Below are 114,539 nucleotides of genomic sequence, written 5' to 3' on the forward strand. Positions count from 1 at the left end.
GTCCTAAACCGCATCAGCCTCGGCGCCTCGAGCGCGGGAGCGGCGCTGCGCCGCTCTGGAAGCAATGCAGGACACTCTCCGCAAGGTAGCCTGTTCTTGGCTCTCTCCCGGTAGAGGGGTCTAGGCCCCCCGGGGAGCTGAGCCAACGACGCAACCGCCGTTTCCCCAGGGGGCCTAGACCCCTCTACCGGGGAGAGCCGGTGAGGCTACCGTGCCCCAGGTGAGCAGGTGGTGCCTTTCAGGGCCTCCCTCGACCGCTCGCGCCGCCCGTCCCGATGAAGTCTCCTCGCCATTCCGAGGTGCTGTGATGACCGCGAAGCTCGAGACATTCGTCCCCGCCGCGGCCCCGGTGGTCGTCCCCACCCCCGCCCCCGTGCCCGCCTCGCCCAACGTGATTGCCCAGCGCGAGGTGCGTCAGCGCGAGGAGCAGACACGGCTCGCCCGTTGGAAGGCGATCGAGGAGGCCGGTGGCCAGGAGGCCTGGGTCGAGGCCGAGCTGAAGGCCAAGGGGCTCGCGCCCGAGCACGAGGATCCGAGCGGGCTCTCCGAAAAGGAGAAGTCGGCCTGGAAGGAGAAGAAGAAGGCCGAGGCCGCCGAGCGCCGCGCGTTGAAGCGGCTGGCGTGGGAGGCGTGGCGCACCGCGCACATCGGCCACCTGGGCGCGGGCGTGCACTGGGAGGAGTCGGGCGGCCCGGACAAGTTCGACCTGAAGGACCGCGAGGAGCGGGCCAAGGCCAACGGGCTGCCGGAGCTGGCGTCGGCGCAGACGCTGGCGAAGGCGCTGGGGCTGAGCGTGGCGAGGCTGCGCTGGTTCTCCTACCACCGGGAGGTGGACACGGGGACGCACTACCGCAGCTGGGAGATTCCCAAGCGGGACGGCGGGAAGCGGACCATCACCTCGCCGAAGAAGGAGCTGAAGGAGGCGCAGCGCTGGGTGCTCTCGAACGTCATCGAGCGGCTGCCGGTGCACGGGGCGGCGCACGGCTTCGTCGCGGGGCGCTCCATCGTCACCAACGCGCTGGCGCACAAGGGCGCGGACGTGGTGGTGAAGATGGACATCAAGGACTTCTTCCCCTCGGTGACGTGGCCGCGGGTGAAGGGGCTGTTGCGCAAGGGCGGGCTGGCGGAGAACACGGCGACGTTGCTGGCGCTGATGGCCACGGAAGCGCCCCGCGAGGTGGTGCAGTTCCGGGGCAAGACGCTGTACGTGGCGAAGGGGCCGCGCGCGCTGCCGCAGGGGGCGCCGACGTCCCCGGGAATCACCAATGCGCTGTGCCTGCGCCTGGACAAGCGGCTGTCGGCGCTGTCGAGGCGCCTGGGCTTCGCCTACACGCGCTACGCGGATGACATGACGTTCTCCTGGCGCAAGAGCAAGGCGAAGCCGGAGGCGCCGGTGGCGGCGCTGGTCGTGCGCGTGGAGCGGGTGCTTCAGGCCGAGGGCTTCCGGGTGCACCCGGACAAGACGCGGGTGATGAAGCCGGGCAACCGGCAGGTGGTGACGGGGCTGGTGGTGAACGAGGCCCCGAAGGGCCAGCCGGGAGCGCGGGTGCCGCGCGAGGTGGTGCGCCAGCTGCGAGCGGCGCTCCACAACCGGGAGAAGGGCAAGCCGGGCAAGGAAGGCGAGACGCTCGAGCAGCTCAAGGGCATGGCCGCCTTCATCCACATGACGGACTCCGCCAAGGGCCGCGCCTTCCTGGAGCGCCTCTCCGCGCTGGAGAAGCGCCAGGCCTGACGCACGGCCTCCTCAGGGGGTGGCGTCCAGCGCGAGCTCCACGCCCTCGGGCTTCTCGGTGACCACGAACCCGCTGGCTCGCGCCCGCTGGAGCGTGAGCTGGTAGATCGCCGCGAGCGCCGGCTCCTTCGCGGCCCGCGCCTTCAGCATCTCCAACCGCATCTGCCACCACTCCCGCGTGCGGCCGGCACGCAGGTCGACCATCGGCTGGTGTGGCTTCGGCGACGCGGTGGACCCCTTGGCCGTGCTCGCGACGACAGCGACCGCGTCCTCGTTCCACCGCTTCAGCACCTTCCCCTCCTCGTCCCGCGTCACCCAGACACCCGACTTCTCGCCCTCGCGGAACTCCCCTTCCTCCTGCACCACCCCCGAGGCGAACCAGGTGCTCTGGAGGCCGTGCAACACGCCCTTCTGGTAATGCTGCCGGAGCCGGGGCTGGCCTCCCGGGTAATAGAAGGTGCTCGCGCCTTCGAGCTGGCCGTGGGCGTACTCCCGCTCCTGCTGGAGCTGGCCTCCCGGCGCGTACAGCTTCCACGTCCCGTGCGGCTGGCCTTCCGCGTAAGGCTTCTCCTCCAGCAACACTCCCGCCTCGCTCCACGCGAGGAAACGGCCGTGCCGCTGTCCCCCCTGGTACTCGCCGCTCGCGAGCAGCCGCCCATCCGCGCCGCGCGTCCACTCACGTCCCTGCTTCCGTCCATCCGGCAGCACGCAGCCGCTCACCCGCTGCGCCCTCGCGTCCGACGTGTGTTGGAGCTCCGTCCCCGTCCCGCACTCCCTCGCCTCCCGCCGCACGAACCACATCCCCACCAGCGCGACGCCCGTGGCCAGCAGCGCTCCCGCCCAGGGCCAGGGCCGTGAGAGGCCTCCCGCTCGCGAGGCCGAGCCCCATCCACGCACCGGCTTCACGCTCGCCGCCGCGGGCACCTCGCCGGCTCGGGCCAGCACCGTGAAGGCTCGCGCCATGCCGAGCAGCACGCCGATGCACGCCACCACGGACAGGAATTGGACTCCCAGCGCCACCGCGAACAGGAGCGCTCCGGGACTCCGCGCCACGACAAAGGCGAGCACCCCCGCGAGCACCTGAAGCATCACGGCCACCACCGTCCGCTCGCCCAGCCGCAGCCGGAGTCCTCCCTGTCGGGACTCCGCGGCCCGGCCCAACGCCACCAGCACGCGCGGCCCGCCCACCAGGTGGAGTCCCGGCACGAGCACGAGCGCCACCCCTTCCACCTCGCCCATCGGCAGCGGTGCACCGGAGTGACGTGCCAGCCGATGTCCCATGCTCACGGCCAGCGCGAGCAGTCCCCAGGGCAGCAGGGCCAAAACCCACGCGGATACAGGGAAGAAGTCCGATGGGGCCCGGGTGAGCACCGGCACCAGCATGGCCATCCTCAACAGCGACGGCAGGCGTTCCGGAAGAACCGCCTGGGCGAGCAACACCGCGCCCACGCCCACCAGCGCCAGCACTCCAAGTATGAGCGGGCCCCGGATGCGTGCGCGCGGAGCACCGCCGCCGGTTTCGACAGACACCACGGGTGCGGCACACGACACACAGCGTCCCTCCGAGACGGCGAGGGGCTGCTGACAGGCGGGGCAGAGGGAGGCGGGCGCGACGCTCATGTTAGTCTTCTGACAGGCAGCCTGCCGTGTCCTTCCCTTCAATTCCAGCCACCGGGCGCATGCGCTCCTCTTCGCTCGTTCCTTCCCTGGCGCTCCCGTGGGCCGTCGCGTTGTTCCTGCTGGCCTCCCCCGCGAGCGCCGCGCCCTTCGAGGTGGAGTCGCTCCGCCCCTCGCCCCAACATCCACTGCTGCTGCTCGCTCCTCGCGAGACGAGCCGCTCCACGCTCACCATCGTCTTCGACGTGGGCTTCCTGGATGACGACGTGCCCGGCCTCACCCGCGTGGCGCAGCAGGCCCTGCTGCACGCCAATTCGCGCGGCGACTACGCGACGCTCATGCGCGAGGTCTACTCGGCCGGTGCGTCGTTCGACCTGCGCACCGGGCTGCACGAGAGCCGCTTCACCCTCTCGGCCCACCCGGATGACTTCGACGCGCTCGCACGCCGGCTCCTCACCGCCATCCTCTCCCCCCGGCTCGACTCGCGGCGCTTCGAGGCCACGCTGGAGCGGGCCAGCCGCGATGGCAACGCGCTCGACTCGGAAGACTGGCTGGAGCTGCTGCTCGCGCGCGCCTTGCACGACGATGGGCGCTACCGCAACCCCGACCTGGGCTCCATGCGCTACGCCGAGGACATCGTCCAGGAGCAGGTGCGCCTCCACCTGTCCCGCATGCTGGCCCCCTGCAACGCCACCGTCATCGCCACCGGGCGCTTCGACGCGGCGGCGCTCCGCAAGCTGGTGGCGGGCTTCAAGGGCGGCGTTCGCCTCGAGCGCACCCGCCCCAAGCTGCCCCTGCCCTTCCGGCGCCAGGTGCGCTCCGCTCGCGAGCTCCAGGTGCTCGCATATCCCGTGCACATCGAGTCGGCCCGGGACTCGGCGGCCCTGCGCGTCATCGCCTCGCTCCTGCAGGAGCGGCTGTTCCAGCGCATCCGCGACGCGGGCCAGGGCTACAGCGTCGCTTCCGAGCCGCTGCTCACCGCCACGTTCGATGCCCTCCTCCTGCTCCTGCCCGCCTCGGCGCGCGAGGGCATCGACCTGGGCGCCGCCCTCCGCGAGGAGGTGCGCACCGTGCGCGAGGCCACGTTCGAGTCCGGCGCCTTCGAGCGCCACCGGCAGGCCACGCTCACCCGGCTGCGGCTGTCCGATCGCGACCCCTCCGCGCTGGCCCAGGAGCTCCGGTTCGCGCGCCACCGTCCAGCCTGGTACTCGCCCGAGCTGGAAGCCACGCTCGCCGCGCTCACCGTGAAGGACGTCCAGGAGGTGGCGTCGCGCTGGCTCGACGAGTCGACCTCCGCCCAGCTCCACTTCGTCACCCGCACGGAGGAAGAGGAGAAGAAGGACGAGGAGACGGAGGAGGAGTCCGAATGAATGCCACCCCTCTCGCGGGAGCCCTTCCCCGGGCAGTGCTCGTCCTGTGGCTCGTCTCCACTCCGGCGCTCGCCGCCGGGCCGGTGGCTCACGTGCTCCCCACCGTGGAGCAGCTCCCCGATGGCAGCGAGCTGGTGCTGGCCTCGCGTCCCCAGGCGGCCTGGGCCTCGCTGCACTACGTTGTGCGCACCGGCGGGTGGAAGGATCCCTATGGCAAGGAGGGGCTCGCGCACGTGCTCGAGCACGTCATCTTCCATGGCAGCCATGACGTGCCGGGACAGACCTTCCAGACCGCGGTGCGCGCCGCCGGTGGCAACTTCAACGGCTACACCAGCGCGAACGCCACCGTCTTCACCCTGCAGGTGCCCTCGGAGTCCTTCCCGCCGCTGGCGGAGCAGTTCCTGCGCATCATCACCGACCCCCTGCTGGACCCGGAGCACCTCCGCCGCGAGGTAGACATCATCCGCACCGAGGACCTGTACTTCGGCCGGGGCCCGGGCTTCCACGAGCACCTGGAGGACTCGCTCTTCACGGGGATCGGCTCACGCTCCGTCATCGGTACCCAGCAGTCGCGTCTCTCCATTACCCGCGACGACCTGATGCGCTTCTACGCGGAGCACTACCTCCCGGCCAATACCAGCCTCGTCTTCACCGGAGGCGTGCAACGCGAGCAGGTGCTCGCGATGATCGACCGCTCAGTGCGGCTGCCGCCCTCCCTGCCCGGCGAGAACGTCCCCGCGAAGGTCGAGGCACCAGTGCTCCCCATCGAGAAGTCCACGCGCGCCCTCATCAGCTTCGTGGCCTACGGCTACAGGGTGGAGCCCGAGGACCGGGCGAAGTGCTCCCGGGTCGCGGCCCTGCTCCAACTGCGGCTGACGAAGGAGCTCCACATCGAGGAGCCGATGGTGACGGGGATGGAGGTGAAGTGCATGTCGCTGCGGGGCAACACCTTCCTGCTGGCGCTGGCCTACAGCGCGTCGCTGGACGCGAGCACGCTGCCGGACCGGCTGCAGCACGCCTTCTCCCGGGTGGCGAAGCAGCCCGCGACTCCCGAGGAGGAGAAGCTGATGGACCGGCACCTGAAGCAGGAGCGCGCGCAGGAGGAGGAGGACGACCTGAAGCGCGGCACCGAGCTGGCGCGCGAGGTGGCTCAACCCCGCTCGGGACCCCTGGATCCCGCGCTGCTGCTGAACCCTTCCACGCGCCTGCCTCGCGGGGCCATGCAGGACTTCGCGCGCCGCACCTTCACCCCCGAGCGCCAGGTGATGGTGAACTTCTCCCCCTTCGCCGGCTGAGGCACACGGCCAGCCCCGTCCTCAGTCCACGCAATAGCGGTACCGGTGCTCGTGGTCGTAGAAGAGGCTCCACCGCCGCCGCCGGGTGCCGTCGTGGTTGCTCGTCTCGTCGAGGTCGTTCAACCCCGGCTGCATCCGCTCGGACCAGATGCCGTTGAAGAACCGCACCAGGTAGAAGTCGATGGTGCAGCGCGCTCCGGACTGGCCGCAGTGCTCCGGGTGGTACTGCGCGAGCAGTTCCTCTTCGAGATCCACCGCCAGCCCTCGCGACCACCGGGGATCCCCGCTCGGCCCGCGCTCGACGAAGAAACACCGCCGGGGCTCCGTGTTCCCAGGGACCCCTCGGGTCATGATGGCCTCGGCCCGGCCCGGCGCGCCCACCACCTGCGTCCTCGCCACCCGCCTCAACACCCGCTCCCACGCCGCCCGGTACAGCGGCCTGTCCTCCACCTGCCACGCCCTCGCGAACAGCCGCAGCGCCTCCCCGTCCTCCCCTCGCATCACGTGCACCAGCGCGGCGTCGTACAGCGCCCCGTGCGCCTTCCCATCCGCCTCGTACTTCCGCCGCCACTCCGCCAGCGCGTCCTCGTACCTTCCTTCCCGGAAGGCCCTCACACCCGCCTCTCCCTCCGTCCCCACCAGCTCCAGCCGCTCGGGGAGCCCGGCCGGCAGCAGCCGGAAGTAGTGCAGCCCCACCGCCTCGCGCAGCACCGTCCAGAACATCTCCGACCACTCCCCCGGCAACGGGCTCCGGTGCGGCTTCCGCAGCGCCTCGTAGAGCTCCACCGCCGCCGCCTTCGAGCGCAGCGCCACCGTTCCTCCCGTGCTCCCCGTTGCCCGGATGTACTCGGTGCTCACCGGCTGCCCCTCGCGCGTCCACGTGGACATGAGCAGGGCGATGCCCGCCGTCTCGCCCGTCCCCTCGCCGTTCGTCGGACCCACGCTCCATCCATCCACCTTCACCACCGTCACCAGCGACGTCTTCACGCCCAACGGCACCCCGGGCCAGGGGTCGAGTGTCAGGCGCCTGGGATCCCTCGCCAACCCCGCCTTCGTCCTCGGCGTGTTCCACATCTGGAAGCCCAGGTCGGTGTAGTCCACCACCTGCACCTGCCCGCCCTCGGCCTTGAAGTAGTCCCGCACCGCCTTCACCACCATGCCGCTCATGTTCCACAGGTCGGATCGGGTCTCCTCCAGCAGCGCGTCATCGGCGTGCACCAGCAGGATGCCCACCGACACGGGCTGCCCCTCCAGCCGCAGCAGCGGCGGTTGCTGGCGCGTCACCTCCACCGTCACCGTGGGCGGTCCCGCCTCCTCCGCCCGCTCGTGACGCGGGCCCGCCAGGCCCGGACCTCCGGCCAGCATCAGCAGCAACCCCAGGCAGGGCGCCAGCACCCTCATCACCCACCGAAGCATCCTCATGTGCCCCCGTGCGTCATGGCCGCTTCGTGAGCAGGGCGCGCGCCACCCGCACCGAGCCCGGCAGCGCGGGCTCCAGCGGTGCCCCGGACTCGAGGGCCTTCACCGCGGCCCCCAGCGCGAAGGGCTCCGGCGAGAAGAGGGCGTACAGCGCCTCGGTACCCGGCGTCCCATCCAGCTCGATGGCCCCGGGCAGCAGGGTCTGGCCCGGCGTATACGCCACCGCCGCGTCCCCGCCGTACGGGTAGTACACCGTCACCCGCCCCGCTCCGTCCCGGCTCAGCACCGCCACGTATCCGCTCGCCCCAGCCTTCACCTCGAATTGGATCGACTCCCCCTCGCCGAGCGTCTCGCCGGGGCCCACGGGCACGCCCCTCCCCGCCTGATTCCGGTACACGCCCAGCACCAGGCTCCCCTTGGCCGTGTACTCGGGCTCGGGGGTCTCCACGACGGGCCTCAGCAGCACACCACCGAACACGGCCACGGCGGACGTCGCCAGCGCCGCTCCGAGCAACACCCCCCACCTCCTCCGCCGCTCCTTCCGAGGCTCGGGCTCCACGCGGGCCGCGAACGCCGCGGGCGGCTGCCGCAACAGGAAGGCCGCCGAGTCCGCTCGCAGCTCCGCGAGCCGCTCCCGATCCGCCTCCGAGCTGGCCAGCTCCTCCTCCACCCGGGCCCTCGCCTCCGGCTCCAGCGCCGAGGCCAGGTACATCTCCAACACCGCGTCCTGGACGCGCCGCGCTCCCTGGCTCATGCCGCCCTCCCATCCTCGAAGCGGGCGCTGCGCTTGCGCGCCCGGGTGGCGAAGTCCTCCAGCAACCGGCCCACCGTCTTGCGTGTCAGCCCGAGCACCTGCCCCACCTCCTCCATGTTGTACCCCTCCACGAAGTAGAGGAGCGCCGCGGTGAGCGTCCGCGGCTCCTCTCCGTGCGTGAGCAGCGCCAGGTCCTGCGCGGCCTCCACCTGCTCCAGCCCTCCACCGCTCGCCTCGGGCTCGCGCTCCACCGGCTCGCCCTCTTCGTTCACCACCAGCCCGCCCAGCCGTCCCGACCAGCGTGCGCGCCTCCGCACCCGGTCCACCGACTTGAAGGTCGCGATCTGGTACAGCACCGTGAACGCCGAGGCCTCACCGCGCAGCAGGGCCGGGTCCTTCACGAAGGCGAGGAAGGTGTCCTGGGTAATGTCCAGGGCCTCCTCTTCATCGTGCACGAGCGACAGCGCCCGCCGGCGCACCGCGGGGCCGAAGCGGCGATACAGCTCCTCCACGCGAAGAGGCTCCGCCCGGGCCGACTCCGGCGCGTGCGCCACCGCCGTGTTCCGTCTCCACCACACCATGTCACTCTCCTCCCGCCGCGGCCATCAACTCCTCCTCGATGCGCGGGTACGCCATCACCGCCGCCGCGCGCAGGCGCTTCGCCACCTGGGACCGTCCACGTGCCTCTTCCCGCTCCGCCATCGCCAGCAGGGCGCGCGCCTTGCCCAGGAAGGCCTCCTGGTCGCGCCGGTCCTCGCCCAGCGCCTGCTCGAAGAGCTGGAGGGCCTCCTCGGCGCGTCCCTCCGCGAGCGTCCGGAATCCCTGCCGCTTGAGCGAGCCACGCTGGGCGTCATCCCCCGTCCCCTTCGTCACCACCATCTGGGAGAAGGGCACCTCGCGGAAGGACAGCGAGGAGACGCGCAGCACGTCCCCGGGCGCCAGCTTGAACGGGGCCACCTCGTACCACCCGCCCGCGTTGCACTTGAGGACGTAGTCCCCGGCCCCCACGCCCAACCGCCGCTCCCGCTGGGACGAGGCGGGAACCTCCGCGAGCAGCCGCTGCTCCGCGCCATCCGTGACGACGCACTCCCTGGTGCCCGGGGGGAACACCACGATCGCGCCAGCCCTCGACAGGCGCGTGAGGACGAGCTCGCCCTGGCCCTTCAGGTCGATGCGCACCCGCGGCCGCTGGACACCGAGCGGACTGGAGGCCGTGTCCATCAACGTGTGCTCGTAGGCGTGCCGGTAGGCCTCCGTCAGGCTCACCTGCCCGTCCCTGTCCGCATCGGCGGCGCCCCGCAGGCCGCTCACCAGGTGGGTGGAGAAGATGGAGCCCGCGAGGGCCCGCGCCTCCTGTGACAGCTCATCCGCCCCCGAGGAGGTGAGGAAGACGAGCCCTCGCAGCGCCAGCTCGTCGCGCACCTGGAGCTGGAAGGAGCGCGTGGGCCGGCCCCCCTTGGGGAGGATGGAGCCGCTCTGGCAGGCATCGAGGATGCCGATCTTCAGCGCTGGTGAGAGGGCCTGGATGCGGCGGTGGAGCGCGTCCAGGCGCAGCGGCGGGCCTCGCAGGTGCAGATACGTGTCGTCCGCGTGCCCCGAGTAATAGAAGAGGAAGAGGCTCTCCTCCCGGGAGCCCGCCGCGCGTGCCGCCAGCTGGTCGAACGCCCAGAGCACCTTGTCGGTGGTGGGCTCGCTCAGCACGGTGATGTCCTCGCGGGAGAACTCCCCCAGCTGCTCCAGCGTCTCCGCCAGCTTGCGCGCGTCCTCCACCGCGTGGCGCAGCGGCTGCTCCCGCGCCCAGCCCGTGTTGGCGCCAATCACCAGCGCGAAGCGCTGCACCGCGTACGCCGGGCCCGAGGCGAACAGCGCCACCGAGAGCAGCCACCTCCACGATATCGGCACGAGGACAACCCCCCCAGCGGTGATACTCACCCCTACCCCTGGTGCCCTCATTGTCCGCCGTTTCCCGGAGAGAGCGCCATGAGCCACTTCATTCACGGCCCGTGAAGCGCTTCACACGAACGACGTTGCGGGAAACCACGGAAACGTTTATGGTTTCCTCAGTTTCCACCGCACCATCCGAAGGAGGACGAGCCATGTCCACCCAACCGTTGCTGCCACCCGGGCCCCTCGGCTTCACCCCGCTGCAGACGTTCCGTTTCATGCGCGACGCCACCGGCTTCATGCGCGATTGCAGCACGCGCTATGGAGACCCGTTCACCGCGCCGCTGCCGGTGGGCAATGTGGTCGTCACGGGAGACCCGGAGGGCATCCGTGAAATCTTCAGCGCGGACCCGGCCCTCTTCGAGCCGCTGGGCAACCTCATCCTGGCGCCCGCGGTGGGGGACAACTCGATGCTGCTGCTGGGCGGGCAGCGCCACAAGCGCGAGCGCAAGCTGCTCATGCCTCCCTTCCACGGCGAGCGCATGCGCGCCTACGGGCAGATGATGAGGGACCTGGCCCTGGAGGCCACGGGCTCGCTGCGGCCCGGCGGCGCCTTCCGCGCGCAGGACATCACCCAGGCCATCTCCCTGGAGGTCATCATCCACGCCGTCTTCGGCATCGACGAGCCGGAGCGGGTGCGGCGCTACCGCGAGGTGTTCGCGAGCTACATGGAGTCCTACACCCCGCTGCTCATGGCGGCCAGGCCCCTGCGGCGCTCCTTCGGGGGCATGGGCCCCTGGGCGCGCTTCCAGCGCCACGTGGCGGTGCTGGACCAGCTGCTGACGGAGGAGCTCGCCACCCGGCGCGGTCACGAGGAGGGCCACATCGACATCCTCAGCATGATGCTCGCCGCGCGGGACGAGGACGGCCAGCCCATGAAGGACGAGGAGCTCAAGGACGAGCTGCGCACCCTGCTCATCGCCGGCCACGAGACCACGGCCATCGGCATGGCCTGGGCCCTCTACCACCTGCACCGCAACCCCGAGACGCTCGAGCGGCTGGTGGCGGAGCTGGCTCCGCTGGGCGCGAGGCCCGAGCCGGAGGCGCTCATGAAGCTGCCCTACCTCGGCGCGGTGTGTGACGAGTCGCTGCGCCTGCACCCCGTCGTGGCGGTGGTCGGCCGGCGCACGCGGGTCCCCTTCACCCTGCGCGGGCGCGAGCTGCCGGCCGGCACCGGCCTCATGGCCGCCATCTGCCTGGCGCACGTGGACCCGAAGCTCTACCCCGAGCCGGACCGCTTCCGCCCCGAGCGCTTCCTCGAGCGCAAGTTCACGCCCTTCGAGTACCTGCCCTTCGGTGGCGGGGCCCGGCGCTGCATCGGCGCGGCCTTCGCCCAGTACGAGATGCGGGTCGTCCTGGGCACGCTGCTGGCCGCGCACCGCTTCTCGCTGGCGAACGACAAGCCGGAGCGCCCCGTGCGCCGCAACGTCACCATCGGCCCCGGACGCGGCGTGGAGCTGGTGTACCAGGGCCCCCGCCAGGGAGGGCTCGCGTGACGGAGGCGGACGAGACGCGCGCGCGCATCCTGGAGAAGGCGGAGCAGACCTTCCTGGCCCACGGCTACTCGCGGGTGACGATGGACGACATCGCCACCGAGCTGCGGATGAGCAAGAAGACGCTCTACCGCCACTTCTCCAGCAAGGAGGAGCTGGGCGCGGCGGCCCTCGAGGCCAGCATGGCCCGGTTCGGCGAGAAGCTGGAGGCCCTCCTCGGCGACGAGCGGCTGGACTTCGGCGAGCGCCTGGAGAGCTTCGCGCGGACGTTGGCGGGCCGGTACGCGAGCTCGGCCCTGGTGCTCAGGGACTTGCAACGCGACGCGCCCGCGCTGTGGCAGCGGATGCTGGAGCTGCGGCGCGCCTCGGTGCAGGCCCGCTTCGGCGCGTTCCTCACCGCCGGGGTGAAGGCCGGGGCCGTGCGCTCGGACGTGGAGCCCCGGCTGGTGCTCCGCATGGTCATCACCCTGGTGGATCAGCTCTTGCGGCCGGACGTCCTGGCGGAGCTGGAGCTGAGCGCCGAGCAGCTCTTCCCCAGCATGCTGGGGGTGATTCTGGACGGCATCCGCACTGGGCGCGAAATGGGACGCGCTCGCCTGCCCGCCCGCTCTCCGGCCCGGCCAGGAAGGTAGCTGGAGCGCCGGTCATCTGCTACGAATGGGCTCTCCGCCGGGGTCTTCCCTCCACACGGCGGAGCTCAAGCCCGGCATGAATTTCCCTTCGAGGCTGCACGCACTGGCGGCTTTCCTGCCCGGCGCGCTGCTACGGGCGCTCCTGGTGGATGCGTCGCGTCCGCACGAGGGAGCGCGCCTCGAGCAGCAGGGCGCGGTGCTCTTCGCCGACCTGACGGGCTTCACCGCGCTGGCCGAGGCGATGAATGGCGCGGGCCCCTCCGGCGCCGAGCGCCTGCGCGGCATCCTCGACGCGTTCTTCTCGCGGCTCATCGACACGCTCACCGCGCACGGTGGGGACGTGCTGCGCTTCGCGGGAGACGCGGTGGTGGTGCTGTGGCCGGCGGAGTCCCCCGAGGAGCTGCCACGCGCGGTGCGGCTGGCGGCCCGGTGCGCGCAGGCGGCCCAGGCCCTCATCGCGGGGCAGGAGCCGGTGGACGGGGTGCGGCTGCGGTTGAAGGTAGGCATCGGCGCCGGGCCGGTGCAGCTCTCCGACGTGGGAGGTGAGAAGGGACGCTGGGACTTCCTCGTCTCGGGCGAGCCGCTGCTGGAGATGGCGCGGGCGGAGAACGCGGCGCAGCCGGGGGAAATCCTCCTCGGCCCCGAGGCCTGGCGGCTGCTGGGGGAGGCCCAGGGCACGCCCCGGGGCGCGGCGGGCTGGAGGCTGCTGGAGGTGAAGCCGGTGCCACTGCCGCAGGTGCGCCCTCCCGAGCCGGTGCCAGAGCTGGAGCCCGCGCTGCGCTCGTACCTGCCGCTGGTGGTGGCGCGCCGGCTGGAGGCCGGACACGGCCAGTGGCTGTCCGAGTTCCGCACCGCCACGGTGCTGTTCATCAACCTGGGCGACTCGGACTTCGCCGCCGGCAAGCGGCCCGAGGCGCTGCAACGCGCGCTGCGCACGATTCAATCCGTCCTCTTCCGCTACGAGGGAAGCGCCAACCAGGTGGTGGTGGACGACAAGGGCGTGGTGATGGTGGCGGCCTTCGGGCTGCCGCCGCTGTCGCACGAGGACGACGCGGCGCGGGCGGTGCAGACGGCGCTGGAGCTGCGCACGGCGCTGCGGGCCCAGGGCGTGTCCTACCGGCTGGGGCTGGCCACCGGGCGCGTCTTCTGCGGCACCACGGGCGGGGCCACGCGGCGCGAGTACGTGATGGTGGGCCACACGGTGAACCTCGCCGCGCGGCTGATGCAGGCGGCGGTGGACGACATCCTCTGTGACGCCACCACGCTGCGCCTGGCCTCGGCGCGGTTGCGCTTCGAGACGCTCGAGCCCCTGAGGGTGAAAGGGATTACCCAGCCGGTGCCGGTGTTCCGCCCGGGACAGGGCGCCGAGGGTCCGGGGATGTCCACCCGGGAGACGCGGGTGGTGGGCCGCCAGGAGGAGCGCTCCCAGCTGGTCTCGGTGGTGCGGGCCCTGGCGGAGCGGGGCGTGGGCGGCAGCGTGCTGCTCGAGGGCGAGGCGGGCCTCGGCAAGTCCGTGCTGGTGAGCGAGCTGCTGGAGCGGGCCCACGCCTCGGGGGTCTCCTGCGTGCTGGGTGCGGGTACCGCGGTGGAGCGCTCGTCGGCCTACCACGCGTGGCGCCCCGTCCTCTCGCGCCTGCTGGGGCTGGACACGCTGCCGGACGAGGCCACCCGCACCGGGCGGCTGATGGAGCTGCTGCGCGCCCGGCCCGAGCAGGAGGCCTGGGCCCCCCTGCTCAACGGCGTGCTGCCGGTGGAGGTGCCGGAGAACGAGGTGGTGCGGCACATGACCGCCTCGCTGCGTGGCGCCAACACGCGCGAGCTGCTGGTGCAGCTGCTCGACAGGTGTGTCCGGGAGCGCCCGCGCCTGGTGGTGCTGGACGACGCGCACTGGATGGACTCCTCCTCGTGGGAGCTGGCGGTGGCCGTGCAGCGGCGGGTGAAGCGGCTGCTGCTGGTGCTCTCCACGCGCCCTCCGGGAGAGGCGGCCACCGCCGAGTACCGCCAGCTGCGCGAGGCTCCCGGCACCCTGCACCTGCTCCTGGAGCGGATGCCGCACGAGGACGTGCTGACGCTGGTACGCCAGCGGCTGGGGGTGCGCCAGCTGCCCGCCCAGGTGGCCTCCCTCATCCGGGACCGGGCCGAGGGCCACCCCTTCTTCAGCGAGGAGCTGGCGTGCGCCCTGCGTGACGCGGGCTACCTCGTCATCGAGCGCGGCGAGTGCCGGCTGGTGGAGCGCTCCGTGGAGCGCATGGCGCTGGAGATGCCCGGCACCATCCAGGGCCTGCTCACCAGCCGCATCGACCGGCTCACGCCCCAGCAGCAGCTCACCCTGAAGGTGGCCAGCGTGCTCGGCCGCACCTTCCCCGTCGAGCTGCTGCGCGCCGTGCACCCCGTGGAGAAGGACCGCGCCACGCTGCCGGAGCAGCTCGCCGAGTTGGAGCGGCTGGGATTGATGCGGCCGGAGGACTCGCCGGTGGGCCCGGTGTATGCCTTCAAGCACGTGCTCATCCAGGAGGCGGCCTACCAGCTCATGGCCTTCTCCCAGCGCAGGGAGCTGCACCGGGCGGTGGCGCTGCTGCACGAGCGCGAGCTGGAGGAGCGCGGCGAGGAGCTGCTGCCCCTGCTGGCGCACCACTGGCGGATGGCGGAGGAGCACCAGCGGGCACTGGAGCTGCTGGAGCGAGCCTCGGAGACCGCCTCCTCGCGCGGGGCCCACCACGAGACCATCGCCTTCCTCACCCAGGCCCTGGAGCTGACCACCAGCGGCTCCGTGCCGGTGGACGAGCTGCGCCATGCCCGCTGGCGTGCGCGGCTGGGCAGCGCGTACCACTCCCTGGGCGAGACGGAGCGCAGCAGGAGCCATTGCGACAGCGCCCTGCAACTGCTGAGGAAGACGCGGCCCACCTCCCTGGTGGGCTGGGGCGGCCGGCTGTCATGGGAGTTGCTACGGCACCTGACGCGCATGGCCCTGGGGCGCTGGCTGCCGGCACCGCGCGCGGCCACGGAGCGGGAGCGGCTCAAGCTCACCGCCAGCATCTTCAGCATCCTCACCGAGCAGGCCTTCTACGCGGACCGGCTGCTGGAGTACTTCACCTCCTGCCTGTCCGCCATCAACCTCGCGGAGGCGACGCGCGACTTCTCCCCCGCCGCGCTCGCCTACAACGCCATGGGTTACACGGCGGGCCTGGGCCGCATGCATGGGCTGTCCCACCGCTACTTCCGCCGCGCCACCTCCGCGCGCTCCCCCATCACCGACGTCGTCCAGGGCTCCTACCACCTGACGTTCGGCCGCTGGGACGAGGGCATGGCGCAGGTGGAGCAGGGCATCGGCGAGGCCCGCATCATCAATGACCGGCTCACCGTGTGCACCGGCCTGGAGGTGCTGGGCATGGGGCTGGAGATGGCGCGTGAGCCGGGTGCCGCCCAGTACGTGCGCGAGTCCATGCTGCGGGTGGCCCAGGAGGCCTCCAACGTCGTCAACGCCATGTGGGCCCTCACGGAGATGGCGCCCACGCTGCTGCAGCTCGACCGGCTGGACGAGGCGGTGGAGCGGCTGCGCGAGGCGGAGGCGCTGGTGCCCCGGGCGGACCCGCTCACCGTGCTGCGCTACCACTGCAACGCGGCGCTCGTCTCCCAGCGCACGGGCGAGCACGGCCGCGTCCTGGCCCACGCGCGCGAGGCCCTGCGCATGCTGCGCAAGCGCCCCCTGGTGGTGTGGTCCGACCTCACCTCCCTGAGCGCACTGGTGCAGGCGTGCCTGGAGCTCTGGGAGGAGGCGCGCACCGCCGGGGAGGCCCTGGCCACCGAGCCGAGGGCCCTGGCCATCGAGTCCCTCCAGGTGCTGCGCAAGGCGAGCAGGCTCTACCCCGTCGCCCTCAGCCGCGCCGCCCGCCTCGAGGGGACGAGGGCCTGGCTGGAGGGCAGGTCAGACCGGGCCCATACCCTGTGGCAACGTGCCATCGACCACGCGCGCACCTGGCGCATGCCCACCGACGAGGGCCTCGCCCACGCCGAGCTGGCCCGGTGCGTCACCGAGCCCGCCCTCCGCGCCTCGCACGCGGCCCAGGCCCGCCAGGTCTTCGAGCGGCTGGGAGCCACGGGCTCGCTGCGGGCACTGGACTCATGGGAACGTCCTTCGCACACCCGACCTGAGACGGTCCCCGAATCGTCCGCCCTGTGAATCGCTTCACAGCGTGTGGGGAGGGGCTCACTACAATGCCCTTTCGCGGGAGGGGGGTGTCTTTCCAAACATCCCGCGAGGAGTCGAATGTCATGCCACCGAACCTCTGGACCCACGAGTTCATGAACGAGATGCGGACGAAGGCGGATCCACTCGCCGATTCCGTCATCGAACGGTTGTTCACCGAGGGCAAGGTGGACGCGGTCAACCACCTGATGCGGACCCTGGTCGAGAACGACGACCTGCCCTCCGCCCGGCTGCCGCCCTACGTGGTGGAGTACCTCGCCCAGACGAAGGCGTCGGTGCCGCGGTTGGACCCCGAGAGGCTGCGCGCGGGCCAGGAGCTCTTCGACCTGTTCGGACCCGAGGTGATGATGATCCTCGGCTTCTACTCGCTGCCGGCGGCCTACGCGGCGCGCAAGGGCGTGCAGGTGCTCTACCGCACCGGCTTCCTCCAGAAGCGCCCCGTGCGGCGCGTCTTCGAGACGGCCCAGATGGTGGTGGACGTGATGACCGAGGGCGGCCTGGAGCCCGACGGCCGGGGCGTGTGCACCACGCAGAAGGTGCGGCTGATGCACGCGGCCATCCGCTACATGATCCGCCACGACGCGGCGAACCCCTGGGACGCGGAGGAGTTGGGCGAGCCCATCAACCAGGAGGACCTGGCGGGCACGCTGATGACGTTCTCCTACGTGGTGCTCGAGGGCATGAAGGCGCTCCACATCGAGCTCACCCCGGAGCAGCAGGAGGCCTGGCTGTACGCGTGGGTGGGGGTGGGGCGCATCATCGGCCTGGACGAGCGGCTGCTGCCGGCCAACGTGGAGGAGGCGCGCCAGCTCACCTTCCTCATCCGCCAGCGGCAGGTGGAGTTCTCGCCCGAGGGCGTGGCGATGACGGCCGCGCTGCTCGAGGGCATGAAGAAGCTCACGCCGGACATCCTGGATGGGCTGCCGGCGAGCATGGTGCACTTCTTCCTGGACCAGGACCAATGGCAGGGCCTGAACGTGGCGGACATGCTGCAGGTGCCCAGGCCGGACTGGACGGCCATCATCCCCCACGCCATCAAGCACATCGCGGACCTGACGGATTGGGTGGGTGACAACACCTTCGTGGCGGCGAGGCTGCTGCGCTTCGTCAGCAAGGACATCGTCGAGGGGATGCTGCTGGTGGAGCGCGGAGGCCAGCGCACGCCCTTCTACATCCCGGAGCACCTGCAGGACAGCTGGAAGGTCAAGCCGGGCGTGCGCGCCCGGAACGCGCAGCGCCGGGCCGAGCAGGGCGCGCCCACCGGAAACGACTCCAACAAGAAGGTCGCCTGATCATGCATCCTACTTTCAGTGCCGAGCACGTTCGCGGCGGGCCGTTCGATCCGCTCGCCTGGTTCAACATCATCGGGGAGATCGGCTGCGTCTTCTGGGTGGTGGCCTACTTCTTCATGATCCGCCAGTCCTTCAAGGACAAGGCCTACGGCCTGCCCATGGTGGCCATCTGCATGAACCTGGCCTGGGAGTTCCTGGCCTCGTGGGTCATCCCCAATCCGGTGCCGCTGTGGCACTTCTTCGACCGGGTGTGGTTCTTCGTGGACCTGGTCATCGTCTACCAGCTGTTCCGCTACGGCCGGGAGCTGCAGACGATTCCGGAGATTCAACGCAACCTCTACCCCATCATCGTCGGGACCACGGCGCTGTCGGGCTTCGGCCTGTATGCCTTCTACGTGCAGTACCACGACATGCTGGGGCTGATGGGCGCGTTCATGATCAACCTCGTCATGAGCGTGACGTTCATCTTCTTCGCCTTCTCGCGCCGGCATCAGGGCGGGCGCGGGCTGTCGGTGCCCGGGGCGTGGTTCAAGATGCTGGGCACGCTGGGCACCTCCATCGAGTGCCACTACGTGATTGGCCTGACGCAGGACTGGCTCGGCGGGCTGAACTTCCTCACCTTCCTGTGCCTCTCCATCTTCCTGTTCGACTGCCTCTACATCTACGTGGTGACGAAGGCGGTGAAGGCGACGGCGCAGCAGCCGGAGCCGGTGCCGGCGGAGCGGACCCCGGCCCTGGCCGTGGCCTGAGCGCGGTTCACGCCACGGAGATGGCGCCGGGCTGGACGAGGAAGTCGCGGCGGAAGAAGCGCGCCGCGAGCTCCTCGGGCCGGCCCGAGTAGTCCACGCGGATCTCCCCGCTGGGGATGAGGTGATACGAGGCCCGCGCCTCCTGGGCCCCCACCTCCACCACCGTGAAGCCGTGGGCGTCGGTGTCCACGAAGGCGATGCCCGGGTTGCCCTCGCGGAAGGTGGTCTCCTGCTCGGTGACGACGTAGCGGTAGACGGCCGAGCCGGGAGGGAAGCCCGCGGCCTCCACCTCCGCACCGGCCTCCTCCTGCACGGCGGTCGAGGAGATGGCGGGCGCGGTGAGGGCGGGCACCCCGTGCTCCACCGACGCGAAGGAGGCATGGATGTCCCCCGCGACGAAGAGGACGCGGCCTCCGGCACGGTCGCGCAGCGCGCTCAGCAGCTCGCGCCGCTTGTCGGGGAAGCCGTCCCACTGGTCCACGCTGTAGTAGTAGCGGTTGCGCACCGAGGCAGGCTCCACGTCCGCCTTGGCGCGCAGGTCCCACACCATCGACGTGACGGACACGGAGCTCGCCACCACCTTCCACGTCTGGGCGCTCTCCGCCGACTCCAGCAGCCATGCCTCCTGGGCCTCGCCGAGCGCGTCCTGCGCATCGGAGGTGGACTGGCGCCAGGCCGCGTACACGTCGAAGGTGTCCTTGATGACCACGTAGCGAGAGCCCACGCGGGTGAACAGCTCCGTCTTCCCCAGGTGCACGAAGGCCAGGCCGCGCGGCTGGCCCGCCGGGTCGATGGGGCCCGCGCCGGGCCGGGCCGCCGCCGTCAGCACCGGGTTGACGTAGGCCAGCGCGAGGTTGCCCCGCACGGCCGCCGCGGCCCGCGCCGCCGCATCCGCCTGCGTCAGCCCCGCCGCCACCGCGAGCTGCACGTACGCGCCCTGCAACACGGCCTTCCGCTCCGGGAAGGTGTCGATGTTCACATACGCGAAGGCGTCCGTGGCGAAGGCCGCCGTGAGGCCCAGCGAGGCCAGCACCGCCGCGTCCATGACCACCGTGCCCGGGTAGGCGTCCTCGGGGATGAGGTGGTCCGGCCGGTGGGTGCGGTAGTCGGTGACGAGCAGCCGCAGGTGGCTCCCGAAGGTGAAGTCGCGCCAGATGCGCGTGTCCGGGTAGCGGGGCACGCCGTCCAGGTCGATGGCTCCCGGGGGCGCGTCGGTGTTGTCGATGGGCATGTACTCGAAGAAGGCGAGCTCCGCGTTGCGCCGCCGGTCGGGCTGGAACTCGTCGGCGCGCCCGTGGGTGTACGTGGCGTGCGCGTCCCAGCAGTCGTCGGAGAACTCGTGGTCGTCCCAGGTGACGATGAACGGGTAGCGCGCGTGCACCTGCTGGAGGAAGGGGTCCGAGCGGTAGGTGCGGTAGAGGTCGCGGTAGTTGGAGACGGCGTTGGCGACGAGCTCCGTGCCTCCGCCCACGCTCCGGGGCATGGCGGAGCCCGGGTCGGAGAAGCTCACGTCGCGCGAGGAGTCCGGCGAGGGAACGAGCGAGGAGTCGGCCTCGTAGATGTAGTCCCCGACGAACAGGATGAAATCGAGGTCCTCGTCGAGCTGTAGCAGGCGCTGCCAGGAGTTGTAGTAGCGCCCCCGGAAGTCCTGGCAGTTGGCCACCGCGAAGCGCACGGGCACACCCGCGTCCGGAGCCGGAGCGGTGCGCGTGCGGCCCACGGGCGAGCCCAGCCGCTGGTCCTCCTTCTCGAGGATGAAGCGGTAGTAGTAGTGCGTCCGGGGCTGGAGGTTCGTCACCTTCACCTTGAGGGCATGGCCGTGCGCCGCGGTGGCGCGCAGCCCGTCCAGCTCCAGCACGCGGTTCCTGAAACCCTCGTCCGTGGCGACCTCGAGGGTGAGCGCGACGTCCGCGTCCGGACGCCCGGAGTCCACCGCGCGCGTCCACAGCACCACACTGCCGGCGCGCGGGTCTCCCGAGGCCACGGACTGGGGGAAGTACGCGCGCCCATCATCCACGGGCGGCTCCTTCTCGGGACAACCCAGGGCGGTACCCGCCGCCACGGCGACGATACACTTCAGGACGGTCCGGCGGTGCAGGGGCTGGGACAAGGAACTCCTCCGCGTCACTCCGGGCCCAGGGGGCCGGGGAACGGGAGGGTACGGAGCGGGCACCGACACCCTTCTCCGACTCCAGGGCAGCGTGTCTCCCGCCCACCACCCCGGGGCCAGGGAGCGTCCACTTCCGGGCAGGCTCCGCCGGGCGGAGTCACTCCGCCTCGGAGTCCTCCACCTCGCGCGTCATCTCCACCCTCGCGGGACGCCAGCCGAGCCGCGCGAAGAGATTACTGCGGCTCCGCGGGGCCCGCGGCCGACACCATCGCCTCCGGCCCGCGCGGCAGCTTCACCCGGAAGGTGGAGCCCTTGCCCGGCGTGCTCTCCACCTCGATGCTGCCGCCGAGCCCCGAGACGATGCCGTAGCAGATGGACAGGCCCAGGCCCGTGCCCGTGCCCGGCGGCTTGGTGGTGAAGAAGGGGTCGAAGATGCGGCCCAGGTGCTCCGGGGGGATGCCCGTCCCGTTGTCCTTCACCTCCACCACCACCCACCCGTCCTCCCGCTGGCGCGCGACGATCGTCACCCGCGGCTCCGGGCTGCCCTGGATGGCATACCCCGCGTTGTTCAGCAGCCCGAGGAAGACCTGCTCCAGGCCCTGCTCGCTGCCCCACACCGCCGGCACGTCCTGGAAGTCACGCACCACCTGCGCCTTGGGCCCCAGCGTGTAGCTGGCTCCCGACAGGGCATGGTCCAACACCTCGCGCAGGTCCACCCGCCCCGGCGGCTGCCCGTCCAACCGCGAGAAGAGCCGGAAGTCGTTGACGATGCGCAGGATGCGCTCGGCGCCGATCATCGCGTCCGCGCACACCTCGCTCAGCTCCTGCGCGTCCGCCTGCCGGCCCCCCTTCACCTGGTCCTCCAGCTCCGCGCGCATGAAGCCCACGCTCGCCATGATGACGCTCAGGGGGTTGTTGATTTCGTGGGCCAGTCCACCGCTCAACCGCCCGAGCGCCTCCAGCCGCTGGGACTGCGCGAGCCGCAGCTCCAGCTTCGCCCGGTCCTCCATCTCCTTGCGCAGCCGCTCGTTGGCCATGGCCAGCTCGCGCGTCCACTCCTCCACCTCGCGCGAGAGGTCCTCCAACCTCCGGTGGCTCTGGCGCAGCAGCTCCCACTTCTCCGTGAGCGCGTGCGCCAGCTGCCGCACCTCGATGTTGTCGAAGGGCTTGCGCAGAATCAGCAGGCGCTGGCTGAGCCCCAGCCGCTGCGTCATCTCCTCCCACGAGTAGTCGGAATAGGCCGAGCACAGGACGATCTGCAGGTCCTCGTCCTCCTTCCACAGGCGGCGCGCCGTCTCCACGCCGTCGATGCCGGGAGGCATGCGGATGTCCACGAAGGCCAGGGCGTACGGCCGCCCCTCGGCCACCGCGGCCTTCACCCGGGCGATGCCCTCCTCGCCCTGGTAGGCCGAGTCCACCTCGAAGCCCGCGTCCGCGGGCGCCGTCTCGGGGCCTCCGAAGAGCGCGGCCTCCATGGCGTCCAGCGCGGTGCTGGCCGGTGGCGCGCACAGAATCTTGCGGAAGTCCTGGTGGATGGCCTGGTTGTCGTCCACCACCAGGATGCGGCGGTTGGTTGCGGTGGGGGCACTCATGCCCTGCTCTCCTCGCCCGCGATGGGCAGGTCGATGGTGAAGGTGGCGCCCTGGCCACGGCCGTCGCTCGTGCAGGAGAGGAACGCGTCCATCTCCGCCGCCGCCAGGGCGCTGATGTGAAGGCCGAACCCGTGTCCGTCCTTCTTCGTGGTGAATCCTTGGGTGAACAGACGGGGTGCGTCCTCCGGGGAGATGCCCACTCCATTATCCGCTACAGCGATACGCAACCGCTCGGCGACCATACGCTCCACCCGGATGACGAGGTGCTTGTCCGGCCGCCCGCTCTCCAGCAACGCATGGCGCGCGTTGCTCAGCAGGTTGAGCAGGATTTGAAGCAGCTTGTGCCGGTCCACCTGGACCAGCGCACCCGGGGTGTACTCGCGCCGCACCTGGATGCCCAGCTGTTCGAAGGACTCGGCCTGCAGGCGCAGGGCATCGTCGAGCAGCTCCGTCACCTCCAGCCGCTCCACCACCCCGGAGAAGCGGGCGTGCGCCTGCTGCATGCTCACCACGGTCTTGATGTGCTCCACGCTCGTCTGCAACGTCCGCACCTCCTCCAGCAACACCGCCCTCTCCGCGTTGAGCTGCGTCCCCAGCACCCGCAGGTACGCGGGCAACTGCCTGCCCCGTCCGTCGGCCGTGAGGAAGGCTCCCAGGTCCGCGCCGTGCTCGGCCAGCAGCTCCGCGACCTTTCCCACGCCCTCCACCCGCGACTGCCGCAGCCGCTCGAACAGCAGGTTGACCGACACGTTCACGCTGTTGAGCGCGTTACCCACGTTGTGCAACACCCCCGTGGCCATCTCCGCCATGCCCGCCTGACGTGACACGTCCATCAGGCTGCGGTGCATCTCCCCCAGCCGCGCCTCGGCCTCCTTGCGAGCCGTGATGTCCCGGCCGAAGACCGTCATCCCCACCACCTGTCCCCCTCCATCCAGCACGGGGTTGACGGAGATGTCCAGCACCCGCGCCCGCTTCAGCCGGGAGGGCGACGCCTCGAAGCGCACCCGCTTGCCGGCGAGCACCTGCGCGGTGCACTCCTTCCAGCGTCGGCGCAGCGTCTCGGGGGCCCGCTCCGGGAACAGCAGATCTCCGGCCATGGGCTCCTCGCCGATGATCTCCTGGTACATGTCCCGCAGCGCCAGGTTGGCCGCGATGAGCCGCCCCTCGGCATCCAGCGAGCAGACGATGTCCTCGGTGTTCTCCAGCAGGCTCGTCAGCTTGCCTTCGCTCTCGCGCAACGTGCGCAGCGCCCGCTCCAGCTCCGTGCTCATCTGGGCGCGCGAGGCGAGCATCAACCAGCCCATCCCCCACGTGCCCAGCATGAAGACGGCGGCGAAGACACACCGCATCCACTCGCTGCCCCGCGCCCCGTGCCACAGCGGCAGCGCCAGGCCCACGCTCACGCCCACCACCACGACGAAGGGCAGGCTGTCCCACGTCCCCAGCAGGTAGATGGACAGCACCGGAATCAGCATGCACGCGGGGTGCAGCCCCACGCTGACGTCCTTCGCGAAGAACCCCGAGGCCACGATCCCCCCCGTCAGCAGCGTGCACAGCACCACCGCTGGACCCCTCGAGGAGGTGCTCCGGCGCAGCAGCCACAGCGCGCCCGCGAAGCCCCCGAAGCACCCCACGCCGATGAGACCGAACGCCCAGGGGGCGCCGGAAAAAGGCACGTAGAACAGGAAGAGCACATCCACCAGCAGCAGCAGGCAGCTGGCGCCCACCAGCATCCGGCAGCGCACGCGCTCCTCCGCCGAGGCACGGCGCAGCGGCTCGGAGAGGAACACGTCCAGCGAGCCCAGCAACCGGGCCACCCTGCGCGCGCGCACGCGCCTGCGCCTCGGTGGCTCCAACCCCCCGACGCCCTGCGCTCCCTCGACCTTGGTGGACAGACTCGGCATTCGATGAAGGGCGCTCGCCCCCCCTACCGTCCGAGTATGCCTGAAACCCGGCGAGAGCCGCACAGCCCTCAAAACATCTTCACCCGGGAGACGCCCCGCTCGCCGAGTCTCCCCATACCCATGTGGGTAGACTTCACCTCACTCCTGGAGTGGAAGACTCCCTCCTCCTGTCTACCTCCGAGTCAATCCTTCCACTCCACGTGAAGGAATGCGCCATGGCCATCCCGTGACAGCACCCGGGTGCTGACGTCACGGCCGCCGGCCAGGGTGACGCAGGCCTCGAGCACTCCCTGGTAGTAGGAAGGCTGCTCCATCACTTCGTTGATCCACACCTCGCAGCAGTTGGGGGACAGTTCGAAGAGACGCGACTCGGCGTAGTTGTCCGCGCTGCGCAGGGTGCTGTTGAGCCGCCGCAGCGAGCGCAGCGGCCCCAGGAGCCGGGACACGCCCACCATGGCGCGGCCCATCACGGTGCGCATCATGCCGTCCACCACGTCCCGCCCCATCCGGCGCCAGGCCTCCTCGCGCGGCAGGAAGGGGTAGAGGTCGGCGACGGAGATCTCCAACGCGCGCTTCCACGTCTCGTACGGGTAGGCGGGCGCCAGGGGCCGGGAGAGATCCAACCCCGCTTCGCGCAACGACTGCCAGGCCAGCGCCGACAACCGATGGCGCAGCGAGATGCGGAAGAGCCCTTCGATCGTATGCTCGAACACCAACCGCCGCTGCGGCGCCAACGAATGCTCGGCACCCAGCCCCTGGCTCTCCTGCAGGCCCTGCATGATCCACGCTCCCGTGACAGGCACACGAAAAAATTAGGAACGTGGTCTCTGGACCCCCAGTCCCGGGGGGCTCCGCCGGGCAATCCGATGATGGATGGTGAACGCACTCCAGCCCCCGCCGGGACGAGGGCTGTTCAGTGACGGACGGCGCCCTGCCCCGGAGAAGAGGACCCCTCCCCAGGCGGACCCGGAGCGGCCGATCATCAGAGGTGGGCGTCGATGGGCATCGAGGCCCGGGACGTGTGGCGGCGCGACTCGAGCGCCTCGTGGTAGGCCCGGCCCTCCACGAAGCCGGCGATGCGCATCCACAGCGCCTCGAAGGCGGGCGCGTCGAAGCCCGAGGACGAGTTGAGCAGGTCGTACCGCTTGAAGGAGCCGTGGGTGTCCTCGCCGGTGTCGGCCTGGAAGTGGCCGATGACGTCGGCGTGGTCGGCCTCGACGAGGTAGGAGGAGGCGGCGTCGGGCCACACCTGGGAGACGGTGTTGACGAGCCCGTCGTTGTCGGCCGGTGTGAGCATGCGGGCGGAGCGGGGATCCATCAGCTTCTGCACGGCCTGCGCCAGCCCCAACCGGGGCACGGGCGAGTCGGCCGTGAGCGAGTAGAGCTGGTTGAAGAGATCCAACCGCCGCCCCGTCTTGGGCCGGGCCACGGTGACGATGGAGGCGTAGCGGATGCCGTGCTCGTCGAGGAAGCGCCGCTCGTTCTCGGGGTGGTCCTCGTGCGCGGGGCTCGGAGGCGCGTCACCGAGACGCGTGGGGTTGAGGTCGCTGAGGGCCGAGGAGTCGCTGGCCATGTGGAGCAGCCAGCGCAGCAGCTCGAAGTACGAGGCGCGCGCCAGGGCGCTCGGGTAGGCGCCCTCCTGGGAGTGGCAGCCCTGTAGCGTATCGAGCAAGGCGTCGATCCAGTTGGCCGACTCCAGGCGCTTGCCGCGCAAGAGGACGCCGCGCAGCAGGTGGCCGCTCCACGAGGTGCCGCGCTCGCGCAGCCCGCGCACGGTCTCGTAGCAGACGCGCAGGAGGGGACGGATGAGCAGGGCGCGGACGAGCGGATGGCTCAGCTGGGCGGCGAGGTTCGACCCGCGATGCGGCGTGGAGAGGAATTGCACCGAGCGGATGTGCCGGAGCACCTCCAGCGCCGAGCCCTCGCGGACCCGGTCCTGGGACAGCTCCAGCTCCCGGTAGCGCACGAGGAGCTGCCGCAGGTCGAGCCCGCCAGTGGAGTGCCCCACGAGGTGGATTTCATCCCCCGGGCGCAGCTCGTTGCGGCGCCAGCGCTCGTGGAGGAAGGCGAGCAACTGCTCGGCCCGGGTCCGCACGCTGGCCGTGGGCAGGTTGGGGAAGTAGTGAAGGACGAGCGGAGTCTGCTCCAGCACGCCGGTGACGCCTTCGTAGTAGCGCAGGGTACCGAGGGCATCGAACCCGCCGAAGCCCGGGACGAGCACGAGATGACGGTTCATCGAGACCACCTCACGGAGCCGCTCCCCGACGCGGGGACGCAAGGCCAGCGTCCGCACAGTCAAGAGGAAGAGGGCCCCCGCCACAATGGCACCCGGGTCCGACCTGGAGTCTTCTCCCCCACGTACCGCCGAAGAGATGTAGACACCTGAACCGCCATGCGTCCGCCATCCAGCGCCCGGTCGTTCCTCCAGTGGCTCCTCCTCGGCGGCGTCGTCGGCGTCGTCTCGGGCATCGCCTCGGCCGTCTTCCTGTACCTGCTGGGCCGGGCCACGCACCTGCGCGAGCACCACACCGTCCTCGTCTTCACGCTGCCACTGGCGGGGCTGGTGCTCGGGCTCATCTATGACAGGTGGGGCAAGCCCATCCGCGGCGGCAACAACCTGGTCATCGACAGCGTGCACGAGGGCGATGCACGGATTCCGCTGCGCATGGCGCCCATGGTGCTGGTGGGGACGGTGCTCACGCACCTCTTCGGAGGGAGCGTCGGTCGCGAGGGCACCGCCGTGCAGATGGGGGGCAGCCTGGCCGAGGCGGTGGCGCACCGCTTCCGCGTGGAGCCGGCCACCCGCCGCGAGCTGCTCGCCGCGGGCATCGCCGGAGGCTTCGGCTCCGTGTTCGGCACGCCCATCGCGGGCACGGTGTTCGGCCTGGAGGTGGTGGTCATCGGCCGCATGGGCTACGAGGCGCTGCTGCCCTCGCTGGTGGCGGCCGTGGTGGGAGACCTCGTCACCCGGGGGCTGGGCATCGAGCACACGCCCTACCCGGCGCCCGCGCCGCTGCCGCTGACGGTGCCGCTGCTCGGCAAGTGGCTCGTGTTCGCCGTGGCCGTGGCGCTGGTGGCCATCACCTTCGTGGAGCTGGTGCACTGGATGAAGAAGCGCTGGGAGCGCCACGTCCCCGTCCTGCCGCTGCGCATGGCCGCGGGCGGGCTCCTGCTCGTGGGGCTGTGGTGGCTGGTGGGCACGGACATGTACCTGGGTCTGGGCGTGCCCACCATCCTCCGCGCCTTCACGGACCCCGAGTTGCCCTCGACCGCGTTCGCGCTCAAGCTGCTCTTCACCGCGCTGACGCTGAGCGCGGGCTTCCTCGGCGGCGAGGTGACGCCGCTCTTCTTCATCGGCGCGGCCCTGGGCAACGTGCTGGCGCGGCTGCTCGGACTGCCCCTGGACATGGGCGCGGCGGTGGGACTGGCCGCCATGTTCGCCGCCGCCGCCAACACGCCGCTCGCGCTGTCCATCATGGCCGTGGAGCTGCTCGGGAGCGCCGTGCTGCCCCACGTGGCCATCGTGAGCACCCTGGCCTACCTGTTCACGGGACACCGGGGCATCTATCCCTCGCAGCGCATCGCGCGCCTCAAACATGGCGGGCCGCTGTTGCGCCGGCTCGTGCCCCTGCGCGAGCTGCCTCAGGAAACGAGAAACGACGAGGATGCGCGCGGATGAGGGGGGGGTGGATATCTGGACTCCCGGCACCTGTTCTAGAACCATGTCTCCATGGATGACGCTCGCCGCGCGAGGATTGCCGGGCTGTGCTCCGTGGGAGATGTGTTGGCCGCACAGAAGGATCTGCCGGCCGCGCTCCTGAAGTTCCGCGAGGCGCTCGCGCTCATTCCGAGACCCGTGGAGTTGCACGACGAGGCGGTCCGGGTGCTGACGGCCATCGGGGACGCGTGCTTCCACCTGGGGCTGTTCAGCGAGAGCCGGCACGCGCTGCATGGCGCGATGCGCAGCGCCGGAGGCAGGGGCGTGCCCTTCCTGCACATGAGGCTGGGCCAGTGCGAGCTGGAGCTCGGCAACCTGGACCGGGCCGCGGACGAGTTCGCGCGAGCCTACGAGGCAGGTGGACGGGAGCTCGTCGAGGGGATTGCGCCCAAGTACCTCGAGTTCGTGCGGACGCTGAACCTGCCGTAGGGAGCTCGGGTCAGACGGTGATCTCGATGCGGTTGCCATCGGGGTCGAGCACGACGCACTCGTAGTACCCATCCCCCGTCTGGCGCGGACCATCCACCACGGGATGGCCCTCGCGGAGGAAGCGCTCGGCCATGGAGTCCACGGCCTCGCGAGAGCCCAGGGAGATGGCCAGGTGCGCGTAGCCGGTGGGCGGGGCATCGGCGTTGCCGTTGGAGGGCACGAGCTGGGGCTTCACCATGATCTCCAGACGCGCACCCGAGGCGAAGCTCAGGAAGTACGACGTGAACTGCTTGCGTTCGTTGACGTACCGGGGCCCCGCGCTGGCCTGGAAGTACGTCTCGTAGAAAGAGCGGAGCCGCTCGATGTCCTTCGTCCAGATGGCCACGTGCTCGATGCGCATGGGCACAGTTTCGTCCACGTGCGCGGGTGGACGGAAGGATTCTCGCGCTGTCCAATGTGGCGCGGAGGTGCACGCCGTCACCCGGCGAGAACAGGAGGAGCAGAACATGAGAGCCGTGTCGAAGCGCTGGCTGGCGCTGCTGTGCACGCTACTGACCGCGTGCGCGACCACGAATCCCTCCACCCGCGATGTGGACGAGACACCGCAGGTGGTGTCCTCGTGGGAAGAAGGCTGCGAGGACGCGCGGACTGTCGTCCTGCTGTGCCGCGAGGACTCGGACGAGTGCGGCTTCTTCCTCTGCCGCGACGTGGCTCCCCGTGAGGTGCTCCTGGCCTACCGCGGAGGCGGTCCCATCTACATCCCGGGTGCCTCACCCACCCCGCGCCGCTGGTGGGGCCCCTTGGGTCCGCGAGGCACCCAGCCCGTCCTCACCTTCCGCTTCAACCACCACTTCGACCCCAAACCTCCCACTCCCTCTCTTCCTCCGGGCCGCTGGGTCCGCCACCATCTGCTTCCTCAAGCCTCGGACCTCAGGGAGTGGTTCCTCGGGCAAGGCGTGAAGGACATCCACCAATTCACCATGCTCATCCCCGAGCACATCCACCTCCGCATCCATGGAGGTGGACGGAGTGGCGGGCTGTGGAACGCGGCTTGGAGACAGTTCAAGGAACAAAACCCTGATGCGACACCGGCACAAATCTATCGCCATGCGGGAGAATTGATTTTCCGCTTCGACCTGACCGGGCCCATCGTGCCGTACTACCGCGGGAGGAGATGACAGGATGACGAGGTTCTACTGGCTCCAATCGCCCACGGCGTCACGCTATACGGGAGAGCTCCAAGCCACTCACAAGTGGCGACTCCCTGGCGTCAGTTGCCCGGAGTGCGGAGCAACCTGGGCCGGGAGCGCCACCTCTTTCCCGAACGCGGACCTGTCCTCGCTCCCAGATGAGCGGGAGTTCAAGGTGCCTCGACCGGAGCCCTTCGACGAGTTCGTGCGGTTGCGCGAGTTGGTGCGGCCACTCGTCCCTTCCGGAGCGCAACTCCTTCCAGGAGCCAAATTCGGCCCCCTGGTGGGCACGGCCACCGGTACATTCAGCCCCATCTTCTTCTACTTCGTCGAGTCGCCATTGATGCATCGCGAAGCGCTGGAGAAGCTTCGAGCCGAGGGCGTGCGCGGGTTGAAGGGGTTTCCCACCGAGCTGCGCTTTCGCCAGAAGAAACACCCCGAGTTGGTGGAGCTGGAAGTCCTGCCTCATGGCAGGCTGCACATCGACTGCCTGCCCCCGGACCGCCCCCCAAAGTGTCCGAAGTGTGGCCGCAATGGGTTCAAACGTCCGGAGGAGCTCATCCTCGACGCCTCCTCGCTCCCCGTGGACCTCGACCTGTTCCGGCTGTCCGACTTCGAGACGACCTTCATCTGCACCGAGCGCTTCGTGGATGCCGTGCGGCGCCTGGAGCTGCATGAGGCCGCCTTCCGCGAGCTGCCCCTCCGCTGAGCTACCGCGGGAGGAGATGACGGGATGACGAAGTTCTACTGGCTCCACGAGCCCAAGGAGTGGCGCTGCACGGGCGACCTCAGCAAGGCCCGTCATAAATGGGGAGGACTCCCCGGACTCCACTGTCCTGAATGCGGAGCCACCTGGGCCGGGAGTGCCACTGCCTATCCGAGCGTGGATCTGTCCTCTCTTCCCCAACGAACGGCGTTCGAGGCCGCCCGACCCGAACCCTTCGGCGAGTTCGTGCGGTTGCGCGAGTTGGTGCGGCCATTCGCCCCACCCGGCGCTCAACTCCTTCCGGGTGTGGAGTTCGGACCCCTGGTGGGCACGGCCACCGGCACCTTCAGCCCCATCTTCTTCTACTTCGTCCAGATGCCCGTGATGCATCGTGAGGCCTTGGAGAAGCTTCGAGCCGAGGGCGTGCGCGGGTTGAGGGGGTTTCCCACCGAGCTGCGCTTTCGCCAGAAGAAACACCCTGAGCTGGTGGAGCTGGAAGTCCTGCCTCATGGCAGGCTGCACATCGACTGCCTGCCCCCGGACCGCCCCCCAAAGTGTCCGAAGTGTGGCCGCAATGGGTTCAAACGTCCGAAGGAGCTCATCCTCGACGCCTCCTCGCTCCCCGTGGACCTCGATCTGTTCCGGCTGTCCGACTTCGAAACGACCTTCATCTGCACCGAACGCTTCGTGGACGCCGTGCGGCGTCTGGAGCTGCATGAGGCCGCCTTCCGCGAGCTGCCTCTGCGCTGAACCCGAGTGCTCCCGATACCCTCACCCCGGCCCTCTCCCAGAGGGAGAGGGAGAGAGGGTGTGTACACCAGGGAACGGCGCCTCGGGGCGATGCGCGAACCACCCTCCGTGCACAAGGTGCCTCCCTCTCGGAGGGTCGTGATGATGCGACGGATTGTCGTTTCGTGTACGGGGGCCCTCGCCCTCTGGTTGTCCGGCTGTGCCAACTGCGAACAAATCCAGGCGACCGCCGGAACCCTCGTCACCCAATATGCCCGCTGCCGCCCCGGCGATTCCTGTCAGACCGTCGACCTGTTGGCCCTCGTCGGCGGGCAGAGCTGTCTGGGCGCCTTCCAGTGCTTCGGCGCTCTCAACTCGAACGCCAATCTCTCCCAGTTCCAACAGCACGCACGCCTGCTGTCCCAGAGAGCCTCCGTCGTCTGTCTGCCCGGCGAGTGCGTCACCGCCGCCTGTCTGGACCCCAGGGAGCTCGAGCCCGTCTGCGATACGCAGCTCGGTCAGTGCGTCCTCGCCCCGCGCGCGCCATAGTGCGAGTGCGGCCTGAAGCGCGCTCCCTCACGCTCCAGGCCGCACGGCCGCTCACGCCCTCTTGAGCCGGAACGTCACCCTGTAATGGGAGTCGTCTCCCTTGAAGGAAAGCTCCAGGGGCGTGCCGCCGAAGTGGAACGCGTGCGCCACGTCGAGCGCGCCCAGGCGCAGTTCCTTTACCGAGTCGATCAGGTCGTCACGATCCGGGAACCCGGCCTTCACCGCCGTCTGGATGGCGCCCTCCATCCCATTGCGCAGTCTCCTCACGAACTCCTGTCGATTGCCGACACTGGGCAGGTTCACCGCGAGAACGGCGCCCATCGTCACCTCCACGAGCGTCCTGACGCTCGCCGCCGACGCGAAGTCATTCTCCACCAGCGCCACCAGCAGGATGATGTCCTCGGGCTTGGGAATCGGCCTCGGCACTCCGTCGATTCCCCAGAGCACGTTCGCCGGGGCCTTGTGGCTCTCGCCCGCGTCGACTTCCGACAGCGGCCCCACCAGCACCACCTTCGGCCTCGGCAGGGTGGGATTGGTCAGACTCGGCAGGTTGAGCACATACACCAGGACGTACGGCTCGTCGCTCTCGAACGGCCCTGGATCGTTCGCATCGCTGCTCGAGAGGCTCTCGACGGACAGCACCATGGGCACGGGCGACGCGTTCTTGATCAGGCACGCGTTCAGCTTCTTCGTCTCCTGGGTGATTTGCCTGGTCAGCTCCTTGAACTCAGGATCGTGTACGGGCGGCTTGTGCACAGGGCCACCCTCATCCGCATCATGGATGTCCCGGATCAGATCGCTCTTCTCCCTCTCGAGCGCACGGATCTTGTCGATGATGGATTGGCACGGATTGGCCATGGAATCGCTCCTTGTCGTGGTGGGGGGAGTCCCCGCTTCCACCCGGTAGACACCCCGTCCCGCCAACGTCACGGCAGCCCGCGCCTTCCTCCCAGAAACGAAACTCATCGTGAGCCCAGGCGCGGCTCATGCGTGCACCCGAGGCGGGTTACGCTCCGCGCATGATGCGTTGGCTCTGGCTCCTCTCCCTCCTCGTTGGCATGGGCTCCGCGCACGCCGCCGCGCCGCGCTGGGAGGACATTCCACTCCCCGCCTCCGGGCAGGCGCTGGTGGATACCACCGGCACCCTGAAGCCGGACACGTTCGAGGCGGTGAACCAGCTGGCGGCCGGCCTCTCCGAGCAAGGACATGGCCGGCTGGTCGTCGTCGTCATCCCCAGCTACCCGGACGACCTGCGCTACCTCGCCAATGAGCTCTACGACTCCTGGCGCGTCGCGGGCGAGAAGGAGGATGGAGCCGTGCTCGTCATCGCACTCGAGCACCTCTCCGCGGGCGTCAGCCCGGGTTGGAACCTGGGCTCCTGGGATGACTTCGACGCGGTCCGGAACTCGGCCGAGAAGGCCATGCGGGCCGAGACGGAGCCCGACCGCGCCGTGCGCGCCGCGACCCGGGTCTTCTCCCAGTGGATGGCCCGCGCCTACACCCCCCCGAAACAGGACCCCGGGCCCTTCGCGGCCTTTCACCGGCCCCACGCGCTCGTGGCCGATCCCGATCAGCTCCTCACCCCGGAGCTCACGCGCACGGCGAGGGATTGGCAGCAGTTCGACACCTATCTGACGCTCGTGGTGTACGACCGCGTCAGACACCCCGTGGAGACACGCGCGCTCGCCGAGCATGTGCGTACCGCGTGGAGCGTTTCGGGCTGGCTGGTGGTCCTCTCCATCCACCCCGCGGATGCATGGGTGATTCCCAACGAGGACTTCGGCGAACACGGCGGCTACTGGCGCGGACTCCCGCAGGTGACCGGGGCGTGGAAGCAGGCCATGGAGCGGCTCGGCGATGAACCGTCCGGTTCCTCGACGGCCGAGGCGTGGAACAAGGCGCTCGAGGAGACACGGTGGCTCGCCAGCTACCCCAGCCCCTCCTGGGAGGATGAGCACAAGGTCGGGACCTCATCCCTCCCCTGGAAGGTGGACGTGGGCGCCTTCGCGCTCGCGGTGGTTCTCTTCCTGGTGGCCCGGACGTGGATCTTCCGGCTCCGGGAGGGCAAGGGCCCGCGCAGCATCCCGGCCTTCGTGCTGAGCGGGTTGCTGTACACCACGCTCTACGGCTGCGCCCTCGGATGGGTGCTGGAGCAGAGCCTGCTGCTCGGCGTCTTCTCCACCTTCTTCTCCTTCCCCCTGGTGTTCATGGGGGTGCGGCGGCTCGCGGCCTACTTCGGCTTCGACCCGTTCTATTACCTGGGATCCGGGTGCGCGTTCGCGGCGCTGGGCCTGTTCTTCACCCTGGTCGCCTTCTCCTCCGAGCTCTTCCTGGTGGGCCCGGTGGTGCGGACCGTCGAGTTGCACGAGCTGCCTCGGGTCACCGGAGGGGCCTTCCACCTGCGGGGAGCGACCCTGCGAAGAGACTTCTCCGCCAACCAGCGCCTGTCGCGGCAAGGCAGCACCGTGGACTCCGCGAAGCTCGCGCCGCTCGTCCCCGAAGGCTGGACGCCCGAGCAGCCCGTGCCCGCATGGCTGCTCTGCCGCGACGACGATTCCTTCCAGGAGGAGTGCCGCTGGGGCGAGCCGCTCGAGGACGTCGTCGTGCCCTCGTCACTGGGCGTCGCGAACACGATCCGCCTCATCGAGGGAGCCGAGCTCGTCACCGCCCTTCGCAGCGCACCAGGCGCGAGATTGTTGTCACGCAGCGACGATGCAGGAGCCTCCGTCTTCCGGGTGGTGCGGCGAGCCGTGCTCCTGCCCCTCTTCTTCATGGGCGTCTTCGTGTTCTTCGCGGTCCTCGGACACCGCTGGGACGAGGCCAGGGCCCCATTCAGGTCTGATAGATTTGGATGAGGTTGCCGCACGTATCGTCGAGGACGGCGATGGTGACCTCTCCCACCTTCCTGGGCTCCGACTTGAACACCACGCCCAGCGCCTTCAGCCTCTCGTACTCCTTCTGGACATCGTCGACCGCGAACGCCGTCAACGGTATCCCCTGCTCATGAAGGGCTTTCTGGTAGGTCTTCGCCGCCGGATTCGCGTTCGGCTCGAGGACCAACTCGATATCCCCTGGCCCCTCGGGTGAGACGACCGTCAGCCATTTGAACGCCCCCAACGGGATGTCGTGCTTCTTCACGAAGCCCAGAACCCGTGTGTAGAAGTCGAGCGCCTTTTGCTGGTCATCGACCATGATGCTCGTCAGCTTGATCTTCATGACGGCCTCCGTGTCCGCTGTCGTTTTCGGGGCGCGACGCTGACAGCCGTCCCCCGGGATGTCCAGTCGAAGTGCATGTCCACGTCGAGCCGGAAAGCGGATTGAGCGAGCACCCCCAGAAGCATCCGCAGGACACGAGAACGCCCACCGGGTGCATGAGGCGGCTCCGCCTGCGCTGGGAGCGGAACCGCGCGAGCCTCGATGAGGAAACCACGCCCAAGAAGAAGCTCTGCTTCCAGGACAAGCACAACGCGCATCTGGCGTGCCGAAGTGTTCTTCCAGCACGCCGTCATGAATCTGCTCGAATGTGAGGAACTGATGGGCGCGCTGGAACGGACCTACGCCACTCCTGAGCCACAGTCCCACTGAGTCCTCGGAGCAGGTCGAGGGCTCAAGGGAACGTCACGCCGTCGAGGAACTCGACCCTGGCGCCGCCTTCCTGGCTCCACAGTTTCAGGGTGAATGTGCCGCGCGCCTCGTTCTCCGCCGCCTCCACCTCCACGACGACGCGCCGACTCGCTCTCGCGGGGATGGGCTCCCTCGGCCAGATGCCGAAGGTCTTCAACTCCACGAGCCCAAGCCCCACCAGCACCACACCAACGGGTGTCCAGGCTCGCGTCCCCGTGTTCTTCACCTCCATCTCCACGGCCAGCCGCACCAGCTTCTGCCCGTCCTCCGTGCGCTCGGTGTCGGAGCGATAGCTGCGAGCCGACATGAGTTGGAGCGTGTTGCCCGGACGCGCGGTGACGTCTCTCTTGATGTCCTTGGAAGCGATGCCTCCTGCTCCCATGAGATTGTGAACGATAAGACCCGTGAGCCCTACCTGCCCGGCGCACTCAGCCTCAACACGCGCCTTCTCCTCCCGGCATTGCCTCGCTTCGGCCCGCGCCTGTTGCTCACCCTGCCGGTAGGACGCGAGCGTGCGCGGCTGGCGCGTCACCTCCACCAGTCGTTCGGCCTGGAAAGGATGGACCACCAGTTCGAAGGTAGCGCTCGCGGGCGCCGCGCCGTCCTGGAAGTAGACCGTCACCAGCACACGTTCCCCATCGGACAATGCATTCGAGGGGATGAGGGTCAGGGACGCCGTTCCTCCATCCACCACTCGGAAACGTTCCGGCCCGGCCAGTTCCACGCGCGCCAGAGGCGAGTCGAAGATCAGGGTGGTGGACCCCCCCGGATGAATGCATACCTCCCCCTGCTTGTTGGGGGCATCCGCCGTCAGCGCGAGGTGGCGCGTGCCCGTCTCGCAGACGGGGAGTAAGGGCCGTGCCGCAGCGTCGATGGGCGCGGCGAGCAGGGTCCATCCCATGAGGGCGGCGGAGGAGAGGGCGAACATGGGGCGGAGACCTCCAAAGCGAGCGGACGAGACCGGAGAAGTCGGCCTCTACCACACTTCCCACCCGGTCATGTATGGGGTGCACTTGTCGCTCGGTGCGCTCCGCGCGTAGGCGCGCAGCCAGAGGAGGGGGACCTTCCGGTCGCGCAGCGCACGAACTGGTCCGACCATCGGACCAGTTTCTCCCGAGCGCGCCCGGAACCTCCCCCTGTCCGCACCTACCCACCTGGCTCAGTCGAAGCGGTCCACCACCCGCACCAGTGCGAGGGGACTGACCAGTACATTCCCCAGCTCACTGCCGGGCTCGATGGGCAGGCCTGCATCGTCTCTGTTGTCCATCAACTCCATGCACACCCGGTACGTCTCCCCGCTGGGAGTGTGGGCCGTGGTGAAGCGGCCGTACACGCGCTTCTCCCCGAAGTAGAGCCGCCCGGAGAGGCGCGTTTCATCCGGCAGCGCGATCTGTCCCTGGGCGGTCTCCCAGTGGCCACCCACTCGGACCGTGCTGTCTTCGCGCACGGGGACGGGCCTGCCCCGAACGTCGGACCAATCGACAGCTTTCATTTCTCCGATGCTCAGGCCGAGTGTCTCGGTCATGATCTTCACGGCGCCCGCCGGGCACTCCTGCGGAGGAGGCTCCAGGCGCACCGGCGGAACCTGCTGCTGCGCACCGAGACAGGCCTGCAGGGCGGCTCCCGTCAAACCCAGACACACGTTGCGCGCGATGACCTCCGCGCTCCTGGACCGCGTTTCCCGCTGGGGGTCTGTCGTCTTCTGCTTCTTCTTCACGGGGGCTCTGTCCTTTCCGGACGCCGAGGGAGAGGCGGCGGCCGCGGGGGGTGGCTCCACCGGCGGCGGAGTCGCGGCCCGTGCAGATTCTGGCGCAGTCCCCGGGGGCGCCACTTCCTGGCCAACACTGGCCTCCCGTGTTGGTGGTCTGGCGGTCGACGTAATGGGTGAGGAGCCAATGGCGGTCTCGCGCCCGGTCCTCCACTGCGCCGTGCTCCACGTACCTCCCAACACACGTGTCGCGCAGACCCTCACCCCAGCCCTCTCCCAGAGGGAGAGGGGGCATACACGGGCAAACCGTTCGTGCTTGGTTTAGACAGGCACCCGACATGAGCTCGGAACTCCTCCCCTCCCACTTCTTCGCCGCCCGCCGCGGCATCGCTCCCTACATCCGCCACACCCCCCTCGAGCACAATTCCTCCCTCTCGAAGTTCGCGGGCTCGCCCGTCTTCCTCAAGCTCGAGAACCTCCAGGTCACCGGCAGCTTCAAGCCCCGCGGTTCCCTCCACAAGGTCCTCTCCGTCCGCGCCTCCCAGCCCCACGCCGAGTTCATCGCCCCCACCGCTGGCGGTCATGGCATCGGCCTCGCCTACGCCGCCGCCACCCTCGGCTCCAAGGCCCATATCTACCTGCCCCGCTCCGTAGACCCCGACAAGCTCCGCCTCATCCAGGACCAAGGCGCTCACATCGAGTTCTTCGACAGCGTCCCCCAGGCCCGTGAGGCCGCCCTCCGCGTCGCCTCCGAGCAGGGCTACACCTTCCTCTCCGCCTACAACGACCGCCACATGATGGAGGGCGGTGGCACCATCGCCCTCGAAATCCTCGAGGACTGCCCCCATGTGGAAACCGTCCTCGTCGGCGTCGGCGGCGGCGGACTCCTCGCCGGCATGAGCGTCGTCCTCAAGGCCGCCAACCCCCGCATCCGCCTCATCGGCGTCCAGCCCGAGTCCTCCGCCGTCCTCGCTCAATGGCACCGCGCCGGCCAGCCCGTCGACGTCAACGGCCTCCGCCCCTCCATCGCCGAGGGTATCGGCGCTGAGGTCGAGCGCGACCTCCTCCCCTGGCCCTACCTCCAGCGCCTCGTCGATGAGTTCGTCCTCGTCTCCGATGACGAGCTGCGCGACGCCATGCGCTGGTGCGTCTCCGACACCAAATACGTCATCGAGCCCTCCGCCGCCGCCGGGCTCGCCGCCCTCCGCAAGCTCCTGCCCCGCTCCCTCGGCCCCACCGCCATCGTCCTCACCGGCCGCAATGTCTCCTGGCGCCGCTTCGAGGAGCTCGTGCGGCCCTCCTGAAAACACACGGGGTGGGGGCACCGGACTCCCCGGCACCCCCACCCCATGTCACTTCACCCGATGTCTACCGCCTACTGCGCCTCTTCCTTCGTCTCGAGGATGGTGAACTCGACCCGGCGGTTGTTCTCGCGGCCCGCCGCCGTCTTGTTCGTGTCCACCGGCTTCGTCTCACCGTAGCCCACCGCCTCGAGCCGCTCGGCCGCGATTCCACGCTCCACCAGGATGCGCATCACGCTGTTCGAGCGGCGCTGCGACAGGTCCATGTTGAAGGCGTCATCGCCCTGGTTGTCCGTGTGGCCCTCGATGCGCACCTTCGTCAGCTGCGGGTTCGCACGAAGCACCGACGCCACCTGCTGCAGCAGCGGGAACGAGCGCGGCAGCACCACGTCCTTGTTCGTCGCGAAGTACACCTTCTCCAGGATGAGGATCTTCCCCGCCTTCACCTCCACCTTCGTCTTGCCCTGGTCCGGGCACCCGTCCTCGTCATCCACGCCGTTGATGACCTCGGCCTCGTTCACGCACTTGTCCTGCGCGTCCGGGATGCCGTCCCGATCGTTGTCCAGCTCCGGGCAGCCATCCTCGTCCTGGAAGCCGTCCTTGTCCTCGGGCTTCATCGGGCACTTGTCCTGGCCGTCCGTGATGCCGTCCTGGTCGTTGTCCGGATCCGGGCAGCCATCCTCGTCCTCGAAGCCGTCCTTGTCCTCGGCCTCGTTCGGGCACTTGTCCTGCGCGTCCGGAATGCCGTCCTGATCGTTGTCCGGATCCGCGCAGCCGTCCTCGTCCTGGAAGCCGTCCTTGTCCTCGGGCTCGCTCGGGCACTTGTCCTGGCCGTCCACGAAGCCATCGCCATCACTGTCGACCGGCGCCGGCGGGGGCGGCGGCGCCTTCTTGGGCTCCTCCTCCTCCGTCCAGACGATGCCGCCGAGCACGCGGTACTCGGGCATGCCGTAGCCCCGGATGATGCCGCGGCCCAGACCCAGCGTCGCCAGCAGCTTGGGCGTGATGCGGTACTGCAGCGCGCCCTGAAGCTCCAGCGGCACTTCCTCCCGCTGCGTGCCACCCGTGGCACCCAGACCCGCCGCTCCCGCGACCGACACCAGGCCCGTGAAGCGGTGATCCGCGATCTCGAACGGGATGGCAGTGCCCACCCCGTAGCTCAGCTCGTTGCCCACGGAGAGGTTGAGCAGCTCCTGGCGCTCGCGGAAGTTGACTCCCACGTTGGCCAGCAGGCGCACGCCGCCCTCCTCGAAGGCGTAGTCCGCCGTCACGCGCGGCTGGACGCCGAACCCGGACTGGCCACGGAAGTCACCGGACCCGCCCGTGGGCAGGATGACCGGCACGGCCAGGGCCAGCCGCAGGCCCCCGGTCTTCAGCAGCTGCGCCTTGGGAATCAGCCGCAGGTCCCCGAAGCCTCCACCCCAGGCGGTCTCCCGGACACCGGTGGAGTTGATGCCAGACACGTTCTGCTGAAGGGCGATGGGCAGGGTGAAGCCCACCTCGAAGCGCTCACCGAGGCCGATGGCGCCGATGAGGTCGAAGCCCAGCTGCTGGTCCACGAGCCGGCGGACGCGGGCATCGGTGGCCGGGTTGATGATGATGAGCGGATCATCGGCGTAGTTGATGAAGAGACCGGCCCTCCAGCGCAGGTGGCCCGGCACGCCCGCGCCGTGCAGGCCGAGGACGTCGGACTGGCCGGGAGCGGGCTTGAACTGCTGGACGTCGATGGCGGTGGAGTACTGGGCCTGGGCCGGCAGGGCCGAGGCCATCACCGCCACGGCCCCGACCGAGGCCAGGGCACCCGAGACCTGGCGGGCGCGGGCACCCCGGCGGCGAGCGAACACCAGGGCCGCGAGGGCCGCCAGGAAGCCCAGGGCGGGCACGCTGTCCGAGCCGGTGGCGCTGCAGCCGCTGCCCACCACCCGGAGCTCCTGGTCATCCCAGACCGTCTTGGGATCGGTCCCACGCCGGACCTCCTCGCCATCGTTCACCCCGCCACCATCGGAGTCCGGGTTGTTCGGATCCGTCCCGATCTCGCGCTCCTTGTCATCGCTCAGGCCATCGCCGTCGCTGTCGCCGACCACCGTCGTGGTCTCCGAGTCCGTGTTGTTGCCGGTGTTGGGGTCCGTCACGTCCGACGTCACGTTCACCGAGGCGTTGAGCGTGCCGCTCGTGGACGAGGGGTTCACCTGGATGGTGATGTCCGGAGCGCTGCCCGGGGGCAGGCTCGGCCGGGTGCAGGTGACGGTGCCAGCGGCCTCGGCGCAGGTCCAGCCCGGGCCCTCGGCGCTGACGAAGGTGGAGCCCTCCGGGATGGGGAAGCTCACCGAGACGTTGGTGGCGGTGCTCGGGCCCGCGTTGTTCACCTGCGCGGTATAGGTGTGCGAAGTGCCCTGGGTGGCCGGATCCTCCGACTCGGTGAGGTTGACGGAGAGGTCCGCCTGGGCAGACGTCAGCGTGTCGGTGTCCGTCGCCGTGTTGTTCTCCGGCGCGTGGTCACTCACGTCCGCCGGAGTGCCGATGGAGCCCGTCACCGTCAGGTCGCCCGTGGCGGTGGGGGAGCTCGTGATGACGAGCGTGTAGGTGAGCGAGCCACCCGCCGGCAGGGTGACGTTCGTGGCGATGGCACCCGAGCCGCTGGCCGCCGGGCAGGTGGCCCCACCCGCGGCGACACACGTCCACTCCATGCCCGTCACGTTCGGAGGCAGCGGCACGGAGACGGGTGCATCCGTCCCCGTGACGGGACCCGCGTTGGAGACGGTGAAGGTGTACGTGCTGGACGTGCCCGCCACCGAGGTGGTCTGTCCATTGGTGATGGTGGCCCGCAGGTCGGTCGACGCGCACGCCGACAGGGGCAGCGCGTTCAGGGACACGGAGCCCGTCTGGCCCATGGAGCCGGTGGTGGAGCCGTTGGCGGGGAACTCGGTCAGCGCGGCTGACGTGGTGGTGCCGCTCGGCCCGCCGGACACCGAGGTCGTCACGGTGCCGCCCGACACGGCGATGAAGCCGCCACCACCGCCACCGCCCGGGCCCTCGGCCTCGTCGTTCTCGATGAACTGGTTGCCGCCCGCGCCGCCATTCGCCTCCAGGGTGACGCCACTGAGGTTGCTGCTGACGACGACGAGGGTGCCACCGCCACCGCCACCGCCGAGCGCGTCGGTATGGGGCTCCTTGGTGCCGCCCGCGGAGGCGCCGTTGGCGCGAATGAAGCCGCTGCCGCTCACCGTGTTGGAGATGAGGAAGACGGCGCCGCCACCGTTGGCACCCGGTGACGAGGCGTTGTTGTTGGCATCGCCCGCGCCACCGCCGCCACCGAAGTAGAGGCGCTTCGTCACGTCCTGCTCGAGCGGGTGCCCGCCGAGTCCACCCACCTGCTGGCGGAGGTTGCCCACCCAGAAGATATGACCCGGTTCCTGCACGAACGCGTTCTGGTTGGTGCTGGAGTAGCTGTAGCCGCCACGCCCGCCGCCCGACGAGTTGGCCAGCATGTTGTTGTTGGCGATGTAGAACGGATCCAGCTTCCAGGCCTCCGCGCCGGGGATGGTCTCGCTCATCACGCCCTGGCCGTTCCAGGGATTGCTGTTGTGGCCGTTGGCGCCGCCACCGCCGCCCGCGTTGTGGCTGTTACCACCGCCGCCGCCGTTGGCCGGTGCGCCCCGGCCGTAGCGTCCACCCAGGGCCTGGTAGACAGCCGCGTTCCCCACGATGCTCTCGCCCTTCTCGCCGCCGAGCAGGGGGTCATTCGAGAGGTAGATCTGGACGAATTTCTCGGAGACGTCCGACTCGTTGTCCAGGGCTCCTCCACGGAAGCCCTGGCCGCTCACGTTGATTTCACCCTCGACGGTGGTGGTGCCCTGCACATGGAGAACCACCACGCCACCGCGCTGGCCGTCCCACGGCTGCGCGACGATGCTGCCCCCCGCCGCCACGGTGAGGCGCGAGAGCTGCGGCACGCGCACCACCTGCACCTGCCCCGTGGCACTGTAGGCGTTGCGCAGGCCCCCACACGCCAGGGTCAGCGTGTTGCCGTTCACCGAGCCCACGTAGACGAACTCGTACAGGCCCGCGCCCTTCGGGTCCTTCACGGTGCCGTAGCTCGCCGTGTCCGAGGTGTCGATCTCCGCGCCCTGCATCTGGTGGATGAGGAGCAGGTCACCCGAGGCCAGCGGGCCGAACTCCGCGCTGTTCAGCTGCGTGGCGTCGGTCACCTCGAGGGTGGTGGCGCCCGCGGCGGCGTCGGCCGCGAGGGCCGAGTACTGGTTGAGCACCGTGTTGGCCGCGGTGACCGTCAGCTCACCGTCATTGCCGAAGGCCAGCGCGGCCTGGGAGGTGGGAGGAGGAGAAGAAGGGGAAGGGGACTCAGTGGTCTGCCCGCATCCCGCAGCCAGATAGCTGGCGAGAAGGGCGAGTCCCGACATGGACTTTCTCAAGAGAAACGAAGGCATGAACACGTCTCGAACGACAGGCTTCCTCGCGGAAGCGGGTTCGCGGCGGGTTCTGCACTCATCATGCCAGCTGTGTCCAGAGGGGAACGCATCCGCGACCCCTCCCGACAGGGGGAAATCGACGTGTCAGTTCCCCTTCCGACATGTCAACGGGCCGTCGCTACTGCCTCGGCGGCGACACCTGGGGCTGAGGCTCCGGCACGGGCGGCGTCACCGGCGGCTGGGCCCGGCGGTAGTCCTCGTACCCCTTCGAGTAGGTGCCGCCGAAGAGCTTGTCCAGGTAGGCGAAGAAGCCGGCGTAGTTGCCGAAGAACCGCCGGTGGTGGAAGTCGTGGTACACCGGCCCCTTGTAGAAGGGCACCAGCAGCGCCGGGTTCCACGGCACGTCGTAGCCCGAGTGCCCGTCGGCCGCCTCCAGCTGCCGGAAGACGATCCACAACCACATCGTCACCACGTGTGCGCCCAGCAGCGCCGGGCCCGTCATCACCAGCGTCGAGGTCAGCATGAACTCGATCACGTGCATGTAGTTGCCCGTGAGCGCGAAGGGCGTGGTGATGCGGTGGTGCACCGAGTGCACGTGCTTGTAGAGCCACGGCGTGTGCAGCGCCCGGTGCATCCAGTAGTAGAGGAAGTCGTCCAGGACGATGAAGAAGGCGATCTGCGCGACGATGACGTACCAGGCCGGCAGCGGGCCGGTGTGGATGCCCGAGTGACGCACCAGCGGCCACGACAGCACCACCCCCAGGAAGGACACCAGGTTGTTGATGGCGAAGCGCTGCAGCGACGGCACCAGCCACCGCTTCACCGGAAAGTCCCTGCCCTGGATGCGGTACTTCTTCAGCGACTCGGGGTTCTTGTAGGCCACCCACGTCCAGGGCAGCGCGAAGGCCAGGAACGAGACGATGCTCAACAGCGCGGAGCAGACGGCGATGAAGAAGAACCGCTCGTCTCCGTATATCGCCAGGGTGCTCTTGAGAGTGTCGATGACGTTGTCCATGCCGCCCTCCCGCGGTGACACACACGGGAGCACGTCATCCGGCCTTGCCGTGAAGCCTCCCTGTCAATGAGTACAGCTTAGCGGTTCGCTCAGCGGGCGGCGAGTTCGACCCCGAATCCCGCTCCACATTCGAGCCGGGTGGGCTGGTACCCCAGCGCTCAGCCCGCTACCGCGCGAAGGGAGAAGCTCACGGGAATGACGAATTCCGCCGACTCCCGGTACGGCTCCGCGGGCAGCGGCGCGAAGGGCGCGGCCGCCTCCACCATGCGCAGCGCCTCGACGTCCAGCACCCGGAAGCGAGAGGAGCCCTCCAGCCGCGGCGGTGCCCCCAACGAGCCATCCCGGTTGATGCGCACCCGCACCAGCGCGGTGCCCTCCATCCCGAGCCGCACCGCCTGTGACGGATAGCGCCGCTGCCGCGTCACCCTCCTCGAGAGCTGCTCGCGGTACGCCCGCAGCTCCAGGTCCACCCCCGCCCCCACCACGCCAGGGCCTCCCGCCGGGCCGCTCCCCGGCGACGTGCCCGAGCCCACCCCGGCGCCCTCCGCCGGGCCACTCCCCTCCCCGCCCTCCCCCGACCCGCCCGGGGCCGCGGCGGCCACGGCCTCCGGAGAATTTCCCACCGCGGGGGGTGTGACGGGAGCCTGGGACTCCAGTACGGGTGGCGATTCCTCCTCCGGGGGCACCTCCGCGCGCGTCACCGGAGGCGGTGTTTCGTGACGGGGCCGTGACGGCTTCTCGCGGACCCGCACCGGCGCCGGAGCCCCGGCGGAGGCACTCCCGGGTCCACCCCTCCCGGGCCCCCCACTCCCGGCCGCCTCGCGCCAGACGAGCTCCACCTCCAGCGGCCTGGGCGGCACGAAGCGCTCCGGCTCCGACACACCGCGCCACAACGCCACCGCGCCCAGCACGTGCACCGCCACCGAGAGGCCCAGTGCTCCCGAGAGGCGCGCCCACCGGTGCCCGGCCCCTCGCGAGGCCTCCCGCTCCCTGGCGCTGTCCACGGCTCCCGGCGTCATCCCCGCTGCCTGTATGCCATGGCGCTCCGCCCATCAACCCGTCCCGGGGAGCAGGCGGGCGGGCGGGGGCACGCTACAGGTACCGGCCGAAGAGCACCGTCACCCGCTCCGACAGCCTCTTGAAGAGGCCCCGCCGCCGCCACGAGTCCCAGCGGATCTCCACCGAGTGGGACATGTCCTCCTCGAAGTCCTTCGCCATCCCCGCCGCCAGCGTCTCGTCGTCCACCACCAGCGAGCCCTCCTCCGCGTTGAGCGCCAGCGGATCCATGTTCGTCGAGCCCACCATCGACAGCCGGTCATCCACCAGCAGCGTCTTGGAGTGCATCATCGACACCTCGTACTCCCAGATGCGCACCCCGTTCTCCAGCAGCCGCGCGTAGGTGGCCCGCTGGCCCTCGTGCACCGGGGGGATGTCGTGGTGCCGCCCCGGCGTGAGCACCCGCACGTCCACCCCCGCCTTCGCCTTGGCGATGAGCATGTCCTGGATGGCCCCCGTGGGGATGAAGTACGAGTTGGCGATCCACAGCCGCTTCTTCGCCGAGGCGATCGCCAGCAGCGTCATCCGCTCCGCGTTGGTGAGCACGGGCGCGCCGGTGTGCGTGACGAAGCCGGCGCGGGCCCCGCCCGCCTCGGGAATGGACTCGGGGAAGGCGTCCGCCGGGAGCATCCCTCCTCCCGCCTCCTGCCAGTTCTGCGCGAACGCCAGCTGGATGCCTCGCACCGCCGGCCCCTGCACCCAGATGTTCGCGTCCCGCCACTCGTCCGGCTTGCGCCCGTTGCCCTCCCAGCTCTTCCAGATGCCCCAGCCCCCCGTGAGCCCGGACACCCCATCGCGCACGGCCAGCTTGCGGTGCAGCCGCGCCTGGAAGCGCTTCAGGTTCAGCGTGGAGATGGTGCCCTGCAACGGGCGGAAGATGCGCACCTCGCAGCCAGCCGCCACCAGCTGCGGCCCCACGTCGTCCTGGAAGCGGATGCTGCCCAGCGGATCCACCAGCACCCGGCACGCCACGCCCGGGTGGCGCTCGCGCAGCGCCTTCACCAGCCGCTCCGACGGCTCTCCCGGACGCCAGATGTAGACGAGGATGTGGATGCTGGAGCGCGCGGCGCGAATCTCCTGCTCGAGCACGTCGAAGACGTGGCCGTTGTGCACCAGCTCCACCTTGTTGCCCGGCTCGAGCTCCACGCCCACCGTCTGGTACCACGCGAGAGACAGGCCCTCGTGTGTCTCGGGCACGTCGTCGCGGATGCGCAGCGCGAGCCGGTGATTCGGCAGGGGACAGCCCGCCAGCACCAGGGCGGCGAGCACCAGCGGAAGCCAACGGTTCTTCACGCGCGGAAGCTAGTCACGCTCCGCCCGCCCGGCCCCTCGCTCCCGTGCTCCGTCCACCCGCCGACACCCGGGGCCCGCCTCTGTCCGCTGCCGCGCGCCCCTCCCCGTCCCCGGGTGGACAGCGCGCCCTCCCGTTCCCATCCCTCTCCCGCGCCACGGGTCCGCCTCCAGGTTCCCCTGTCCGGATGCGGGCCGGGGACGGGGGCGCACCACGGGCTCGCTCTGCACACCATGCGCCTGCCTGTCTACCTGCCCTCCTGTCTCGCCTCCGTCGCGCTCCTGGCCGCCGTGCTCCTGGCACCTCCAGCGCGCGCCCGGCCCCTGCTCGACGTGCACGAGGGAGCGCTGGCGGCAAGGGCCCGGGGCGTCCCCGCCGCGCTCCACCTGCTCCCCGCCGACATGGGCGTCGAGTCCCCTTCCCTCCCCGTCATCGACCCGGGCCTCAAGAAGGCGGAGGCCCCCGAGGTGGAGCCTCACGTGGAGACCCGGCCCAGCCTCAAGGCCGATGCGCCCGTCACCACCGGAGCCTGGGTCATGTACGGGACGTCCGCGCTGGTGCCGCTCGGCGGCATCTACGGCGCCAGCCGCCTGGGGGGAGAGCGGCTGTGGGTGACGGGCCTGGAGACGGTGGCCGGAAGCGTGGTGGCCTCGGTGCCGGGCTCGCTGCTCTTCCTTCAGCCCGCGAACGCGGGCGGACGGTGGGCCGAGCTGGACGTGGCCGCCTTCGGTGTGGGCCTGGTGCTGACGCCTCCCCTCGCCGCGCTGGGCACCTGGGGGCTCGGCGAGCTGGCCTTCGATGGCAGCAGGCAGCGGGGACGCGCCTTCCTCGGCGCCCTGGGCGGCGCCGCCGTGGGCACGCTGCTCGGCGTCGTCGTGCACGGCGCGCTCGAGGAGGTCGTGGGCAACACCGCCTCGCTCGAGTTCCTGCGCAAGTACATCGCGCTGGGCTTCGTCGGCTCGGGCGCCACCCTGGGCTACCAGTGGGCGGGCGGCGGTCCTCGCCAGCGCTCGCGGTGAGTTACTCTCGCGGCCCCTTTCCACTCCAGAGGTCCTCCCCAGATGATGCGCCGACCGCTCCCGTCCCTCTCCGCCTGTCTCCTGGCATTCACCCTCTCCGCCTGCGGCCCGAGTGAGTCGGGAGACCCGACGAAGGTGCAGTACGCGCCCGCGCTGGGCGTGGACCTCGCGGCCATGAACCGCAGCGACACGGGCCTCTACACGCAGGACCTGGTGGAGGGCACCGGCGCCGTGGCCTCCAGCGGCCGCACCGCCGTCGTGCACTACTCCGGCTGGCTGCCCGACGGCACCCTGTTCGACACCTCCCGCGACACCGGCCAGACGTTCTCCTTCGTCGTCGGCGCGGGCAGGGTCATCCGCGGCTGGGACGAGGGCGTGGCCGACATGCGCGTCGGCGGCCAGCGCCGGCTCGTCATCCCCTCCCCCCTCGGCTACGGCGAGCTCAGCAACGGCCCCATCCCGCCCAACTCGGTGCTCATCTTCGACGTGGAGCTCCTCGGCGTGAAGTGAGGCGGCGGGAGGAGGCCCGCCTCAGGGGTTCTCCTTCCAGGTGGCGCGCAGGGTGAAGCCCTGCGCGTCCGTGCGCAGCGGCTCCACCCGGGGCTCCAGGGCGCCCCCGGCGCGCATGCCCGCCAGCACCAGGCCCATGGTGAACTGGCGCAGCACCTCGTCCGTCTCGTTGAACCAGACGTGCATCTCCGTGGGGGAGATGTCCGTGATACGGACCTCGGTGTAGTTGTTGCCGGAGCGGAAGTTCTTCTGGCTGCGCTGCATCATCCGCCGCGGCCCGAGCAGCCGCAGCGTGGAGAACATGGCGCGGCCGATCATCGTCTCCTTGTAGCCGTCCACCATGCGCTCACCCAGCTTGAACCAGGCCACCTCGCGGCGCTCCTGGGAGAAGGCGAACGCGGCGCACACCTCGATGCAGCGCCCCCACGTCTCACGCGGGTAGGCGGGCAGCAGCTGCTTGTCCAGCTCCACGCCCACGGTGCGGAGCTTCGCCTTGGTCTCCAGGGGCACGCCCTTGGGGAAGGCGCGCGACAACAGGCCCTGGAGGCTGTGGCTGAAGATGAGCTGAGGTTCTGACATGGCACGTCAACCTAGCGCGGCCGCCCCCGGAGGTGGGAGCGAGTTGTGCCTCAAGGCTCTCCCAGGCCCGACACCGGAGCCGTCTCGTGCTCCGGACCCGGCTCCCCGGGCACGTCCGGCTGCTCCTCCCAGAGCGAGGGCGGCTCCGCGTCCATGAAGGACTCCAGGTCGGCCCGGGCCTGGGCCGCCAGCGCGTGCCCCGTGGTGCCGTAGCAGCGGGCACGCACCGTCAGGAACTCCCGCGCCCAGGGCACGTGGGGCTCGTAGGGCGCCAGCGCCCGGGCACACAGGCCCTTGAAGTCGAGCTGCTCGGCGAGCTGCAACCGGCGGCCGATACGCACCGTCTGCCAGACGGCGGTGGAGAAGGGCTGCTCCAGGGCTTCGAAGAGCCGCCGCCCCAGGGCCGCGTCCTTGCCGGCCACGACCTGGGTCGCCTCCAGGGTCGCCGCCACGATGAACCGGTTGGACCAGGGGACCTGGCGCAGCACAGCGAAGCCGCGCTCGAAGGCCCCCGTCGCGTCGGGCAGGCGGCCCTGCCGCAGCCGCAGCATCCCCAGGGCGAGCTCGGCCTCCGCGGGCCGGAGGGCACGCAGCTGCTCGATGTAGGGCAGGGCGGCCTCGTCCCCCGCCTCCGCCAGCACGTGCGCCACCATCGACAGCTCGACCGGACCGCGCGGCTGCCAGCCCGCCTCACGCCACAGACGCAGGGCCTCCCCCCACGTCTCCCGCGCATAGGCCGTCATGAAGGCGCGGTGCTGCCGGGACGCGGGGCTGTCGCCGCCCGGCGGCACCTTGCCCCCAATGAGAATCTGGTTCTGCGCCACCCGCTCCCAGTCCACCGGACCACCCACCAGCTCCGGACGCTCCGCTTTCATGCGGAAGCCCGCCTCCCAGAGCTGATGGACGGAGAAGCCCGTGCGCGCGCGCCCCACGCTGCGGGCGAAGGCGAACTCCAGGTACGACAGGTCATCCGTGTTGACGAGCGCCTCCTGTCCATCGGCCATCGCCGCCGTCAGCCGGGGGCCACTCACGAAGTGCGACAGCACGCCCTCCACCTCGTCCGTGTTCCACGCGGCGGCCAGCGCCCGGCGGTACGGCTCCTGTCCCACCCGCGCGCGCAGCCGCGCCACGTCGTGCCGCAGCGGCGCCTCGCTGCCCACGAGGATGAGGTCTCCGCCCTGCGTCTGCCACGTCTCCACCGCGGGGAACTCGGCGGCCAGCGTCGCGTAGACGCTGCGCACCGTGCGCGCGTCCACCTCGTAGGCCTGCAGCCACTGCAGGAAGAGCCCCCCGGGCGCCAGCCGCTGCCTCACCGCCTGGTAGAACTCACGGGTGAAGAGGCTGGAGATGCCGGCGCGGTAGGGATTGGAGGGCTCGGAGAAGACGATGTCGTAGGAGTCCTTGGAGGCGAGCAGCACCTCGCGCGCGTCGTCGATGTGGATGCGCACCTTGGGGTTGTCCAGCACCCGCTCGTTGACGTCCGCGCACCGGCGCGCCATCTCGAGGATGGCGGGCTCGATCTCCACCGCGTCCACCCGCTCCATCTCCGGCACGGCGCCGAGCCAGCCGGCGGTGCTGCCCGTGCCCAGGCCGATGACGAGCGCGTGACGGGGCTGGGGGTGGAGCAGCGCGCCGATGAGACCGCCCATCACCTGCGTGCCCGCGTCACCCACGGCGTTGCCGTCCGACTTGCCGTTGACGAAAAAGGCCAGGCCGTTGGCGGCGTTGATGCCCACGCTGCTCTCCACGCCATCCGCCTCCCACGCCAGCGAGCGGCGGGTGCGTGAGCTCCACTCGCGCAGGCCGTTGACGGAGGCGTCCTTGAGCTGGGCGCGGCCGGCGCCGATGGGGTTGTGGCGCCAGGCGGCGGTGGGGCCGGTGGCGGTGAGCAGCACGGCCGTCAGCGCGGCCGAACCCAGCGCGGGCACCAGCCCCAGGGGCGCGGGGCGCTCGTGGCGCAGCGACAGCACCAGCGCGGCCAGCCCCAGCGCCACCAGGATGACGCCCACCAGCCGCCAGGAGCCCGGCGCGGAGAGCAGCGGCAGCAGGCCGAAGCCGCCCGCCAGCGAGCCCAGGATGGAGCCCACGGTGTTCCACGCGTAGGCCTGGCCCACCTGGCGGCCCACGTCCTCGCCGCCCCGCCCCAGCAGCGCCAGCAGCAGGGGGAACTGCACACCGGACACGAAGGCGGCGGGGAGCACCACCAGCGCCGCCACGGCCGCCCAGCTGAGCACCAGGCCTCCGAAGCCGAAGCTGGACAGGGGCCGCAGCACCATGGTCAGCACCGCCACCCGGTCACCCAGCGCCAGCGGCACGGCGATGAAGAGCGCCTCCAGCAGGCACGTCAGCGCGAAGCCGCGCAGCGTGGCCGGCCGCTGCTGCCCCCACGCCGCGTAGGCCGCGCCTCCCAGGCCGATGCCCGCCAGCGCCACCACCAGGATGAGGCCGAAGGTGAAGGTGGAGCCTCCCAGCAGCGGCCCCAGCATCCGGTACCACACCAGCTCCATGAGGAAGAAGGCGAAGCCCACCAGCGCCGCGGCCCCCAGCACGAAGTGGCGCGGGGCGGCCGGCGTGGCCGGCGTGGTGCCACCGCCGGCATCGGCCGGAGCGGTGGAGGGCTCGTTCTCGGGCAGCCCCCGCGCCACGCCCCGGGCCACCATCGCCACCACCACGTTGAGCAGACACGCCAACCACAGGGTGGTGCGCGTGCCGAACACCTCGAAGAGGAAGAAGGTGGAGGCCGTCGCGCCCGCCACCGCGCCCAGCGTGTTGACGCCGTAGAGGACGGCCAGCGCCCGGCGCCGCACGTCCTCGGCCGACTCCGCCGCGCGCGCCGCCGCCGGCAGCGTGCCTCCCATCAGCAGCGTGGGCACCGCCAGCACCAGCGCGGAGAGCACCAGCCGCACCGCCGAGCCTCCCACCAGCCCCAGCGACATCGTCCCGCCCAGCGCCACGTACAGCAGCCGCGCCAGGCCGATGAGCAGCGGCGTCAGCGCCGCGCTCAGCGAGATGAGCAGCTCCAGGTTCGCGTAGAGGCCCAGCGGCTGACGCTCCCGGTCCGCGCGCGCGCCCAGCAGGGCGCTGCCCAGTCCCAGCCCTCCCATGAAGATGGCCAGCACCGCGGCCGAGGCCGCCGTCGAGGCTCCGAAGATGAGCCGCAGCTCCCGCTGCCAGGCGGTCTGGTACACCAACGCACAGAACCCCGAGCCGAACAACAGGGGGGCAACCTTCCAGACGCGAGCGTTCATCATCTCCCAGGGGGGCGAGGGGACACGGGACAACAGGGGGGCGATTGGACCATCCACGCCCCGGGGTGACCAGTTCCAAGTCAGCCCGCCCGTGCGTCCGGACCCACACCAGACGGCCGAGCCCCGGAGGGAGGACGTCCCGGGTAACGCGATGCGTTGGCGCGGTCCGTCGTATCTCCCTCGCATGGGAGACCCGAGCCACGGCTTATGCCCGCCTGGAGGGGGACCCTGGCGCCGTGCCATGTGAGCCGTTAAGGGAGCGCCCCTTCCCCCCAGAGACGAAGTTCCCCCCATGAAACAGTACGAGAAGAAGCTCGACGCCAACGGCCGCCCCTACCTGGAGACGAACCTCACGGGGCTGATGCTCACCCGCCTGCCGCTGCTCAACAAGGGCACCTCCTTCACGCTGGAGGAGCGGCGCGAGTTCGGCCTGCTGGGGCTCCTGCCCACGCACGTCTCCTCGCTGGACGAGCAGATCGAGCGCTCCTACGCCAACTTCCGCTCCTTCCGCTCGGACCTGGAGAAGCACGTCTTCCTGCGCGCCCTTCAGGACCGCAGCGAGGTGCTCTTCTACGCGCTGCTCAACCGGCACATCGAGGAGATGATGCCCATCATCTACACCCCGACGGTGGCGCAGGCGGTGGAGCAGTTCAGCCGCATCTACCGCTACCCGCGCGGGCTGGTGGTGAGCCCGGAGAACATCGGCGAAATCGACTCGCTGCTGGCGAACACGCCCTTCCCGGACGTGCAATTGATTGTCGCCACGGACAACGAGGGAATCCTGGGCATTGGAGACCAGGGCTTCGGCGGCCTGGCCATCTGCATCGGCAAGCTGTCGCTGTACACGGCCGCGGCGGGTATCGATCCAGCGGTGACGCTGCCGGTGGAGCTGGACGTGGGCACCAACCGCAAGGAGCTGCTGGATGACCCGCTCTACCTGGGCGTGAAGCGCCCGCGCATGGAGGGCAAGGAGTACGACGACTTCATCCACGCGTTCGTGACGGGGCTCAAGAAGCGCTTCCCCAACGTGCTGGTGCAGTGGGAGGACTTCAGCAAGCAGAAGGCCTTCGACGTGCTGGACCGGTACCGGGACGTGCTGCCCTCGCTCAACGACGACGTGCAGGGCACGGGCGCGGTGGTGCTGGCGGGCCTGCTGGCGGCCACGCGGCGCAGCCAGACGACGCTCGGGCAGCAGGTGTACCTGGTGCACGGCGCGGGCGCCGGGGGCGTGGGCGTGGCGCGGCAGATCGTCCGCGGCATGGAGCGCGAGGGGATGAGCACGCAGCAGGCGCGTGAGCGCATCTACCTCATCGACTCCAAGGGCCTCATCCTGAAGGACCGCAAGGGATTGGAGCCGTACAAGCTGGAGTTCGCGCACGAGCCGTCGCGCGTGGCGGGCTGGAAGATTCAGGGCAGCATCCCGAGCCTGCTGGAGACGGCGCGGGAGGCGAAGGTGACGGTGCTGCTGGGCCTGAGCGGCCAGCGCGGGGCGTTCGGCGAGGACGTGGTGAAGGCGGTGGCGAGGAACACGCCGTACCCGGTGGTGTTCGCGCTGAGCAACCCCACGGCGAACAGCGAGGCGGTGCCGGCGGACATCTACCGGTGGACGGAGGGCAAGGCGCTGGTGGCCACGGGCAGCCCGTTCGAGGACGTGGAGTGGGATGGGGCGCCGCACCCGGTGGGACAGGGCAACAACGCCTTCATCTTCCCCGGGCTGGGGCTGGGCGTGCTGCTGACGAAGGCGAAGCGGGTGACGGACGGGATGCTGACGGCGGCGTCGCTGGCGCTGGCGGACTACACGGACGGGGCGAGGCTGGCGCAGGGTGCGCTCTACCCGCGAATGGACCGGCTGCGCGCGGCGAGCCGGCAGGTGGCCATGGCCGTCATCCGCCAGGCGGTGAAGGAAGAGGTGGCCACGCGCAAGCCGCCCGAGGACCTGGAGGGACTGCTCGAGTCGGAGATGTGGCGGCCCGAGTTCCTCCCCATCCGGCGAGCGCCGGGACAGTGAGGCCGTAGGCCCGGTTCAGTGCCGGGCCTCCGTTCACCTCGTGGGGGCCGGTCCGGCCCCTCGGGGTACCCGGACGATGAAGGAGGTGCCCGCCGCGCCCGTCTCCACCTCCACCCTGCCCCCGTGCCCCTCCACCACCTGGCGCACGATGTAGAGCCCCAGCCCCAGGCTGCCCGACGGCCGGAACTTCGACATGCCCCGCCGGAACGGCTCGAAGAGCACCGGCAAGAGCTCCGCCGACACCGGCTCTCCCTCGTTGAACACGGACAGCTCCACCTCCCTCTCCTTCCCCCTCGCCCTCACCACCACCGGCGTCCCCGCCCGGGCATACCTCAGCGCGTTGGACAGCAGGTTGGAGAGCACCTGTCTCATGCGTGCCTCGTCCCACCACCCCTCGCACGGCCCGTCCCCCTCCAGCCGGACGTCGCTGCTCGGGTGCGTCACCGTGAACTCGTCGATGACCTCCTGGCACAGCCGCATCAAGTCGTTCTCCGTCCGCTCCAGCGGAATGCCTCCCCCCAACCGCCCCCGCGTGAAGTCGAGCAGGTCCGAGATCATCCGCCCCATGGTGTCCGCGCTGTTGGCGATGCGCCCCGCCATGCGCAGCAGGGCCTCGGGGCTCGGCTTCTCCAGACGTTGCAGCGTGCGCGCGCCCAGCGAGATGGCCGTCAGCGGGTTGCGCAGGTCATGGCTCACCACCCCCAGGAACTGCTGCTCCAGCTCGGCCCGCTGCCGCGTCTCCTCGTAGAGCCGTGCCCGCTCCAGCGCCTGGGCGCACAGCCGGCAGAGCGACTCCAGGTGCGCCTTCTCCCGCGCACTGAGGCGGCGGGGCGTGGAGAAGCTCAGTCCCAGCACGCCCACGACGCGCTCCCCGCTCACCAGCGGGAGGGTGCCCCAGGCGCGGCTCCGGGTGTCGTGCAGCCTCCGGGCGACGTCGGGCCAGCCGCGCTCGAAGGCCTCCAAGGATTCGACCCACACCATGCGCCCCATGCGCGCCGCGTCCGTGGGAGGCGTCCGCACGGAGAGCGGGATGCCCCGGTACGGCTGGACGAGGCTGTCCGGGTACCCGACGCTGTCGAGGACGCACAGCTCCTCGCCCTCCACGATGCTGACGGCGCCCGCGTAGGCGCCCACGGCCTCGAGTCCGTGCGCCATCACCGCCTCGGCCACCTGCTTGGGGGTGAGCGCGTGCGCGAAGACGGCCGTGGTGGCCTGGAGCGCCGCGGCGCGCTGCTCGGCCAGCTTGCGCTCGGTGATGTCGCGCACGGTGCCCATCAGCCAGCGCCTGCCGCCCGCGTCCACATGGGCCTGGCCCCGCGAGGCCAACCACCGCAGCACGCCTCCGTCCCGGGGCCCGATCACCCGGTACTCGGTGTCATAGAGGCCGCCGTTCTCGCCGGCGAACGCGCGCCGTCCCAGCTGCCGCACCCGCTCGTGGTCCTCCGGGTGGACGATCTCCAACCACCTGTCCAGCCCCGTGCGAGCGTCGGGCGGCAATCCGAACAGCTCCTTCGTCCGCGCGTCCCACCTCATCTCTCCCGTGGACGGATCATGTTGCCAGACGCCCAGCGCGGCGGAGTCCAACGCCAGGCGAAGCCGCTCCTCGCTGAGCCGCAGCGACTGCTGGGTGGCCTTCTGCTCGGTGATGTCCTCCATCGTCAGCACGCTGGCGACGATGCGGCCCTCCGCGTCGCGCACGGGCGCGGCATTCACCCGGGACAGGAGCTGGCACCCATCGTCCCGGTGGATGACGAGCTCCTCGCCCAGCACCACCTCACCCGCCAGCGCGCGCACCAGCGGCAGCTCCGCCAGCGCATAGCCCTGGCCGTTGGCGTGCCGGGTGAGCTCCCAGCGGTACGACTCCACGCCTCCCACCGGCACCGCGGAGGCCCCCAGCAGAGAGGCCAATCTCTCGTTGGACAGCAGCATCCGCCCCGTGGGCGCCTCGGCGATGAGCACCCCCGTGGGCATCTGATGCAACACGGCCTGGAGCAGCCGCTCCTTGGACTCCAGCTCGGCCATCAGCTGCGACAGCCGCCGCTCCGCCTCCCGCCTCGCGGTGATGTCCACCACCAGCGACACGCCCCGGCGTGACTCGCCCTCCACCAGCGCGCTGCCCAGGAGGATGTCCACCCGCGAGCCGTCCCTGCGCTGGTACTGCTTCTCCCTCAGCGAACCCACGCCCCGGAGAAGCACCCGCGCGACGCTCTGGCGATCCTTCTCCTCCCACTCCGGTGGCGTCATCTGCCGCCAGTCGAGCCGGCCCTGCTCCAGCTCCTCGCGCGTGTAGCCCACCATGCCGAGGAAGGTGTCGTTGGCATCCAGGATGGTGCCATCCAGGTCCCAATAGAGGGTCCCCACCACGCCGGATTCGGAGAGGCGCCGCGCCCGTGCCTGGGACTTCGCCAGCTCGTGCTGAAGCCGTTGTTGCTCGGCCAGGGCCTGCTCGCGCTCGCGCTGCCGGGCCAGCTCCGCGCGCCGCATGCGCACCAGGGCCCATGTCTGCGCCACCAGGTGCTTGGGCTCGATGGGCTGGGGGATGTAGCCATCCGCCCCGTCCTCGAAGAGCCGCTCCTCCAGCTCCTCGTCGCGCATCAGCGCGGAGATGTAGAGCACGGGGATGCCCGCGGTGGCGGGATTCAGCTTGAGCTGGTGGCACACGTCGAAGCCGCTCATGTCCGGCAGCCTCACGTCCAGCACCACCACCTCCGGCGGCGCCACCATGGCCGCGAGCGCCTCCTGACCCGTGGCCGCCTCCACGACCTCCATGCCGGCCATTCGCAAGGTCTGGGTGATGAGGTAGCGCTTGGCTTCCGTGTCATCGACGACCAACACCCGCCCGTCCATCCGGGGGGTGGACGCGGGCTTCGGCGGGTCCTGGATGCGCAACACGATGGGGGCTCCCGATTGGCCCATGGGGGGTACAACAGGCGGCAGGAGGGTTGTGCCATGAACCGCGCCGGGCCGTCCTGGCGGCACGGCCCTCAGCTGTCGACCACCTTACGAGGACGCGCCTACATGCTCCGAGGTACCCGGACGAGGAAGGAGGTGCCCACCGCCCCCGTCTCCACCTCCACCCTGCCGCCATGCCCCTCCACCACTTGGCGCACTGTCGTGGGGCCGAGCCCGAATGGATGCCACTCGCCACGATGAGGACTCCGTTCCGCCTGGGGGAAGGCAGCCAGGATGGTAAACCCCCAGGCCCGCCGTATCGCGCCCCGAACACGCGGAGCAGGCGCCGCTCACCTGACGCTCACCCGGGCGGATGTCTCGCTCCGATGGGGGAGGAGGGAGGGAGCGTCCGCTCGGCCGGTTGCGCCTCCTCCGTCTCTGAAGGCGGATGCCTCCAACCGGGCCGTCCCACGGGTCTCCTCGGAGGAGCCTCGGTGGGCAACAGCTCGCCCGTATCCTTCCACCCCGCCTCGATGAGGGCTTCGAAGGAAGGGCCGGTGGCCACGGCCTCGAGCTGGCGCGCCTGCCGGTCCAGCTCGCGGATGGCGGCGAGCTTCTCGTCATGGCCGAGCTTCGCCGCGTTCACGGCCGCGCGCAGCACCCGGAGGGTCTCATCGTAGATGTCGAGCTGCACGGGGTAGGGGTGCCGGTCCTTCCCGCCCTGGGCGAAGGCGAAGCGCGCGGGGTCGGTGAAGCGCGCGGGCGAGCCGTGGAGGACCTCGGCCACGGTGGCCAGCGCGGCCACGGTGCGAGCGCCCACGCCGGGGGTGAGGAGCAGCTCGGCGAAGTCCCGAGGGCCCTGCTCGGCCGCGGCGGCGAGCGTGCCGTGGAGCCGGCGCAGGATGACGTCATCGCGAGTCACCTCCTCGTGCTCGGGCATCTGCAGGTGGGGAAGGGGCAGGGGCAGGTTGACGGGGGTGGGCTGCTCGCGGGGACGCAGCTTGCGAAGCGCGCCCACCACCACGTCCGGCCCCTGGGACACGAGCTCCACCTGGGCGGCGCGGGCCCGAGAGGCGCGCCGGTCGGTGAGGTTGAGGATGACGCCCTGGGGAGGCCCGGCGATGGCGGCATGGGGCGCGTCCACGAAGCTGCCGAGTCCCTCGGACAACCAGTGGTAGCGCCGGGCCTGACGGCGCTCGGTGTTCATGCCCTGCTGCACCACGGCCCAGGCGTTGTCGTCCGAGAGGATGAGGCTGTGGGAGTACAGCTCGAAGCCATCCTGGACGGCGGCGCTGTCCACCTTGGCGGTGAGCCGGCTGGCGCGCACGAGGGCGTCGGCGTCGATGCCCACGCGGTCGCCGATGATGCGCAGCTCGTCGGGGGTGCGGCGTGCCTGAAGGCCCTTGCCGCCGACCACGTAGAGGCCGAGCTGGCGTCCGCCCGGGGTGAGCCCGCGTTTGAGCGCGCCGAGCACGGTGGTGGTGACGCCCGAGGAGTGCCAGTCCATGCCCATGACGGCGCCGAAGGACTGGAACCAGAAGGGGTGCGCGAAGCGGCGCAGCACCTCGTGGCGGCCGTAGTGGAGGACGAGCGCCTCCACCAGCACGCGGCTCATGCGCGCCATGCGCTCGGCGAGCCAGTCCGGCACCCGGCCCGAGTGAAGAGGAAGATCCGCGCTGCCCGTTCTGTCCATGATGACTCCGGAGGTAACCTCCAGGAGACAACCTTTGAACTCGGGTCCTTCTTCACCAGGGGGGACGCGGTGACACGAGGCTGCTCGCTCTGCGAACGGGCACGCGGACCCACCCGAGCGGTTCCGGTTCAGGGGGCTCGAGAGTCCGGCAGGCACACCCAGGGCTTGCTGGGTTCCTGGTGTCCGCACACGAAACCCGGCGGGCACGCGGAGGGGGCCTGGGGATCACAAGATTTGTGGCATTGGTACAGGTAGCAGGCGGTCCCTTCGGGACAGCGCGGCTCACTGGCGGCACATGAGCTCAAACACTCCATCCAGACCTCATCCGCTGGCTGGAGGTTGGCGTAGACTTGGCAATCCTGGCCCTTGGGACAAGGATTCGACACACAATCCAGCCCCTGGATTCTGGCGCAAATCGAGACGCCCTTCGCGACGCTGACACACCGCTGACCCTCGGGGCAGGAAAGCCCGTCACAGTTCGGCAGGCATGAGGGACCATCGGGCCCGTCGTCGCAGAAGAAACCCGTGGGACAACTGGAGGGCTCGTCCAGCCGGCATGGGCGACCGCATCGGGTCTGGCAGAACAGGCCACGCGTACAACCCTCCTCGCGAGTATCGGGAAGCCTCCTGCAGGACTCCCCCTCCTCTCGCACTCCCACCAGCGCGCAGCCGCGTATCCGGTCCTTGCCGTTATCGGTGTCGAACGTGCGGCACACGAAATCTTCGGGGCACTGCAAATCCGTCATGCACCTGCTGTCGGTGCAGAAGTGCTTCGAGAGACGATCATTGAAGAAGCAACGCAGCGGCGGCTCGCAGTCCGCGTCCGTGCGGCAGTCCCGTTCGTAGGTGAGCAGGCGATGACGCTGCTCGGCCGTGAGCAGGGGAACGAGGTGGAGCTGCTCGGAGTGTACGGAGCCGGCCACGGCTCCCTTCACGGATATCCCGAGCAGCCATGCGAGAGGCAGCGTCAGGAGCAGGCCGAGCACGACGGCGGGGAGCGCGCGCCATTTCATGAGCAGCCCGAAACCTCTCCGGCATCACCGCTCATTTGCGACCCGAGTAGTTTGAGGGGAAGCATTCCTGCGGGCATTTCCAATGTTCCGAATCGGGCCTGGCTCCGAGATCCTTGCAGTGCAACCCGTCTCCACGGTGAGCAACAGCGACAGCGCCAGCAAGCGTCTCGGCATCGCTCCCTCCCGAGACTCACCTTGGCACCCGGCGCCGCATGCCAGTGGCCGACTCAGAAGCGGTACCGCTCGGCCACGCGGTAGAGCTGCGTGAGGGAGCGGTCCAGCAGCGACTGGCGCGAGCGCATGTAACGGTGGGCCCGGACGTAGGGAAACCAGACGCGCGGGCCGACGCGCACCTGCATCTCCCCGAGCTTCTTGCGCGGTATCCACTGTCCGCCCAGGTTGCGTACCAGGACTTCCCCCAGGTACGCGGCCACCGCGGGTACCGCGTGCTCGTCGATGCGCTCCCGCTCGAAGATCCGTGGGAAGTCCTCGCGCCAGAAGTGGAAGTCGACATCCGTGAGCGACTCGGGGGTCTCCTTGAAGACGGAAGGCACCTTGGAGTGCAGAAGCGCCACGAGGCGCTCGGAGAGGTGGCCATAGTATTGGCGCACGCGCTCCGGGTCCTCCACGTTCGGAGGCAGGGCGGACTCGGCGGGGAGCCACTCATCGGGCTCGGGCGGCTGCCAGACATTGAGCTCGGCGATCTTGCGCTGGCGCTCGCCAAGGTTGACGCAGTCCACCACACGCGAGAGGAGCGGAGCCACGTCCGGGTGGAAGCAGGGCTCCACGGGGGCGAGCATGGCACTGCGCTCGCGCAGGGTGCGCAGCACGGTGTCGAAGTCCAGGTCGGGCCGGAGGTGAACGAATGCCCGGGCCTGGGCCTGGCGTGCCTCGTCGCTGGCGAAGTCCGCGGCGATAGGCCACGTCACCAGGAGGACGGCACCGTTGGGCAATGCCTCCACGCGGTGAGCGGGTGTGGACAGCATGCGCTCGCGGCCAACGGCTTCCACCAGGCCGGGTCCGAAGACATTGAGCCAGGACACTTCGTAGAGCTTGTCGAACCCGTCTCGAATCGAGGTTTGCATCTCGCGTCCGAAGCGGGGGGCATCCGCCAGGTCGTCTTCCGCCAGGCTGCTGGCGGTGACATGGGTGACCGGGTAGTGGACGGCCCAGGCCCACACCATGTCCACGAACTCGCGGCAGCGCTCCGCTTCCGCGAAGACGGAGAGCGGTTGGACAGCGACCCAGATGTACAGCCTGGGACGTAGAGGCGGCAGCCAGAGCGTGAGCGTGATGTCCAACGCCGGGAACTTCGTGCGATAGAGCCCGATGGAGGTGGTGTTTGCGTCTCGAGTCTCCTCCAGCGACTTCCAGAAGGCAGCGCGGGAGTATTTTCGCCGCCGCCTGCCCTCGACGATGTCTGGCATCCACTCGCCCGAGTACTGCTCGAGCGCCTGAAGGAAGGGCTCCAGCTCACTCTTGAGCGAGGACTTCTGGTCGAAGGAACCCTCGAAGGAGAGCCGGAGACGATCCTCCACGTTCAAGTCGTGAAACTCCAGCACCTTCATTGGAACAACACCTCCACTCCCTTGACCGCACCCCGGGTATTGTTCACGACCGCAGCCAGCGTACTTGCGTCCCTGGGCGCGAGTGTGCCCCCCTCATAGATGAGACGGACCCTCTGGACCAGCACCTGGGGGCCGAGGTGTTGGAGTGACGGTCGACGGATATCCAGCGTCCCGCCGTAGTACCGCAAGGCATCGCTCGCGTCCGCGATCATTTGCGCCGCCAGGGGTTTGGGTCTCAGCGGCGAGAGGTCACGGCTCTTGAAGCTGAACGTCTCCACACGAGGAGTCTGTCCGGCGGGCGGCTGCTCCTCGATGACGAGCACATCCGCGAAGCGCACGCCCTCCGTGCCCTGCTTCGCCACGCCCACGTTCGTCTCGATGCGCGGGGTGTCGAAGTCCCGGAGGAAGCGGCGCATGGCCCGAGGCAGTGCCGCATCCGCTCGCAGCAGGGACACCATGAGACGCTCGAACGCGAGCCCCCGGGCGAACAGCCCCCGCATCTTCTCGTAGCCTTCCCACGCCAGGGGCGGCTTCTCCGCCCTGCCCTGCTTCAACTCCCCCAGGCGATTCTCCCAATAGGCGACGTACTCGCGCCAGAGCGCGTGCCCCTGGATGCCTGACGGCGGGGCATCCACCGACGGGCGCTGCTTCTCCAGCACCGCCACGTCTCCGGACAGGCGCGGACCCACCGCATCGAGCTCCGCCTGGGCGAGCTTCGCCTCCACGACCTCCCGACCATGGCCCGCCGCCTCGTCCACCAACGAGGCCAGTCCACCGAAGCCCCTCCCAGCACCCGCCCTCGTCGAGGTGGGGCCCGCGCGCTGGGGCCTGGCTTCCGACAACCACGCCTGGGCCTTCGCCACATCACCCCGGGCCTCGTACAAAGCCAGGGCGGCGGGCTCTCCTCCCTCGTACACCAGCAGCGCCGCCTCGCGCCGGGCCTGGATGTAGCGGGCCAGCTCGCGCAGCCCCTCCCCACCCAGCCTTTCCCACAGCCGCTCCACGACCTGCGCCAGCCCCTGGAAACCCAACTCGGGCACCGGTGGCTGCCCCGGTCGTATCCAGCCGGCTCGCGGGGGGCTCCGGGGCGCTCCAAGGTACCGCACGCCCTTGCCTCCGGCGTACAGACCCACCAGCACCGCCGCGGCCGACAGCTCGCGCGTGGCCTGCTCGTACTGGCCCCGCGACAGCGAGTACACCCCGTGACACGTGCCCGCCACCAGGTTGTAGAAGCCCACCGGCACGCCGAACGTCAGCGCATCGAAGCTCCGGAGCGTCACGCTTCCCGGCGAGAGGGCTTCCAACATCTCCGCCCGCTCCACCGCGTCGAGTGCCTCCTGGTAGGGCGGCGGAACCTGCGCTCTCTGTGCGGAGTACTTCAGGGCCCTCGCACCCTGGCGCAGCTCGCTGGTGGACAAGGCGTCATCGGCGGCGCTGACCAGACCCCGGGCCACATCCCCGAGGCGCTCGGGGCGATCCGGGTAGTCCGAGAGACGGATTCCCCGCTGGCGCAGCGCCTCGTGGACGGCGCCCATGCGTCCCAGCGTCTCCCCGAGGAGCTTGTCCCGGGCCAGCACCCCGAGCACGTCCTTCACGTCATCATCGAAAGCGGAGTGGAGGAGGAAGAGGGCGAAGGGCTCGGCGCGAGCGGCGCCGTACTCCCGGGTGGTGGTGACGAGGAAGGATGCGCGCTTGCGATTGAGGACGTGGGAGCCCGAGCGCAGAGGCCCCAGGGAGCCGAGCCGGACGGCGGACCAGTCGTCCAACCCCTCCACCAGCGGGGCCATGTCCACATCGCGTTGCAGCTCGATGAATTGAGCGGGCGAGGCGCACACCAGAAAGGGGGAGAGCACCTCCTGGCTGGAGGACACGCGCGGCCAGCCCGGAGGCCGCACTGCCTGCTCCAGGCATCCTGGCTCCCGCGTGGCATCCGCCGTCCCCCCGGGAAAGCCGCCCGCGCCTCCCTCCCCATGCCGGAACGTGGCGGAGCGAGAGAGCCGACCGAAGCCACTCAGCAGGCTCCCGCGCGGATGGACCGTGGCGCACCCACCCAGCAGCACTGACACCACTGCCAGCACGAGCGGGGCACGAGTCCACCCCACCCGGAAGCGCCACCCCACGAGCCGTACGCCAGCCCAGCCCCTCACGCGCTCAGCGCTGTCCGCTGGACAGCACCTTCTCGTCCCGAGGCACTCCGCCCGCGGGCGCCTCCGCGCGCTTCATCCAGGACACCACCCGCGCGGCGATCAGATCCACGTCCTCGGGGGACAGGATGCTCGCGGCGCGCCCCGGCTGGCCCGCCACGCGCCTGCGCTCGGTGGCCAGGGAGTAGCCCTCCGTCCTACACGAGGACACCACCGCGTGGAGCGCGGACACCTCCTGGCGCAGCTGCTCCAGCTGCCAGGACTGCTCGGCCTGGGCGCGGCTCATGGACATATAAAGGAGTGCGGTGCTCGTGAACCCCAGGGCGAGTCCCAGGAACCAGCCGCGAGGAGTGGAAGTAGGCATGGGCGCACCCTGGGTACCAGAGGTAGGAGAGAGTCACCAGATACCGGCGGTGCACTGACAAAAGGGCGCCAAGAGGTGGCGTTTGAACGCCAGGGGTGGAGGGGAGGGCCCGGGAAGTCGCGCGGGTGACGCTCGGAGCCGGGTGGGATAGAGACCGGCGCCCCATGCCGCTCGTCGTCCACCCCCATTTCCACCGGCGCCGCACCGGCGTCACCGCCCACACCGAGCTCATCGTCCCCGAGCTGGCGCGCCTGATGGAGACGCGAGCGCTGGGCAGGCACCTGGCGGCGGACGTGCCGCGCATCGCCTGGGGCGAGCTGTGGAGGCGCATCCGCCGGGAGCCGGTGGTGTGGCACGCGCACCGCAACAACGAGCTGCTGGTCGGGCTGCTGCTGCGGCTGCTCGGGCGGGAGGTGCGGCTGGTGTACACGCGGCACAGCGGGAGCGCCCCGAGCGGCTTCACCCGCTTCATCGCGCGCTTCGCCGAGCAGCTCGTGACGCTCAACGCGCAGAGCGCCGAGTCGATGGGCATGCCTTCGAGGACCATCGGACATGGGGTGGACCTGGGGCGCTTCGTGCCGCCGGAGGACCGGACGGAGGCGTGGAGGAAGCTGGGGCTGGGAGGGCGCTACGGGGTGGGCGTGGTGGGCCGGGTGCGTCCGATGAAGGGACAGGGGGACTTCGTGGAGGCGCTGCACCCGCTGCTGGGCGGCTACCCCGAGTGGAAGCCGGTGCTAGTGGGGCTGGTGAAGGAAGAGGATCGCGCGTGGGCGGAGAAGCTGCGCGAGTCCACGGGAGGGGAGCTGGTGCTGGCGGGCGAGCACCGGGACGTGGTGCCCTGGTACCAGGGGTTGAGCATCCTGGTGCACCCCTCGTACAGCGAGGGCTTCTCGATGGTGCTGGTGGAGGCGATGGCGTGCGGGTGCTGCCCGGTGGTGACGAGGCTGCCGCACGTGCCCGCGGTCATCGAGCACGGGCGCACGGGCTTCATGTACGAGCCCGGGGACGTGGCGGCGCTGCGCGAGTTGCTGATGCAGCTGATGCGCGAGCCCGAGCGGGTGCGGCAGGTGGGGCTCAACGCCGCCGAGGAGGCACGGGCGCGCTTCGGCGTGGCGCACGAGGCCCGGGCGCTCGCCGGGGTGTACCAGGCGGCGCTGGAGCGTTGATCGGCGCGGCCGCGCTCACGGGGTGCCGGTACGAAAGGCGCGCCACGGCGAAGGCCCCAGGTCGTAGAGCTCCACCAGGGACTCGTCGCAGGAGAGCACGGTGTCCCCGGAGCACAGCTCCAGCATCACCCGGAAGCGGCGCTTGAACCGGTGGGCGAGCGAGAAGGCCTCGGCCCCCGCCCTGCCGAGGCGCGCGAGCCCATCGCGCAGGACGGCATACGGGAGCGTGGCCACGTGGCGTCCCCCTGGCTCGAGAGCGAGCGGCACCTCCCCGCGCAGCAGGCCCGGGACAGCGAGTGGCCTCCCCTTCCCTGGTGAAGCCGGGAGCAACCACACGGACATGCGCACATGCGCGGGCCCGCTCATCCGGTGCGGTCCGAGCCCCGGGTGCACCGCGAAGGGCAACCGGAGCGCCCCCAGGTCGGACCCCACGCGCCGCGAGTCGAACACGCCGACGTACGAGCTGTCTCCCTGACGGAGCGGCGGCGGATGAACCACGCGCAGCCGGGGGCGCGCATCGGTGAGGGGGATGACCTGCCGGAAGGACTTCCGCTCCGGACCGGAGACGGGCTCCATCGGGGAATGTGACGCGGCGGAATCGTGAATGGGCAGCGACAAGGATGGAACCCCCTTCTTCATCGCACCTGGGTGCAGAAGGGGGTCTGGCGGGATGTGACACGCCCCGAGGCTCTCCGGGACGGGTCCCCGCCCGGGAGGGGGGGACCCGCCCGCTCGGATGCCTCGCTACTTCTTCGAGCGCGACGAGCTGCTCGACTTGCGCGAGCGCGACGAGCTGCTCGACTTGCGCGTGCCCGTGGACTTGCGCGTGCCGGCCGGCTTGCGGCCCGTCCTGCCGCTCGCCGAGGTGCGGGAACGGGACTTGCCGCCCGCGGAGCTACGCGTGCTACGGGCCGGCTTGGCCCGGCGAGACGAGCTCTTCGCGGCGCTCTTGGAGGAGCGCTTGGGCGCGGTCTTCGTCTCCCCGGCCTCGCGGCGCTGTTTGTTCACCGTGCGGGCGGCGAGCTCCTCGGCGCGCTCCAGGCTGGCTCCGCGCTTGCGCGCCGACTGTTTGATCTTCTCGTACTGACGCTTGCGCTTCGGGTTCTTCACTCCACGCGGTGGCATCCGTTCCTCCTCCGTCTGTCGGATGGATTGCTCCAACAGGATGGGGATGCCTGTTTCCCGACGCTCGGGCCGTGAGGAATTTCACGGGGGCGAGCGTTGAACAGTTTGCGCTCGGAAAGCCCTTGCGCCCGGGAGACGTCCGGAACCCGACACGTCCGAGCGGAGGAGCCGACCCGGGGCGTCAGGCCGCGGACTGCTCGGAGGAGTCCTGGGCCACGGGCAGGGTGATGAAGAAGCAGGTGCCGCGCCCCACCTCGCTCTCGACGCGAATCTCCCCGCCGAGCGAGGTGATGATGCGGTGGCACACGGACAGCCCCAGGCCCGTGCCCACGCCGATGGGCTTGGTGGTGAAGAACGGGTCGAAGACGCGGCGCAGGTGCTCGGGGGAGATGCCGGACCCGGTGTCGCGCACCTCCACGGTGACGCGGTCGGGAGCGGAGAGCCGCGCCACCACGCGAATCTCGTTCTCCTCCACGCGCCCGGGGGCAATGGCGTGCGCCGCGTTGATGAAGAGGTTGAGGAACACCTGGCCCAGACGCGGCGCGTTGGCGAGCACGGCGGGCATCCCGTCACACGCCTCCACCAGCCGGGCGCGGTCGCGCACCTCGTGCCGGGCCATCTTCGCCGAGCCGCGCACCACCGCCGCGAGGTCCACCGGCCCGAGCGCCACGTCATCCGGCCGCGACAGCGTCCGGAGGTCCTGCACGATGAGGCGGACGCGCTCGGCGCCCTCGCGCGCCTCCGACAGCGCGGACAGCATCTCCAGCCGGTCCTCCTCGGAGGGAGCGCCCATCAGCTCCGTCAGCGCCCCATGGACGAAGCGGAGGTTGCTGAGGATGAAGGCGAGCGGGTTGTTGATTTCATGCCCCACGCCCGCGGCGAGCCGGCCCATGGAGGCGAGCCGGTCGGCGAAGAGGAGCTGCTCCTGGGCCTCCTGGAGCTGCTGGAGGCTGTCGCGCAGGCGGGCGTTGGCCTCGGCGAGCTCGGCGGTGCGCGTACGGACGGTGTCCTCCAGGAGGGCGTGGTAGCGGCGGGCCTCGCGCTCGGAGGCCTCGGCCTCGGCGCGCATCAGCCGTTGCTTCTCCTCCAGGGAGGAGCGCAGCTCGCCGGCCATGCGGTCGAAGGCACGGGCCAGGGTGCCCAGCTCGTCGCGGGCCGACGAGGACATGCGGATGTCGAAGTCCCCGCGCCCGATGCGCTCCGCCGCGGACGTGAGCCCCTCGAGCGAGCGCCGCATGGGCGTGAGGATGGCGAAGGCGAGCACCAGCACCAGCACGATGCACAGCGCGGGGACGAGCATCGCCAGCAACTGGCCGAGCTCCGTGGACAGGTCCCACTGGCGCGCCAGCTCGGCCAGCTCGGCCCGCTCCTCCCCCTGAATCTCCGAGATGCGCCGGCCCACCCGTTGCTCGAACTCCGTGTACAGCACCCACTCCACCGTGGAACCCACGGCCGTGCCCGGAGGGATGGCGCCCACGCGCGCCTCCGTCCACGCCGCCCAGTCGTACAGGGCCGCCCGGATCTCCTCGCGCTCCTGGCGCTCGTGCGCCACCGTCCTGCCCGGTATCCAGCGCTCCTCGCGCGCCAGGCTCCCCTCGAGCCGCTCCAGCTCCTCCTCGACCCGCTGCAGCAACTTGTGCCGGACGAGTGAGGTGTCACCTGAGATCTGCCGCACCTGGGCCAGCTCGTTGAGGTAGGGCCAGGCGAGCGCGTGCAACCGGCCATAGCCGTCGAGCTGCTCCTGGGTGACCATCATCTGCTGGCGGCTGTTGCGGCCGTGGCGGACACCGAGGGAGAGGTGGACGCCCATGAGGCTCATGAGCACGATGGCCACCAACGCGAACAGAAACACCTTGGCGCGAATGGTCATCGAATGGCCTCGGGTGCACCCACCATCGCCCACCATGATCTCACGGCCGCCCGCGCGGCGCGAGTGGGGGGCACCAGGCCGCTTGAAGTCAGGAAGACGCGGCGCCACCGTCAGGGCCTCGCCATGGCCGAAGCCACACCGACCTCCCTGGAAGACCTCCCCCTCCCCCCCGCGCTCGCGAGCCTGCGCCGCTTCCCGATGGACGGCGCGCTGCTGCTCTTCGACCGGGACAGGGGGCTGAACGCGCTGTGCGAGGGGCCGGAGACGGCGCACCTGCGCCAGCGGGCGCCGAGGGCCATCCAGTTCGGCATCACCAACCGTTGCAACCTGGCGTGCGCCTTCTGTTCACGGGACGTCGAGGCCCGGAGCGCCTGGACGGCGGACGAGGCCTTCACGGTGCTCGCGGGCCTGGCGGAGGCGGGGGTGCTGGAGGTGGCGTTTGGAGGGGGAGAGCCGTGGGTTTTCCCCCGCTTCGAGGAGCTGGTGTGCCGGCTGTATGACGAGACGCCGCTGGCGGTGAGCTTCACGACGAACGGGGTGGCGCTCAACGCGCGGAGGCTGGCGGCCATCCGGGGGCGTTACGGGCAGTGCCGGCTGTCGCTCTACGAGGACAATGACTGGCGGAGGAAGGTGGCGGAGCTGGCGGACGCGGGCGCGCGCTTCGGCGTCAACTACCTGGTGACACCCGGACGGCTGGATTCCCTGGAGACGGTGGTGCTGGAGCTGGCGTCGCTCGGCTGCCGGGACGTGCTGCTGCTCAGCTACAACGGAGCGGACCGTGCGCTGCACCTGTCGCTGGAACAGTCGAGGGAGCTGGCGCGGCGCGTGGGGTTGCTGGGCCGGGCGCTGAAGGGCCGCTGCGAGCTGAAGCTGGACGTCTGCTGGGGCGAGCGGATGGAGGGAGTGCCGAGGCTGTTCCAGCGCTCGGACTGCGGGGCGGGGCGGGACTACCTGGTGCTCACCAGCGACAAGAAGGTGATGCCGTGCAGCTTCCACCACGTGGCCCTGCCGGCGGCGGACGCGGAGCAGGTGATGGCGGTGTGGCGCGAGCGTCGGGCGGAGCTGGCGTCTCCCTCGCGGCTGCCGGGGTGCGCGCGGGTGCCGGGCTACGGACTGAACACGGATGCGGGAGGGGCGTCATGAAGATCCATCTCTGGAATGCCTTCGCGAGCAACAACAGTGGCAGCTACACCATCGTGGGCCGGTTCGAGAGCGAGGAGCTCGCCACCCGGGTGGCCGCCGAGCTGGATGAGGTGCTCACCGCGCACGACACGTGGCTGTCGGCGACGGAGAGCCGGTGGCAGGAGCAGACGAAGGAGCCCTCTCCGCTGGAGAAGTTCATCAAGGAGAACGGGCTCACGTGGAGGGAGGGAACGGGGCTGATGGATGACTGGCCGGACGGGTACGGCGGCGAGGACCCCGACCGGCCCCACGCGCGGGCCATCGGGCACCAGGTCTTCGTCCACCAGCGGTTCACCATCACGATGCCCCGCGCCTTCGGCGAGTTCATCTACGCGCGCGGCGGAAGGGTGGAGACGGAGCTGGACCACGCGCACCACACGGTGGTGGGCGTCTTCGAGCTGTGGAGCCAGGAGTTGCACAAGCAGCCGGAGAAGAAGGAAGCGGCGGTGGCGGCCATCGTGGAGGAGCTGTACGCGGACGACGGGCCGCTGGTGACGGGGGCGGATCCGCAGGTCCTCCCCGCGTGGAAGACCACGCGAGGCCGCCACTTCGGACCCCATCTGCGGCTCGGCGCGGCGTTCGGGGATCTCCTCGAGGGTTTCACCGCCGTGGAGCGGATCGCCCGGCGGCACGGAATGGACTCCATCGAGGTGAAGGTGTTCGAGTCCTGGCCCGACTCCGACCCGCTCGCCTTCCTCCGGCCCTGTGACCCACCGCTGAAGCGCGAGATGTTCGACCTGTGGCTGTTGAGCCTGGGGGAGAAGCCGGAGAAGGTGAAGGAGCAGCTCTGGCAGCACCGGACGCTGACGTATGACGAGGCGTGTGAGCTACAGGGGGCACGGCCCGTGGTGGTGCGGCGGAGGCTGACCCCGGCGCAGGCCGAGGAGCTCGCTCAGGGCTTCCAGGAGGCGGGGGCGAGCGTGGAGGTCCGGCCCGCCACCGGGGACTGAACCCGGTAGCGAAGGGGCCGGCATGTCCGGTCCCGACGGCCGCTGTGTTCACGACCCGGACATCCTCGCGTCGGGCAGGTGTCAGAGGCGCTGGGAGCGAAAAAGGACGAGTCGAAAGAATGTTTGAATGAATGGCGCCGCGGTGCGTCCGAAGCGATGCCATCGCATTCCCAGGAGACATTCCGTGCCGGTTTCCAGACAGATGCTGTGCGCCGCCCTGGTGGCTGGATGCATCTTCGGCACCACGTCGGCGGAGGCCCGCTTCGGCAAGAGCCGGGGAAGCTCCTCCTCCAATTCCAGCTCCCGCTCCTCGTCGAGCGACTCCAGCTCCTCCAGCGATTCCTCCTCATCGGGGACGTACCGCTCTCACGGGAGCAACGGTAACGGCTCGGGCCCGCGGGTCCATGACGCCTCGCCGGTGGGTTGGGAGTCGGATGGCGGCGCCTCACCGGGCTACGGAGGAGGAAACAGGCCCCCGCGAGGTCCGAGACGCGCCTACCTTCGCCCCACCCGGTACACCTCCTACGGGTTCTTCGGCGCGCACTATCACCCGTACAGCCCGAGGCCGGGCTGGGGGCGGGAGCGGCACGAGGAGCGGGACTCCGGGCTGCTGGTGAGGATGGGAGTGGAGGGGTACGCGGTGAAGGACGGCGGGGCGCTGGGGGGGAACCTGGGCATCGAGGGAAGGCGTTGGGGCGTCTCCACGCGGCTGACGGCGTTGTCATTGGAAGCGGAAGACGGCTCGGGGGACAGGGACCGCATCCAGCTCGGGGAGGCGCACCTGACGTTCGCGCCGGTGGCGAGCAAGCGCGGGCGGCTGCGGCTGGAGGCGGGCGTGGCGGCGGCGAGGGCGCCGGACATCACCTTCATCGGCCCGAGCGTGGCCCTGTCCTTCGAGCGGTGCCTGTTCGGGCCGTTGGACGTGGAGGGCCGGCTGCAATGGGTGCCGGTGCCGCACCTGCAACTGGATGGACAGGCGGCGCTGGCGCTGCACCTGGGCGTGCTGACGCTGCGGGGTGGCTGGCGCGGGCTGCTGCTGAACGACCGGGGCTACGTCGAGGACGGCGTGGAGCACCAGGACGTGATGGGAGGCCCGTTCGCGGGCATCGGCTTCAACTTCTGAGGAGGGAGCCTGTCGGACAGGCCCCCCTTCCAGGGGAGCGGCCGCGGAGACGGGCGGTGCCTGCTCCCGGAGCGGGGGCTTTCGGGGTATGTGGGGGGGCACCAACCATGACCGCCCGCCCCTGCCGCCCCCTGCCCGCCGATGGCCGTTTCCTGCAGTCGATTGGCCCCACGCCCCTGGTGCCCGTGCGCCTGGACGCGGAGGGACCGACCATCTGGTGCAAGCTGGAGTTCCTCAACCCGAGCGGCTCCACGAAGGACCGCATCGCGCGCTACATGCTGGAGAAGGCGTGGCGGCTGGGCGAGCTGTGCCCGGGGGGTGAGGTGGTGGAGGCCTCCAGCGGCTCGACGAGCATCGCATTGGCGCTGGCGTCGGCGCAGATGGGGCTGAAGTTCACCGCGGTGATGCCCGAGGGAGTCACGGGCGAGCGCGTGCTGACCATCCGGGCCTACGGAGGAAACGTGGAGCTGGTGCCGCGCGACACGGGAATCCGAGGCGCCATCGCGCGGGCGGAGGAGATCGCCCGGGAGCGCAAGGCGTTCGCGCCGCGCCAGTTCGAGAACCCGGACAACGCGGAGGCGCACCGGGTGTGGACGGGGCAGGAGATCCTCTCGCAGGTACCGGGAGGGTTGGTGCACGCGGTGGTGAGCGGCGTGGGGACGGGAGGCACGGTGGTGGGGCTGTACCAGGCGTTCGCGGAGGCGGGCTGCCCGGTGGCGCCCTTCGTGGCGCGGCCCATCTCGGGACTGGGCAGCGACATGGAGTGCTGCAGCTTCAGCTCGCGGGTGCCGGGGGTGGTGGACGGCCTGTCGAGGCTGTACCGCGAGGCGGATCTGCCGGGGCTGGTGGAGCTGAACATCTCGGACGAGTTGGCGATGAGCACGGCGCGGGCGCTCATCCGGAGAGGCTTCCCGGTGGGGCCCTCGTCGGGGCTCAACTACGCGGCGGCGGTGGAGGCGGCGAAGAGGCTGGGGCCGGGCGCGCAGGTGGTGACACTGTTCCCGGACCGGATGGAGCGCTACTTCTCCACCGAGCTCATCCAGCCCAAGGGCTCGGCCTGAGGAGGAGGCTCGTCCAGGATCCAATCCGTGGGCGGATCCTCAACACCTGGGACACGTTGGATGTTGTCCATCTGAATCCCAGGAGCCCACCGATGCGTCGATTGACTCCCCTGGCCGTCCTGCTGCTCACCGCCTGCGGAGAGAAGCCTCCGGCACCCGGAAACGAGCTTCCCACGGAGGGCACCACTTCCCGCATCCAGGGAAGCCTGACGGTGCGCACGCACTACGCCGACCGTCCGGATTGGCGCGAACGCTACCCGAGCGTGTACGTGCTGCTCGGAGACGGAAGCCGCTTCCGGCAGGCGTTGGATGACCAGGGCACGGCCCGGTTCCAGGACCCCGCGCTGGTGGGGGCCCAGGACATCACGGTCGTGGAGGAGCAGAAGGGCGGGGCCATGATGGTCTACACCCTGCTCGCGATGGACGACCCGGAGCCGGAGCTCCCCTTTGGCCCCGGCCCGGTGTCCGAGGAGACGGTCAGGACGAAGCAGGCCACCCTCAGCGGCAATGTGACGGGCGCGACCGGAACGGGCCCGGTGAGCACCCTCGTGGTGGGCGAGGGATTCCACGGTCAGGCGCCCTGGAACAGCCCGCCTCCTGGCACCTTCAGCTTCGAGGTCTGGGGGAGTGAACCCGGCCGCGTGTCGCTCTTCGCCTCCGAGTCCACGCCCGATGAAAGCAGGGTCCTGCGCGTCGGCATGAAGAGGGACATCGCGGTGGGGGGTGGGCAGCCCGTCACCGGCCAGGAGGTCGTGCTCGACCATGCCGTGGACCAGACGCTCGGCGTGACGGTGGAAGGCCTGGCGCCTCATGGAACCCGGGCGAATGCGTGGCTCCTCTACTCCGAGGGTTCTCGAGAGCTCTTCAGCACGTATGCCCAGGGAACGCCGCCCTTGTCGCTGCCGGCGATCGCGCGGACGGCGCCATTCGACACCACGCGGATGAACGTCGGCGTCGGAGCGGGCGATGAAGATGATCTGCCGCTGGGAAGCACGAGCACCCAAGTGCGCGTGGGAGAGACCCCACCCGTGAACATCAAGCTGCTCGCGCCACTGAACCTCGCGTCGCCAGCGCTGGGAACGAGGACGTCGCCGGGAACGGCGCCACGAGGAAGCCTCGTCTTCCGTTGGAGCGCTGACCCCACGGCGCGCTTCGTGAAGCTGGCGTTCATGCCGCTGTCGGGGAGCACGAGCAGACCGCTCTACTGGAACGTGCTGGCGCCAGCCTCGGTCACCACCTTCACACCCTTCCCATTGCCGGCGGAGGCGGCACCCCAGAGCACACTCGAAGCGGGCCTGTACGCCATGGAAGCGCAGTCGCTCGACTACGGGGAGGGCGCTGGGGTGCCGGACTACATCTACAACTCAGTCAACCCGGACCCGCTCCGGGAGCAGAGGAAGACCGAGGTTCAAGGCTACGTGATGTTGCAGTAACCAGAGTCAAAACCCCTCTCCCTCTGGGAGAGGGACGGGGTGAGGGTCTATCACCCCCGGGTTGAACCCGCGTCCCCACGAGAGACTACGTGCGGAACGGCCCGGTCACCTCGAAGGTAATCCCGCCACTGCTGCTGCCACTGGTCCCGCGCTGGGAGCTGAAATACAGGCGCTTGCCATCGGGGCTGAAGGCGGGGCCGGTGATCTCGGAGCTGCCGTGGCCCACGAGTTGGATGAAGGGGGCCACGACGCGGTTGGGGGTGATGATGCAGATCTGCAGGTCGCCGCCGTCCTCGGCGACGAAGAGGTCGCCGGAGGGAGAGACGGTGACGTTGTCGACGCCGGTGAGGGGCGAGTTCGGGAAGAGGTTGTCGTCGTAGATGATTTCGAGGCGGGAGGAGGCCACGGTGTAGGCCCAGACGCGGTTGTCGCCCTTGGTGGTGAAGTAGACGACGCCGCGGTCGTACCAGCAGCCCTCGCCGCCGTTGAAGACGGTGGTTTGAGAGGCATTGGACTGCTGGGAGGCGGGCTTGGAGGAGGAGACGGGGACCCAGGAGACGGAGGCACCGGTCAGGGGGTCACCGGAGACGCGGGCGGCCTCGAGGGTGCCGGAATCGAGAGAGGGATAGGAGGAGGGGGTGAAGCGGTAGAAGCGGCCGCTGGTGGTGTCCTCGGTGAGGTAGAGGCGGTAGTCGTCGGAGTCGACGGCGACGGCCTCGTGGGAGAAGGTGCCGAGGGCGGGGCGGACGACGCCCTGGGAGGACTTCGTGGGATCACATTCCCAGACGCGGCCGCCGGAGTATTCCTCGCAGGAGAGCCAGGTGCCCCAGGGGGTGGGGCCGCCGGCGCAGTTGGAGGTGGTGTTGGAGAGGATGCGGTAGGCGCCGACGATGGAACCACCGCCGTCGAACTTGAGGGCGGAGACGCCGCCGGTGCCGAGGCTCTTCTCGGAGTTGGAGACGTAGATCCACCCGCCGCCGGAGACGGGGAAGCAGGCGCCGCCATCTGGGGCGCCGTGCCAGGTGTAGCCGGTGTTGGCGACCCTGGAGCTGGAGCGGGCGACGATGCGAGAGGAGAAGCCGGCGGGGAGCCGGACGCCGTTGGCATCAGCGGAGCCGGAGATGGCGCCATAGGGGCTGGAGCCGGGCTGAGCGGGAGCGGAGTAGGCGTTGCGCCAGAAACCGGGCCCGAGGACGAGCGCCCCGCCACCGATGGCGGAGAGGCGCAGGATATCGCGACGATTCAAACGCATGGTTTCCTCCGATGGAACGAGAGGAACCACGCTCACACGAGAAGGCCGGAAAGACGGGTCAACTCCCCGTAAGGAATGGCTGACGGGAACGTCACGAAGACAAACCCAATCCCCCCCCACCACCAACCCCTCTCCCTCTGGGAGAGGGACGGGGTGAGGGTATCCGCGCCGTGCTCTACCCCCGAGGGCCCGAGTCCCCCTTCTGCTGTGCCTTCACCAGATGGTCCCCGAAATCCTCACGCAGCTTGGTCTTGAGGAACTTTCCGGTGGAGGTGCGAGGAATCTGGGGGATGAAGACATAATCATCGGGGAGCCACCATTTGGCGAAGCGCTGCTCCAGATGAGCGGAGAGTTCTTCCTTGGTAGCGGACTGACCGGGCTTGAGAACCACGGCGGCGAGGGGGCGCTCGTCCCACTTGGGGTCCTTGGCGGCGAAGACGGCGGCCTCGAGGACGGCGGGGTGGGCCATCAAGGCGTTCTCGAGGGCGACGGAGCTGATCCACTCGCCGCCGGACTTGATGACGTCCTTGGAGCGGTCGGTGATGCGGACATACCCCTCGGCGTCGAGGGTGACGACATCACCGGTCTTGAACCACCCATCCGGGGTGAAGCGATCGACCCCCTCCCCTCCGTAGTACGAGGAGGCGACCCAGGGCCCGCGGACCTCCAACTCGCCCATGGTGGAACCATCCCAGGGGAGGACCTGGCCGGAGTCGCTGACGTGGCGGACCTCGACGAAGGGGACGGCATAGCCCTGGGTGGCGCGGAGGGCGAGCCGTTCCTCCTGGGAGGACTGTGCATGCTGCCGCCGGGGCCGTGCGAGCGTGCCGACGGGGTTGAGCTCGGTCATGCCCCAGGCGTGGGTGACGACGAGCCCATGGCGGTGGAGGAAGCCCTCGATCATGGCGAGCGGAGCGGCGGCGCCGCCGATGACCATGGAGCGGATGGAGCGCAGGTCCCACCGCTTGGGCTCCTGGTCGAGCAGGGCGAGGATGCCGAGCCAGATGGTGGGGACGCCGGCGGCGACGGTGACGCGCTCGGAGGCCATGAGGTCCAGGAGGGAGAGCGGGTCGAGGTGGGGCCCGGGGAAGACGACCTTGGAGCCGGTGAGGACGCAGCTGAAGGGGAGGCCCCAGGCGGCGGCGTGGAACATGGGGACGACGGGGAGGATCGTATCCGCCTCGCTGACGCCGAGGGTGTCGCTCATGCACTCGGCGAGCGTGTGCAGGACGATGGAGCGGTGGGAGTAGAGGACGCCCTTGGGGTTGCCGGTGGTGCCCGAGGTGTAACAGAGCATGGCGGCGGAGCGCTCATCGAGCTGGGGGAAGTCGAAGGAGTCCTTCTCGCGGGCGAGCAGCTTCTCGTAGTCGAGGCGGCCGTCGGGAGCGGGGCCGTCATCGGGGATGACGATGACGTGCTGGACGGAGGGGACGGCGCCGATGAACTTCTCGAGCAGCGGCAGGAGGGAGCGGTCCACGACGATGACACGGTCCTCGGCGTGGCGGGCGATATAGGCGAGGTCGTTGGGGTGGAGGCGGAGGTTGAGGGTGTGGAGGACGGCGCCCATGGAGGGGACGCCGAAGTAGAGCTCCAGGTGGCGGTGGTGGTTCCAGCAGAGGGAAGCGACGCGGTCGCCGGACTTCACGCCGAGCCGGGTGAGGGCATGGGCGAGCTGGCTGGTGCGCCGGTGGAAGTCGGCATAGGTGTAGCGGTGGAGGGACTTGTCGGGCTGGCGGCTGACGATCTCCGAGTGGCCGAAGTAGGTGCGGGCGCGTTCGAGGAAGTGGGTCAGCGTGAGCGGGAAGTCCATCATGCGGCCGGTGAGCATCGGTGCGTCCCCCTGGGAAGTGCGGGCGGTGATGCTACCGGGTCGGCACGCCGGAGCGCACTCTCGTGATCAGGCCTTTCACGGCCAGTACATGAAGCTCACAGAATGGCGCATCGAGTCAAAAGGCGAGTGCTCTCGAAGCAGCTCGGAGCACAACCAGGGTGCCTTGACATGGCATTGAGCACCAACGCTAACCTACCTGGACTCGCGCATTGCGCGCTACCGACAAGTGGGTGAAATGAAGCAGCTCTCAAAGCAAATTCCATGCGCATGCGTGATTCTGGCCATCGCGGGGTGCAGCACAACGCCCAAAGCGGGCCCAAGCGCAGCCGGACAATCAGATACAGCAGCGGAGATGGAGAGCACTCTCTCGACCATCAAGTCACTGACTGTCTATCCAAGCACTCCCACCGGACCAGGGATTCCGTCAGATAAAGTCTACTCATTCTGCGGCGAGGTGTCCGATGAGGCCCGAGGCAGTTCCGCCAGATTTACCGTCGCGGGCTGGGCTACGGCGATACCTGCCGCCGCCGCGCTTTTCTATGCAGGGCAAGTGGGGACCGATCCCACCCACAAAACTTTTGTAAGACGTAACCCGGGAACGCTTCTACTCACATCCAGTGTGATACTGGGGGTGGCTAGCGCCTTCTTCTTCTCTCGCTCAGACGCAGCAACCACTGCATCCGTGAGAGCGCACAACGCACATACCGCACCGGACGCAAACGATGCATATGCAGAATGCGTCGCCGCCAAATCCTATTGGATCGGCTCCCGCACAGAATCCAATGCACTGGTCCGGCAGATGCAGAACAGCGCGGGAAAACAAATTACGCAGGATTCAGGTAGTGAGCTGAGCAAGAAGCTCATCAAGGACCCCCCACCCAAAGAAGATGAAGCAGCCGCCAATCAGCTCAAGGATGTGCAGCAGAAGCTCCAGGAGCTCACCAAGCGCCTGGATGCGCTCTCGGCAACCCCAGAGCGCAGTGCCAAGACAGAGCCGTAGCGAGCGCACACGAAAAGAGAGGGCATGCAGCCGGCGGAGCTGATGCCCTGCTCACCTCATTCCGTCCGGACGCGCAGCACGAGCTTTCCGGTGGCCTTGCGCGACTCCAGCTCGCGCAGGGCCTGGGCCGCCTGTTCGAGAGGAAACACCTGGCTCACCACGGGCTCCACGAAGCCCTTCTCGGCCAGCGCGGCCAGATCCATGGCGATCTTCGAGGTGAGCTGGGGCTCCTGCATCACGAAGGCGCCCCACGCCACGCCCACCACGTCCACGTTCTTGAGCAACAGGCGGTTCACCTTCACCTCGGGAATGCGTCCGCCCGCGAAGCCCACCACCAGCAGCCGGCCCTCGGGAGCCAGACACTTGAGGCTCAGGTCGAAGGCATCCCCGCCCACCGGGTCCATCACCACGTCCACGCCCTGCCCCTGGGTGGCGTCCTTCACCCGCGACACCCAGTCGCCCGCGGCCAGGAACACCTGATCCGCGCCCGCGCTCCGAGCCACCTCCGCCTTCTCCTCGCTGCTCACCACCGCGAGCACCCGCGCACCCGCGCCCCGGGCGATCTGAATCGTCGCCGTCCCCACTCCGCCCGCCGCGCCGTGAACCAGCACGGTCTCGCCCTCCTTGAGGCGGCCCCTCCGGTGCAGCGCGAAATGGGCGGTGTGGTAGTTCAACACCGTGCCCGCGGCGGCCTCGAAGCTCCACCCCAGCGGCATGAGGAACGTCATCGACGGGGGCGCCGCCACCACTTCCGCCCAGCCGCCGATCATCGTGCAGGCCATCACCCGGTCCCCGGCCTTCACCACCGCCCCCGGCGGCGCGCTGCGCACCACGCCCGCCACCTCCACGCCCGGCACGAAGGGCAGCGGCGGCTTCATCTGGTATTGCCCCTTCGTCAACAGCAGGTCCGGGAAGCTCACGCCCGCCGCCATCACGTCGATGAGCACCTGATCTCCCGCCTCGGGCTCCGGCACGTCCACCTGCTTCAAGCCCTCGGGTCCGTCCAACCGCTCGAGCTGCACTGCGCGCATGGTGTCTCTCCTCGGCCCCCTGCCCATGGGCCGCCTCGTGTGCACGGAGCGGGACGCTACACGACCTCCACGGTCGGGCAGAACCCGCAATTCACTCAACCCTTCGTTTCCCCGGTACGTCCGTGGGCCGTCCATCCACACCGAGGAATTGCACCTGCTGGCGGGGCAGGACGGGGATGATGCGGCCGGCGTGGAGCGGCTGGTTGAGCTCCACCATCACCCGCTCGGCCAGCAGGCTCTTCCACTTGCGGCGCTGCCTGGCATGGACGAGGTAGCGGATGGTGACGTTCGTCCACGATTCGGCGAGGGAGACATACACCTCGGGCGTGTCCGCCACACTCGTCTCCAGCCGGGCCTTGCGCAGGAGCTGCTCGTACTGGTGGGCGGGGCCGGCCATGTCCGCGCCCACCACCTCGAGGGCCAGGCGCCGCAGCAGCTCCAGCACGTAGCGCAGGTCCGACTCGTTGGCCACCGGCACGAGGAGCTCGTCCCAGACATAGGGGAAGTCCCGGGTGAGGTTGACGACGGTGCCCGTCAGCACCTCGTTGTTGGGGAAGGTGATGAGCCGGCCCGTGGGCTGCTCGGCATGCACGGCGCCGGGCCTCTCCGGGCTGCCCAGCTCCCACACCGTGGTGGACAGGAAGTCGATGGCGTAGACGTCCCCGAAGACGTCGCCCACCTGGACACGGTCTCCCACCCGGTAATAACCCTGGAAGGAGTTGAGCAACCACCCGGTGAAGCTCTCGATGGGCGTCTGCAGCGCCCAGGAGAGCGCGAGGCCCACCAGGCCCACCGAGCCGAGCATCGCGCGGATGTCCCCCGCCATCACGCTCACGGCGATACCGGTGCCCAACAACCACACGAAGATGCTCACCAACGCCGTGCTGGCATCCGCCCGCGCCCAGCGCCCCATCACCCGGTGCAGCACCGCCCGGAGCCCCCGTGCCATACCCCAGGTGAGCAGCAACGTGCCCAGCACCACGGTGAGCTTGGGGAGTGCGTTGAGGAAGCCCTGGCGCACCCCCAGCACCGTTCGCTCCGCCTCGGCGCTCGCCTCGCGTGCCACCTCCTCGGGTTGAAGCTGGCGTTTCGGCTCCGAGGGAATGTCCGCGGGGGCGGTGACCCCGCCATCCTCCGCCAGCGCCTCCTCGGAGGGCCCCACCACCAGCAGCAGCAATCCCGTCAGCGCCACCGCGAGGAAGGACGCCTTGCGGAAGGCCCGCAGCCGGCCACGGGCCTGCCGCACCGGCTCCAGGGCGCGAGGCTGTCGAGGCTGTCTTCGAAGGCGGCGGCGCACGGGGCGCCGGGAGGTCTGGGGCCTGGGCGGTCGCATCCGCGCCCAGTATCTCCCCAGCCAGCCGGGCCGGCTCGAGACCTGTGCGGGGAGCGTCGGGCGCTGGACGTCGAGCCCCTCCTCGTCGGCCTGGAAGGGGCATTGGCCCCGCCGTCGGGGATGGTCATCCCTTGAATGGGACGTCAATCATCCATCATCAGAGGTGTCGCATGGAGCGCTCGCCTGAGTCTCGTAGTACGCCCCGCGAGGGCACCGGAGGGGTGCTGGGCAAGGGGGTGGCGTATGGTCTCATCGTCGGCCTCGTCTTCGCCGCGGTGGAAATCGTCAGCTCGATGGCGATGGGCAATCCCGCGTTGATGCCCGTGCGCATGGCCGCCAGCGTGCTGCTGAGGCAGGAGGCCTTCTCCGACGTCGTCTGGCGCGCGTGGTTCGTCGCGTTGGGGCTTGGAGTGCATTTCGTGCTGTCGGCGGTCTTCGGGCTCATCTACGCCGCCATCCAGTCACGAATGAGCGTGGAGGGCCGCACGAGCTGGGGCCGTCAGTCGGCGGTGGGACTGCTGTTCGGTGCGGCCATCTGGCTGGTGAACTTCCAGATCATCGCCCGGCTCTTCTACCCGTGGTTCCTCGATGCGCGGCAATTCCTGCAACTCGTCCTGCACGCGGTGGTCTTCGGGTGGCCCCTGGGACTGATGTTCGCCGCGACCGAGCGCCAACAGAAGAAGACCCGGCGGCCTGTCGGTCCCCCGGTGCGCGCCACCTAGCCCTCCACGAGGAGGTCCGGGGCGCTCAGTGGTGGACGGGCAGCTGGGCCTCCCCCTCCTCCGGCTCCTCCAGGGACGTGTCGCCGCCCCGCGGCGGCTTGCGTGTCTCCTCGAGGAAGGCCCGCCCCCCGGCCGTGACGGCGGCCAGCAGCGGCACCGCGACGAAGGCCCCGGCGATGCCCGCCACCAGGCCTCCCGTGGTGACGCCGAGGAGCACCACCGCCGGATGGAGCGGCAGGACGCGGCTCATCACCATGGGCTGGAGGACATTGCCCTCGAGCTGCTGGATGGCCAGCACGATGCCCAGGGTGAAGAGCGCGTCCCGGGTGCCTCCCGTGGCCCACGCCACCAGCACCGCGACCGAACCCGCGACCAGCGCACCGATGACGGGGACGAAGGCGCTCAGCAGGGTGAGCAGCGCGAGTGGCAGCGCCAGGGGGACTCCGAGGATGAGCAGCCCGACGCCGACGCCGACCGCGTCGATGAGCGCCACCACCATCGTCCCGCGGACCCAGCCTCCCAGGGTGTGCCAGGCCCGGCCCATGGCGGCACGGGCCAGCCGGCGCCTCTCGGGCGAGAGCAGGGAGAGGGGCGCGCGCACCAGGGCGCGCCCATCCCGTACGAAGAAGAAGGTGAGGACGAGGGAGAGCAGCATTCCGCTCAGCACGGAGAGAAGCGTGGCGACACCCGAGGCGGCCCCCGAGGTGAGCGTCCGCCCGTGTTGGCGCAACCACTGCTCGGCCCGTGCTCCCAGCTCGTCCAGCGTGGGCTGCTCCCCTGGCATGAGCTGCGTGAGCGAGCGCGCGAACGACCGGGCCCGGCGCGCCAGCGTGTCGGAGTTGGCCGACAGCTCGGAGACCGCCTTCGGGACGATCCACGCGAAGAGGCCGCCGATGAGCACCACCGCCAGCAGGACGGCGGCGAGCGCGGCCAGGGAGCGCGGAACGCGGTGGCGGGCGAGCCAGTCCGCCACGGGGTGGAGAAGGGTGGTGAACAGCAGCGCCACGAACACCGACAGGAAGACCAGGGGCAGTCTGCTGACGATGTAGCCCAGGACGAAGACGAGGCCAGCGACGAGCAGGCACCTCCCGCTGAAGCGCGCCGCCGCCGCCAGTGTGAGACGTCCTCCGTTCATCCTGTCTTCCCCGTCCTGTTCCGAGCCCCCTGACGGGTGATGTGGGCATGGGCCCGCTCAGGCGCACCGGCCCCGCCCGAGCGCCACCCCTGCGGCTGATTCCTCGGCCGTCTCCTCCTTCCGGGCGGACTCTCCTCCCTCAGGGCCGGGGCGCCTCCTCGGGACCGGGCACGCGCACATGGGCCAGGGTCTCGGGTGACTTGTCGGACCGGCGAAGAATGGACAACGAGCCATCGGTCTCGAGCACGACGGCCTCGACGGTGTCGAGCCGTGCCACGCCCTGCTCTCGCAGCACGGCCAGCACCTCCTGCTCGACGACCCGCGCCCGGCGCATGGCGCGGGGGAGGAAGCGCCCCTGGTGGAACAACAACACGGGCTCGGACTTCACCAGGTGGTTGACCCAGGACACGCGCACCGAGGTCCAGGTGACCAGGAACTGGAGCCCGATGAGGACGGCGAAGGCCAGCACGCCCTCGGCCAGTGACACGTCCTTCGACAGGAGCACCGTGGCCAGCGTCGAGCCCAGCGCCACCGTCACCACGAAGTCGAAGGCATTCAGCTTGGAGAGGGTCCGGTTGCCCGACAGGCGCAGCATGAGCACCAGCGCCACGTAGGCACAGACCCCCACGAGCAGCACGCGGCCCAGGTCATGCCAGTCATCGTAGAACATGCACTTCCTCCTTCGGCGAGAGCCTGGGGAACCGGCTCAATGGGGGCCGTGCCCCTGCGGGCTGGCGCGGCGGGCCAGCTCGGCCTCCCGCTCGTCCACGAAGGCGCGCCCGACACTCGCATCCAGGAGCGCGAGCTGCCGCTCCAGCTCGTCCCGCCGGAAGTCCGGAGCCACCCGCAGCAGGTCCACCAGCAGGAAACGCAGGCGCCGGGCGATCTGGATGGAGCCCTCGCCGTACTCACGCACTTCATCCACGGCGAGCCGGACATAGGCATTCCAGTCCGGGCGTGGGCAGAACAGTCTCGGAGTGCCGTCCTCGTCCCCGCGCACGGGAGAGGGAAAGCGCCGGCGGACCATGCGCCGCAACAGGTCATGCAACTGGTCGATGGCCTGGACCGCCGTGGTGGGGTCATTGATGCCGGGAGACAGGGCCTTCTCGGCGATGTCGACGAGCTGGCGGAAACCGAAGGCGGTGTCCTGCTGGAGGGTACGCTCCGGGCCGATGCTGAAGGCATTCACCAGGACCTTCACGTCGAGACACGAGGCATCGCCCCAGACCTCGAGGAGCATACCGCCATGAGGGACGAAGTCGCCCACCATGGGCACCAGGGCGAGGGTGACGCCGGCCTCCCGGGCACACGAGAAGAGCTGCTCCTCGTCGACGGCGACGAGCACGCCGGAGGTGCCGGAATACGGCACGAGGAGTGAGGGATTTCCCCGGGGTCTGTCGAGGCGGGCGTCCTCCGTGTCCTCGCCAAGTCCCTCCGGGTACATCCGCTCCAGGGTGTGGCGCGTCTCGTCGCGGATGCGGGTGAGGATGACCACGGCGCGGATGGATTGGGCGACGTGGTGGATGTAGTAGATGAAGGTGCCCACGCAGAGCAGGACGAGGACGACCGCGAGCCAGACGGCCAGCGAGGGCACGTACATCTCGATGCCCTCCGCCGTGCCCCGGACACCGCGCAGCGTCAGCAGGGCGTAGACGAACGTGCCCACGAAGATGCCCAGGGGGAGCTGGCTCCGCCGGTCCCGGAGGAAGGTGCGAAGGACGCGCGGGGAGAACTGATTGCTGGCCTGTTGGAGCACGAGGATGGTGACGGAGAAGACGAGGCCGGCGAACGTCATCATCGAGGAGGACACCGCGGAGAGCACCGAGCGGGCGCCCTCGGGTCCTCCGCGGAAGAGGTACCAGGCGGTCTCGTCCTGCGACAGGTGCGAGTCGAGTGCCTGGGCGGCGTGCGAGAGGCCGATGGCCACGGCCACGCACAGTGTGGGGACCAGCCAGTAACTCGTGCCAATGCGCTCGGCGAGGCGTGTGAGTATCAACTTCATGGGGCGTGGCGGGTCCCCGCGATGGGGCGCTATGCCGTCGCGCTCATCTTGCGGCAGGACTCCGCGCAGCGGCGGCAGGCCTCGGCGCACGCCTTCATCGTCGTGTCATCCCCCATCTTCTCGCACTCGACCGCGCACCGCTCGCACACCTCGGCGCAGACGGCGCAGGTGCGGGGGTGCAGGGGCGAGGCTCGCAACATGAAGTCCGCGCTCGTCTTGCAGATCTGCACACAGTCCTCGAGCAGCCGGATGTGGTCGGGGGCCGCATGCTTGCCGCCCCGCTGGAGGCAATACGTCACCGTCTGAAGGCATACGGCGGAACAGGAGATGCAGTTGCTGATACAGCCTCGCATCTCCTCGGTGAGCTGGTCGTTTCCGGTGGGAAGGAAGGGTTGAACCGAAGCCCTGTGCGTCTCGACCTGTGCCATCGCGGTCCTCCTGGGTGAATGGGGCCTACCTCCTTGATGATGAGCACCGACCAGAGCGGAGTGGCGAGCAGGAGGCCGATCGCTCCGGCCGGAACGCCGAGAATCAGTGGGACGAGGAGCCCCCGCTCTCGCGGAAGAGGAAGGTCACCTGGCCATTCGGTTCGAGGAAGGCGGCGCGGACCGTCCGCAGATCGTCCCGGCCGTGGGAGCGCAACCGGCTGAGCAGCTCCTTCTGGGAGATGTGGGTCTTGCGCAGGTTGTCGTGTACCAGCTCGCCCTCGCGGACCAGCTCCAGGGGGCGGCCCTCCAGCAGCCGGGCCGCGTGGCGGTCTCGGAAGGACAACCACGAGAAGAAGCGGTCCCACGACGCGAGCGTGGCCAGGGCGATGAAGCCCGTGGTGAGGCTGTCGTCATCGCCCACGAGGGTCCTGCGCAGGCAGACGGTGAGGAGGAAGAGGAGTGCCAGGTCGAAGGTGGAGTAGCGCCCCAGCTCCTTGCGTCCGGCGAGCCGCAGGACGAGCTGTGCGAAGAGGAACACCAGCGAGACGCGGAGGATGACCTCCAACGGGTTCATCTCCGGAACCCACATGGTATGCCAGTCGATGGGTCTCATGAGAGGAATCTGTCCATGCGAGTTCCTCCGGCGCCCGCCTGGCTGGCCGTGAACATCACGCTCGCTCGGCTGCTCCTCGAAGGAAGGAGGGAAACAAGGGCCCGCGCCCATCACCCCTGGTGAGGACCTCACATCAGGTCTATCTTCTGACCATCCCGCTGACCATCTGGGTGACCATGAAGCCGCTCCACGTCTCAGAGGACATCCTGCCGATCGCCGATTTCAAGGCTCGTGCCTCCGAGGTGGTCCGCCGCCTGAGGGAGCACCGGCGCCCGGTGGTCATCACGCAGAGCGGCAAGCCCGCCGCCGTGCTGCTCTCACCGGAGGAGTTCGACCGGCTCACCCACCGGGCACGATTCCTGGAGGCAGTCGGTGAAGGGCTCGCCGATGCCGAGGCAGGCCGGGTCGTCTCCGACGAAGCGCTTGGCAGGATGTTGGATGACGAGTTCGGTAAGCACGAGCCGTGAGCCGTAGGCCACATGTCCGATGGACACACCGGTCCATCGGAGATCTGCGCGCCATTGGCCGCTACATCGCCGAGGACAATCCACGAGCTGCACGCCAGTGGGTTGAACGCCTGCGGCAGCGTGCACACGAGGCAGCCGCCACGCCCAAGGCCGGACGCCGTGTGCCGGAAATCGAGCGGGAGGACATTCGTGAAGTGTTCCTGCGCTCCTACCGCATCGTGTACCGCGTGGTTCGGGATGGAATCGAAGTGCTGACGGTCTTCGAGGGACATCGCCTCTTCCCGGGTGACGCGCTTCGCGGTGAAGACGAGGGCTGAAGCTAGAGCGCCACGCGCTTCTTGCCGCGCACGAGCACGTCCCACCACTTGAAGGTCATGGCGAGGATGCAGTCCAGCTCGCGTGTCTCCGGGGAGGGCGCGAGCGTCTTCGCGCCGGGCAGGCAGTAGGCCGCGATGGGAGACGCGGAGAGGATGTGGAGGATGCCCTGCGAGAAGCCATCACCCGCGTAGGAGACACACACGGGAATCTTCATGCTCTCCAGGTCCTGCAGGGCGAAGGGAATCTTCTCGTCCACCGTGCCCACGCTGCCCTGGTACTTGCACTCGATGGCGAGCGCGGTGCGCGTCTCGTGTTCGAGCACGAAGATGTCGACGCGCCGTCCCCTCCCGGTGAGTGTCTTGCCGACGTGCACCTCGCGGTACGCCTTCACCCCGCGCGAGGCGTAGTTCCTCACGATGTATCTGGCCACCAGGTCCGCGTATTCGTGTCCAGTCATCCGTGCCTCCGCGTCCGGCCCTTCAACCGCTCCGGACCCTGCGCATCTCCCGCGAGTCCTCCGGCGCCTCCTCGGGCTCCGCGCCCTCGGCCAGCAGGCGCGTCCCGGAGACCGCCAGCGCCTCGTCACAGATGTCGGTGCCCCAGAAGTCCCGCCCGAGCCGCGCCGCCGCTACCCCCACCGAGCCCGAGCCCATGAACGGATCCACCACCACGCCTCCGGGCTCGCTGCTCTGGCGGATGAGCACCTCGCTCACCTCCGGGGGCTTCTCCGCCGGATAGCCCCGGTAGACGCGCGGCACCGGGAGCACGTCCGCCACGCCCAGGTCGCTCAACCGCCTCCGGCCCTTCTCGAAGAAGAGGATGAGCTCGTAGCGCGAGCGGTAGTGATAGCCCATGCCGATGTGCAGCTTGTCCCAGACGATGGGCTTCCAGAACCGGAAGCCCGCGGCCTCGGCGAGCGGCTTGGCGACGAACATCGTCTCCGGATCACAGAACAGATAGAAGTGCGAGTCGCGCTTGAGCACCCGGAAGACCTCGGCGAACAGCTCGGGGAAGCGCGCGTTGGGGAAGATGCGGAACCACTGGTTGCTCGACCCCTTGCTGCGCTTGAGGCGCGTGGTGGTGCCGATGGCACGGTGCTTCTCGAGCGACTCGTAGGCGGGGTCGGTGATGACGAGGTCCACCGAGCCATCCGGTAGAGACCGGAGCCACTCGACGGCATCAGTGTGTGAAAGGCGGTAGCGAGGCATGAGGGAGTATCACCCGGCATTATGACACCCGCCGCGCCCGCCCACCCCAGCGGGTCGGGAGAGATATCCAGGAGCGATCAGATGGGCTCATCAGCCCATGCCGTCGCTGTACTCCGCCGGTTCCGGGCCGCTACGGAGCCAGACGCAGCAGGTAGCCGTCCGGCAACGGCGGGTAGGGAGACTCGGGCACGGGCTCCGGCGCCAGGAGGAAGCCACCGAAGTCGGTGGGGAGCTGGAAGTTGCCCCCGGCGATGAGGCCCCAGCCGGGACGGACGGAGAGCGTGCGCATGTACCGGTCTCCGATGTAGCTGCCCGAGGGCGACGGCTGGTTCGGGAAGGTGCGGCTCCACGCATGCTCGGCGGCCAGCGAATAGCGGACGATGAAGAGCTGCTCCCGCTGCGAGTCCATCATCGGGCCGCCGCCGAGGTCGGTATCCGCCGGGCCGTAGCCGCCCACGTAGATGCGGCCGCGAGGGTCCACGGCCATGGCGCGCACGTTCGCCTCGCGCAGCGAGCGGGCGGCGAGCTCCTGGCCGTCCACGTCCGCCACCACGAGGAACGAGGCCCAGGGCTCGCGCGAGTCCCCGGCGACGTCCTTCCCGCCCCAGGCGAGCGCTCCCATGAAACGGCCCGCGGCGGCCACGTGCCCATCCGGAGTCACTCCCGCCACGTAGATCTGTCCCTTCAGGCCGCCGAAGTCCTTGCCCCAGACCTGCTGTCCCCGGGCGTCCCAGCGGATGAGGAACGGAGCCCCCGCCCAGTGCCACGTGGTGGCGCCACCCGGGAAGAGGGTCCCGGTGTAGTTGCCGGCGGCGTAGACGTTGCCCTCCCCATCCACCGCGAGCGCGTCCACGCTGACCTGGGGACCGTAGAGCTCGCGCGGCGAGGATGAGACGGCGCGCACCCAGTCCAGGGTTCCCGCCGGGGTGTACCGGGCCACGAAGGCCTTGTCCTCGCGCACCAGCATCTGTCCGCCCAGATCCGCCGAGCCGAACACCTCGCCACCGAGGACGATGGCGCCCTGGGAATCCACGGCGAGCGCGTTGGGCCGGAGCGGCAGCTCATGGCCGCTCGTGGCGAAGGAGCGCGTCCAGACCGGCTGCCCGTGGGCGTCCAGCTTCGCCAGGTAGACATCCTGCACCAACGTCCCACCGCCCAGGTCCGTGGTCCCCCGCTCGAAGCCCGCGAGGACGATGGACCCATCCGGCCCCACGCCCAGCAGGTTGCGCACGTCGTAGTAGCCGAGGCCTCCATTGCGAGAGACGTGCCGCAACTCCCGGGTCCAGAGCCGCCAGCCCCAGGGCGTGTACTTGCTCAGCGAGAGTGTCGCGGAGCCATCGGTGTCGTCTCCGCTGGAGCGGCTGAGGACGACCAGCTCGCCGCGTCGCGTCCACGCCGTGCCCTGGACGAGGTCGAGTCCAGACCCCTTCACGCTCCGGGCCCAGGTCACGCTCCCCGGCCTGCCCCAGCTCCATCCTCCATGCCGTGAGGGAGAATCGTCGTCTGGAGCACCCTCCTCCACCGGTGACCCACCCTGCTCCACGGGTGCCGACTCCACCTCCAGGGGGGCGGGAGACTCCGACCTCTCCGCACCACCGCACGCAATCAGGGACACTGCCGAGAAGAATGCAACCGTGCTGTCGCGCAGCCACGCCATGGGCTCCTCCTTGTGGCGCGGCGACGGTTGGCACCCCTCCCCGGGGTTGCAATGTGTGTCAGACGGATTTCATCTCGGAAAGCGCATGACGAAGGCCTCGAGGAACACGGAAGGCGTGTCCAGGTCGGCCGACGGCTCGCGGATGAAGCCGCGGCGCTGGTACATGCGCGCCACGCCCTGGGCGCCCCGGCGCACGTGCAGGCAGATGGCTCGAACGCGCCAGTCCTCGCGGGCCACGCGCTCGGCCTCGTCCAGCAGGGGAGTCGACAGACCCTGGCCGTGGAAGTCCACGCAGGTGGCCAGGTGCCGCAGGTCCGCCGAGTTGGGCAGCCACGCCTCCGAGCCCATGGCCCCCGGGGGCCACAGTGCCACCGTGCCCACCACACGGCCCTCCAGCTCGGCCACCAACACCTTCGCCACCGCTCGCTTGCCTGCTACGTCCCGGAGGCTGCGCTTGCGCTCCTCCGTGTAGACCACCTCTGGCAGCTTCTTGGCGTACTGGGTGATGAAGGCCTCCACCAGCAGCTCGCCCACGACCGCGTCGTCCTCGGGCCGGGCCTCGCGAATGACCACCCGCTTCAGCAGATCCGTGCTCATGCGGCGGGCTCTATCACGGCTGGGACCGTCCACGAGGGCCGGAGAGCTCCAGATAGCGCTGGATGAGGCGCAGGCGGGCACGCTCGAAGGCCTCGCCGTCGTCCGGCACCTGGGAGGCGGCGGGGATGAGCTCGCGAGCCACCTGCCGGGCGAAGACGGGGTCTCCCGCGTCGCTCACCATCTTCAGCCACTCGTAATCCTGCACGCCCAGGCGGATGAGCTTGAGGCGCAGGGAGGCCACCGGCACGGGAGTGCCGCCGCCGATGCGCTGGAGGGTGCCCGGGTAGAAGAGGGTCCCATCCCCGTTGCCGTTGAAGCGGAACTGATCCTCCCACGCCGAGGCGAGCATCCCCACCGTCTGGTAATACAGCTCGCCGGTGGCGCCTCCGAGGAAGGTCAACCACTGCATGGCGCGGCCCTTCGCCGCCGGGCGATCCAGCATGTACGAGGGCCAGCCCGCGCCCGGCTCGTTCTCCGGCGCGTTGGTGCCATAGGCGCAGCCGTGGCTCATGCAGCTCTGGTACATCCACATCGAGTAGCCGGGCCGGGCGAGGTAGTCCGTGTAGCGCTCCCGCTGGTCTCCCACGTAGGGCGGCTTCGTGCCATCCACGTAGTTGACCGCGGGGGTGACCAGGCTCACCGCGTCCACCAGGTGCTGTGCCTCCAGGTCCTGGATGGGAGCGGTCAGGAGCGTGCGCAGCTCCGGTGCCGACGAGCCCACCACCGCGAGGTTCCGGCGGGTCTCCTCCCAGGAGGAGATGTAGGGGGGCTCGTCTCCCACGTAGGCGTAGGCACGCGACAACCAGCCGCGCTCGCGGAGGTGGGAGACGAAGTCGGCCAGCGCCTCGGGGGTGTACTCCCCCAGGAACTCGATGCTCGTCATCTTCGCGCCGGGCAGACGCGAGGGCGCGGTGCCGTCCAGGAACGGGCCCCAGGTGGCATCGAAGGAGGCCCAGTCCGGCGTGCCCCAGCGGCCCGCTCCACCCGGGGCGCGGGGGAAGGCGCTGGAGAGGGTGATGCGGTGCTCGAGCGCCATGCGGTGATGGTTCGCCAGGAGCGGCTCCAATTCCTGACGGGAGCACTCGGTGCGGCCGAAGTACGCGCGGCACACATGAGGCGGCCACAGGAGGAAGGCGGTGGCGAGGGACGGAGTGCTGGGCAGGACGGCGTTCACCACCGTGAGGCGCACGGGCACCCGCTGGCGGAGCCCCTCACCCGTCACCTCCACCGCGCCATGGTACTCGCCGGGAGGCGCGTTCAAGGGAACGTGCACATCCACCCAGATGGCGCGGGACTCGCGGGCGGACACGTCGAAGGGGAAGGCATTGCGCGTCTCGCCGGCGAGCTCATCCACGTCCGGCACCAGCGCGTCCGGCCAGCGCCCCACCGTCTCTCCGGGCACCGTGGCCCGGCGGGTGGTGAGGAAATCCTCGCGGTAGAGGGTGAGGTCCGCTCCAGCGATGGAGGTGGGGCCATTCAACGCGCTCAGGCTCGCGCGGACGTTCCGCAGCCCCGAGTCTCCGCCGTGCAGGCCCACCTGGAAGGAGACGAACTCGTTGCGCGCGGCCGTGAGGTGGACCGGGGACCGGCCATGAGGCGCCGTATCGGGCATCACCTTCACCATGGAGCTTTCGCCCCACACGGAGGGGCCGGCCGCGGCGGCCGGAAGTGCGGACAGGAGCAGGGTCAGGGGGGCGAGAAGCAGGGAGGGAAGGCGCATGTGCCGGATGAACCGGACCGCCCTGTCCGTGACTTCCCCTCGGGACGAGGCGGCCTCACGGTCCCCTGCCCGGTCTTCGACCCGGGGGGCTCGGTACCCTCACCCTTTCCCTCTCCCGGAGGGAGAGGGGGAGTGGGCTCACGGGCCCGAGCTGTCCGTGATGCTCGCCTCCGCCGTGATGGGCGGCCTCTCGATGGGGAACTTGCGTGTCTCGCACGGCTGGAGCTGGTGGCGCTCTCCTCTCAGCGCGAACTCCAACGGTGCCGCCGCCGGCCACCGGCTGTTGAGCACCAGCGTGTCCTGGGTGATCTCCACCTCCACCATGTTCTTCCGGTAGCGCAGCAGGAACTTCAGCCGCTTCATCCCCTCCGGCAGGTTCGGGTTGAAGTGCAGCACCCCCCCGCGCACCTCGATGCCCGTGTACGCGCGCTGCATCAGGTCCACCGTCCCCGACATCGCGCCCAGGTGGATGCCTTCCGGCGTCGTCCCTCCCTGCACGTCCGAGATGTCGCTCTTGAGCGCCTCGGTGAACAGCTTCCACGAGCGCGGCCGGTCACTGCGCGCCAGCACCCACGAGTGCACCACCCCGCTCAGCGTCGAGCCGTGGGACGTGCGCTGCAGGTAGTACTCCACCGTCCTCGGAATCATCGTCGGGTCGAACGCGTATCCCAGCCGCTCGAGGAGATCCCGCAGTTCCTCCGCCGAGAACAGGTAGAACAGCATCAGCACATCCGCCTGCTTCGACAGTTTGTAGCGGTTGGGCGTGTCGCCCTCGGCCTCGAGGATCCGGTCCAGCCGCTGGATGTCGCCGTAGCGCTTGCGGTACACCTCCCAGTCGAACTCCTGGAGCTGCTCGTAGCCCTCGAACTGGCTGAGCACCCCATCCGCGTGGAACACGAGCCGCATCTTCCGGCTCACGTCGTCCCAGTGCGCCAGCTCCGTCTGGGTCAGCTCCAGCGTCTCGAGCAGCTCGCCCCGCCGCTCGCCGGGCAGCAGCTTCAACACCTCCAATGCCTTGCACAGCACCCATACGGCCATGAGGTTGGTGTACGAGTTGTTGTCGAGCCCCGGCTCCGGCCGGTCCGGGTAGCCCGTGTGGTACTCGTCGGGCCCCATGACGCCGAGAATCTCATAGCGGCGCAGGGACGGGTTCCACCGGGCCATGCTCGCCCAGAAGCGCGCCAGCTCCAGCAACATCTCCGCGCCATAGAAATAGAGGAACTCCGTATCCGCCGTGGCCTCGTAGTATTGCCAGACGTTGTAGGCGATGGCCGCGTTGATGTGCCGCTGCAACGACGTCACGTCCGGGACCCAGCGCCCCGAGCGCGGGTTGAGGTGCACGCGCTGGCTCTCCTCGCGCCCGTCGCTGCCGCTCTGCCAGGGGTACATGGCGCCCCGGAAGCCCGCCTCGCGTGCCGCCTCGCGCGCCCGCCGCAGCCGCCGGTGCCGGTAGCGCAGGAGCGCCCGCGTCAGGGCCGGCAACCGCAGGTTGAGGAACGGGAAGACGAACAGCTCGTCCCAGAAGATGTGGCCCCGGTACGCCTCGCCGTGCCACCCGCGCGCCGGCACGCCCACGTCCTGGTCGATGGAGTGCGGCGACACCGTCTGCAGCAGGTGGAAGATGTGCAGCCGCAGCGTCCGGTGGATGTGGTCCGCCTCGGCCAGCTCCAGGTCCAGGTCGCTGCGGCGCCACAGGTGAGACCACGCCCGCGCGTGTGTGTCCACCAGCTCGTCGAAGCGCGCGGGCGCCACCCCCACCGCGTGCCGGGCCTCCTGCGCCGCCTCGGACACGGCGTGGTCCCTCGACGAGTAGAGCGCCACCACCTTCTCCACCGCCAGCCGCTGGCCCTCGCGCAGCTCCACCGTGAAGTCGTGCGCCAGGTACCCGTCCTCCGTGGCCAGTCCCCTCCGTGCCTCCGCGGGCTGCCCGTCCACGTACAGCCGCGTGCGCGCCGCCTCGGCCACCTCCAGGCGCGACTGCACCGTCTCCACCTCCAGCAGCAGCGTCTCCGCGTCCACCTCCTCCGTCACCAGCGTCCGCAGGTGCTTGCAGTTGAGCTGCCGGTAGCGGGGCACGCCTCCATTCACCACCCGCCCGTCCAGCGCCGAGCGCACCAGCACCCGCCCGCTCCAGTTCTCCGGCACCAGCACCAGCTCCTGCCCCGCCAGGTGCTTGTCCCGCATGTGCACGAAGCGCCGCTGCTCCACCCGCGTGCGCCGCCCCTTCCGGTCCTCGAAGCGCACCGTGCGCAGCAGCAGCCCCCGCGCCATGTCCAGCACCTGCCGGTACTCCAGCAGCGTCACCGCGCGCGCGTTGAACCAGTCGCCGCCCTCGATGCGGAAGGTGAGCGGCAGCCAGTTGGGCATGTTGACCAGGTCCTCGTTCTCCACCACGCGCCCGGCCAGGTCCGTCCTCAGCCGGTTGTACCCGCCCGCCAGGTACGTGCCCGGGTAGTGCGTCTCGTCCGCCTCCGCCTCCGGCGCCGCCCCGCGCGTGGCGAAGTAGCCGTTGCCCAGCGTGCACAGCGCCTCGCGCAGGCCCTCCTTCGCCGGCTCGAAACCCTCGTACGTGAAGAGCCAGTGCTCCGGGTTCATCGCTTCGTCCCTCCCGCGCGGGCGATGAGCAGCTGCAGGAACTGGCGCACCTCCTCCACGTCCGCCAGCGCGTAGTCCGCCGCCGTGGGCCGCTCCGCCTCGCCGCGCACCACCACCCCGAGCCCCCGTCCCTTCAGCGTCTGGAAGGCGTCCTCGTCCGTGAGGTCGTCCCCCACGAACACGGGCAGCACGCCCTCGCGCTCCAGCCCGAGGGCCCGCAGCAGCCACTGCACCGCCCGGCCCTTGTGCCAGTCGATGTCCGGCTGCAGCTCGAAGACCTTCTTCCCGCCGCTCCTGCGCAGCCTCGGGTGGCGCGCGAGCACGCTGGCCACCACGCGCTCCACCTCGGGCACCCGCGCCTCCTCCACGTGCCGCCAGTGCACCGCCACCGTGAAGCGCTTGCGCTCCAGCCGCGTGCCAGGGATTGCCTCCAGCCCCCTGGCCAGCTCCCGCTCCGCCGCGTCCACCTCCGGCAGCAGCGCCATTCCCTCCTCCTGCTGGAAGCAACGCCCGCCCGGCCCCTCGATGTCGAAGCCGTGGCTGCCCGCGAAGTACAGCCCCTCCAACTGGACGAAGCCCTTCAGCACGGGCAGATCCCTCCCGCTCACGGCGGCCACCGGGTAGCGCCGGGCCAGCTCCGCCAGCGTGGCCCGCATCGCGTCCGACAGGCGCGCGTCCTCCGGCTGGGGAACGATGGGCGTCAGCGTGCCGTCATAGTCCAGGAAGACGGCCACCTCCCGCCCCTCCATCCGCCGCAGCAACTCCTCGCGCCGCTCCAACGCCGAGGGCACTTCCCGCATGGGCCGCACTTCCGACGCTCCTTCCTCCACCCTCACGGTGGACAGGTCCGTCACCTCGACGTCCGCACCGGCTCGCACCAGCGCGCCCTCCGGCCCCGCGCGGCGCACCCCGAGGACGAGCCCGAAATGGCCTCGCCGCCCCGCCTGCACTCCAGCCTGGGCGTCCTCCAGCACCACCGCGCGCTCCGGGGCCACGCCCAACCTCCGAGCCGCTTCCAGGAACGTGTCCGGCGCAGGCTTGCCCGGCAACCCCAGCCGCCCCGCCTCCACCCCGTCCACCCGAGCGTCGAAGAGGTGCTCCAGCCTGGCCGCTCGCAGGACCGCCACGCAGTTGCGGCTGGCCGATACCACCGCCGTGCGGAAGCCCGCCGCCCTCAGCCGCTCCAGCAGCCCCACCGCGTTCGCGAACACCCCCACGCCCCGCTGCTCCAACGTCTCGGTGAAGAAGGTGTTCTTGCGCTTGCCCAGCCCGTGCACCGTCTGGGCCTCTGGTCCATCCTCCGGTGTGCCCTCGGGCAGTGACAGCCCGCGGCTCGCCAGGAAGCAGCGGATGCCATCCAGGCGCGGCCGCCCATCCACGTACCGTTGGTAGTCCTCCGGCGTGAAGGGCGGCTCCACGAGCGCGTCGAACAGGCGCTTCCACGCCGCGGCATGCACCTCCGCGGTGCGTGTCACCACGCCGTCCAGATCGAACAGGGCGGCGTCGAAGTCACGGCGGGCGAGGACGACGGCGGCGGGCGCGGACGGCTCGGTGGAGGGCATGGCGGTGACTCCCGTGGAGGACCCATTACGTCCTCTGTACGCCATGCACACGCCATGCCCCTACACGTGAGGCGCGTGTAGGCTTGTTGCCGGAGACGCAACAGGTGTCCTCCGGAGGTTACAACCAAGCTGCAAATATACAGGAGGGATTGACGGATTTCAGGACAAACCTTTACGCTGTCTGCTCTCGAAGCAGGGGGATGTGCCGTCTCAACACTTGGCTCCCGCTGGCTTTTTGCCGACGTTCCGGTCCCCTATCATGCGGATCCGTCGGGAGTGAATTCCGGAAGGCCTGCAATGCGACCCGCATCTCAAGTTGACTCGACCTCCAGCGAGCCGCCCACCACCACCGCGAAGGCAAGTCCCGAGAGCCCACCTGTCGGGTCGGGTCCGGCCGAGACGCCCGTGCCGCTGGTGCTGACGGGCGCACCCACCTCAGTGGATAAGAATCTGGCAGTGGTGGCGCCCGTGACGGCCGAGCCGCGGTCCCCGCGCTTCGCGCCGGGGTTCGCCGCCAAGCTGAACCTGGCGGTGGACCTGGTGCTGGTGGTGACGGCGCTGCTCGTGTCCACGACGATGATGGGCCATGACCTGCACCTGGAGCGCACGGACGTCTGGGTGCTGCTGGGGGTGGGAATCCTGTCGTGGCTGGTGGTGGGCACGGCGCTGTGCCTGTATGACGCGCGGTTCGCGGACCGGGAGCGGCTGGATGACTTGGCGCTCATCTCCATCCAGGTGATGGTCGTCACGGTGGTGCTCTTCCTCACGCGTCTGGTGATGGGCACCGAGTCGTGGATCGTCGCGCTGAGCCTGTTCCCGCCGCTGTTGTGGCCCTCGGTGGCGCTGTTGCGCCTGTACTTCTTCCGGAAGTTGTCGGTGCAGGAGCAGCCGCTGGACGAGGTGCTCATCATCGGCGTGGGAGCGATGGGCCGGCTGACGGGCGAGGACCTGAACAGCAAGCACCGGCGCAAGGTGATCGGCTACCTGAGCTTCAGCAACGACACGGCCACGGCGGCGCCGCCGGCGCCGGTGCTGGGGACGGTGAAGGACCTGGAGAACATCCTGTGCACGGTGCCGGTGGACGAGGTGTTCATCGCCGGGAACATGCTGAAGCACTCGGCGGAGATGCAGAACGCGGTGAAGCTGTGTGAGAACTTCGGGATTCCCTTCGCGCTGCCGGCGTACCACTTCCGGTTCGACCGGGCGCGGCCGGTGGATGACCACGCGGTCTCGGACGGCTACCTGCACTTCATGACGCACGCCTTCCAGCCGCACCAGATGGCGCTCAAGCGGCTCTTCGACATCGTGAGCTCGGCGGCGGCGCTGGCGATGCTCTCGCCGCTGCTGATCGGCGTGGCGCTGGTGGTGAAGTTCACCAGCCGGGGGCCCATCTTCTTCAAGCAGACGCGCGTGGGGCTGCACGGCAAGACGTTCAACATGCTGAAGTTCCGCTCCATGGTGGTGAACGCCGAGGAGCTGAAGGCGAAGCTGGAGGCGCTCAACGAGCAGACGGGACCGGTCTTCAAGATGAAGAACGATCCGCGCATCACGCGGATTGGCCGGTTCATCCGCAAGTACTCCATCGACGAGCTGCCGCAGCTCATCAACGTGCTGCGGGGCGAGATGAGCGTGGTGGGGCCGCGTCCGCCCATCCCGAAGGAGGTGGAGAAGTACGCCGCGTGGCAGCGCCGCCGGTTGTCGGTGCGTCCGGGGCTCACCTGCATCTGGCAGGTGTCGGGGCGCAATCAGATTTCGTTCGAGGAGTGGATGTACCTGGACATGCAGTACATCGACCACTGGAGCCTCAAGAACGACATCAACCTGATCCTCAAGACGGTGCCCGTGGTGCTCACGGGCAGCGGCGCGAGCTGACGGAGATGAGGCGCGCTGGGCCCTCGGGAGTGGGGCTCAGCGCACGGGTACTTCCCGGAGGGAGAACTCCTCGAAGCCGAGCCGCCGCAGGGTGTCGGCGAAGCGCTCGGTGATGACCAGGGTCGCGCTGCCGTTGCGCAACCGGAACAGGTCCAGGTGCTCTGGTAGCGAGGCCCCATCGAGCAGCGGCTCCTTCGGACGGCCGAATTTGTAGCTGCCACACGTCTCGCAAGGCGCCAGGTCGACCGGCGGCAGGCAGCCCGGGTGGTAGAGGCCGTGCAGTTCGATCTCCAGTTCCAGCAACTCCGGTGAGTTCTTCTGCCGGAAGCGCAGCTCCGTACGGCAGCCCTTGAGCCCGCGGAGCCCCTCTGCATGGAGCTGCTCCAACGCCTCACGGCGGATGAGCACCAGCCAGGGATACTGGATGAGGATTTGCGCGATGTTGCCGCGCGCCGAGCCCACGAGCGGCCCGAAGTGGGTGCCAGGTCTCAGCCTCGCTGAAGCGGGGACCAGGGGTCGAACCATCTGCCGCAGACGCTCGAACCTCCCGTAGTCCTCCTCCAACCAGGACTTCTCGAGCTGCTTCGCCTCGGGGAACTCCGACAGGTCCACGCTCGGGTAGGCCTCCGCGATGCCCGCCGCATTGCCGCCACACGTGGGGCACAGCAAGCCGGGCAGGCCCCACTTGTGTTCCGCGTGGTACTCGCCCGTGTAGCGCGCGGTCCCGTACGGGACGGAATCCAGCTCGTAGAATCTCATCTCCTCCTCAGAACTCGATCGGGGGCGGCAGCCTCGTCTTGCCATAGTACGGCTGCAAGGGGGCCATCACTCCAAAACGCACGCACAACTCCCAGGCGTGCTTCCAGATCTCCTCCTTCGTCACCTCCCTGCCCTCATTTTCCCGGATGAACTGCCACCACGCAGCATTCCAGGGACCACCATTTGGCCCTCGATGGATGCTTTTGTGCAGGGTCGTCTCGATGAACATCGTCCACCGATGGATGTCGATGCCCTTGCTCTTGAACCACTTCTTGAACGCCTGCGGGAAGAGGTGGTGCTTCTCGTGAGGCCGGTTGAGCTTCTCGTCGGCCTCCTCCATCTGTTGCTGCTGACTGGGCAGCAGGTTGCGCAGGTGGTGGTTGCGCCAGGGAATGACGAAGACGGCGCCCTTCTGCTTGGGCAGCGGCAGCGGGCCTCCCCAGTACCTCATGGGTGAGCCGCTGTTCACCGCTACGCCCGGGTTGGCCCACGTCTTCACCACCTGCCCGGGCACCACCTCCTCGCCCGAGCCCACCGTGGCCACGGCCTGTGCCACGGCCTCGCAGCGGAAGAAGCCGCACACCTCCTCGTCACACAGCAGGACGAGACACGACTCCCCTTCCTCCTCCTGTGCCTCCTGGTAGGTGGTGTCGAGCGCTTGCGCCTCGTGCAGCACCGTGCCCGAGGCCGCGCAGCCGGACAGCCACACGCCGAGCAGCAGCCCCCACAGCTTCCACGTCTTCATGACGCTCATCCCCCTCGGGTGGAAGGGTCCCACCCCTCGCGCCCCATGGCGCGGACGATAGCGCGCCAGGGCATGCCAACGCGGCCGGATGCGACACTTCCGCAAACGTGTCTCAGGCGAGAATCCGTGGAGTGGGGCTCAGCGCACGGGTACTTCCCGGAGGGAGAACTCCTCGAAGCCGAGCCGCCGCAGGGTGTCGGCGAAGCGCTCGGTGATGACGAGGGTCGCGCTGCCGTTGCGCAGCCGGAACAGGTCCAGGTGCTCCGGTAGCGAGGCCCCATCGAGCAGCGGCTCCTCTGGACGGCTCGGCTCGTAGCTGCCGCACCGCCTGCACGGCACGATGTCGGTCGGCGGCATGCAGTCCGGGTGGTAGAGGCCGTGCTGCTCGATCTCCAGCGCCCGCAGCTCCGGTGAACACTCCTGTCGGAAGCGCAGGTCCGTGCGGCGGCCATTGAGTCCACGGATTCCCTCGGCCTGGAGCTGCTCCAACGCATCACGGCGCATGAGCACCAGCCACGGGTTCTGGATGAAGATCTGCACGAACTTGTCGCGAGCCCCACTGGCCTGATTCGCCTCTGGAGAATTCAACGACTCCAGGCTCGGGTAGGACTCCACGTCGCCCGCCAGGGTGCCCGCACAAGAGGAGCACCGAGGGCCGAGCGGGCCCCTCGTGTTTTCAGCGGGGTCCTTGCCCGTGTAGCGAATGGCCCCATCCGGAACGGCATCCAGTTCGTAGAACTTCATTTTCCTCTTCTCCTCGAGAGCTCGACGGGGACGTCCGCCTCCGTTCGAGCATCATGCCCATCAGTCACTTCAGGGGTTCTGCTAAGCTAACTCACTCCGGAGGTCATGTGCCATGGGCTTTTTTTCGAAGCTCCCCGACATGGGCGAAAAAGTGGGGGACTACCGCATCGTCGGCAGGCTGGGCCGAGGTGGCGGCGGCACCGTCTTCAAGGCCGAGCGCGCTGGCCGCCTCGTCGTCCTCAAGTTCCTGCATGCCTCCGCGCTCGGCGGCCGGGCCCGGCGCGAAATCAGCATCCTGCTGCGCCTGGACAGCCCTCGCGTGGTGCGCTTCATCGGGTGCGACCAGTGGCCCGAGCCCCAGGAGGGCACGCCCTACATCGTCATGGAGTTCGTCGAGGGCCCGACCCTGGAGGTCTACGCACGGGCGAACAACCCGCCGGCCCGCCGGGCCGCGCACCTCATGCTGGAGGCCGCGCTCGCGCTGGGGGAGGTGCACCAGCAGGACGTCCTTCACCGCGACCTCAAACCCGAGAACATCCTCATCCGGAGCGAGGGCGAGCAGCCCGTCCTCATCGACTTCGGCGTGGGCTCGTACCTCGGGGCGCCCCACCTCACCCACAGCATCCTGCCCCCAGGCACCTACGAGTTCCGCTCGCCCGAGGCCTACCGCTTCAGCCGGGACATGGTGGGGGATGACCTGTACGAGTTCACCCGGGCCGATGACGTATGGGCCCTCGGCGTCACCTTCTATTGGTTGCTGACGAACGCCCTGCCCTTCGGGGACAGGTACGACCCGGAAGGCGGAGGCCTGGCGGAGCGCATCCGCCACATGGAGCCCGTGGCGCCGCACGTGCTCAACCCGCGTGTGCCGCTGGCGCTCTCCGCCCTCTGCCTGCGGATGCTGGAGAAGAAGGTGGAGGACCGGTACACGCGCGTGGAGGAGGTGTGCGAGGCGCTGAGGCAGGTCCTGGCCGAGGCCGGGGGAGAGCCGGGCTGGGATGTGCCCCTGTGCGAGCCGGACGCGCCCGGCGACAGCTCCTCGGAGGAGTCCGCGCGAGTGGACACGGACGGCCCCCTGAGCTGGGCACTGGGGTGGCTCGAGCACGAGCCCCGACGAGGAGTCCCACCCGCCGAGGAGGGGAGCGCGCTGGCCGAGGTGGCGAACGGGCAGCCGGACATGCCCGTGGCCGCTCAGCGGGCCCTATCGGAGGAGGAGTCCATCACCCGTCCCACCGAGCCCCCTCTAAAAGTGCGGAGATGGTGGTCCCTGGCCGTGATCACCGGGACGACCCTCGTCCTGGCCCTGGCCCTGGGCGCTGGGGTGTGGAGCCTCCTGTTCCCGCCATGGGCGGACACTCCCGGCACAGACAGGCCGGATGCACCTCGTGCGTTGGCTGGGCTCTGCCCTACTGTAGATGGCGGCTCCGGCCGTGAAATGGCGCTGGCCAGCGAGGCGCTGAATCCTGCCGCTGGCGAAGGCGCGCTGCCATACCTGCCCTCCCTCCCCGCGTCCGAATTCGCCACCGCCATGCTTCGCAAGGAAGACTCCCGCGTGAAGAACCAAGAGAAGCCCGCGCCGCGGCGCGAGGTGCGACGCTGTGTGCCCATCGCCAAGGAGGTGTGCAAGGGAGCCCTCTGCACGATCGTCCTCGTTGGCTGCACCAGCACCACGCCCCAGGTGCGCCCCACGCCGCAGCCCGCCGATTGCCCCCGCCACGCCGAGGCAACCATGGAGCGGGAGTTGGGCATCGTCATCGGGCATGGGACTACGTTCGCGTTTCCCGAGTTCTTCGACGCGGAGCCGGTCGTCATCACCGTGAAGGAGGGCCCCACCCAGGTCCAGCTAAGAGCCCCACTGGGAAAGCTGCCTCCCGGCACCCTCCTCACCGGAGAGCTGCTCTTCGGGGGCAAGCGCGTCTACGGCCGCTTCACGCAGGCCCTCACGCCCGAGGGGAAACCCTTCCCCGTGTGCATCGAGTTCTATTCGAGCATGCATCCGGGTGTCGTAGTCATGCCCGATAGCGGGCGAGACACCGTCAGGATCTCGTCCCACTCGACCGTGATGTCCACGAATCGCTTCAGCGTGAAGCAGGACAACTAGGTTCCCGTGCTCCTCGTATCTCCTGCCAACCTGCTGGCGGTGGCGCTCATCGCCATGACCGCGGATGTTCCAGAGCACCCCCAGCCACCCTCCTGTGAATCAGGCGACCTCCGGGTGCAGCTGGACGCGGACGCAGACAGGAACACACGCGCGTTGTGCATCAGCCCGGAACTGTCCACCAACATCTTCTTCGACGCGAACGTGGCGCGCGTGGAGTTGGAGGGACGAGAGCGGTTCCGCCGCGTGTTGGAGGCGGCGGATGCCCTCACCCTCGTGGCCTCGGAAGCGATGCGTGAGGTGCCGCCGCTGCGGGTGACAGTCTACTTTCGGGATGGTTCAGCCCCCACGAGCGCCAGCTTCCTTCTCGTGGTCCACCCGGCCCTTGCGGCTCGGCAGGTGGAGGTCATCCGCCACACGCGTCCGGTGGCGTTCTACCAGCGGGAAGCCTGGGACACACTGGTTCGGCTCCAGCGGTGCGAGGAGGAGAAGGATCGGACGCTGACCGAGCGGGAGAGGCCAGGTGGCCTCCTGGGGCTGCGCCTCGCGGACCACATGGACGAAACGATCGGAGTCCAGACCCAAGACATCACCGCGTTCATCAAGCGGAAGCCGGGCAACGTGCTGAACGTGCGCCAGTCCTGGACATACCTCTCGAAGCGCCGGGTGGCGGTGGAGATGGAACTGACGAACCCGGGGACGAAGCCCTGGACCCCAGAGGGAGCCGTGCTGCGAGGCGCCCGTGGCGAGCAACTGACGCCGCTTCCCCTGTGGCGCCCGGAGCCCATCCTCCCAGGGCAGACGGTCAAGGTCATGGTGGAGGTCGAGGTGGAGGCAACGAAGACACAGGTGGCGGGTGCATACACCCTCACGTTGTGGGGCACGGACAGGCGCTCGGTCGTTCTGGAGAACGTGACCTTCCCGTAGTGCCACGCTGAAGTCCGAGCCGCGGGACTCAGCGCACGGGCAACTCGCGCAGCGAGAACTCCTCGAAGCCGAGCCGGTGCAGCGTGTCCGCGAAGCGCTCGTTGATGACGATGAAGCCAGGACAGTTCCGCAGACGGAACACGTCCAGGTGCTCCGGCAATGAAGCACCATCGAGCAGCGGCTGCTTCGGTAGGCCGAACTCATAACCACCGCAGGTCCCGCACGGCTCGGTCTTGCCAGGAGGCAGGCAGTCCGGGTGCAACAAGCCGTGCGGTTCCAGTTCCACCTCCAACAACTCCGGGGAGTTCCGCTGCCGGAAGCGTAGCTCGGTGCGGGAGCCCTTGAGCCCTCGCAGCCCCTCCGCCTGGAGCCGCTCCAGCGCCTCACGGCGGATGATGACCATCCACGCATACAGCAAGTAGATCTGAGGAAAAGTGCCTCGCGCCGAGCCCACGAGTGGCCCGAACGCAGTGCCAGGGATCAGCCGCGCCCAGGAGGGAACCAGGGGTCGCACCATCTGCCGCAAACGCTCGAACTTCTGGAAGTCCTCTTCCAGCCAGGCATTCTCGAGCTGCTTCGCCTCGGGCAGTCCCGACAGGTCCACGCTCGGATAGGCCTCCGAGATACCGCTCCAGCTGGCGTCACACGTGGGGCAATGCACACCGGGCAGGCCCCATCGATGGTCCATGGGGAACTCCCCCGTATAGCGCGAGGTTCCATACGGGACAGAACCCAGTTCGTAGAACCGCATCTTCTCCTCAGAACCCGATGGGGGGCGGCAGCCTCTTCCCACCGTAATACGGTTGGAGGGGTGCCATCAGTCCGAAGCGCACGCACAACTCCCAGGCGTGCTTCCAGATTTGCTCCTTCGTCAGCTTCTCGTTGTACTGGTTCTCCGAGATGAACTGCCACCACGCCGCGTTCCAGGGACCACCATTGGGTCCGCGGTGAATGCTTTTGTGCAGGGTCGTCTCGATGAACATCGTCCACCGATGGATGTCGATGCCCTTGCTCTTGAACCACTTCTTGAATGCCTGCGGAAACATGTGGTGCTTCTCGTGAGGCCGGTTGAGCTTCTCGTCGGCCTCCTGCATCTGTTGCTGCTGACTGGGCAGCAGGTTGCGCAGGTGGTGGTTGCGCCAGGGGATGACGAAGACGGCGCCCTTCTGCTTCGGTAGCGGCAGCGGGCCTCCCCAGTACCTCATGGGTGAGCCGCTGCTCACCACGCCCGGGTTGGCCCACGTCTTCACCACCTGCCCGGGCGCCACCTCCTCGCCTGGACCCGCCATGGCCACTGCCCGCGCCACGGCCTCGCAGTGGAAGAAGCCGCACACCTCCTCGTCACACAGCAGGACGAGACACGACTGCCCTTCCTCCTCCTGTGCCTCCTGGTAGGTGGCGTCGAGCGCCTCCGCCTCGTGCAGCGACGAGCCCGAGGCCGCGCAGCCAGACAGCCATACGCCGAGCAGCAGCCCCCACAGCTTCCACGTGTTCATGGTGTGCCCCCCCTCGGGTGGACGCAGCCCTCCCCTCGCCACCCTCGGCGCCGACGGTAGCCCGAAAGCCCAGAACGTCGCGCCCGCTCCAGGAGCCTCCGGCCAGGCACACCCCCAGGCCCTCTCTGGAGCCCATGCGCCCGCCCGGCCGCACTACAGACCTGTAGGCGTTTGTTTGACGGGGGGAAGCCTCTGTCGTTCACTGCTGGCGGCCATTTCCGTCGAGGTACCCGTCATCGAAACGCCCCAGACCAGCGCGGCGGCCGCACCCGTGGCCCAGTCCGCACCGGTGGACGCCCCCAGCCCACTGCGCAACGCCCTGAAGCTGGGCGGGTCGCTGCTGGTGACGTACGTCATCGGGTTCGGTCTGCAGGTGCTGGTGCCGCGGCTGCTGGGTCCGGAGAGCTTCGGCCAGTACAACTGGGCCAACGGCACCTCCGCCGCGTTCTTCATCCTCAGCGCGCTGGGCCTGGACGTCTACATCCGCAAGGAGGTGGCCGTCCGGCGCGAGCACGCCAGCGAGTTCTTCGCCGGCACGCTCCTCCTGCAGGTGGTGCTGGCGTTGGTGCTCCTCGGGGCCATGTGGGTGGCGCTGCGCGGCGAGGGCAAGCCGCCCGAGGTGCTGACGCTGGTGCTGCTGCTGGGCGTCTACCAGTTCTTCTTCCGCCTCAACGCCATCCTCGCCGCCGTCCTGCACGCCCATGAGAAGGTGGATGGGCTGTCGGTGGCCCACGTCCTGATGAAGTGCATCTGGGGCTTCGGGCTGGGGCTGGCGCTGCTCATGCGCGCGCCGCTGCCGTGGCTGGCCGCTCCCTTCATCGGCGCGGAAATCTTCAAGGCCGTCTTCCTCTTCCACCTCACGCGCAAGCACGCGGGGCTGCGGCTGAACCTGGACGTGCGCGCCACCGCCGGAGCGCTGGTGGCCGCCCTGCCCTTCTTCATCAACGAGGCGGCGCTGGCCACCAATGGCCGCGTGGACGTCATGGTGCTGGGCCTGGTCGCCAACACCACCGAGGTGGGCTACTACGGCGCCGTCTGGGGCATCGCGGGCCTGACGATGTTGCTCTCGCCCATCCTCGGCTGGGTGGTGCTGCCGATGATGTCGCGCGCGGCGGCCACCTCGCAGGAGGAGTTCACCCGCATCCTCCGCCGGGGGCTGGAGGGCCTCGTCTCTCTGTCGGTGCCCGTGACGCTGGCGCTCGCGCTGGGCGCGGAGACGTGGGTGCAACTGCTGATTGGCGAGCGCTACCTGCCGGCCGCGCCGGTGCTGCGGCTGCTCGCGCCCATCTTCGTGCTCACCTACGTGGCCACCGTGTGCGGCAGCTGGCTCATGGCGGACAACCGCCCCTGGACGGTGACGCGCACCTCCATCCTGGCCGCGGGGCTCAACCTGGGGCTCAACCTGCTGCTCATCCGCCCCTTCCTCGCGTGGCGGGGGCTCACGGGCGGCGCGAGCGCCACCGCCCTCTCGCTGGCCATCTGCGAGATCGTCGTCACCTGCATCCTCGTGTCCGCCATCGGCCAGCGTGCGTGGGATGCGCGCTCCAAGGCCGTGCTGGGCAAGACGGTCGGGGTGTGCGCCGCCGTCACCGCCGTGCACCTGCTGCTGGGCCAGCTGGGGCTGGACTCGAGCACCCTGCTCCGGGGCCTGGCCCGCCTGGTGGTGGACGGCCTGCTCTACGTGTTCCTCATCCTCCTCACCGGCGCGGTGCGCAAGGACGAGGTGCTCGGGGTGGTGCGCATGGTACGCAACCGCCGCAAGCCCCAGGCCTCCACCGAGCCGCCTCCCTCCGAGGCCCGCGCCGCATGAAACCCTCCCTCCCTCTGCCCGCCATGAGCCGAAACCTCCTCCGCTCCTACCGCTGGCCCCTGCTGGCCTCGCTCCTGCTGCTGTCCGCCTGCTATCAGCCGGGCCGCTTCGTCTGGGTGGACGACTACCGCGAGCCCCCTCCCACCAAGCAGGAGGAGAGCTACGTCATCACCAAGGGCGACGTCCTCAGCGTCAACGTGTGGAACCAGGGGCAGATCTCCTCGCGCCTGCGCGTGCGCGACGATGGCCGCATCAGCCTGCCGCTCATCAACGACGTGGACGCCGCGGGGCAGACGCCGCCCGCGCTCGCCCGCGTGGTGGAGCAGAAGCTCAAGGACCTGGTGAACAACCCCGTCGTCACCGTCATGGTGGACGAGCCCCAGCCCATCAAGATCGCCGTGCTGGGCGAGGTGCGCAACCCGGGCAAGAAGCTGCTCGAGTCGGGCTCCGGGCTGCTGCAGGCGCTCTCGGAGGCCGGCGGCTTCACCGACTACGCGCGCGACGATGCCATCTACGTGCTGCGCAAGGACCCCGGCTACCAGACGCCGGTGCGTATCCGTTTCACCTGGCCCTCCCTCACCCGCAACGAGGGCACGGCCTCCGTCTTCCGTCTGAAGACGGGTGACGTCGTGGTGGTGGAGTAGACGCATGGCGCTGCCCGCCCTGGCCCTCGGCTGGCTGCTGGTGGCCTCCGCCCCAGCCGTCAAGTACAAGGCCTCGGCCCGAGTCGAGTCCGTCGTCCGCACGCGCCTGCTCACCGAGCAGGGCTCCGCCGTGTTGGCGGACGTCATCATCGCGCCGCGTCTGGACAGCGTCCTCTACACCAACCTCCTGGAGGTGAAGTTCTCCTACGAGCCGCAGTTCCTCATGCGGCAGGCGGTCCAGAAACCCACGCTGGAGATCCTCCAGTCCGTCTACGCGCGCGCCGACTACAAGATTCGCAGGGATCTCACCCTGCTCGCCGTCCACACCACCACGTACGGCGCCTTCCCCCTCGAAGGCATCGGAGGCGGGGTGGGCACCGGCAGCACTCCGACGAACCCGGGGGCCAGGGCGATCGACCCCAGCAGCGCCTACGTCTACACGGAGACGGCGGTGGGCTTCTTGACGTCGCTCGGCATCAAGCGGCTGTCCGTTGGCGGCACACTTGGTTGGGTCGTCAACGGCCTGGTGGTCGGAGAGACACGTCCCGTCAAGCGAGGCGACGCGTCCTACCCGCAGCAGCGCTACCCCGAGCTGCGCCTCCAGTCCTTCTACGGTGCCACCCGCCGCGACTACTTCACCCTGTCCCTGTACGGCCGGGACGTATCCTTCTCCACCGGCCACCGCGACTCCATCCTCCAGTTCTCCCCCGGCGTGCAGCACCTCTTCTCCCCGCTGGTGGACCTGAGTGTGGAGCCAGGTATCGCTGTAGGTAGGGTGTACCCGAGACGACCGGACCGGTTGCCGGAGGACGTGGTCATGCCCATCCTGGAGACGACCCTCAACACCCCCGTCCCGCTCGGCAACCACTGGCCCGTGAAGGCCAAGGTGCGCGCGCGCTATCTGCCCTACATGGATCCCCTCACCACCGAGCTCATACCCCGGGCGGATGTGGGCGTGGACCTGGAGTGGAAGGGCCGGCGCGAGGCCAAGGTGCTCGGAAAGGTGCGCTATGCCCATCCCCTCACCTCGGGAATTCACCGGACTGACGCGGAATTCAAGACCGAGCTCGAGGTCCTTCATCCCCTGCCGAACTCCCGCTACCTCTACGTGCAGGGCAAGGGGCAACTCACCTGGACGAAGCACCTGGTGCTCTCTAGCAATCCTGTCGTCCAGTGGTACACCAGTGTTGGATTGGTTGTCCGCTATGACCGTGGTAGGCTTTAGGCGCACCAGGCCATGAAGAAGTTCATCCTGATGTCGGTGCTGTACGCCACCATCATCCTGCCGAGCCTGGCGGCGCGCGAGCGCAACCCGTCTCGGGGCGTGAAACGGGCGGTGGCGATGTTCGTGGCGTACAACTTCCTCTACGTCTTCCTCGTCCTGGTCGTCTGGACGTCCATGGAAGACTGAAGAAAAGACCCGAGAGATTTTATGGAGCAGCTGCAAGGGACGGTGCTGGTCGTCGACGACTCGCCGATGTTCCGACGGATGTTGAGCGACATGCTGGCGTCCCTGGGTTGCACGCGCGTCAAGGAGGCCTTCGGTGGCCGCGCGGCGCTGGAGCTCATCACCCAGGAGCGTCCGGCCCTGGTGTGCCTGGACCTGACGCTGCCGGACCTGTCCGGCTACGAGGTGTGCGAGCAGATCCGCGCCACGCCCGGCCTGGAGGACCTGCCGGTGCTGATGATCTCCGCGCGCACCACGGCGATGGACCGCGCCCAGGCCGAGGAGGCGGGGGCGAGCGGCTACCTCATCAAACCCTTCACGCCCGACGAGCTCCGCCAGCAGGTGGAGCGGGTGCTGGCCGCGCACCCCAGGAAGGAGGCGTAGGCAGATGGCTCAAACCCACGACGAGCTTCCCGAGGTGGAGAAGGCGCAGGCGCAGATCTTCGACTGGGAGGCGCTGCGCGACTACCTGGGCTACGTGAAGAACGCCATCCTGCGCCACAAGCTGCTGGCGCTGTGCACGTTCATCGTGACGGCGGCGCTGGGGCTGGCGCTGGCCAAGTTCCTGCCGCGCAGCTACTACTCGGAGTCCTCGCTGCTGCCCAAGCGCGCCTCCACCATCGCCGCGCTGGTCAACCCGGACCGGATTCCGGCGTTGGACCCGGACCCGCCCAACCCCCTGCGCCCGCCGGGCGAGGTGGACTCGGTGACGCGCTCGGCCGCCCAGGCGGTGATGCGGCGCGAGAACCTGGTGGCCCTCATCAAGCGGGTCAACCTGCTGGACCGCTGGGAGGCCACGCGCGCCCCGCTGCTGCGCTTCAAGGACACGGTGATGCACCTGCTCTCCGGGCGCCCCACCGAGGACATCAAGCTGGATGCCATGGTGGGCATGATGGAGAAGGCGCTCATGGTGAGCACCGAGGACGGCAAGGTCACCATCGGCATCACCTGGCCCGACCCCCAGCTGGCCGCGGACCTGGTGGAGGCCGCGCAGCAGAGCTTCCTCGAGGCCCGCCAGCGTGAGGACCTGGCCAGCATCAACGACGCGCTCGACATCCTCGAGATGCACGAGAAGCAGGCCACCGAGAACTACAAGAAGGCCTTCAGCGAGTTCGAGAAGGTCTTCGCGCAAATCATGATCGAACGCCGCCGCGCGATTGGAGATCCGCGCGTGGGTGGCTTCAACATGGACCAGCACCTGGCGGAGATGCGCTTCCTCATCCGCGCCAAGCGCCGCGCCATCTCGGACGCCGAGGAGCAGCACAGCCGGCGCCTGGAGCAGCTCAACGCGGAGCTGGTGGCGCAGCGCAAGATGTACGGGGAGAGCCACCCCACCATCGTGGAGTTGCAGCAGCGCATCTCCGGGCTGCGGGCGCAGGTGTCGCCGCAGACGACGGCGCTGCAGACCGAGGAGCGGGAGCTGACGCGGGAGTACGAGCGCTATGGCGGCGGCTCGGTGCCCTTCCCCGACGAGCCCATGCCGGACCCGTATGGCCTGGAGCGCGTGCTGATGGGCATCCTCCCGGCGGTGTCGGAGAACCCCAAGGCGGCGGTGTCGCTGGACGAGGTGCGCTCGCGCACCATCATGCTGCAGCAGCTGCGCAAGCGCATCGACTCGGCCAAGCTGGAGCGCGACATCTCCCAGGCCTCGTTCAAGTACCGCTACACGCTGCTCACCCCGGCCGAGTTCCCCCGCACGCCGGTGAAGCCCAACGCGAAGCTCATCGCCATTGGCGGCATCGTGGCGGGCCTCATCCTGGGCCTCTTCGCGGCCATCGCGCGTGACGTGCTCAGCGGCCAGCTGTTGCAGGCCTGGCAGGTCAAGCGGGGGCTCGGACTGCCCGTGCTGGCCGAGCTGGAGCAGCCGCCCATGGAGTCGCAGTCCCAATAGCGCGGTGTCCCCGCGCTCCACCCGAAGTCCCCAGAAGCCGTGATGCTGCTCGAACTGCTGCTCGTCCTCCTGGCCCTGCCGGTGCTCGCCGCCTCGGGCTACCTCTTGCTGCTCACGCTCCTGTCGGGGAACAAGGAGGCGCCGCCGCGCGTGGCGCCCCGCCTCAAGTTCGACATCATCATCCCCGCCCACAACGAGGAGGCGGGCATCGCCCGCACGGTGGCCAACCTCTCGCGGGTGGACTGGCCGGTGGAGCTGCGGCGCGTCCTCGTTGTGGCCGACAACTGCTCGGACGCCACGGCGGACCGGGCGCGCGAGGCCGGCGCCACGGTGCTGGTGCGGCACGACAAGGAGCTGCGCGGCAAGGGCTACGCCCTGCAGTACGCCTTCGAGCGGAGCCTGAAGGACGGCTTCGCCGACGCGGTGGTGGTGGTGGACGCGGACACCGAGGTGACGGACAACCTGCTGCACGCCTTCGCGGCACGGCTGGAGGCCGGTGCCCAGGCGGTGCAGGCGCACTACGGCGTGCTCAACCCGCATGCCTCGTGGCGCACGAAGCTGATGGCCATCTCCATGGCCCTCTTCCACAAGGTGCGCTCGCTGGGCCGTGAGCGGCTGGGCGTCTCGTGCGGCCTGCGCGGCAACGGCATGTGCTTCACCCACGCCATCATCCGCCAGGTGCCCCACGAAGCCTTCTCCATCGTGGAGGACCTGGAGTACGGCATCCGCCTGGGGCAGGCCGGCCAGCGCGTGCACTACGCATGGGAGGCCGAGGCGCTGGGCGAGATGGTGTCCAGCGAGAAGGCCGCGCGCTCGCAGCGCCGCCGCTGGGAGGGTGGACGCATGGCGATGATGCGCAAGTTCGGCGTGCCGCTGCTGGCCGAGGGCCTGCGCAAGGGCGACAAGGTGCTGGTGGACCTGGCGATGGACCTGCTGGTGCCGCCGCTGAGCTGGGTGGTGCTGGGCTCGGGCGCGGTGACGGTGGGCTCGGCGGTGCTGGCCTGGTGGCGGGGCGCCGTGGGACCGTCCGCGCTCGTGGCGGCGGCCAGCGTGCTGGCGCTCGTGCTGTACGTGATGCGCGGCTGGTGGGTGTCCGGCATGGGCCTTTCGGGACTGGCGGCCCTCGCCCGGGCGCCCTTCTACGTGGCCTGGAAGCTGTGGCTGATGCTCAGCCGCCCCGAGGAGAAGAAGGGCGAGTGGGTGCGCACGGCACGAGAGGGACAGAAGCCCTGAGACGATGGAAGCCATCCTCTCGCGCAAACCCATCTTCCTGATGCTGGTGGCCCTGCTGGTGCTGGCCACCATCGGGCTGCTCGTCGTCGCCCCCGCGCTGGCGCCACTGCCCGTGGTGGGCTCGGCGGGCTTGTGGTGGGTGTGCCAGCAGAAGCTGCGCCACCTGACGTTCGGCCTCTTCGCCCTGGGCGTCACGGTGGACCTCGTCACCGAGGTCCCCTACGAGGGCCACTGGCAGTCTCCGCTGTACCTGCCCGGCAAGCTGCTCTTCACCGTGCCCGGCCTGACGCTGCCCCTGATGGACGTGGCCGTCGTCGGGCTGCTGTGCCTGATGGTCTACCGGCGCGCCTACGGCATCAAGATCGACCCGGAGCCCTCCCCGCTGCCCAGACCGATGGTGGTGGGGCTCATCGTCCTGCTGCTCACCATCATCTGGCTGCAGGTGTGGGGCATCTCCATCAACGGCGGCGTGGCGCGCGTGGCCAAGTTCCAGTGGCACCAGATGGTGTCGCTCGCGGTGATGGTGATGCTCTTCAACGCCGCGGTGCGCGGGCCCGAGGACTTCCACACCCTGGGGCGCATCATCATCGTGGGCTGCTGTACCAAGGCCTTCCTGGGCGCCTTCTTCATCCTGACGATCGCCCGCCCCCGTGGCCTGTACCACGAGTACGCCACCACGCACTCGGACACGCTGCTGTACGTCACGGGCCTGGCCTGCGTCATCTGGTCCTGGACGGAGAACCCCATCCGCAAGCACTTCTGGCGGATGGTCTGGGTGTGCGCCGTCATCTTCATGGGCATGCACTACAACGACCGGCGCCTGGCCTACGCCAGCTTCCAGATCTGCCTGGTCACCGGGTACATCGTCACGCCCTGGAGCGGCGTGAAGCGCAAGCTCACCCGCATCGCCCTGCTCCTGCTGCCCATCTTCCCCCTCTACATCACCGCGGGCTGGCAGAACCCCACGGGCGTCTTCGCCCCGGTGGGCACCATCAAGTCCATGCTGGTGGGCGAGAACCTCGCCAAGGGGCAGATGGACTACCGCGACATGGAGAACCTCAACGTCATCGCCACCTGGGAGAAGCGCCCCTTCCTCGGCACCGGCTGGGGCCACCCCTTCGACGAGGTGATGAAGCTGCCCGACATCTCCCATGCCTTCGCGGACTACCTCTACCACCCGCACAACTCGGTGCTGGGCATGCTCGCCTTCGGCGGCGTGGTGGGCTTCAGCGGGCTGTGGGCCTGGATTCCCATTGCCGTCTTCCTGACAGTGCGCGCCTACCACCGGGCCCACGAGCCCATCGCCCGTGCGGGTGGATTGGTGGCGCTGTCGGTGTTTGTGGCCTATACCCAGCAGTGTTTCGGAGACATGGGGACCATCAGCTGGATGGGGACCCTGCTCGCGGCGATGGCCGTGGCGTGTGCCAGCAAGCTGGCGGTGGTGACGAAAGCGTGGCCGACGGCTCAATCTCCAAGAACCGGAGTCTCGGAGTCTGAGAATTCGCACAATCCGGTAGGAAATCTGGTATGATATCGCACCGTAAACTCAAGAGGCCACGGAAATTTGACAATCGGGGCCCTGAATCGACCTCTTCGGTGCTGCCAAACGCTTCGCAACGCGCTAACATGGGGTTACCCATGTTCGAGCCTCATGACAAGAAGACGAAGGGTGGCTCGCGAAACGGGGGCCCCAATCCACCGGACCAACGGCGCGTGGTGCAGCCGCTGTCGGTGGTGAGAGGCAACCGGCCGCAGCCCACGCCTCCGTCTCCTCCCGGACCGCCCCCCACGGGGGAGGTGGTGCCCGAGGTCGTCGAACAGCCGCAGAAGCCCGTCAGCACCGCCCCCACCAGCACGCTCCTGCACCTGTGGGCGATGCTCAACCAGCGCACCCGCTGGTCGTCGCTCGTGGTGGTGCCCTCGCACGAGAGCTGCTCGGGCATGCAGGCGGCGCAGGCCATCCTCGAGGTGGGGAGCAAGCAGGGCAGCACGCCCATCCACTTCCTGGATGCCGAGGGCCTGGAGCTGGGCGCGGCGCAGCACGTGGTGGCGGAGATGATGGCGTACGTGGAGCAGGGGGACCGCGTGGTGGTCCTCATCGACTCCATCGTCTCCAACCCGGTGGGGCTGGAAGTCGCGCTGGCGGCCGAGAAGGCGCTGCTGTGCGTGTCGCTCGGCACCTCGGACTACACCTCGGCGCGGCGGACGCTGGAGCTGGTCGGGAAGGAGCGCTTCCTGGGAAGCGTTACCCTGCAGCCCCCGTCTGGAGCCCCGAAGAAATGAGCGCAGCCCCCGGCGCCTCTGGCGCCGCTGTTCCCCCTCGGCCCGAGGCCTCGCGCCCGCGGCTGAGTGTGGTCGTTGCCACCTACAACCGGACCGAGCTCATCCAGCGGCTGCTCGCCCAGCTCGCCCGGCAGACGCTGGCCCCTTCGGACTTCGAGGTGGTGGTGGTGGACGACGGCTCGCGCGAGCCGGCCGCGCCCCACCTGGAGAAGCTGAAGCTGCCGTACACGCTGCGCGTGGAGACGCAGGCCAACGCCGGCGCGGCGGCGGCCCGTCACCGCGGCGTGCTCGCGGCCCGCGGCGACGTGGTGCTCATCACGGATGACGACATGCAGGTGGCCGAGGACTTCCTCGCGCGGCACCTGGAGCGTCACCCCCAGGGCTCGCGCAACGTGGTCATCGGCGGCATCCGGCCGGACCCCGCCATCTCCGACATGCCGCTCTTCGAGCGGTGGTACGCGTGGCTCAACAACCGCATCGCCGCGAGCATGAGCGGCCCCAAGCGGCGCGCGCGCGGCTGGCAGCTCTTCACCGGCAACGTCTCCTTCCGCCGCGAGGACTACGTGGCAGCCGGCGGCTTCGACAAGAGCCTGGGCCAGTCGGAGGACATCGAGCTGGGCGTGCGCCTGGAGAAGGCGGGCTGCCGCTTCGAGTTCTGCACCGCGGCGTACGTGCTGCACGGCTCGGACCACACCAGCTTCGAGAAGTGGCTGAAGCGGGCGAACCGCTACGGCGTCTTCGACACGCACCTGGCCGACAAGCACCCGGACGTGCCGCAGGTGGATCCGTGGCGGTACCTCTTCGAGATGAATCCGCTGGCCCGGCCGCTGCTCGCCGCGGCGGTGGTGGCGCCCGAGGCCACCCGCCCGGTGACGGAGGCGGTGATGGGCGCGGCGCGGCTGGCGGACAAGGTGGGGTTGCGGAGGGCGGCCTTCGCGGGCACCTCGGTGGCCTACGTGATGGAGTACCTGCGCGGGGCGCGCTCCGAGGCGGGCTCGCTGCCCCAAGCGGCCGCGCGCGCGGCCCGCTTCGCGTTCACCGGTGGCAAGCCCGGCCAGGTGCTCAAGCTGGTGAAGGCGCTCAAGGAGGACGCGCTGGAGGTGGCGCGCTCCGAGTACGGCCAGCCCGGAGTGAAGGCCGTGGCCGCCATGGTGCTCACCTCGGACGGCTTCCGCGTGCTGGCGCTGCAGCGGCTGCGCGAGGCGGCGCGCGGGCTGGGCATTCCGCTGGGCAACCACGCGCTGCGCGTGGCGCAGACGGCGGTGCTGGGCGTGGAGATCGGCAAGGACGTGGAGCTGGGCAGCGGCGTCTACTTCGTGCACAGCCTGGGCACCGTGGTGGGCGGTGACGCGAAGGTGGGCAACCGCGTGCGCTTCTACGGCAACAACACCGTGGGCACCGCGAAGGATGACGGCTACCCCGTCATCGAGGATGACGTGTGGGTGGGCGCGGGCGCGCGCATCCTCGGTCCCATCACCATCGGCGCACGCTCGCGCATCGGCGCCAACGCGGTGGTGCTCAAGGACGTTCCCCCGGACAGCGTGGCGGTGGGCATCCCCGCGCGCATCGTCCCGCGCAAGGATGTGGACGGCGAGTGATGCGGTGGTCCAGCAGCGGTAGCGCGTGGCGCGGAGCGAAGGCCCGGATGGTGCTGGTGGCCGGGGTGTGTGCGTGCGCGCCCGTGCTGGACTCGTGCAAGCGAGGCACTCCCGAGGCCCAGGCGGCCACGTCCACGCAGGCGGCCTCGCCCTCGGGTGTCTACGCCATTCCGGCGCTCACCGAGGTGGCCTATGCCAATGGCCTCCAGCCCGGCTGGCGGGACGAGGGCTGGGCCGAGCGCGAGCTGAAGGAGCAGGCTCCCGCGAAGCTGCGCATGGCCAACCTGGGCGGGTGGATGCTGCACAAGGCGGGCATCCAGGGCGACTTCGGTGGGCTCGCGCTGCGCTACCGCGCGCCCCAGGGCTTCGGGGAGTTCCTCGAGGTGCGGCTGGACTCCGAGGGCGAGACGCTCTTCCCCCGCGTCAGCGTGGACGGCACCCATGTGGCGCGCCGCGAGGGCGAGTGGGTGCAGCTCTTCGTCCCCTTCGAGCAGCTCAACCCGCAGAAGGTGCCCTTCACCCGCATCGTCATCCGCGCACACAAGAAGGTGGGCGACGACTGGGTGGAGGTGGATCAGGTGGGCCTCACCGGCCCCGGCGGCATGACGCCCATGGACGGCACCGCCCTGGTGGAGCAGACGCGGCAGGTGGAGGGGAGCGCCGCCCGGCCCGTCATCGAGCCGGTGGAGCTGGCCTATGACAACGGCCTGCAGCCGGGCT

Annotated in this window: 92 protein-coding genes and 1 pseudogene; 43 read left to right on the plus strand and 50 right to left on the minus strand. The window is 69.6% G+C overall.

Going from position 1 to position 114,539, the window contains the following annotated elements; all coding sequences use genetic code 11:
- Positions 1–307 precede the first annotated feature (307 nt).
- Positions 308–1,732 (plus strand): reverse transcriptase family protein, encoded by a 1,425-nt coding sequence (locus tag NR810_RS44680; protein ID WP_257461698.1) that lies wholly within the window; start codon positions 308–310, stop codon positions 1,730–1,732.
- A gap of 12 nt (positions 1,733–1,744) precedes the next feature.
- Here NR810_RS44680 and NR810_RS44685 read toward each other — a convergent pair whose 3' ends face one another.
- Entirely contained in the window at positions 1,745–3,352 is a 1,608-nt protein-coding gene (locus tag NR810_RS44685; protein ID WP_257461699.1) for a toxin-antitoxin system YwqK family antitoxin, read from the minus strand.
- A gap of 59 nt (positions 3,353–3,411) precedes the next feature.
- On the opposite strand from NR810_RS44685, the gene NR810_RS44690 reads away from it, so the two are divergent.
- Entirely contained in the window at positions 3,412–4,719 is a 1,308-nt protein-coding gene (locus NR810_RS44690) for a M16 family metallopeptidase (RefSeq protein WP_257461700.1), read from the plus strand.
- Positions 4,716–6,014, plus strand: coding sequence for a M16 family metallopeptidase (locus NR810_RS44695; protein ID WP_257461701.1), 1,299 nt, complete (start codon positions 4,716–4,718; stop codon positions 6,012–6,014). Before NR810_RS44690 ends, NR810_RS44695 begins: the two co-directional genes overlap by 4 nt.
- A gap of 21 nt (positions 6,015–6,035) precedes the next feature.
- On the opposite strand, the gene NR810_RS44700 is transcribed toward NR810_RS44695, so the two are convergent.
- The 4 genes from NR810_RS44700 to NR810_RS44715 are packed head-to-tail and all read right to left on the minus strand — an operon-like array spanning position 6,036 to position 10,089.
- Positions 6,036–7,436 (minus strand): tetratricopeptide repeat protein, encoded by a 1,401-nt coding sequence (locus tag NR810_RS44700; RefSeq protein WP_257461703.1) that lies wholly within the window; start codon positions 7,434–7,436, stop codon positions 6,036–6,038.
- Between the two features lie 13 nt (positions 7,437–7,449).
- Positions 7,450–8,187 (minus strand): DUF4384 domain-containing protein, encoded by a 738-nt coding sequence (locus tag NR810_RS44705; protein WP_257461704.1) that lies wholly within the window; start codon positions 8,185–8,187, stop codon positions 7,450–7,452.
- A complete protein-coding gene (locus NR810_RS44710) occupies positions 8,184–8,768 on the minus strand; it encodes an RNA polymerase sigma factor (RefSeq protein WP_257461705.1) in 585 nt (194 codons plus the stop codon). The genes NR810_RS44705 and NR810_RS44710 overlap by 4 nt, the downstream gene beginning before the upstream one ends.
- 1 nt (position 8,769) lies before the next feature.
- Positions 8,770–10,089, minus strand: a complete 1,320-nt coding sequence (locus tag NR810_RS44715; RefSeq protein WP_257461706.1) for a caspase family protein — start codon at positions 10,087–10,089, stop codon at positions 8,770–8,772.
- Positions 10,090–10,283: 194 nt separating this feature from the next.
- Between NR810_RS44715 and NR810_RS44720 the strand changes: the two genes are divergently transcribed.
- The 5 genes from NR810_RS44720 (at position 10,284) to NR810_RS44740 (ending at position 18,504) form a co-directional block, all read left to right on the plus strand.
- Positions 10,284–11,627 (plus strand): cytochrome P450, encoded by a 1,344-nt coding sequence (locus tag NR810_RS44720; protein WP_257461707.1) that lies wholly within the window; start codon positions 10,284–10,286, stop codon positions 11,625–11,627.
- Positions 11,624–12,256, plus strand: coding sequence for a TetR/AcrR family transcriptional regulator (locus NR810_RS44725; RefSeq protein WP_257461708.1), 633 nt, complete (start codon positions 11,624–11,626; stop codon positions 12,254–12,256). Before NR810_RS44720 ends, NR810_RS44725 begins: the two co-directional genes overlap by 4 nt.
- Positions 12,257–12,332: 76 nt before the next feature.
- On the plus strand, positions 12,333–16,436 hold the full coding sequence (locus NR810_RS44730; protein WP_257461709.1) for an AAA family ATPase: 4,104 nt from the start codon (positions 12,333–12,335) through the stop codon (positions 16,434–16,436).
- A 92-nt stretch (positions 16,437–16,528) separates the two neighbouring features.
- A complete protein-coding gene (locus tag NR810_RS44735; protein ID WP_257461710.1) occupies positions 16,529–17,755 on the plus strand; it encodes an oxygenase MpaB family protein in 1,227 nt (408 codons plus the stop codon).
- Between the two features lie 2 nt (positions 17,756–17,757).
- A complete protein-coding gene (locus tag NR810_RS44740; protein ID WP_257461711.1) occupies positions 17,758–18,504 on the plus strand; it encodes a transmembrane-type terpene cyclase in 747 nt (248 codons plus the stop codon).
- A 7-nt stretch (positions 18,505–18,511) separates the two neighbouring features.
- Here the strand turns inward: NR810_RS44740 and NR810_RS44745 are convergent, their stop codons facing one another.
- The 5 genes from NR810_RS44745 to NR810_RS44765 form a co-directional block, all read right to left on the minus strand.
- Positions 18,512–20,614: an alkaline phosphatase D family protein gene (locus NR810_RS44745; RefSeq protein WP_257461712.1), complete on the minus strand. Its 2,103-nt coding sequence runs from the start codon at positions 20,612–20,614 to the stop codon at positions 18,512–18,514.
- 233 nt (positions 20,615–20,847) lie between these two features.
- Complete coding sequence (locus NR810_RS44750) at positions 20,848–22,206, minus strand: hybrid sensor histidine kinase/response regulator (protein ID WP_257461713.1); 1,359 nt, start codon at positions 22,204–22,206, stop codon at positions 20,848–20,850.
- Positions 22,203–24,038: an ATP-binding protein gene (locus NR810_RS44755; protein ID WP_257461714.1), complete on the minus strand. Its 1,836-nt coding sequence runs from the start codon at positions 24,036–24,038 to the stop codon at positions 22,203–22,205. The genes NR810_RS44750 and NR810_RS44755 overlap by 4 nt, the downstream gene beginning before the upstream one ends.
- Positions 24,039–24,292: 254 nt before the next feature.
- Positions 24,293–24,889: a DUF2378 family protein gene (locus NR810_RS44760; RefSeq protein WP_257461715.1), complete on the minus strand. Its 597-nt coding sequence runs from the start codon at positions 24,887–24,889 to the stop codon at positions 24,293–24,295.
- A gap of 203 nt (positions 24,890–25,092) precedes the next feature.
- Complete coding sequence (locus tag NR810_RS44765; RefSeq protein WP_257461717.1) at positions 25,093–26,346, minus strand: esterase/lipase family protein; 1,254 nt, start codon at positions 26,344–26,346, stop codon at positions 25,093–25,095.
- 156 nt (positions 26,347–26,502) lie between these two features.
- On the opposite strand from NR810_RS44765, the gene NR810_RS44770 reads away from it, so the two are divergent.
- Both NR810_RS44770 and NR810_RS44775 read left to right on the plus strand, forming a co-directional pair.
- Positions 26,503–27,789 carry a chloride channel protein gene (locus tag NR810_RS44770; protein WP_257461718.1) on the plus strand — a complete coding sequence of 429 codons (1,287 nt, stop codon included), beginning with the start codon at positions 26,503–26,505 and terminating at the stop codon, positions 27,787–27,789.
- Positions 27,790–27,840: 51 nt separating this feature from the next.
- Positions 27,841–28,257: a tetratricopeptide repeat protein gene (locus tag NR810_RS44775; protein WP_257461719.1), complete on the plus strand. Its 417-nt coding sequence runs from the start codon at positions 27,841–27,843 to the stop codon at positions 28,255–28,257.
- Positions 28,258–28,267: 10 nt separating this feature from the next.
- On the opposite strand, the gene NR810_RS44780 is transcribed toward NR810_RS44775, so the two are convergent.
- A complete protein-coding gene (locus tag NR810_RS44780; protein WP_257461721.1) occupies positions 28,268–28,657 on the minus strand; it encodes a VOC family protein in 390 nt (129 codons plus the stop codon).
- A 106-nt stretch (positions 28,658–28,763) separates the two neighbouring features.
- On the opposite strand from NR810_RS44780, the gene sitA6 (NR810_RS44785) reads away from it, so the two are divergent.
- The 4 genes from sitA6 (NR810_RS44785) to NR810_RS44800 all read left to right on the plus strand — a co-directional run bounded on the left by sitA6 (NR810_RS44785) (position 28,764) and on the right by NR810_RS44800 (position 31,431).
- Positions 28,764–29,435, plus strand: a complete 672-nt coding sequence (gene sitA6, locus NR810_RS44785) for a SitA6 family polymorphic toxin lipoprotein (RefSeq protein ID WP_257461722.1) — start codon at positions 28,764–28,766, stop codon at positions 29,433–29,435.
- 4 nt (positions 29,436–29,439) lie between these two features.
- Positions 29,440–30,156: a SitI6 family double-CXXCG motif immunity protein gene (sitI6, locus tag NR810_RS44790; protein ID WP_257461723.1), complete on the plus strand. Its 717-nt coding sequence runs from the start codon at positions 29,440–29,442 to the stop codon at positions 30,154–30,156.
- 24 nt (positions 30,157–30,180) lie between these two features.
- Positions 30,181–30,903 carry a SitI6 family double-CXXCG motif immunity protein gene (gene sitI6, locus NR810_RS44795; protein WP_257461724.1) on the plus strand — a complete coding sequence of 241 codons (723 nt, stop codon included), beginning with the start codon at positions 30,181–30,183 and terminating at the stop codon, positions 30,901–30,903.
- 141 nt (positions 30,904–31,044) lie between these two features.
- Positions 31,045–31,431: a hypothetical protein gene (locus NR810_RS44800; RefSeq protein ID WP_257461725.1), complete on the plus strand. Its 387-nt coding sequence runs from the start codon at positions 31,045–31,047 to the stop codon at positions 31,429–31,431.
- Between the two features lie 51 nt (positions 31,432–31,482).
- On the opposite strand, the gene NR810_RS44805 is transcribed toward NR810_RS44800, so the two are convergent.
- Positions 31,483–32,289, minus strand: a complete 807-nt coding sequence (locus tag NR810_RS44805) for a hypothetical protein (RefSeq protein WP_257461727.1) — start codon at positions 32,287–32,289, stop codon at positions 31,483–31,485.
- 161 nt (positions 32,290–32,450) lie between these two features.
- Here NR810_RS44805 and NR810_RS44810 point away from each other — a divergent pair, with 161 nt between their 5' ends.
- Positions 32,451–34,286, plus strand: coding sequence for a TPM domain-containing protein (locus NR810_RS44810; protein ID WP_257461729.1), 1,836 nt, complete (start codon positions 32,451–32,453; stop codon positions 34,284–34,286).
- Here NR810_RS44810 and NR810_RS44815 read toward each other — a convergent pair.
- The 3 genes from NR810_RS44815 to NR810_RS44825 form a co-directional block, all read right to left on the minus strand.
- Positions 34,264–34,647, minus strand: a complete 384-nt coding sequence (locus tag NR810_RS44815; protein WP_257461730.1) for a VOC family protein — start codon at positions 34,645–34,647, stop codon at positions 34,264–34,266. The genes NR810_RS44810 and NR810_RS44815 overlap by 23 nt on opposite strands.
- Before the next feature lie 391 nt (positions 34,648–35,038).
- Complete coding sequence (locus NR810_RS44820) at positions 35,039–35,983, minus strand: DUF2381 family protein (protein WP_257461731.1); 945 nt, start codon at positions 35,981–35,983, stop codon at positions 35,039–35,041.
- A gap of 231 nt (positions 35,984–36,214) precedes the next feature.
- Positions 36,215–36,772: a hypothetical protein gene (locus NR810_RS44825; RefSeq protein ID WP_257461732.1), complete on the minus strand. Its 558-nt coding sequence runs from the start codon at positions 36,770–36,772 to the stop codon at positions 36,215–36,217.
- Positions 36,773–37,101: 329 nt separating this feature from the next.
- Between NR810_RS44825 and NR810_RS44830 the strand changes: the two genes are divergently transcribed.
- The gene (locus tag NR810_RS44830) at positions 37,102–38,067 is read left to right on the plus strand and encodes a threonine ammonia-lyase (protein ID WP_257461734.1); all 966 of its coding nucleotides are present in this window, start codon (positions 37,102–37,104) and stop codon (positions 38,065–38,067) included.
- A gap of 71 nt (positions 38,068–38,138) precedes the next feature.
- On the opposite strand, the gene NR810_RS44835 is transcribed toward NR810_RS44830, so the two are convergent.
- The 4 genes from NR810_RS44835 to NR810_RS44850 all read right to left on the minus strand — a co-directional run bounded on the left by NR810_RS44835 (position 38,139) and on the right by NR810_RS44850 (position 45,855).
- Positions 38,139–42,482: an OmpA family protein gene (locus tag NR810_RS44835; protein WP_257461735.1), complete on the minus strand. Its 4,344-nt coding sequence runs from the start codon at positions 42,480–42,482 to the stop codon at positions 38,139–38,141.
- 187 nt (positions 42,483–42,669) lie between these two features.
- On the minus strand, positions 42,670–43,506 hold the full coding sequence (locus NR810_RS44840; protein ID WP_257461736.1) for a sterol desaturase family protein: 837 nt from the start codon (positions 43,504–43,506) through the stop codon (positions 42,670–42,672).
- Positions 43,507–43,664: 158 nt separating this feature from the next.
- Positions 43,665–44,525, minus strand: coding sequence for an energy transducer TonB (locus tag NR810_RS44845; protein ID WP_257461738.1), 861 nt, complete (start codon positions 44,523–44,525; stop codon positions 43,665–43,667).
- Between the two features lie 73 nt (positions 44,526–44,598).
- The gene (locus NR810_RS44850) at positions 44,599–45,855 is read right to left on the minus strand and encodes a phospholipase D-like domain-containing protein (protein WP_257461739.1); all 1,257 of its coding nucleotides are present in this window, start codon (positions 45,853–45,855) and stop codon (positions 44,599–44,601) included.
- A gap of 231 nt (positions 45,856–46,086) precedes the next feature.
- Between NR810_RS44850 and NR810_RS44855 the strand changes: the two genes are divergently transcribed.
- Both NR810_RS44855 and NR810_RS44860 read left to right on the plus strand, forming a co-directional pair.
- Positions 46,087–46,872 carry a hypothetical protein gene (locus NR810_RS44855; protein WP_257461741.1) on the plus strand — a complete coding sequence of 262 codons (786 nt, stop codon included), beginning with the start codon at positions 46,087–46,089 and terminating at the stop codon, positions 46,870–46,872.
- 42 nt (positions 46,873–46,914) lie between these two features.
- A complete protein-coding gene (locus tag NR810_RS44860; protein WP_257461742.1) occupies positions 46,915–47,382 on the plus strand; it encodes an FKBP-type peptidyl-prolyl cis-trans isomerase in 468 nt (155 codons plus the stop codon).
- Between the two features lie 21 nt (positions 47,383–47,403).
- Here the strand turns inward: NR810_RS44860 and NR810_RS44865 are convergent, their stop codons facing one another.
- On the minus strand, positions 47,404–47,961 hold the full coding sequence (locus tag NR810_RS44865; protein ID WP_257461743.1) for a DUF2378 family protein: 558 nt from the start codon (positions 47,959–47,961) through the stop codon (positions 47,404–47,406).
- A gap of 50 nt (positions 47,962–48,011) precedes the next feature.
- Complete coding sequence (locus NR810_RS44870) at positions 48,012–51,209, minus strand: fused MFS/spermidine synthase (protein ID WP_257461744.1); 3,198 nt, start codon at positions 51,207–51,209, stop codon at positions 48,012–48,014.
- A 292-nt stretch (positions 51,210–51,501) separates the two neighbouring features.
- Between NR810_RS44870 and NR810_RS44875 the strand changes: the two genes are divergently transcribed.
- Entirely contained in the window at positions 51,502–53,217 is a 1,716-nt protein-coding gene (locus tag NR810_RS44875; RefSeq protein ID WP_257461745.1) for an NAD-dependent malic enzyme, read from the plus strand.
- Between the two features lie 33 nt (positions 53,218–53,250).
- Here NR810_RS44875 and NR810_RS44880 read toward each other — a convergent pair whose 3' ends face one another.
- The 5 genes from NR810_RS44880 to NR810_RS44905 form a co-directional block, all read right to left on the minus strand.
- Positions 53,251–56,109 (minus strand): PAS domain S-box protein, encoded by a 2,859-nt coding sequence (locus tag NR810_RS44880; protein WP_326522549.1) that lies wholly within the window; start codon positions 56,107–56,109, stop codon positions 53,251–53,253.
- A gap of 361 nt (positions 56,110–56,470) precedes the next feature.
- The gene (locus tag NR810_RS44890) at positions 56,471–57,802 is read right to left on the minus strand and encodes a DUF763 domain-containing protein (RefSeq protein ID WP_257461747.1); all 1,332 of its coding nucleotides are present in this window, start codon (positions 57,800–57,802) and stop codon (positions 56,471–56,473) included.
- A 1,240-nt stretch (positions 57,803–59,042) separates the two neighbouring features.
- Complete coding sequence (locus tag NR810_RS44895) at positions 59,043–60,383, minus strand: hypothetical protein (RefSeq protein WP_257461748.1); 1,341 nt, start codon at positions 60,381–60,383, stop codon at positions 59,043–59,045.
- A complete protein-coding gene (locus NR810_RS44900) occupies positions 60,380–62,278 on the minus strand; it encodes a hypothetical protein (protein WP_257461749.1) in 1,899 nt (632 codons plus the stop codon). Before NR810_RS44900 ends, NR810_RS44895 begins: the two co-directional genes overlap by 4 nt.
- Positions 62,279–62,534: 256 nt before the next feature.
- Positions 62,535–62,891: a hypothetical protein gene (locus tag NR810_RS44905; RefSeq protein ID WP_257461753.1), complete on the minus strand. Its 357-nt coding sequence runs from the start codon at positions 62,889–62,891 to the stop codon at positions 62,535–62,537.
- A gap of 164 nt (positions 62,892–63,055) precedes the next feature.
- Between NR810_RS44905 and NR810_RS44910 the strand changes: the two genes are divergently transcribed.
- Complete coding sequence (locus tag NR810_RS44910) at positions 63,056–64,057, plus strand: glycosyltransferase family 4 protein (RefSeq protein WP_257461754.1); 1,002 nt, start codon at positions 63,056–63,058, stop codon at positions 64,055–64,057.
- A 15-nt stretch (positions 64,058–64,072) separates the two neighbouring features.
- On the opposite strand, the gene NR810_RS44915 is transcribed toward NR810_RS44910, so the two are convergent.
- The 3 genes from NR810_RS44915 to NR810_RS44925 all read right to left on the minus strand — a co-directional run bounded on the left by NR810_RS44915 (position 64,073) and on the right by NR810_RS44925 (position 67,052).
- A complete protein-coding gene (locus NR810_RS44915; RefSeq protein ID WP_257461755.1) occupies positions 64,073–64,675 on the minus strand; it encodes a hypothetical protein in 603 nt (200 codons plus the stop codon).
- Positions 64,676–64,801: 126 nt separating this feature from the next.
- Complete coding sequence (locus NR810_RS44920; protein ID WP_257461756.1) at positions 64,802–65,182, minus strand: hypothetical protein; 381 nt, start codon at positions 65,180–65,182, stop codon at positions 64,802–64,804.
- 181 nt (positions 65,183–65,363) lie between these two features.
- The gene (locus NR810_RS44925; RefSeq protein ID WP_257461757.1) at positions 65,364–67,052 is read right to left on the minus strand and encodes a sensor histidine kinase; all 1,689 of its coding nucleotides are present in this window, start codon (positions 67,050–67,052) and stop codon (positions 65,364–65,366) included.
- Positions 67,053–67,175: 123 nt separating this feature from the next.
- Here NR810_RS44925 and NR810_RS44930 point away from each other — a divergent pair, with 123 nt between their 5' ends.
- The 5 genes from NR810_RS44930 to NR810_RS44950 all read left to right on the plus strand — a co-directional run bounded on the left by NR810_RS44930 (position 67,176) and on the right by NR810_RS44950 (position 72,801).
- The gene (locus tag NR810_RS44930) at positions 67,176–68,195 is read left to right on the plus strand and encodes a radical SAM protein (protein ID WP_257461759.1); all 1,020 of its coding nucleotides are present in this window, start codon (positions 67,176–67,178) and stop codon (positions 68,193–68,195) included.
- Positions 68,192–69,184 carry a hypothetical protein gene (locus NR810_RS44935; RefSeq protein ID WP_257461760.1) on the plus strand — a complete coding sequence of 331 codons (993 nt, stop codon included), beginning with the start codon at positions 68,192–68,194 and terminating at the stop codon, positions 69,182–69,184. Before NR810_RS44930 ends, NR810_RS44935 begins: the two co-directional genes overlap by 4 nt.
- A gap of 184 nt (positions 69,185–69,368) precedes the next feature.
- Entirely contained in the window at positions 69,369–70,307 is a 939-nt protein-coding gene (locus tag NR810_RS44940) for a hypothetical protein (RefSeq protein ID WP_257461761.1), read from the plus strand.
- A gap of 107 nt (positions 70,308–70,414) precedes the next feature.
- Positions 70,415–71,368 carry a PLP-dependent cysteine synthase family protein gene (locus NR810_RS44945; RefSeq protein ID WP_257461762.1) on the plus strand — a complete coding sequence of 318 codons (954 nt, stop codon included), beginning with the start codon at positions 70,415–70,417 and terminating at the stop codon, positions 71,366–71,368.
- A 92-nt stretch (positions 71,369–71,460) separates the two neighbouring features.
- Positions 71,461–72,801, plus strand: a complete 1,341-nt coding sequence (locus tag NR810_RS44950) for a hypothetical protein (protein WP_257461764.1) — start codon at positions 71,461–71,463, stop codon at positions 72,799–72,801.
- 85 nt (positions 72,802–72,886) lie between these two features.
- Here NR810_RS44950 and NR810_RS44955 read toward each other — a convergent pair whose 3' ends face one another.
- Both NR810_RS44955 and NR810_RS44960 read right to left on the minus strand, forming a co-directional pair.
- Positions 72,887–74,053 carry a PhoX family protein gene (locus NR810_RS44955; RefSeq protein ID WP_257461765.1) on the minus strand — a complete coding sequence of 389 codons (1,167 nt, stop codon included), beginning with the start codon at positions 74,051–74,053 and terminating at the stop codon, positions 72,887–72,889.
- A 175-nt stretch (positions 74,054–74,228) separates the two neighbouring features.
- A complete protein-coding gene (locus NR810_RS44960; protein WP_257461767.1) occupies positions 74,229–75,881 on the minus strand; it encodes a long-chain fatty acid--CoA ligase in 1,653 nt (550 codons plus the stop codon).
- A 238-nt stretch (positions 75,882–76,119) separates the two neighbouring features.
- Here NR810_RS44960 and NR810_RS44965 point away from each other — a divergent pair, with 238 nt between their 5' ends.
- On the plus strand, positions 76,120–76,884 hold the full coding sequence (locus NR810_RS44965; RefSeq protein WP_257461768.1) for a hypothetical protein: 765 nt from the start codon (positions 76,120–76,122) through the stop codon (positions 76,882–76,884).
- A gap of 56 nt (positions 76,885–76,940) precedes the next feature.
- Here the strand turns inward: NR810_RS44965 and NR810_RS44970 are convergent, their stop codons facing one another.
- Together NR810_RS44970 and NR810_RS44975 are read right to left on the minus strand one after the other, a co-directional pair.
- Positions 76,941–77,915: an NADPH:quinone oxidoreductase family protein gene (locus tag NR810_RS44970; protein WP_257461769.1), complete on the minus strand. Its 975-nt coding sequence runs from the start codon at positions 77,913–77,915 to the stop codon at positions 76,941–76,943.
- Between the two features lie 91 nt (positions 77,916–78,006).
- Complete coding sequence (locus NR810_RS44975; RefSeq protein ID WP_257461770.1) at positions 78,007–79,161, minus strand: mechanosensitive ion channel family protein; 1,155 nt, start codon at positions 79,159–79,161, stop codon at positions 78,007–78,009.
- A 257-nt stretch (positions 79,162–79,418) separates the two neighbouring features.
- Between NR810_RS44975 and NR810_RS44980 the strand changes: the two genes are divergently transcribed.
- Entirely contained in the window at positions 79,419–79,970 is a 552-nt protein-coding gene (locus tag NR810_RS44980; protein ID WP_257461771.1) for a hypothetical protein, read from the plus strand.
- Positions 79,971–79,995: 25 nt separating this feature from the next.
- On the opposite strand, the gene NR810_RS44985 is transcribed toward NR810_RS44980, so the two are convergent.
- From NR810_RS44985 to NR810_RS45005, 5 genes are all read right to left on the minus strand, one after another.
- Positions 79,996–81,105, minus strand: a complete 1,110-nt coding sequence (locus NR810_RS44985; RefSeq protein WP_257461772.1) for an AI-2E family transporter — start codon at positions 81,103–81,105, stop codon at positions 79,996–79,998.
- Positions 81,106–81,244: 139 nt separating this feature from the next.
- Positions 81,245–81,775 carry a DUF421 domain-containing protein gene (locus NR810_RS44990; protein WP_257461773.1) on the minus strand — a complete coding sequence of 177 codons (531 nt, stop codon included), beginning with the start codon at positions 81,773–81,775 and terminating at the stop codon, positions 81,245–81,247.
- A 36-nt stretch (positions 81,776–81,811) separates the two neighbouring features.
- Positions 81,812–83,107 (minus strand): DUF2254 domain-containing protein, encoded by a 1,296-nt coding sequence (locus NR810_RS44995; RefSeq protein ID WP_257461774.1) that lies wholly within the window; start codon positions 83,105–83,107, stop codon positions 81,812–81,814.
- A 29-nt stretch (positions 83,108–83,136) separates the two neighbouring features.
- Positions 83,137–83,535, minus strand: coding sequence for a four-helix bundle copper-binding protein (locus NR810_RS45000; RefSeq protein WP_257461775.1), 399 nt, complete (start codon positions 83,533–83,535; stop codon positions 83,137–83,139).
- A 103-nt stretch (positions 83,536–83,638) separates the two neighbouring features.
- On the minus strand, positions 83,639–84,148 hold the full coding sequence (locus tag NR810_RS45005) for a DUF421 domain-containing protein (protein ID WP_257461777.1): 510 nt from the start codon (positions 84,146–84,148) through the stop codon (positions 83,639–83,641).
- Positions 84,149–84,324: 176 nt separating this feature from the next.
- Here NR810_RS45005 and NR810_RS45010 point away from each other — a divergent pair, with 176 nt between their 5' ends.
- The gene (locus NR810_RS45010; protein WP_257461778.1) at positions 84,325–84,615 is read left to right on the plus strand and encodes a type II toxin-antitoxin system Phd/YefM family antitoxin; all 291 of its coding nucleotides are present in this window, start codon (positions 84,325–84,327) and stop codon (positions 84,613–84,615) included.
- Entirely contained in the window at positions 84,612–84,932 is a 321-nt protein-coding gene (locus tag NR810_RS45015) for a type II toxin-antitoxin system RelE/ParE family toxin (protein WP_257461780.1), read from the plus strand. Before NR810_RS45010 ends, NR810_RS45015 begins: the two co-directional genes overlap by 4 nt.
- A gap of 2 nt (positions 84,933–84,934) precedes the next feature.
- Here NR810_RS45015 and NR810_RS45020 read toward each other — a convergent pair whose 3' ends face one another.
- The 7 genes from NR810_RS45020 to otsB form a co-directional block, all read right to left on the minus strand.
- Entirely contained in the window at positions 84,935–85,390 is a 456-nt protein-coding gene (locus tag NR810_RS45020; RefSeq protein ID WP_257461781.1) for a PD-(D/E)XK nuclease superfamily protein, read from the minus strand.
- Between the two features lie 22 nt (positions 85,391–85,412).
- Positions 85,413–86,141 carry a DNA-methyltransferase gene (locus NR810_RS45025; RefSeq protein ID WP_257461783.1) on the minus strand — a complete coding sequence of 243 codons (729 nt, stop codon included), beginning with the start codon at positions 86,139–86,141 and terminating at the stop codon, positions 85,413–85,415.
- A 130-nt stretch (positions 86,142–86,271) separates the two neighbouring features.
- The gene (locus NR810_RS45030; RefSeq protein ID WP_257461784.1) at positions 86,272–87,573 is read right to left on the minus strand and encodes a hypothetical protein; all 1,302 of its coding nucleotides are present in this window, start codon (positions 87,571–87,573) and stop codon (positions 86,272–86,274) included.
- 294 nt (positions 87,574–87,867) lie between these two features.
- The gene (locus NR810_RS45035; RefSeq protein WP_257461785.1) at positions 87,868–88,395 is read right to left on the minus strand and encodes a GNAT family N-acetyltransferase; all 528 of its coding nucleotides are present in this window, start codon (positions 88,393–88,395) and stop codon (positions 87,868–87,870) included.
- A gap of 13 nt (positions 88,396–88,408) precedes the next feature.
- Positions 88,409–90,115, minus strand: coding sequence for a DUF4091 domain-containing protein (locus tag NR810_RS45040; RefSeq protein ID WP_257461787.1), 1,707 nt, complete (start codon positions 90,113–90,115; stop codon positions 88,409–88,411).
- A gap of 138 nt (positions 90,116–90,253) precedes the next feature.
- Entirely contained in the window at positions 90,254–92,710 is a 2,457-nt protein-coding gene (locus NR810_RS45045) for a glycoside hydrolase family 65 protein (RefSeq protein WP_257461788.1), read from the minus strand.
- Positions 92,707–94,272: a trehalose-phosphatase gene (gene otsB, locus NR810_RS45050; protein WP_257461789.1), complete on the minus strand. Its 1,566-nt coding sequence runs from the start codon at positions 94,270–94,272 to the stop codon at positions 92,707–92,709. The genes NR810_RS45045 and otsB overlap by 4 nt, the downstream gene beginning before the upstream one ends.
- 297 nt (positions 94,273–94,569) lie before the next feature.
- Between otsB and epsZ the strand changes: the two genes are divergently transcribed.
- On the plus strand, positions 94,570–96,144 hold the full coding sequence (gene epsZ, locus NR810_RS45055) for an exopolysaccharide biosynthesis polyisoprenyl-phosphate hexose-1-phosphate transferase EpsZ (RefSeq protein WP_306819045.1): 1,575 nt from the start codon (positions 94,570–94,572) through the stop codon (positions 96,142–96,144).
- Positions 96,145–96,180: 36 nt separating this feature from the next.
- Here epsZ and sitI6 (NR810_RS45060) read toward each other — a convergent pair whose 3' ends face one another.
- The 3 genes from sitI6 (NR810_RS45060) to sitI6 (NR810_RS45070) all read right to left on the minus strand — a co-directional run bounded on the left by sitI6 (NR810_RS45060) (position 96,181) and on the right by sitI6 (NR810_RS45070) (position 98,392).
- Entirely contained in the window at positions 96,181–96,903 is a 723-nt protein-coding gene (gene sitI6 / locus NR810_RS45060; protein WP_257461791.1) for a SitI6 family double-CXXCG motif immunity protein, read from the minus strand.
- A gap of 7 nt (positions 96,904–96,910) precedes the next feature.
- Positions 96,911–97,648 carry a SitA6 family polymorphic toxin lipoprotein gene (sitA6, locus tag NR810_RS45065; RefSeq protein WP_257461792.1) on the minus strand — a complete coding sequence of 246 codons (738 nt, stop codon included), beginning with the start codon at positions 97,646–97,648 and terminating at the stop codon, positions 96,911–96,913.
- Positions 97,649–97,786: 138 nt separating this feature from the next.
- Positions 97,787–98,392 (minus strand): SitI6 family double-CXXCG motif immunity protein, encoded by a 606-nt coding sequence (gene sitI6 / locus NR810_RS45070; protein WP_257461793.1) that lies wholly within the window; start codon positions 98,390–98,392, stop codon positions 97,787–97,789.
- Between the two features lie 112 nt (positions 98,393–98,504).
- Between sitI6 (NR810_RS45070) and NR810_RS45075 the strand changes: the two genes are divergently transcribed.
- Both NR810_RS45075 and NR810_RS45080 read left to right on the plus strand, forming a co-directional pair.
- On the plus strand, positions 98,505–100,493 hold the full coding sequence (locus tag NR810_RS45075; RefSeq protein ID WP_257461794.1) for a serine/threonine protein kinase: 1,989 nt from the start codon (positions 98,505–98,507) through the stop codon (positions 100,491–100,493).
- Positions 100,494–100,499: 6 nt separating this feature from the next.
- Positions 100,500–101,417 (plus strand): DUF2381 family protein, encoded by a 918-nt coding sequence (locus tag NR810_RS45080; RefSeq protein ID WP_257461795.1) that lies wholly within the window; start codon positions 100,500–100,502, stop codon positions 101,415–101,417.
- Positions 101,418–101,445: 28 nt separating this feature from the next.
- Here the strand turns inward: NR810_RS45080 and sitI6 (NR810_RS45085) are convergent, their stop codons facing one another.
- Positions 101,446–102,168, minus strand: coding sequence for a SitI6 family double-CXXCG motif immunity protein (sitI6, locus tag NR810_RS45085; protein ID WP_257461797.1), 723 nt, complete (start codon positions 102,166–102,168; stop codon positions 101,446–101,448).
- Positions 102,169–102,175: 7 nt separating this feature from the next.
- The gene (gene sitA6, locus NR810_RS45090; protein ID WP_257461798.1) at positions 102,176–102,913 is read right to left on the minus strand and encodes a SitA6 family polymorphic toxin lipoprotein; all 738 of its coding nucleotides are present in this window, start codon (positions 102,911–102,913) and stop codon (positions 102,176–102,178) included.
- 175 nt (positions 102,914–103,088) lie between these two features.
- Between sitA6 (NR810_RS45090) and NR810_RS45095 the strand changes: the two genes are divergently transcribed.
- From NR810_RS45095 to NR810_RS45145, 11 genes and pseudogenes are all read left to right on the plus strand, one after another.
- A complete protein-coding gene (locus tag NR810_RS45095) occupies positions 103,089–104,723 on the plus strand; it encodes an oligosaccharide flippase family protein (protein ID WP_257461799.1) in 1,635 nt (544 codons plus the stop codon).
- Between the two features lie 23 nt (positions 104,724–104,746).
- A complete protein-coding gene (locus tag NR810_RS45100; RefSeq protein ID WP_257461801.1) occupies positions 104,747–105,367 on the plus strand; it encodes a polysaccharide biosynthesis/export family protein in 621 nt (206 codons plus the stop codon).
- Positions 105,368–105,371: 4 nt separating this feature from the next.
- Positions 105,372–106,592: a hypothetical protein gene (locus NR810_RS45105; RefSeq protein WP_257461803.1), complete on the plus strand. Its 1,221-nt coding sequence runs from the start codon at positions 105,372–105,374 to the stop codon at positions 106,590–106,592.
- A 12-nt stretch (positions 106,593–106,604) separates the two neighbouring features.
- On the plus strand, positions 106,605–106,778 hold the full coding sequence (locus NR810_RS45110; RefSeq protein ID WP_257461805.1) for a hypothetical protein: 174 nt from the start codon (positions 106,605–106,607) through the stop codon (positions 106,776–106,778).
- Between the two features lie 21 nt (positions 106,779–106,799).
- Entirely contained in the window at positions 106,800–107,198 is a 399-nt protein-coding gene (locus tag NR810_RS45115) for a response regulator (protein ID WP_257461807.1), read from the plus strand.
- A gap of 4 nt (positions 107,199–107,202) precedes the next feature.
- Entirely contained in the window at positions 107,203–108,705 is a 1,503-nt protein-coding gene (locus NR810_RS45120) for a GumC family protein (RefSeq protein WP_257461809.1), read from the plus strand.
- Positions 108,706–108,747: 42 nt separating this feature from the next.
- Complete coding sequence (gene epsU / locus NR810_RS45125) at positions 108,748–109,938, plus strand: exopolysaccharide biosynthesis GT2 family glycosyltransferase EpsU (RefSeq protein ID WP_257461810.1); 1,191 nt, start codon at positions 108,748–108,750, stop codon at positions 109,936–109,938.
- A gap of 4 nt (positions 109,939–109,942) precedes the next feature.
- On the plus strand, positions 109,943–111,469 hold the full coding sequence (wzy, locus tag NR810_RS45130) for an exopolysaccharide repeat unit polymerase (RefSeq protein WP_257461811.1): 1,527 nt from the start codon (positions 109,943–109,945) through the stop codon (positions 111,467–111,469).
- 107 nt (positions 111,470–111,576) lie between these two features.
- Positions 111,577–112,221, plus strand: coding sequence for a hypothetical protein (locus tag NR810_RS45135; RefSeq protein ID WP_257461813.1), 645 nt, complete (start codon positions 111,577–111,579; stop codon positions 112,219–112,221).
- On the plus strand, positions 112,218–113,819 hold the full coding sequence (epsD, locus tag NR810_RS45140; protein ID WP_257461815.1) for an exopolysaccharide biosynthesis glycosyltransferase EpsD: 1,602 nt from the start codon (positions 112,218–112,220) through the stop codon (positions 113,817–113,819). Before NR810_RS45135 ends, epsD begins: the two co-directional genes overlap by 4 nt.
- A pseudogene (locus tag NR810_RS45145) lies at positions 113,816–114,539 on the plus strand (glycosyl hydrolase); the annotation flags it as partial. The gene epsD and the pseudogene NR810_RS45145, both read left to right, overlap by 4 nt.

The sequence above is a fragment of the Archangium lipolyticum genome (assembly GCF_024623785.1).
Lineage (GTDB): Bacteria > Myxococcota > Myxococcia > Myxococcales > Myxococcaceae > Archangium > Archangium lipolyticum.

Bases quoted from the DNA above. Each gene is read 5' to 3' on its own strand.
- NR810_RS44750 (WP_257461713.1), bottom strand. From the start codon at position 22,206: ATGAGTGCCCCCACCGCAACCAACCGCCGCATCCTGGTGGTGGACGAC.
- sitA6 (WP_257461722.1), top strand. From the start codon at position 28,764: ATGAGAGCCGTGTCGAAGCGCTGGCTGGCGCTGCTGTGCACGCTACTG.
- otsB (WP_257461789.1), bottom strand. From the start codon at position 94,272: ATGCCCTCCACCGAGCCGTCCGCGCCCGCCGCCGTCGTCCTCGCCCGC.
- NR810_RS44705 (WP_257461704.1), bottom strand. From the start codon at position 8,187: ATGAGCCAGGGAGCGCGGCGCGTCCAGGACGCGGTGTTGGAGATGTAC.
- NR810_RS44955 (WP_257461765.1), bottom strand. From the start codon at position 74,053: ATGCGTTTGAATCGTCGCGATATCCTGCGCCTCTCCGCCATCGGTGGC.
- NR810_RS44735 (WP_257461710.1), top strand. From the start codon at position 16,529: ATGCCACCGAACCTCTGGACCCACGAGTTCATGAACGAGATGCGGACG.
- NR810_RS44805 (WP_257461727.1), bottom strand. From the start codon at position 32,289: ATGGCCAATCCGTGCCAATCCATCATCGACAAGATCCGTGCGCTCGAG.
- sitA6 (WP_257461798.1), bottom strand. From the start codon at position 102,913: ATGAACACGTGGAAGCTGTGGGGGCTGCTGCTCGGCGTATGGCTGTCT.
- NR810_RS44980 (WP_257461771.1), top strand. From the start codon at position 79,419: ATGGAGCGCTCGCCTGAGTCTCGTAGTACGCCCCGCGAGGGCACCGGA.
- NR810_RS44770 (WP_257461718.1), top strand. From the start codon at position 26,503: ATGCGTCCGCCATCCAGCGCCCGGTCGTTCCTCCAGTGGCTCCTCCTC.
- NR810_RS44740 (WP_257461711.1), top strand. From the start codon at position 17,758: ATGCATCCTACTTTCAGTGCCGAGCACGTTCGCGGCGGGCCGTTCGAT.
- NR810_RS44860 (WP_257461742.1), top strand. From the start codon at position 46,915: ATGATGCGCCGACCGCTCCCGTCCCTCTCCGCCTGTCTCCTGGCATTC.
- NR810_RS44930 (WP_257461759.1), top strand. From the start codon at position 67,176: ATGGCCGAAGCCACACCGACCTCCCTGGAAGACCTCCCCCTCCCCCCC.
- NR810_RS45135 (WP_257461813.1), top strand. From the start codon at position 111,577: ATGTTCGAGCCTCATGACAAGAAGACGAAGGGTGGCTCGCGAAACGGG.
- NR810_RS44765 (WP_257461717.1), bottom strand. From the start codon at position 26,346: ATGAACCGTCATCTCGTGCTCGTCCCGGGCTTCGGCGGGTTCGATGCC.
- NR810_RS44855 (WP_257461741.1), top strand. From the start codon at position 46,087: ATGCGCCTGCCTGTCTACCTGCCCTCCTGTCTCGCCTCCGTCGCGCTC.
- NR810_RS45120 (WP_257461809.1), top strand. From the start codon at position 107,203: ATGGCTCAAACCCACGACGAGCTTCCCGAGGTGGAGAAGGCGCAGGCG.
- wzy (WP_257461811.1), top strand. From the start codon at position 109,943: ATGGAAGCCATCCTCTCGCGCAAACCCATCTTCCTGATGCTGGTGGCC.
- NR810_RS44935 (WP_257461760.1), top strand. From the start codon at position 68,192: ATGAAGATCCATCTCTGGAATGCCTTCGCGAGCAACAACAGTGGCAGC.
- sitI6 (WP_257461791.1), bottom strand. From the start codon at position 96,903: ATGAGATTCTACGAGCTGGATTCCGTCCCGTACGGGACCGCGCGCTAC.
- NR810_RS45020 (WP_257461781.1), bottom strand. From the start codon at position 85,390: ATGACTGGACACGAATACGCGGACCTGGTGGCCAGATACATCGTGAGG.
- NR810_RS44870 (WP_257461744.1), bottom strand. From the start codon at position 51,209: ATGAACGCTCGCGTCTGGAAGGTTGCCCCCCTGTTGTTCGGCTCGGGG.
- NR810_RS44835 (WP_257461735.1), bottom strand. From the start codon at position 42,482: ATGTCGGGACTCGCCCTTCTCGCCAGCTATCTGGCTGCGGGATGCGGG.
- NR810_RS44905 (WP_257461753.1), bottom strand. From the start codon at position 62,891: ATGCCTACTTCCACTCCTCGCGGCTGGTTCCTGGGACTCGCCCTGGGG.
- NR810_RS44845 (WP_257461738.1), bottom strand. From the start codon at position 44,525: ATGACGCCGGGAGCCGTGGACAGCGCCAGGGAGCGGGAGGCCTCGCGA.
- epsU (WP_257461810.1), top strand. From the start codon at position 108,748: ATGCTGCTCGAACTGCTGCTCGTCCTCCTGGCCCTGCCGGTGCTCGCC.
- NR810_RS44685 (WP_257461699.1), bottom strand. From the start codon at position 3,352: ATGAGCGTCGCGCCCGCCTCCCTCTGCCCCGCCTGTCAGCAGCCCCTC.
- NR810_RS44680 (WP_257461698.1), top strand. From the start codon at position 308: ATGACCGCGAAGCTCGAGACATTCGTCCCCGCCGCGGCCCCGGTGGTC.
- NR810_RS44800 (WP_257461725.1), top strand. From the start codon at position 31,045: ATGATGCGACGGATTGTCGTTTCGTGTACGGGGGCCCTCGCCCTCTGG.
- NR810_RS44925 (WP_257461757.1), bottom strand. From the start codon at position 67,052: ATGACCATTCGCGCCAAGGTGTTTCTGTTCGCGTTGGTGGCCATCGTG.
- NR810_RS44780 (WP_257461721.1), bottom strand. From the start codon at position 28,657: ATGCGCATCGAGCACGTGGCCATCTGGACGAAGGACATCGAGCGGCTC.
- NR810_RS45115 (WP_257461807.1), top strand. From the start codon at position 106,800: ATGGAGCAGCTGCAAGGGACGGTGCTGGTCGTCGACGACTCGCCGATG.
- NR810_RS45035 (WP_257461785.1), bottom strand. From the start codon at position 88,395: ATGAGCACGGATCTGCTGAAGCGGGTGGTCATTCGCGAGGCCCGGCCC.
- sitI6 (WP_257461793.1), bottom strand. From the start codon at position 98,392: ATGAAGTTCTACGAACTGGATGCCGTTCCGGATGGGGCCATTCGCTAC.
- NR810_RS45010 (WP_257461778.1), top strand. From the start codon at position 84,325: ATGAAGCCGCTCCACGTCTCAGAGGACATCCTGCCGATCGCCGATTTC.
- NR810_RS45105 (WP_257461803.1), top strand. From the start codon at position 105,372: ATGGCGCTGCCCGCCCTGGCCCTCGGCTGGCTGCTGGTGGCCTCCGCC.
- NR810_RS44995 (WP_257461774.1), bottom strand. From the start codon at position 83,107: ATGAAGTTGATACTCACACGCCTCGCCGAGCGCATTGGCACGAGTTAC.
- NR810_RS44910 (WP_257461754.1), top strand. From the start codon at position 63,056: ATGCCGCTCGTCGTCCACCCCCATTTCCACCGGCGCCGCACCGGCGTC.
- NR810_RS45110 (WP_257461805.1), top strand. From the start codon at position 106,605: ATGAAGAAGTTCATCCTGATGTCGGTGCTGTACGCCACCATCATCCTG.
- NR810_RS44890 (WP_257461747.1), bottom strand. From the start codon at position 57,802: ATGGACAGAACGGGCAGCGCGGATCTTCCTCTTCACTCGGGCCGGGTG.
- NR810_RS44820 (WP_257461731.1), bottom strand. From the start codon at position 35,983: ATGTTCGCCCTCTCCTCCGCCGCCCTCATGGGATGGACCCTGCTCGCC.
- NR810_RS44965 (WP_257461768.1), top strand. From the start codon at position 76,120: ATGAAGCAGCTCTCAAAGCAAATTCCATGCGCATGCGTGATTCTGGCC.
- NR810_RS44950 (WP_257461764.1), top strand. From the start codon at position 71,461: ATGCGTCGATTGACTCCCCTGGCCGTCCTGCTGCTCACCGCCTGCGGA.
- sitA6 (WP_257461792.1), bottom strand. From the start codon at position 97,648: ATGAAGACGTGGAAGCTGTGGGGGCTGCTGCTCGGCGTGTGGCTGTCC.
- NR810_RS44730 (WP_257461709.1), top strand. From the start codon at position 12,333: ATGAATTTCCCTTCGAGGCTGCACGCACTGGCGGCTTTCCTGCCCGGC.
- NR810_RS44690 (WP_257461700.1), top strand. From the start codon at position 3,412: ATGCGCTCCTCTTCGCTCGTTCCTTCCCTGGCGCTCCCGTGGGCCGTC.
- NR810_RS44990 (WP_257461773.1), bottom strand. From the start codon at position 81,775: ATGTTCTACGATGACTGGCATGACCTGGGCCGCGTGCTGCTCGTGGGG.
- NR810_RS44700 (WP_257461703.1), bottom strand. From the start codon at position 7,436: ATGAGGATGCTTCGGTGGGTGATGAGGGTGCTGGCGCCCTGCCTGGGG.
- NR810_RS44720 (WP_257461707.1), top strand. From the start codon at position 10,284: ATGTCCACCCAACCGTTGCTGCCACCCGGGCCCCTCGGCTTCACCCCG.
- NR810_RS44875 (WP_257461745.1), top strand. From the start codon at position 51,502: ATGAAACAGTACGAGAAGAAGCTCGACGCCAACGGCCGCCCCTACCTG.
- NR810_RS44920 (WP_257461756.1), bottom strand. From the start codon at position 65,182: ATGCCACCGCGTGGAGTGAAGAACCCGAAGCGCAAGCGTCAGTACGAG.
- NR810_RS45025 (WP_257461783.1), bottom strand. From the start codon at position 86,141: ATGCCTCGCTACCGCCTTTCACACACTGATGCCGTCGAGTGGCTCCGG.
- NR810_RS44865 (WP_257461743.1), bottom strand. From the start codon at position 47,961: ATGTCAGAACCTCAGCTCATCTTCAGCCACAGCCTCCAGGGCCTGTTG.
- NR810_RS44970 (WP_257461769.1), bottom strand. From the start codon at position 77,915: ATGCGCGCAGTGCAGCTCGAGCGGTTGGACGGACCCGAGGGCTTGAAG.
- NR810_RS44895 (WP_257461748.1), bottom strand. From the start codon at position 60,383: ATGAAGGTGCTGGAGTTTCACGACTTGAACGTGGAGGATCGTCTCCGG.
- NR810_RS45005 (WP_257461777.1), bottom strand. From the start codon at position 84,148: ATGAGACCCATCGACTGGCATACCATGTGGGTTCCGGAGATGAACCCG.
- NR810_RS45100 (WP_257461801.1), top strand. From the start codon at position 104,747: ATGAGCCGAAACCTCCTCCGCTCCTACCGCTGGCCCCTGCTGGCCTCG.
- NR810_RS44815 (WP_257461730.1), bottom strand. From the start codon at position 34,647: ATGAAGATCAAGCTGACGAGCATCATGGTCGATGACCAGCAAAAGGCG.
- sitI6 (WP_257461797.1), bottom strand. From the start codon at position 102,168: ATGCGGTTCTACGAACTGGGTTCTGTCCCGTATGGAACCTCGCGCTAT.
- sitI6 (WP_257461724.1), top strand. From the start codon at position 30,181: ATGACGAAGTTCTACTGGCTCCACGAGCCCAAGGAGTGGCGCTGCACG.
- epsZ (WP_306819045.1), top strand. From the start codon at position 94,570: ATGCGACCCGCATCTCAAGTTGACTCGACCTCCAGCGAGCCGCCCACC.
- NR810_RS44710 (WP_257461705.1), bottom strand. From the start codon at position 8,768: ATGGTGTGGTGGAGACGGAACACGGCGGTGGCGCACGCGCCGGAGTCG.
- NR810_RS45045 (WP_257461788.1), bottom strand. From the start codon at position 92,710: ATGAACCCGGAGCACTGGCTCTTCACGTACGAGGGTTTCGAGCCGGCG.
- NR810_RS44945 (WP_257461762.1), top strand. From the start codon at position 70,415: ATGACCGCCCGCCCCTGCCGCCCCCTGCCCGCCGATGGCCGTTTCCTG.
- epsD (WP_257461815.1), top strand. From the start codon at position 112,218: ATGAGCGCAGCCCCCGGCGCCTCTGGCGCCGCTGTTCCCCCTCGGCCC.
- NR810_RS44960 (WP_257461767.1), bottom strand. From the start codon at position 75,881: ATGCTCACCGGCCGCATGATGGACTTCCCGCTCACGCTGACCCACTTC.
- NR810_RS44760 (WP_257461715.1), bottom strand. From the start codon at position 24,889: ATGCAGGGCCTGCAGGAGAGCCAGGGGCTGGGTGCCGAGCATTCGTTG.
- sitI6 (WP_257461723.1), top strand. From the start codon at position 29,440: ATGACGAGGTTCTACTGGCTCCAATCGCCCACGGCGTCACGCTATACG.
- NR810_RS44810 (WP_257461729.1), top strand. From the start codon at position 32,451: ATGATGCGTTGGCTCTGGCTCCTCTCCCTCCTCGTTGGCATGGGCTCC.
- NR810_RS44695 (WP_257461701.1), top strand. From the start codon at position 4,716: ATGAATGCCACCCCTCTCGCGGGAGCCCTTCCCCGGGCAGTGCTCGTC.
- NR810_RS45000 (WP_257461775.1), bottom strand. From the start codon at position 83,535: ATGGCACAGGTCGAGACGCACAGGGCTTCGGTTCAACCCTTCCTTCCC.
- NR810_RS45040 (WP_257461787.1), bottom strand. From the start codon at position 90,115: ATGCGCCTTCCCTCCCTGCTTCTCGCCCCCCTGACCCTGCTCCTGTCC.
- NR810_RS44985 (WP_257461772.1), bottom strand. From the start codon at position 81,105: ATGAACGGAGGACGTCTCACACTGGCGGCGGCGGCGCGCTTCAGCGGG.
- NR810_RS44830 (WP_257461734.1), top strand. From the start codon at position 37,102: ATGAGCTCGGAACTCCTCCCCTCCCACTTCTTCGCCGCCCGCCGCGGC.
- NR810_RS44840 (WP_257461736.1), bottom strand. From the start codon at position 43,506: ATGGACAACGTCATCGACACTCTCAAGAGCACCCTGGCGATATACGGA.
- NR810_RS45075 (WP_257461794.1), top strand. From the start codon at position 98,505: ATGGGCTTTTTTTCGAAGCTCCCCGACATGGGCGAAAAAGTGGGGGAC.
- NR810_RS44775 (WP_257461719.1), top strand. From the start codon at position 27,841: ATGGATGACGCTCGCCGCGCGAGGATTGCCGGGCTGTGCTCCGTGGGA.